Below are 104,403 nucleotides of genomic sequence, written 5' to 3' on the forward strand. Positions count from 1 at the left end.
GCGTGATCGGCGCGCGCAGCGTCGCGCAACTACAGCAGAACATCGCATGGCTCGAGCGCCCGATACCCGATCGGTATTGGCAAGCCTTGAGCGATGAAGGGCTCATCGCCGCCAACGCGCCTGTTCCAAGAGGACAAGCGTGACACGGCGCTTCGATGCGCACCGGCTCGATCGGCGAGTGGGGCGCGATCGACCTATTCAACGGCAACGCATGCAGGTTTTATCGCGGGGCGACCTTATTCGCCACGCATGATTTGATCAAGAGGACATTCATATGCTTAGCGTGATTTGCGAATCACCCGGTGTGTTGCGCGCGCAGCAATCCCAGATGCCGACTCGCGCCGCCGGCGAGGTGTTGCTGCGCGTGTCGCGCGTGGGAATTTGCGGCACCGACCTGCACATCTTCACGGGAAATCAGCCTTACCTTCAGTATCCGCGCGTCATGGGGCACGAGTTTTCAGGCGTGGTGGTCGACGCGGATTACGACTCGGGATTCGAGCGCGGCGACGGCGTCTACGTCATGCCGTATCTGTCCTGCGGGCGCTGCGTGGCGTGCCGGCAAGGCAAGACTAATTGTTGTGTCGATATCAAGGTGCTCGGTGTGCATCGCGACGGCGCGCTGACCGAATACCTCAGCGTACCCGCGCAGTTCGTTCACAAGGCCGAGGGCGTCACGCTCGATCAGGCCGCGATGCTCGAATTCTTGGCGATCGGGGCGCATGCGGTGCGGCGGGCGGACGTATCGGGCGATCAACGCGTATTGGTCGTCGGGGCCGGTCCCATCGGCATGGCCGCCATGATTTTCGCCAAGCTGCGAGGCGCCAACGTGACATGCCTCGACACGCGCGCCGACCGGCTCGCGTTTTGCCAGTCTCAATTGAACGTCGACGCCGCCGTTGCCGTGGGCCCCGATGACACGGCGCAGCTCGCCTCGCTGACGAACAACGAGTTTTTCGACGTGGTGTTCGATGCGACGGGCAACATCGACGCCATGAACCGCGGGTTCGGATTCGTCGCGCACGGCGGAAAGTACACGCTGATTTCGATCGTGCCCGGACAGGTGACCTTTTCCGACCCGGAGTTTCATAAGCGCGAGATGACGTTGCTCGCGAGCCGGAACGCCACCACCGCCGACTTCGAGACCGTGCTGGACGCCATGCGTTCGGGACGCATTCCCGATCAAGCGTTGAACACGCACCGCATGCGGCTCGCCGACGTTCCCGACGCGTTTCCGCGTCTGCTGGAGACGGGGCAGACGGTGGTCAAAGCCTTGGTGGAGTGCTGAGCCAATACCATGGGACGGTCAGGACAGCTAGCATGAGTGAACCCATCCTTCAGTTCGGTACGAGCCGGTTCCTGCTGGCGCATGTTGCGTTGTTCGTCTCGCAGGCGCTCGAGCGCGGCGACGCGATCGGCGGCATCGGCGTCGTGCAGACGACCGGCAATCCGGCCAGTCACGCGCGCGTCGCGGCGCTGTCGAAGCAAGGCAGCTACCCGGTGCGCATTCGTGGGCGAGAACGGGATGCGGCCGTGGATTCCGTCGTGGTCTGCAACGCGATTCGTTCGGCATGGATTGCCGACCGCGACTGGGCAAGCGTTCGCCGCGCCGCGATCGAGGACGTGCGCGTCATCGTGTCGAATACCGGCGATACGGGCTACCGTCTCGACGAGCGAGATACGCCCGGCGTGCTCGAGAAAGGCGCGGCGGCGCCACGCAGCTATCCCGCGAAGCTGCTCGCCTTGCTTCATTCGCGTTGGCAAGAACGCCCCGACGAAGGGGTGTCGATCTTTCCGTGCGAATTGGTGGAGAACAACGGCGATACCCTGCGGGAGATCGTGCTGGGATTGGCAACCCAATGGTCGTTGCCGGAGCCGTTCGTCGAGTACCTGCGGCAGCGGTGCGTTTGGGTCAATTCCCTCGTCGACCGGATCGTATCCGAACCGATCGATCCCGTGGGCGCGGTGGCGGAGCCGTACGCGCTTTGGGCGATCGAACGACGCGCGGGGATGGCGCTGCCCTGCACGCACGAGAGCATCGTGCTGACGGACGACTTGCGAAGCTACGAGCGGTTGAAGCTTTTTTTCCTCAATCTCGGCCACAGTTGGCTGGCCGAGCAGTGGCTGACGGAGCAGCGCTCGTCCGCGGAAACGGTGCTCGATGCGATGGAAGACACGCGCGTGCGCGCCGAACTCGAAGCCGTGTGGCAAGAGGAAGTGCTGCCGGTCTTCGAAGCGATGAATATGCGCGCTCGAGCCGAGGACTACGTGGCCAGCGTCCGCGAGCGGTTCGGCAATCCCTATCTCCATCACCGAATAGCGGATATCGCCCAAAACCACGTGGCGAAGGTCAAACGGCGGGTATCGCCGCTGATCGAACTCGCGGATGCCTTGCCGACGCCGGTCGCGCAGCCTCGTTTGCGAAGCCTGCTCGCCAAACGCGGCCTCATCTGAAACGGGCAGCGCGCTTGGCGTCGATCATGTGTCGAGCATCGTACAGCGGCCGTCGTCACGCAGGCCGCAATCATGGAGTGGGAGGGGATCGTGGGTCGTTATACGCAGTCGTTGAAGGCGACAAGACCGGGGCAAGCATCGACGAACAGCGTGGCGGTCGTACTGCCGCAGGGCACGTCGATCGCGGAGGTTCCGCTGACGCAACTGGAGCGGGGGCTTCTGAGCGAGGCGCTTCGCTTGCTGGCCGATACGCGCGCCAGGGCGCTGGAACTGACGACGGAGCTGAGTCGGCGGCGAGGCATTGCGGCCCCCGATGTCCACGACTTTCAGTTGCCCACGATCGTCGATCTTCAACGTCGGTTCTGCGGCCAGCAATCTCCAGCAGTCGAATAGCCGGCCATTTACGCTAACGAGAAGCCATGCGCTACTGTCTTGCACTCGATTTGAAAGACGATCCCGACCTCATCGCTCGCTACGAGCAGTTCCATCGCGAGGTTTGGCCGGACGTCATTCGCCATATACGCGAGCACGGGGTCTCGAACATGGAGATCTACCGCCTAGGTACGCGGTTGTTCATGATCATGGAGACCGACGACGCGGTGTACGACGCGGACCGCATGGCCCAAGGCGCGTTGAACAATCCGGCGGTTCAGGAGTGGGAAACGTTGATGTGGGAATTTCAAGCGCCGACGCCCTGGACGCCCGCAGGTCAAAAGTGGGTGCCGATGGATCGAATATTCGATTTGCGGCAGTGTTAGGGCGATCGTGCGTCGTCAAGTAGGATCGCGAGCCCTTCCGATCATGACGGGGCTCGCGTTCGCGCTAGCGACTCGATCTGAGTTGGACTCCGGGCGTCAAGGCTTGGCTAATACGGTGATGGTCCATTGCGCCCATGGGGATTGCGGCATATCGACGGCCGAGGTATGGAAGTCGGCGCTATCGGGGTGAGCCGCGCCGTACACGCAGCCGTTACACCGCGCCAGATAGTATCCGCTGCTCGCCTGGAAAGCGTACTTGCCATTGGCCAATGCGACCAGCGTGAATTGCGCATCCTTGGTTTCTTTGATGGCGCTATGGCTGACGTAAATGAACGCCATGTCGGGGGAGATGCCGTTTGGACTGCAATTTTGGCATTCGGCTAAATATTTTCCGGTGTCGGATGCACGCAGTGTGTATTTTCCATTGCTCAATCGCTCAAGATAAAAATGTGCCCTGGATGAGGTCTTGACTTCCTCTGGGGTCACTTGGACGAATGCGCTGTCGTGATATTTCGCGTTGCCCACGCAGTCGGTGCAGCGCGCCAGGTAGTTTCCGCTGTCCGCCTGCAGCGTCACGGGAATGCCGGTCTCGCACAACGGGGGCGAGCCTGCGTTTGCTCCAGACGAGGATATCAATACGATCAAAGAGGCAAGACATGCAAAAATCTTGAAGATTTTCATTGTCGGCTCCATGCGTTGTTTCGATGGTCATCCTGCGAATGTGATTCGCATAGGATATTCAAAAGAAAGGATTATTCTCTTTTGAATGGTCGGCAGGGATATTGCGAAATCAGAGTAGCATATGCGTTCGAATTTATTGCCTACAAGTTTTGGTGGGCTATTTGGCGGAATATGAACCGCATGCAGTGCTCGGTTGAGATGTGATCGCGCTCGCTCCCCATGTCGGCCGGGGCGCCGTTTGCGGTTCGTTGCCGAGTGCCCTAAACTAGCCGCCGAACGAGACCAGGAGCGGCGCGAGCCCTCTGCAAGAAAACAACATCATCCGGGGAACGACATGACGTTAGCGGCGACGGTCGACACTTTTTTCCATTCCAATGTGACAACGTTCAAACGGGTTGCGATCGCTGGCGCGCAAATCTCCGCGGACGGCAGAGATTACCTGCTGGAGGACGGCTGCATCTTCGAAAACGACTTCAATCTTGTCGGCACACGGGACGAGTTCGTCGATCACGCGGCCCGGATCGATCACCTCAATCAAGGCGTGGGCACGCATCGCACTGTCATGACCGACCCGGAATGGCGCACGTTTTACGACGTCGGGCAACGCAATTTCTTTCACGTGACCACGGCGCATCCCGGCGGGACGCAGGTTCCGATGGCCTCCGCGCCCTGCTCCGGGTGTGGTTTATGCCTGCCGCTCGAGCAGTTGGAGATCGATCACCTGCATCCGCAAGACGGCAGCGCCGTACCGCCGATTCTCAAGGTCTTTCGTAGCCTTGGGCTGACCGTCGGCGGACCGAAAGGGCCCCTCGGCACGGCCGTGCGCGCGAATCATCTCGCGGGAGGCAACAACGCGACGGGAGGCGCCGGCAATCCCAAACTGGCTAAAGGCAGATTAGCGGTGCTCATGCGGGGCCCTAGGTATGTTGGCCCGCATGCGCCGTTTGCAAAACAAAGTCGACTAGACCGACACACCACTTCAGAGGCGGGCAACGCGCTGTTGAGCGTGTTTTGGCGTGTCAACGCAATGCCGGCCTTGGAAAACGCCTGCCGTAATTCGCTCGTCAACCTGCGGCCGTTGTGCGGCGTCTGCAACCGGCACAAGTCGAACACGCCGCGTGTTTTCGGCTGACCTCGTGGCGCCGACGGAGGGCCTTACGCGCCGGCGATCCTTCACACCGCCGAGCTCGTATCGGCGATTCCCTTACCCCTCGTCGTCGACCGCGCGGTGGAGTAGGATGGTTCGCGGGCGGGGAAATATCGGTGAAGGGAGCGCGCAATGAACTCGATTTCCGGACAGCACGTCGCATCGACCGTGGAGGCCATGGCAACGTTGGCGGAGTACTTGGAATTCGCGCTGGACAAAGGCGGCGACCTGGTGATGGTGAAGAACCGACCGAGCGGCACCAGCACGTTATACATAGGCGATGTCGCCGCTTCGGAGGAGAAGCTTCCGAGTTGCGGCAAGATTCGGAACGACATCGCTGACGCCATACTCGAAAGCACCGTGTCGGGGTTCAATGAACTGAATATCAACGGAGAAGCGTATCGGTTCATGCGCTTCTTTACCGAGATCGGCAACGAAGGGGCGGTGGTGTTCGCGGCCGTTTGAGTTTGCCTTATCCTAGCCGGCCGGCGCCCCGCCGAATACTTTGATTATCGCGGCTTCGTGCGGTAATCAGCGCGATCAAACATAAAGCCCCATGCTCGACATGCTGGCCGTGAGCTGGCGCGCGGAAATGTCGATCGCTTGCTGGCCGCCGCCGCGAATCGGCAGCAATACCGTCGGAACGCCGCCCAGCTTCGTGGGCTGAAAGCCGATGTCGATCAGCGACTGTTTGAGCGCCGTGTAGAACTCGGCTTTCTTGTAGTCCTGAATGACGGCGTGCGTATCGATGCCCTGATTCTCGAAGACCCACGCGTACAAGTGCGGCAGCGTGCGCTTGAATACGCGGCGGTGGTGTTCGTTGATGAAAAAGTCGGAGAACTTGACGTATTGATCGACCCGATTATTAAGAAAATCCCGAGTTTTTCGAGCCCCGAGAACGGCTTGTGCAAACCCGGGGCTCGTCTTTTTATAGCCAGGCATCTTCGCTTTCATTTTCGCGTACAGATTGCATTGCTCCAGCTCGTTGTAATTCGGCGAGGGAGGAGCGGTAAAGCGCGTGCCGAAGTGATCGAGAAATTTCCACGCGAGAAACCACGCCATTTGCGCGGCCTCACCCAGTTCCTTCTTTACGCTCTTGTCTAGATTAACCTGTCCGCTATGGTTGCCGGGAAATGGCACATAAATTGCGTTCGTCGCGGAATTCGTGAACGTGACGCGCTTGGCATCCTGGGGCTTGAAGAAACCTCGTGTCTCGTGCATCGACAGTACGGCTAAATAATTTTTGACGTTGCCGCGAATGGTGCTTGCATCGTCGTCGCTCTTGTTCCCAATCCCCGCCACGGGGTCGACCGCAAAAATGTTGATCTCGATGTCCGGAAAAATCTCTCGAAGCTTGTACGCGAGCTTCGTGCAGGTGACCGCCCCGCGGCTCCAGCCGAGCATGTTGACCGTGCGCGGAGCGGGGTTGAGCTCGGCGATGGTCGCGACGGCGTGCATCACGTTATCGTCCCAGCCGGCGCCGGTCATCACGCCGGTGGCCTTCCAGTTGTGATGGGTGTGTCCCATCTCCTTGTTCCCGAAGAACGACTTGGCTTGCTTGTCGCGCGTGAACGGGTTGAATTGCCCCGGAATCGGGGCCGTCGTGGGGCTGCTGCCCGGACCATCGCAGATCAGGAAATCGCGGTACTCGACTCCGGCCGCAAGGCGACCGAATTCGGCGACGATCTCCCCTTGGCCGTCACGGCTGGCGCAAGTCCCGTGGTTGAAAACGGTGAATACGGGCGAGGTAAATGCGGGCATGAAGTATCCACCTTCAATTAGAAAAGCGCGGCTTGTTCAGGGTTTTCCTGAATACAAAAAGCAGGGACGGTCAGCGTGGGATCACAGCATAACAGCGTCATTGGAAAGGTTGCAATGGCGCGAAGAATGCTTAGCCGAGGTTGGAACCGATGCCACTCGCCGAGCATTCCGTCTTAAGAGCGGGCAATCATTCATAATACGAATGAAAAGACTGAAAACGATTGCGCCGGTGGGTCGGGTTATAGAGCCAAATTTACAATGACAATTAGGGTTTCTGCTTAAAGATGGGCGGCCTAGGCGCGCTTTCATTACGTTTGCATATTCGTGTGCTTGCGCGGTTGAGCCCCAGATTGAAATTCGAAAATATGTGCGGCCGCTAACACTTTTTAACCTTTGTATGCTAGAGTCCCGCCTCAAAGAGGCCTGAAAGAATTCAGTCAAGCGTTGCGGACCACAACCTTTTCAACCCACACACAGGACAACCCACGGATAGTCGAACATCGACCGTTTGAGTGAGTCATCACGGGGTACGTGCGGCGTCGAGCGATGCTTGCGCTTGCCTCGACAGTGAAGCGGTGTGCGGTCGGGGGGGCGTGCCGGTTCATTGTCATTGCTGGGCAGCGGCACCGCGCAACGGCTTTTTGGCTTGTCACGCGTCGCGCGCTCGCTCGGCGTCTCAAGGGGTAATGTGATCTCCCCGCTTCGAAGTACCCGCCCCCCTACGAATCCGAGTCATTTCATCGCGAAGTGCCGCGCATGCGGCTATGTCGATTGCGCGTTTGTGTTTTTAGTCCGGAGGGGACCATGTCCAATAGTTTGCAGAAATGGGTCGGGCGCAATCGTCCGCCGCGCGTTCAGATCACCTATGACGTCGAGATCGGCGACGCGGTGGAAAAGCGCGAGTTGCCGATGGTCGTCGGCTTGCTCGCCGATCTTTCGGGGCAGCCGGCTACGCCGCTTCCCAAGCTGAAGGAGCGTCGCTTCGTCGAGATCGATCGCGATAATTTCGACGAGATCATGGGCAAGGTCGCCCCGCGTCTGGATCTGTCGGTGCCCGACACGATGAAGGGCGAAGGCAACCTCAAGGTCGAACTCAAGTTCAATCAGTTCTCCGATTTCCATCCGGAAAGCATCGTGCGCCAAGTGCCGCGCCTCGCGAAGCTGCTCGAAGCGCGTCAGCAATTGCGCGACCTGCTGGGCAAGCTCGACGGCAACGACGAACTCGATTCCATCCTCGAGCGCATCGTTCAGAACTCGGAAGAGCTCAAGAAGGTGCAGAGCGAAGCGAACGCCGGCGGTGCAGCCGCCGCGGCCGAGCCGGCAGCCGAAGGCGCCCCGGCCGAGTGAGCGGCGCGACGCGCTCGCGCGTCCGCAGCCGCTGATGCAACGAACTGACAAAGGACTACCAGATGGAAACGAATTCCGCCGCCGAATCGTCGGCCGCCGGCGCCACGACGAACGCCGATCTCACGCTGCTCGACCGTATCGTGCTCGAAGGCAACATGGCCGTCGAGCCCTCGCAAGGCGTCTACGCCAAGAAACTGATCGGTCAGCTCGCGTCGCAGATTCTCGACGAAGGCATGCGCACGAGCCCGGACAAGGGCGTGGTCGCGATGATCAACGAGCGTGTCGCCGAGATCGACAAGCTGCTCACGGATCAGCTCAACGCCATCATGCACGATGAGGATTTCCAGGCGCTCGAAGCGTCGTGGACGGGTCTGCACGACATGGTCTACGGCACCGAGACGAGCACGCGCCTGAAGCTGCGTCTGCTCAACGTGACGAAGAAGGAGCTGCTCAAGGACTTGGAGACCGCTGTCGATCACGACATGAGCGTGCTCTTCAAGAAGGTCTATGAAGAGGAATACGGCACGTTCGGCGGCTACCCGTACTCGCTGCTGATCGGCGATTACACGTTCGGCCGCCACCCGCAAGACATCGCGCTGCTCGAGCGCATCTCGAAGGTGGCCGCCGCCGCGCACGCGCCGTTCATCGCTGCCGCCGCGCCGAGCCTGTTCGATCTGAAGTCGTTTACCGAGCTGGGCGTCACGCGCGATTTGTCGAAGATCTTCGAAAGCGCCGAACTCACGACGTGGCGCAGCTTCCGCGCCTCCGAGGATTCCCGCTACGTGTCGCTCGTGCTGCCGAGCTATGCGGCGCGCTTGCCCTACGGCGCGAAGACGAAGCCCGTCGAGACGTTCAACTTCGAAGAAGACGTCGACGGCACGGACCACAGCAAGTATCTGTGGGCGAATTCGGCCTATCAAATGGGCCTGCGCATCACCGATGCGTTCGCCAAGTACAGCTGGTCCACGGCCATTCGCGGCGTGGAAGGAGGCGGCAAGGTGGAAGGCATCGCCGCGCACGCGTACAAGACGTCGGAAGGCGATGTCGCGCTCAAGTGCCCGACCGAGGTGACGATCACGGATCGTCGCGAAAAGGAGCTCAGCGATCTGGGCTTCATCGCGCTCGTCAACTCGAAGGGCTCGGACTTCGCGGCGTTCTTCGGCGGTCAAACGACGAACAAGCCGGTGCTGTACAACAAGGACGAAGCGAACGCGAACGCGCAGTTGTCGGCTCGCTTGCCCTACGTGCTGGCCGCATCGCGCTTCGCGCACTATCTCAAGGTCATCATGCGCGACAAGGTCGGCAGCTTCCAGACGCGCGGCGGCATCGAGTCGTATTTGAACAACTGGATCTCCGATTACGTCCTGATCAACCCGTCGGCGTCGCAGGAACAGAAGGCCCGCTTCCCGCTGGGCGAGGCACGCGTGGACGTGACGGAAGTGCCCGGCAAGCCCGGCTCGTATCGCGCGACGTGCTTCATCAAGCCGCACTTCCAAATGGAAGACCTGACGGCTTCGATCCGGCTCGTGGCCGACCTGCCGGCGGCGGCCGCCTAACGGAACGGCGCTCTAGCGACGCATGACCCAAGCGGCGGGCGCGCGAGCCCCGCCGCCTCTTTCGCCACATATCGAATCGGAACACTCATGGATACAGTCATCCTGCAGTTCAAGGACATCAAGGGCAACTCGCTGATCGACGGCTACGCCGACGGCATCGTGCTCTATTCGTTCAGCCATAGCGTCGCTATGCCGATGAACTCGGACACGGCGAACACCGAGCGGACGATGGGCCGCCCGACCTTCAGCGAATTTTCGATTACGAAGGCCACCGATCAGGCCACGCCGGCGCTGTACGCGGCCTGCGCCGCGGGCACGAAGCTCGGCGATGCGACGATTTCGGTCGGTCGTAACGAAGGCGGCAAGTTCATGCTCCTGATGAAGTACGTGCTGAGCAACTCGATGATTTCGCACATCAGCACGGGCGGCGGCAGCTCGGAGATGTCGGATTCGGTCACGATCCACTTCACGCAAATGACGTCGCAGTACACGCAGCAAAACACCGACTCGACGAAGAAGGGCAATGCGTCCTTCGGCTGGGATCTCGCCGCGAACAAGGCAGTCACGGTCTCGTAATGTCGTTCACGCGGTGCGCCGCTTGACGGGGGCGCACCCGGAAGTTTCAGGTTCTACGCTTACGTTATGTCGACCATGCGCCAGGGTTATCCGATGCCGCTGTTCGAGCGTCTCGTCGAGGACACCGACGCCTGGCTCGAAGGCGAGAGTGCGCTTCGGGACTCGGTGGCGCGCGAACTCTCGCGCCTCTTGAACGCGCGCTCGCGCTTGACGATGGCCGAGTTCGCGCGCAGCGACTGCGGCGTGCTCGACTATGGCGTACCCGATTTCTCGGAGCGTTCGTTGCGCTCGGGCGCCGATCGCGAAGCGATCCTCGCGGCCGTGCGCCGCGCGATCGCCCTGTTCGAGCCGCGGCTCGCCAACGTCGCCGTTAAGTTCGACTCGAACGGCGAGACGAGCCGCGATGCGATGCTCGTCGTCGAAGGCGACATTCGCGTCGAGCGGTCGGTCGAACATGTATTTTTCAAATTGGCGCCCGGTGCCGGCGCAACTCCGGATGATCCGGACGGATGCTGACCGACATGGCGCCAGACGATATTCTCCAGTACTACAAGCGCGAGCTGTCCTACCTGCGCGTGCAGGGCGCGGATTTCGCCCAGCGCTATCCGAAGGTCGCCGCGCGTCTCGCGCTGCACGGCACGGAATCGCTCGACCCCCACACCGAGCGGCTGATCGAAGCAACCGCGTTTCTCGCGGCGCGCGTGCACCGCGATCTCGATCAAGCTTTTCCGCACATTGCCTCGGCGCTGCTCGAGAACGTTTGCCCGTCGCTTGCGCAGAGCGTGCCGGCGATGACGGTCGCTCAGTTCGATCTGGATCCCACGCAAGGCAAGGTCACGGCCGGTTTTCTCGTGCCGCGCCATACCGGGCTGTCGGCGTTGACGGAAAGCGGCGATGCGTGCCGATTCCGTACCGCGTGGGATACCGTCTTGTGGCCGCTCGTCATCGGCGATGCGCGCTTTTGCGACGATTCGACGCTGCGCTTGCGGCTCGATTGCGAGCCGGGCGTCGATTTCTCCGAACTCGAAATCCGCAAGCTTCGGCTGCATTTGCACGGCGACTGGATGATCACGATGCCGCTGTACGAGCTGCTCGTATCGGGTGTCGTCGGCGTTTCGCTGGCGCCGCCGGGCGCGCCGCTCGTGCGCCTCGGGCAATCGGCCTGGCGGGAAGTGGGCTACGGCGAAGAGGATCGCGTGCTGCCCGCACCGGCTCACGCGCACCCGGCCTACGGTCTGCTGCAGGAATACTTCGCGTTCGCGCGCAAGTTTCACTTCTTCGACTTGGAAGTGCCGGCCGGCGCGTTCGGCGGCGGCCGCAGCTGCGAAATCGTCCTGCATCTGGACCGTATGCCGCGCGCGCTCGCGCATATCGGCGCGCAGCATTTTCGCCTTGGCTGTACGCCCATCATCAACCTGTTCGCGCAGACGACCGAACCGATCGTGGTGGACGGGCGGCGCTACGAGCACCGTCTCGTCGCCGAACAGAAGCGCGAAGCGATTACGGAAATCCACTCGATCGTATCGGTCATCGCCTCCGATCCGGTTGCCGACCGTGCGATCGAGCTGCCCGGCTACACGGCGGTCGACCGTATGGATGCGGCGGGCGGGGCCAATCCATCCACGTTTTGGTTCGCGCGTCGCGAGCACAGCGTGCGCGGCAATGTGCCGGGTGTCGACACGTACCTGAGCTTCGTCGATGCCGGCCGCAACTTCATCGATCCGGCCACGCCGGTCGTCTATGCGAATGTGCTGTGCACGAACCGGCGTCTTGCCGAGCATGTGCCCATCGGCGCGAGGATGATCGTCGAGCGCGTGTCGCGCAATACGCGCGTGCGTTGCCTCTACGAGCCGACGGCGCCGCGCGACCCGACGCTCGGCAGCGAAACGCTGTGGCGGCTCGTATCGCTGCTCACGCGCAACTATCACTCCTTGGTCAGCGGCCCGAACGGCAAGCGCGAACTGCAGGAGATGCTGATGCTGTTCGCCTCCGACGGCCTGCGCGAACAAGACCAGATACGCGGCATCAGCCGCATCGGGGCGCGCCACGTCACCGCGCACGTGGGCACGGATGCGTGGCGTGGGTACTGCCGCGGCACCGAGATTAATATCGAATTCGATGCGGACGCGTTCGTGGGCAGCTCGCCCTTGTTGATGGCCGCCGTGCTCGCGCGCTTTTTCGCGATGTGCACGTCGGTCAACTCCTTCGTCCGGCTCGTGGTTTGTCGTGGAGATGAGATATGGAAGCAATGGGAACCGATGACCGGTTGCCAGCAGCTGCTCTGATCGCGCGGCTGCTCGCTCATCCTCACGGCTTCGACTTGTTCCAGGCGATTCACTTGCTGGAACAGGCGCAGCCTTGGGCTCGGCCGCTGGGAACCGGCGACGGCACGGACGAGGCGGTGCGTTTCACGGGCCACGTGTCGCTCGCGTTCGAACCGAGCGATATTCGCAACGTGCGCACGGTGGACGCGGGCGAGTCGCGCGCCACTTATACCGTCAGCACCGCGGCAATGACGCTCGCGGGTGCGAGCGGGCCGCTGCCGCTCGCATTCACGGAATGGCTGCTCAGCCGCCGCGCGGCGCGCGAAACGGCGATGTCGGATTTCCTCGACATCTTCAACCATCGGTTCCTGTCGTTTCTGTACCGCGGCCGCCAGAAGCATGCGCCGGGGCTCAATGGGCGTGCGCCGGACGATGCGGCGTTGACGGCATGCCTCGATGCATTGGGGAACCTCGGCTTGCGCGCCGGAGAGCGAGGCCCCGGCGGCGCCCGGCGCTGGCTGCGGCACGCCGGTTTACTCGGCGGCGCGCCGCGGTCGATGACGGGTTTGCTTGCGATGCTTTCGGACCGGCTAGGAGTAGCGGTGCGAGGGGCGCAGTTCGTCGGCGGCTGGCGCGAACTCGACGCGCGCGATTCGGCGCGCTTGCGCGGACGCGGGCTGGGGGCGTCGCGTTTGAACGGCAGGGCGGTCGTTGGCCGGCGCTGCTGGGATCAGGCGGCGGGCGTGCGCATCGAGTTCGTCGATCTGCGGCAGGATCGATTCGAGGCTTTGCTGCCGGGAGGCGAGCTGCACGAGCTGACCGCTTGGCTCGTGCAGTCGTATTTGGAACAGGATCTCGAGGTCCACGTCGTGTTGAGGCCCGCACCGCGGAAGGCCGCTTGCGCGGTGGGCGGCGCGCTCGCCGTGAGGCTCGGCTGGACGTCGTGGCTCGGAGCGGCCCCGGCGGCGCCCGGAGCACAAACGGCGAAGACGGACGTCAAAGCGGCCAAGCCGTTGGCGCCCGCCCGATTCACCCTGCGCATGCCGCCGGCCGCGGCGGCATGGCGCCCATCGAACGCATAAACCGGCCGATCATGGAAATTGACATTCGCACTTTGGTGAGCCGGCTCGATCCGGCGTGCAAGCATGCAATGGAGCTTGCCGCGCAGCTGTGCGTGCGGTTGACCCACTACAACGTGGACGTCGAGCACTTTCTGCTGCAACTCATCGAATCCGATGCCCCCGATTTGCGCGTCATCCTCGAACACTTCGAGATCGCCTCGGCCGACGTCAGTGCGCAACTTCAAAAGGCCGTCGACCAATTCAAGCGCGGCAACGGTCGCACGCCGGCGCTGTCGCCGAATTTTTCGCGCCTGTTTCAAGAAGCGTGGCTCTTGAGTTCGATGCTGCTGGGGCAGCAGCAGATTCGCTCGGGTACGGTTTTGCTCGCGTTGCTCGAAGTCGATAGCCTGCGCGGTTTGGTGCTGGATTCGGCGCCCTCGCTGCTGAAGATTCCGCGCGCCACGCTGCGCGATTCGCTGGCCGCCGTGCTCGCTTCGTCCAGCGAGGACGGCGGGCAGGCGGCGGCTCCCGCCGGCTCCGCCGCGACGGGCGGCGGCGCGCCCGCCGGCAAAGCGCCGTTGCCGGCGATGCCGTCCGCCGTCGGCAGCGGGCCGGGCGGCTCCGCGCTCGGGCAGTACACGGTCGATCTGACCGAGCTGGCTCGCGAGGGCGCGATCGATCCGATATGCGGACGCGATCTGGAGATTCGCCAACTGATCGACGTGCTGCTGCGGCGCCGGCAAAACAATCCGATCCTCACGGGCGAAGCCGGCGTGGGCAAGACCGCCGTGGTCGAGGGCTTCGCGCAACGTATCGTGCTTGGCCAAGTGCCGCCCGCGCTGCTGAACGTCACGGTCCGCTCGCTCGATCTCGCGCTGCTGCAAGCAGGCGCGGGCGTGAAGGGCGAGTTCGAGAATCGGCTGAAATCGGTCATCGCCGAAGTGAAGGCGTCGCCCGTGCCGGTGATTTTGTTCATCGACGAAGCGCATCAGCTGATCGGAGCCGGCGGCAGCGAGGGCCAGGGCGATGCGGCCAACTTGCTCAAGCCCGCGCTCGCCCGCGGCGAATTGCGCACGATCGCGGCCACCACGTGGGCCGAGTACAAGAAGTATGTGGAGCGCGATCCGGCGCTCGCGCGCCGCTTCCAAGTCGTCAAAGTGGATGAGCCTAGCGAGGCGGTCGCCATCGAGATGCTGCGCGGCATGGTGCCTAAGCTCGCGCATCATCACGGCGTCGAGATCATCGACGAAGCCGTACGCGACGCCGTGAAGCTGTCGCATCGCTACATTTCCGGACGGCAATTGCCGGACAAGGCGATCAGCGTGCTCGACACCGCATGCGCGCGCGTGGCCATCGGGCAAAGCGGTGTGCCTCAGGACATCGAGGCGCTGGGCCGCGCGCTCGAATCGGGCGAAAACCAATTGCGCATCCTGCGCCACGAGGCCGCGACGGGCAGCGACCACGCCGATGCCATCGCCGCGTTGACCAAGCAGCTCGAAGACCAGCGCGCCAAGCATGCGCGCCTGACCGATAAGCTCGCGACCGAGCAACGCGCCGTGGACGAGATCCTTGCTTGGCGGCGCAAGATCGCGCAACAGGTGGAGGCACAGGCGCCCGCGGAAGAGGGCGAGGACGCCGAGTCGCTGCTCGCCAACCTGGGCCGCCTCGAAAAGGGCTTGGAAGCCGTGCAGAACGACGAGCCGATGGTGCCGGTGTACGTCGATTCGACGATGGTTGCCGAGGTCATTTCTGGCTGGACCGGCATTCCGGTCGGGCGGATGTTGGCCGACGAACTGCACACGGTGCTCTATCTGCACGACAAGCTGGCCGAGCGCGTGGTGGGCCAAGACGAGGCGCTCGACGCTATCGCGCGGCGCGTGCGCACGTTCCGGGCCGACTTGGACGATCCGGGCAAACCCGTCGGCGTGTTCTTGCTGGTCGGTCCGAGCGGCGTCGGCAAGACCGAAACCGCGGCCGCGCTGGCGGATACGCTCTACGGCGGCGAGCGCAACATGATCACCGTGAACATGTCGGAGTTCCAGGAAGCGCATAGCGTGTCGGGGCTCAAGGGCGCGCCTCCGGGGTATGTCGGCTATGGGCGCGGCGGGGTGCTGACCGAAGCGGTGCGCCGCCGCCCGTATAGCGTCGTGCTGCTCGACGAAATGGAAAAGGCGCACCCGGACGTGCTCGAGCTGTTCTTCCAGGTATTCGACAAAGGGATCATGGAAGACGGCGAAGGCGTGCCGATCGACTTCAAGAACACGTTGATCCTGCTCACCTCGAACGCCGCACAGGAAGTGATCACCGAAGCGAGCCAGGGCGGGCGCCGCCCGCCGCCCGAGGAGTTGATCGAGCGCCTGCGTCCGGCGCTGCTGCGCCAATTCAGCCCGGCGTTCCTCGGCCGGCTCGTGCTCGTGCCGTACTACCACTTGGGCGACGCCCAGATCGCCGCGATCGTGAACCTCAAGCTGAACCGGCTCGCGGAGCGTTTTTCGCGCAACCATCACGCCACCCTGACGTGGGACGACGATTTCGCGCGCACGATCACCGAACGCTGCAAGGAAGTGGATAGCGGGGCGCGCAACGTGGACCACATTCTCACGCAGATCGTGCTGCCTGAACTCGCGCGCGAGGTGCTCGAGCGCATTTCGGTGGCCGAGCCGTTCTCCGCCGTGCACGTGAAGTTCACGCCGACGGGCGGCCTGGCGTTCAGCTTCGCCGCGGGCGACGGAGTCTGATATGCCGGCATCGACAACGGTCCAAACAGGCAGCTTTCTTTCGGTCAGTACGCCGTTCGGCGAGAACGTGCTGCTGCTGGAAGGCTTTTCGGGCCGCGAAGCGATTTCCGAGCTTTTCCATTTCGAGCTGCGCATGCGCTCGACCAACGAAGCGCTGTCGCCGGCGTCGATCGTCGGGAAAACCGCGACCGTGACGTTGCAGACGCTAGGCGGATCGCCGCGTTATTTCAGCGGGATCGTCACCCGGTTCGCGCAGGTCGGCGCCGATGCCGCGTACGGATATTATTCGGCGGCCCTAGCGCCGAGTTTGTGGCTCGCCACGCTCGGCAGCGATCGCGTGATCTATCAGAGCTTGAGCACGCTCGACATCATTCAGAAGGTGCTGTCGCCGTTCAACGTCACGATCAAGCAGAGTACGACGGGCACGTACCAACCGCGCGAGTATTGCGTGCAGTACGACGAGAGTCCGTTCCAGTTCATCTCGCGGCTCATGGAAGAGGACGGCATCTTCTACTTCTTCACATTCGCCAACGGCAGCCATACGATGGTACTCGCCGACAGCCCATCGGCGCACGAGGCGATGACCGCGCCGTCGACGCTGTGGTTCTCGAGCGATTCGGTGGCGCACAGCCCGGCCGAGCGCGTGAGCGATTTCGAACTCGTCACGGGACTGACCGAACGCACGCATATCGTGGCCGATTACGACTACACGTCCGCGGCGGTTTCATCGGCGACGTCGGCCGCGACGAGCGGTGTGACCAACGGAACGCGGTATATCTTCCCGGGCCGCTACCCGACGACGACGGACGGCACGCAGACCGCGGACTTGCGACTCGCCGCGCAGCAAGTCGGCCAGCAGACCGGTCTTGGCGCAAGCGCTTGCTATGCGCTCACGGCCGGCTCGACCTTCACGCTCGGCGGACATGCGAACAGCACCGTCAACGCGAACTACGTCGTGCGCTCGGTCGAGCACAGCGCGGCGAACGAGGTCTACACGAACAAGTTCTCCGTATTTCCTTCGTCGGTACCGTTCCGTCCGCCGCTCGTCACGCCGCGGCCCGTCGTAGCGGGCAATCACACGGCGATCGTCTCGGGTTCGACCGGCGAGGAAATCTGGACCGATTCGTTCGGGCGCATCAAGGTCAAGTTTCATTGGGACCGCTCCACTACGCGGAACGAAAACACCTCGTGCTGGGTGCGCGTGGCGCAGACGGTCGCGGGCAACGGGTGGGGGCACTTTTTCCTTCCGCGCGTGGGCCAAGAGGTCATTGTGAGCTACGTGGACGGCGACCCGGACCGACCGCTCGTGACCGGCAGCGTCTACAACGAATCGAGCACGCTGCCGTATGCGCAGCCTTCGATGCAGACGCGCAGCACGATCATGTCGCGTTCGTCCAAAGGCGGCAGCGCGGGCAATGAAATACGCATGGAGGACAAGACCGGCAGCGAGGAGCTTTACCTGCATGCGCAGAAGGATATGAACGTCTCGATCGAGAACGCGCTTGCGACCACCGTGATCGCCGGCAACGAGACGCATACGATCCAAAAGGGCGACCGGACCGTCGATGTGCAGACGGGGAAGGAAACGCACACGGTGAAGGGCACGCGCTCGCTCGACGTCACCGGCGACGAGACGCATACGAACCATGCGAAGTTCACGCACAACGTGACGGGAGACTACACGCTGAAGGTAAGCGGGAATCTGACGATCGACGTCAGCGGCTCGATCACGTTCAAGTCGGGTACGTCGCTCACTTCGCAGGCCGGAACATCGCTTACGAATCAGGCCGGCACCACGCTCGAGACCAAGGCCGGCACGACGCTGACGCTCGAAGGCCTCGAGGTGCAGGGCAAGGCGTCGGCCGCCGCGACGGTCGATGGCGGCGGGATGTTGACCCTCAAGGGCGGCCTCGTGAAGATCAACTGACGCCGCCCACCCGATAAAACATCGCCATGACCGATTCCAAGCCCACGAGTTCTGCGCTTTCCCCGGCCGCGCCGGCGGGGGCGGTCGCTCGCGCCGTGGTCGAGGAGCGCGATCCGAGCGGGGCGGTGATCGGGCGTACGACGATGGCGGGCGGCGTGCCGGACGGAGCCATGACGCGCTTTACGCCGGACGGCAGGCCCACGTTGGAAGCGCACTATGCGCACGGCGCGCTGTCGGGGCCGATGCGAGCATTCGATCCGCCGGGCGTGCCCGTGAAAGAGGCGCACTACGTCGAGGGCAAGGAACACGGCGTGACGACGCTGTATCAGGATGGCCGCGTCGCGGCTCGGCAGCGATTCGTGGCCGGCGTGCTGCAGGGTGAAAGCGTGTCGTACGCGCCCTCGGGGCAGGTCGGTTCGCGGCTGCCATACGTGGCCGGCAAGCTGGACGGCGAAGCCGTCTATCTGCACGAAGGCGTCGTCGTGCGGCGTGTGCGATACCGCGCGGGCGTGCTCGAAGGCGAGACGCGCGAGTACGCCGCCGACGGTTCACTGGTGCAGACCCTGCCGTATCAGGGCGGCTTGCTGCATGGGACGGCGCGGCGCTTCGACGCCGACGGCCAGGTGATGGCCGAGCGCCGCTACGCGAAGGGCAAGCCGCAGGAGGCATGGCGCAGCGTCGACGCGCCCGTCGCCGGTGCGGCGGGCGGCCTGCCGAAGGTCGTCGCCAACATCGAGAAATGGGTGAAGGGCTGATCGATGGGCATTCTGGTCACCACGGGCACCATGTTGCAATGCAGCTTCGGCGTGGCGCCTTCTTCGCTGAACGTGCTGCCCACGGCATGCGTCATGTCGGGTGCGCCGGCCGCGACGATCATGGACAACGCGCCGATGGTCAACGTCATGCCGTTCGGCATGTGCAACTGCCCGGCCAACCCGCAAGTGGCGGCGGCCACGGCGGCGGCGATGGGCGTGCTGACACCGATGCCCTGCGTGCCGGTTACGGCGGCGCCGTGGGCGCCCGGATCGCCGACGGTGCTCGTCGGCAGCATGCCCGCGCTGCAAAACGATTCGAAGTTGATGTGCAACTGGGGCGGCGTGATCCAGATCGTCGCGCCGGCGCAATTCACCACCATGGTTCCTTGAGGACGATTGCCGATGCCCTATGTTTTTTCCATGACTGCGCGGATGGCGACGATCGCGGCGTGCTGCATCTTGCTGCTCTGCGTGCTGCTGTTTCTGCTCGGCGTCGAGATCGGTGCGCGCTACGCCGCTCCGGCGCAGGCGACAGGCCTGAGCGCCGCGCCGGCCTTGAGCGAGCGCGCCCCCATGCCCGCGAGCGGGGACGCCGCGGCGTCCGCCGCGCCGGCTTCAAATGCTTCTTGAAATTTGCCAACGGTAATCGCTTATGTTCAAGCTTCACACTGCATGTCCTGGGACGCCCTGCGGCCGTTACAACACGACGCGCTTTTTGCGCGGCGTCGCCGGTCGCATGGCGGCCGCCTTGGCGATGAGCGTTTCGCTCTTCGCGGCAGCGGGCGCCGCATGCGCGGCAGGCGCCACGGCGCCTGCCCCGGCTCCCGCGGCGGCTTCGCCGGCCAGCGCGCCGCTCGTGCTGACGCCGACGGGCCTCGTGCGCATGCCCGACGGACGCCTGCTCGCGCCCGAGTTCGCGCGCATCGTGAATCGCGGCGAATTGGTCGTGGCGATGCTGGGCGTCGACCAGCCGCCGTTCTTCGAGACCCGCAACGGCCGGCTGCAGGGCATCGACGTGGACATCGCCAACGAAATGGCCGCGAAGCTCGGTGTCCAGGTGCGATTCAATCGCGATGCGAAGACGTTCGACGGCGTCGTCAGTCTGCTCGCGAACGGCGACGCCGACTTGGCGATCAGCAAGCTCTCGCGCACGCTGGCGCGCGCCGAGATCATCAGCTTCAGCACGCCCTATGTCCGCTTGCATCGCGCGCTGCTTCTGAATCGCATCAACTTCGCGCAGGTTGCGCACGGGCGCACGGCACCGGACGTGATCCGCTCGTACGACAGCACGATCGGCGTCGTGATGAATTCGTCGTACTCGCAGTACGTCCGCACGAACTTTCCCGATGCGAAGGTCAAGCCGTACCCGAGCTGGGACGCGTTGCTCGGCGCGCTGGATAAGGGTGAAGTCACAGCGGCCTATCGCGATGAGTTCGAAGTCAAGCATGTGCTGAAAAGCGATCCGACGGCATCGCTGAAACTGCGCGTGGTCACGCTCGACGATCTGGACGACCCGATCGCGATCGGCGTCAACGTGTCGACGCCCGCCATGCTCGCGTTCGTCAATCAGTTCCTGGCGGAACGCAGCAAGAAGCTCGACGTCAAGACGTTGCTGCAAGCGACCGATAACTAAAAAAGACAGCGCATTTCGGAGACCGGACAATGAATACGAAAAAGCTTTACGCCTTTGCCGTGAACCCGTGGGTGGTGATCGGCGCGCTCGCGCTCGGCAGCGCCTTCGGCCTATTGCTGCCCGCGATGGCGGCCAAGCTCGACGTGATCGGGGATCTTTACGTCAACCTGCTGAAGATGACGACGCTGCCGTTCATGGTGTCGGCCGTGATTTTCAGCCTGCAGCGCCTGTTTCGCGACGGCGGCACGTCGCGCTTGCTGCTGCGCGTCGTCATCGTCATCCTGGGCGCGTCGGCGACCGTTGCGGTGGTGGGCGCGATCGTGCTGCTGACGATGCGCCCCGGCGCGAATATTTCGACAGCGACGATGCATACGTTCGGGGCGATGGTCGGCAGCGACGATTCGGGCTCGAACGAAACGGTGATGAGCTTGTATGGGACAGACACCGTGCCCAAGACCGTCGGGTTGACCGACATGCTCAAGAGCCTGGTGCCGAGCAATATTTTCGCGGCGCTCGCAAGCGGCGATGCGCTCAAAGCGCTGGTGTTCGCGCTGCTGTTCGGTCTCGCGGTCGGCCGCGTGCCGGAGCGTATCTCGGTGGGCTTGAGCCAAGCGCTCGAAACCGTGTATCACGCGTGCCAGAAGCTCATGCATTGGCTCAGCTACCCGCTGCCGCTGATTTTATTCTGCATGAGCGCGGCGCAGCTCGGCAAATCCGGCGTGGGACCGCTGCATGCCATGCTGCAGTTCGTCATTGCGTTCTTCGTCGTCGCCTTGCTGCTGCTCGTGATCGCCGCCACGATCATCTGGAAGCGCTCGGCCAATTCGCTCGGCAGCACGCTCGACGCGCTGCGCGCGCCGTTCGCGCTCGCCCTGGCCACGCGCAACAGCGCCGCCTGCATGCCGAGCATGATCGAGAGCCTCGTCGACCGGCTCGGCTTCGCCCGCTCGCGCGTCGAGTTGATGGTGCCGCTCACGGTGTCGCTGCTGCGCGTCGGGCCGATCGTGTACTACGTCTGCGCGACGCTGTTCATCGCGCAGCTCTACGGCAAGCACCTCGGCGTGACCGAAGTCGCCACCGTCCTGCTCGCGTCGGTCCTAGCGGGCTTCGCCTCGGCCGGGATGACCGGTCTCGTCACGGTGTCGCTGATCGGCATGACCTGCGTCTACCTGAGCTTGCCGTTCGAAGCGGCCTTCATTCTGTTTCTCGCGGTCGATCCGCTGTGCGACATGCTGCGCACGTTGATCCTCGTCATCGGCAATACGGCTGCCGTGTCGATCATTTGTCCCCGGCCGCTCAAGCTATAGAGCCCGCCATGGCGATGATAGGCATTCTGGGCGGCATGGGGCCGCTTGCCACGGTCGATTTCATGGAGCGCGTGATCGACTTGACGAGCTCGGCCGGGGCATTGCGCGACCAGCAGCATCTGCCGCTGCTGGTGGTGCATCTTCCGCATATTCCCGACCGTTCCGACGCACTGCTCGGGACGGGGGAGAGCCCGTTGCCGGCGCTGCTGCGCGGCATCGATATGCTGAACCGCAACGACGTGGAGCTCATCGTCATTCCGTGCAATTCGGCGCACCACTGGTACGACGCGATGTGCGCCGAGAGCCGCGCGCCGATCATCCATATCGCAGAGGCGAGCGTGGCCGCGCTGCCCGCCGAGGTCACGCGCGTGGCCGTCATGGCGACGGGCGGCACGTTTCATTGCGGGCTCTATCAGCGGATGCTCGCCGCGCGCGGCTTCGAATCGGTCGAACCGGACGAAACGACGCAGCAGCACATCGACGCTTGTATTCGCGACGTCAAGGCGGGGAAGATCGGCGCATCGACGGAACACATGGCGCGCGCGCTCGACTGGTTCGCGCGGCAAGGGGCCGAGGCGGGCATTCTCGGCTGCACCGAGCTGCCGCTCGCCACGCAGCAGATGGATGCGCCGCCGATCCCGATGATCGACAGCACCCTCGAACTCGCGCGCGCGACGGTGTCCTATGCGCTGTCGCACGGCTGGAACCGGGCCCAATGAGCGCGTTGAGACAACTGCCCAACTCGGCGCTCGTGCTGCTGCTGTGCGTGCTGCTCGGCAGTGTCGCCGGCGCGTTCGCCGAGCCGGTGGGCGAGGCCGCCTACGCCATCGGCCAGATCTACATCTCGATCGTCAACATGGCGGCCGTGCCGCTGCTCGTGGTGGCCATGTTCTTCGGCCTGCGCCAGCTCATGGGGCTGCCGCGTCCGGGCATGCGTATCGGCACGATGCTGATGTTGGCCGTCGGGCTCGTCGCGCTGTGCGCGTTCGTCGGCACGGTAGCCGGCGTGGCGGCGGCGCCCGGATTGCACTTGTCGGAAGCCGCGCATGCGCAGCTCGGGCGGCTCATCTTGTCGAGCGGCGGCGACGCCGGCGAGGTGCGCATGGCGCTCTTTTCGCAGGCGGCGCAAGGCACGGCCGATCACCGGCTCGCACTGACCGAACTCGTACCCGACAACTTCTACAGCGCGCTCGCGAGCGGCCGGGCCCTCGGGATCCTGACTTGCACGATCTTCTTCGGCATGGCGTTCGCCGCGTTGTCCGCCGAGCAGACCAAGGTGCTCAACGGGATTTTCGAAAGCATCTATCGCACGCTCGAAGCGCTGATCGATTATGCGAATCTGCTGCTGCCGGTGCTCGTGTTCGGTACGGCGGCGCATTGGGTGGCGCATACGCCGCGCGAGATTCTTTCGGCGATGGGCGGCTTCATCGGCGTATTCCTCGTCTCGGCGGGCGTGCTGTGCTGCGTCGCTCTGGCCGCGATCGCGATACGAACGCGCGTCTCGCTGCTGCACGCCGCGGCTTGCCTCCGGGCGCCGATGCTGGTCGGCTTCACGTCCGGCACGGCCACGGGCGCCATACCGCATACGATCGAGGCGATGAGCACGAAGCTCGGCTTCAGCCGCGGCGTGGCGGAACTCGTGGTGCCGTTCGGGGCGGTATTCTTGCGCGCCGGTTCGGCGCTGTATTTCGCGCTCGTCGCTTCTTTCGTCGCGCACCTTTATGGAAACTCGCTCAATTTGAGCGACTGTGTAATGATCTGCGCCGCCGCCACGGTAGCCGCGTTTGCATCGGCCGGGCGCAATGGGGTTGCCGGCATCGCGGCGGCGGGGATCGTGTTATCGCTGCTTCGGCTGCCCGTCGAGGCGGCCCTCGTGGTCTTCGTCGCGATCGATCTGATCTGCGACGGGCCGCGCAATCTGCTGAGCCTGCTGTCCACGTGCACGGTCGTGGCGCTGGCGTCGGCGGGCTTGCAGCTCGATCGCGCGGCAAACCCGCAACAGCCGGCAGCGCCTTATGGCGATTCCGTGATCGTGCGCCTAGCATTTACACGAGCGCAGCTTGCGATGGTGGCGCTGTGCACGGTCGTAGCGGCTTCTTTGATCGTAGTCATGGGTATAGGGGTAGGAGCAAGATGACGGATTGGCGACGCTCTGCGGGACGGCCTTCCTTCGTGCACGGCGGCGCGCCGGGCATCCGGCTTTGGGCCGCGGCGCTCTTCACCGTGATGTGCTTCACGGGACTGGCCGGATGTTCGATCCTGTTTCCGTCCGGCGACAAGGTGAAATGGGACGAGCTGACGCTCGCGGCAAGCGACGAAGCGAACAACGACAGTCCCGTCGCGGTCGACGTCGTGTTCGTCACCGACAAGGCCATGCTCGATCGCGTGGCGGAGCTGCCCGCGTCGAAATGGTTTTCCGTGCGCGGCGATCTCGTCGCCACGTTTCCCGATGCGATTCGCTACCAAAGCTGGGAGCTCGTGCCGGGCCAGCGGCTCGTGGTGCCGGGCGAGAAGCTGCGCGGGCCTCGCGTGGCAGGCGTCTTCGTCTTCGCGGATTATCCGGGGCCGGGCGCCAATCGCGTGCGGGTAGAGCGGTTCAACGGCCGGCTCGTCGTGCAGCTCGGCGACAACGCATTTTCAGTTTCGAGTGTGAAATGACCGAACTTCGCTGTTCCTTCGAATTTAGACGTGCCGCGCCGCCGTGCGGCGGCCTGGCCGTTGTTCTCAGCGCGAGGCGCGCTCATGGCTGATCGACTCGTTCCCATCGCCGACCGCGTCGAGTGGTTCGAGGGCATGCTGTTGGCGCCGCAGCACTTCCAGCTGCTCGGCGCGCGCGTCGATTCGCTCGTCGCATGGCAGACCCTGGCCGCGGCCCCGTTCAGCTGGGGCGTGCGGCGCCTCGTGTTCGACGAAGGGTTGCTGGCGGCCGGCATCGTGCGCGTGCTCGCGCTCGAGGCCATCATGCCCGACGGAACGGCCGTGTCGTATTCGGCCGATATCGCTCAGCACGGCCGGCTCGAACTCTCGCTCGCCCCGTTCGCGGAGAGGCTCGCCTCGTCCTCGCTCGAGCTCTACCTGACGCTGCCGGTCGCTCAATCGGTGCGCGGCGAGGCCGAGATGCGCCGGTTCCGCTCGGTGGCGGGCGAGCCCGTCGAAGACGATACCTCGGGCGCGCCGGCGGCCGACATCCCCCGCCTCGTGCCGAATCTCGCGCTCGAAGCGGGCGCGGTCCCGTCCGGGCGCTTCGTCTCGTTGTGTCTGGGCGCCGTCTATAAAGACAACGAGGTCGTCAAGCTCGGCGAGCGGCAGCCTCCGCTGCTCGAAGTGGCGCGCGACAATCCGCTCTGGAAGGCGGTGGCCGGCTTGCTGGGCCAAGTGCGCGGCAAGGCTGCCTTCGTGGCGCGGCAGACGGCGATTCCCTCGTCGAAGGCCGACGACCGCCTCACCCAGCTCGAGTTGAAGGACCGCTTGCGCAGCCTGCTTTCCGCGCTGCCGCTGGCGGAGGCCGTCCTGCGCACGCCGCATTTGCATCCGCTCGCGCTCTATCACGCGCTCGCCGCCCTGCACGGCTCGCTCTCGATGCTCGCGCCCGGCGGCTTGCCGCCCGTGCCGCCCGATTACGATCATGCCGATCCGCTGGCCGTCTTCACGCCGCTGCTCGGCTCGCTGCGCGAAGCGATCGCCGAGGTCAGCGAAGGCTACCGCGAACGCAAATTCCGCTATGGCAACGACGCGTTCGATATCGCCCTGCAAGCGCAGTGGGTGCAAGGGCGCCTCGTGATCGGATTGCGCGGCCAATCGGATCGCGATCTGCTCGCTTGGATGGACGGCGCCGTGATCGGCTCGGAATCGGTCTATCCCTCGCTGCGCAGCCGCCGCGTGCTCGGCGCCTCGCGCCGCGCGGTGGAATACGCCGAGGAGCTCGGGATACGGTCCGGATCGGGCTATCTGCTGTTCGAGGTGGAAGCCGACCCCGCGCTCGTGCGCGCGGGCGAGCCCCTCGTCATCAGCAATCCGAACGAAGGGGCGAGCGCGCAGCGGCCCCAGGAAATGCTGCTGTTCACGAAAGACTGACGGTGTACACCACGATGGCACGCACCCGTATCGAAACCGGAGAGAACGACCTCGCGATGGAGCAGTTTCGCGCGTTCCTCGACGAACTCGTCAAGTCGCAGCGACGCTTCTCCGAAGCGGCCGAGACCGACGCCGAACAGGCCGCCCAGGGGATGTCCCGGCATCTTCTGAACGTGCTCGAGATCCAGACGCTGCAGTCGCGCCGCGACAGCTCGCGCTTCGAGATCGAGAACGTGGCCGACGCCCGCTACCTCAAGGCCGTCCTCGCCGATGAATTGCTGCTCAATTCGCCGTGGGCGGGGCGCGAGCGTTGGACCGCATACCTGCTCGAATCGTCGCTGTTCCGCACGAACATCGCGGGCGATCTCGTGTTCAAGAAGATCGAGGAATTGCTGTCGGACCGCGAGCCGTCGCGCCGCGAGATCGCGCGGCTGTATCTTTTCGCGCTCGCGATGGGCTTTCAGGGGCGTTTTCGCGGGGCGGGGGAGCAAGCCGATGCGCGTCTGCGCAGCTACCGGGAAGAACTCTACGAGTTCATCTACCAGCGGCGCGCCGATCTGGGCGGGCGCGACCGCGTGGTGGCGGAATCCGCCTACACGAATACCCTGTCGCACATCGCGCCGCGCAAGCTGCCTACCGTGAGCCGCTGGAGCGTGATGGCCCTGCTCGCGGTCGTGGCGTTGCTCGCCATATCGGAGATCCTTTGGTTGTGGCAATCGTGGCCGGTACGTCAGGCCCTGCACGGCGACACCGTCGTGGGAGCGAGTTCATGAACCCCATGCATCGTTCGTACATTGCGGGGGCGGCGCCATGCTGACAAGCAATCTATTCCTGTTGTCGGTCGCGGTTCTGATCGTCGTCGTGCTGGTCGTGCTCGGCGCGATCTTCTGGATCGCGGCGCACAGCGCGCAAAACAAGCCGGCGGCCGAGCGCAAGATCGTGCGGCTGCGCACCGATTCGCTGCGTAACGCGTTCCGCCATGCCGTCGAACTGATCGAAGGCAACATCGCCTCGCGCGGCGAGCGCTACAACGTGCCCTGGGTCATCGTTCTGAACGAGGGCGACGACCCGCGCCCGCTGCCGATCGCGCAGGCCGGCGTGGCCAGCGTGTTGAGCTCGGAAGCGGCGAACCCCGCGGCAATCCAAGGCATCTCTTGGAATTTCTTCGATCGCGGCGTCGTCATCGACATCAAGGCGGCGTACCTCGGCTCGCCCGACGAAAGCAGCGACGAAAAGCCCTGGGACGAATTCCTGAGCCTATGCCGCAACTACCGCCCGCAACGGCCGTTCGATTCGGTCGTGGTGACGGTGCCGGCGTCGATGCTGCTTGCCGACCATCCTGACGCACGCCTCGAATTGGAGCGTCATGCGAAGCTCGCGCACCGCCGGCTATGGCTCGCGCAGAATCGCTTCGCGATGCGTTTCGCCGTCTATGTCGTGGTGACCGGCTGTGAGGATCTGGATGGGTTCGCCGGGTTCGCGCGCGCGCTGCCCGAGCCGCTGCGCGCCAGCATGCTCGGGTGGTCGTCGCCGTTCGATTTGTCGACCACGTACCAGTCGAGCTGGGTCGACGCCGCGATGGGCAGCATCGAGCGCGCCGTGTCGGACGCAAGCGCCGAACTGTTCACGCTCGATACGGGCATGCTCGACGTGCAAGGATGCTTGCTGTTGCCGGCTCGCGTCGATGCGATCCGCTCGCAGTTGCAGTTGTACGTCGACGAACTGATGCGCCCGAGCGCCTATCACGAACCGTTCTTCTTCCGAGGCATCTACCTGACGGGCGACAGCGGCGAGCTCGCGCAACGCAGCGAAGAACGACGCGGCGCCGAGGACGCGGCGGTGCTCGACGCACCGGAGGCCGCCGACCCTTACGCGCCGCGCGAGCCCAGCTTCGCGCCGAACCCGCTTGACGCCGATGCGTCGGAGCACGACGGCCACGACGGCAGACGGGCGCTGAACGACCTCATGCTGCAGCCGGCTTTCCTGCGCGATTTGTTCGAGAAAAAAATCTTCGTCGAACACGGCCTGACACGGCCGTCGCGCTCGCAGCACCTCACGCGGCCCGTGCTGCATCGCGCCGTGCGCTGGAGCGCGATCGCCTTGCTGGGCGGCTGGACGATCGGACTGACCGGGGCCACGCTGGCGCTGAGCCATCGCAACCCGCGGCTCGTCGCCGCGCTGAACGAACTGCACGCCGATTCTCAGGAGCGCGACGCGGCCATGCGCGGGGGCGAGGCATTGCCCTCCGACTGGTACCGCAGAAAGACGCTGTCGCTGATCAGCATGAACGACCAGCATATCGGCACGCTCTGGACTGTCTTCATGCCTGGCTCGTGGAGCGTGTTCGACGATCTCGACCAACGCGTGCGCGAGCGCTTCGAACACGAGTTCGGCGAAATCGCGCTGACGGCGCTCGAACGAGAGATGCTGCAGCGCGTGAGCCGAATGACCGGCGTGGCCAGCGATCCGAGCACGGGGCAACTGATCGTCGGCGACGATTGCACGGCGCCCACGCTCGGGAGCGATTCGTCCGTCGTGAGCAGCCTGGCCGTCGAGGATCTCCCCGCGATGCATGCGATGCAGCGCTACGTCACGTCGATCGATCAGCTCGATGCGGCGCTCGCGGCGATGCAGCGCTTGCAGCGGCCGTCGCTCGGCAACGAAGAGGCGCTTCGGCTCGTCGTGCGCTACGCATTCGGCGTGGAGTTGCAGGGCAACGTCGCCGGTAGCTTGCGTTATTTCTATCGCGACACGTCGCGTGCGGGCGGCGCCTATTCGGCCGACGGCACCGGCGGCTTGAACGTGCCGGTGATTCGCGAGGCGGTGCGCTGCACGTTCGACAAGGGCGCGCAGGAGCTCGACGCGCAAATGTTCACGGCCAATCCTTTGCTCACGGCCGAGCGCGCCGTGACCTCCGAGATCGATGCGTTGTCGGTCGGCAGCGTCGGCCTGGGCGATTTCGAACAGACGAACGGCAGCTATCGGGCGATCGTCGCCGGTATCGACACGCAGCAAAGGCTGCTGGCCTCGGGCAAGGCGAGCTGGATGCACCAGACTCAGTTCAACCCCGGCCCGGCTTGGGAGCGCACGTTCGCGCGAGCCGCGCAGAATAGGCTGCTCGGCGCCGACCTGATCGCGCAAACGCGCGAGCGTTCGGCCACGGCGTTCCAAGTGTTCAGCAGCGAAATGGCGCAGCGCTTCGGCGGCCCGGACGGCTCGGTCGTATGGGTCGACAAGGACGCGCGCTATGTCGTTTCGCCCGCGCGCCTTGCTTTGCGCGACGGCGTGGCGAAGCTGCTCGCGCAACCGTTCATGGTGGCGCCGCGCAATGTGCCGTTGCCGTCCGTGCCGCAAGGTTCGCTTGTGACGTGGGATCGGACGCACCTGGATCAGGCGATCGCGCTCGGCGACGAACGCAAGAAATATCTTGCCGAGGGCCTCACGACCTTGCCCGACACGGTTCGGCCCGCGGTGCAGCAGGCGCTCGACGCGCAATTCGCACGCCTTATCCTCGATCAGGTCGCGACCGCGGCCTCGGTCTCGCCTGCCGATAGCGATCCGGGCGGCGCCGCGTTCGACGCGGCACGTCTACGGCTCGTGAAGATTCGCGCCGCCCTCACGGACATGGGGGCGAACGTGCAAGCCGCCGATTTGGACACGCTCGTCTCGAGCGACGCCATGCAGCATCTTCGCCTGGTGGACATCTCGCTCGCGCAATCGGACTTGTATGCCACGCGCCCGGCCTATGGCGGATCGACGACCGTCAAGCCCGTACTCGCGGCGTTCGGCGTCAACGACGCGGCGGCGCTCAACGCGTATCTGCAGCAGCAGTCGCTGCGCGCGCTCGCACTGGGCAAGGATGCGAAGACGTATTTGGCCGCGCTCGACGCTGCCGATGCAAATTCGCCGTTAGCGCAGCGTTGGCAAGCCATCGTCACCGACTTGGATCGCTACCAGCTCAAGAACCCGAACAGCAGCCTCTTGATGCTCGAGCAATTCTTGCAGACGGTCGCGGCCGACCCGAATGCAGGCGATTGCGTCGACCGCTTCCCGCCGCGCCCTGCCGGCGTGGGCGGCGATTATTTCACGACGCTGCACATGCGCCTGTACGACGGCCTGCTCACGCGCTGCGGCTCGAGCTTTGCCAATACGCTGAGCCGCGAATGGGACGGCTTCGCCTCCGCGTTCAATCAGAGCGTGGCATGGCGCCGGCCGTTCAGCGTCCCGTCGAAGTCGGCCAAGCTGAACGATACCGATGCGACGCAGGCGGACTTCGGCGAACTCGGCGCGGCGCTCAAACGCTACGAACAGGTGGCGCCTTCGCTGCGTTCGGCCGCGGGCCCGGGGACGCGGGCGATTCACGCGGAAGCGGTGCGCCGTTTCGTCGAACAGTTCGATCCGGTCGATGCTTTGCTCGCGCCGCTCTATCCAGCGGCCGACGGCACGACGGCCGGCTACGATGTGAGCATCGATTTCCGCGCCGACCGCACGGCGGAGGTGGCCGGCAATCAATTGATCGACTGGACCATCCGGATGGGCGACCATAGCCTGTCGATGCAAGATGCTCCGCACTCGCTGCACTGGGAGTACGGCATGCCGGTCACGCTCGTGCTGCGATTCGCGAAGAATTCGCCGCTGGTGGCGAAGAACGATCCGGCGCAGCGCAACTTCGCAACGGACGGGCAGACGCTGACCTGGCAATTCTCCGATCCGTGGGCATTGATTTCATTCGTGTCCACGCAGCGTGTCGCCGATACGACGGTTCGGGCGAGCGCCGGCGCATCGCTGCTGAAATTCGAATTTCCGCTTGAAACGACCAACACCGCCGACGCCGCGCTGGTATCGAAGTATCCGCGCGGCCGTGTCTTCGTGCGTGTACGGATGATGCCGGGCGGCAAGAAAGTCCCGCTCGCCTGGCCGAATAGTTTTCCGACACACGCCCCGAACTGGAGCGCCGCATGAACCCCTCCGATCTGATCGAAGCAGAATTGAGTTTCGCGGTCGATCTGAAGCCGCTTTTGAGTCCCTTGCCCGAAGGCGACGGCGTGGGTGTGCCGCTGCGTTCGGATCCCGTCTGGCAGCAGATTCGGGACGCGCAGCGCGAGGACGATCCTTCGCTGCCGATGGGGGAGTGGGAGCGCCCCCTCATCAAGGCCGACTGGCATGCGGTTGCATCGCTGTGCACGGACGCGCTGCGCCTGCGCAGCAAGGACTTCCACCTGGCCGTGTGGCTATGCGAAGCGTGGACGCGACTGTACCGCCTCGAGGGCCTCATGGCGGGGGTGCAGTTGCTGAACGACTTCGTCGATACGTTCTGGGACCACGCGTACCCGCAAATCGACGGCGAAGACCTTGAGGTGCGGGCCGCGCCGCTGCATTGGATCAGCCGCCGCCTCGAAGTCGTGCTGAAGCTTCACGTGCCGTTGATCGTGCTGCCCGTCGAACCGGGTTTCGTCAATCTCGACGATTGGCGCCGGGTCGTGGCAGCTTCGGTGCAGGACGACGATGCGCCGGCCACGCACCTGCCCCGGGAGATGCTCGACCGCGAGGCCGCGCATGGATCGAACCTCGCCTTGCTCCGTCAACTGGAACGCACGGCGGGGACCGTGCTGGCTTCGATCGATGCGCTCTCGCGTCGGCTCGACCAGCGCTTGGGCGACGAAGCGCCGAGCTTCACGCGCGTCACGGCGACGCTCGCCGAACTGCAGCGCGCCGCCTGCGCGTTGCGCGGCAACCATGCCTTGGACGAAAAGCCGACGGCGATCGTGCCGTCCCAGCCCGATGAATTACACGCGAGCGCAAACGACGATACGCGATTGGAGGTCGATATGCAGCCACGAGTGATACCCATGACGCGCGACCATATCGTCGATCGGGCGCATGCCTACCAGCTGCTCGAAGAGATCGCCCGCTATCTCGCAGAGCATGAACCGCATAGCCCGACGCCTTATCTGCTGGCGCGCGCCGTCAACTGGGGGCATATGCCGTTGCCGGATCTGATGCGCGATATCGTCAGTCAGGAAGGCGATCTGAGCCGCTACATGGCGATGCTCGACGTACAAATTTAGACGCGCGCGAGCGCGAAGACGCCGGGGACGACGATGACGTACGGGCGTCGTGCGCGCAAACGCCTGTGCGCGGTTTGAAACCGCGAACCGCGCCGCGTCAATAACGATAAAAGGCGGCCTGTAGCGCCCCGCGATCGTCCTGCGCGCTCAACATGGCGAGCATCAGCAGAATGCGGGCTTTTTGAGGCGGCTGATCGTCGACGACGAGCCAGCCATAGTCGTCGTCCGGCTGAGCGCCATTGCGGACCACCACGCCATTGCCCGTGCGCGATGCGCGCACCACGTGCACGCCGTTGCGCGCGGCTTCGACGAGTCGCGCCACAATGCCTTGCGAAACGTTGCCGTTGCCGGTCCCCGCATAAATCAGCGCCTGCGTATTCGAGGAAGACGCCGCCATCGCTGCGCCATCGAGCGCGCCGTAACCGAAGACGATGTCGACCTTGGCCAGTTCTGTCATGTCGTCGATCGTCCATTGCGTTGCGACCGTGTGGTCCCGCAACGGCAATCGGTAGAAGCGAGGCTGTCCCTCCACGACATACCCGAGCGGCCCGTACGGCGAGCAAAACGCTTCGAGCTTGAAGCTGTGGCGCTTCATGACGTCGCGCGCCGTGTGGATCTCGTCGTTGGCGACGACGAGGGTGCCCCTGGCCCAAGAAGACCGGTGAGCCGCGACGGCGATGGCGCCGTAGAGATTCAACGCCGCGTCGGAACTCATCGCGGAGGGCGGACGCATCGCGCCCACGACCACGACGGGCTTGAGGGACTTGAGCGTGAGATGAAGAAAGTAGGCGGTTTCCTCGAGCGTATCGGTGCCGTGGGTCAAGACGACGCCATCGACTTCGTCGTCTTTGAGTACGTGCGACACCCGCCTGCCGATCTTCAACAGATGTTCGTTGTCGAAATTTTCGGAGCCTGTCTGCAACAGCTGCTCGGTGCGCAAATTCGCTAGAGACGAGACGTCGGGCATCGCGGCCAGTATCTCGTCGATCGTCAGCACCGAACAGGCGTAAGCCGAAGTATTGGCCGAAGTTTCGCCACGGCCGGCTATGGTGCCGCCCGTGCCGATCACCACGATATTGGCCTTGTCTCTCATGCGCTATCGATTCGCAGATCGTTGGAAGTTGAATGGACGACTTCAATGTACGGGGCGCAAGCGCTCGCACAATTGCATCGATCGGCAAAAAAATAGAAGAATTGCGACGTTCGGTCGTTGGCCTGCTTAGCGAAGCTGTCGTCAGGCGGCGGGGATGCCTGTGCGCCCCGTCCGCAGTTTGCCCGGGGTCACGCCATGCACTTCTCTGAACGCGCGAATGAAGTGCGCCGAATCCGCGAAACCGCAGTCGTATGCGATGTCCGTGACCTTGCGGGAGGTATTCACCAGCATCCAGCGTGCGTAGCGCAGGCGCATGCGGCGATAGAACTCGTTGGGCGATGCGTTCATTTCCACCATGAAAGCGCGCTCCAGCTGACGCGTACTGGTGCCGATCATCTTCGCGATGACGGCGATGTTCAGCGGCGCTTCCAGATTTTCTTCCATGAGCAGCACCGCATGCCGAACCGCCGCGTCTTCGACGGACAAATAGCCGAGCGCCTGCCGGCGCTCGATGAACGACGAGCCGCGCTGCCGGTTGACCGTCATCTGATGGATCACCTTCGACGATCGATCGGGCCCGCAGTGCAGGCTGATGAGCCGAGCGGCGAGTTCGATCACGGAGATGCCGCCGGCACAGGTGATGCGATCGCCGGCGATCACGTAGTCGGTATTGGAAACGACGTGTAACGCTGGGAAGGCTTGGCGATAATCCTCCAGGTGAAACCGATGAACGCATGCGACACGGTCGTTCATCAGCCCCGCGCGAGCCAGCACGAAGCTGCCCGTGCATATGCCGACGAGCGGAACGTTTCGGTCGGCGGCCGCTTTCAAGTACGCCCAGTAGCGCGCATCGACATCGTCGAGGTGGGGCAGCAGACCGCCGATCGCCACCAGGTAATCGAACTGCGTCGGGTCTGGAAAGCTTTCCTGCACGTTTGCCGTAAAGCCGCAACTGGCTTCCACGACCTCGCCCTCGATCCCGACGATCTTCCAGTTGCAGCGTATCGGACGACTTTGATCGCCCTGATCGGCCGCATGCCGCAGTGCGTCGCACAGCCCTGCCAAGGAAAGCAGCGGAAACTTCGGCCACAGGAGCACTGCGATGCTCAACTCCGCACCGGGTTCGTCGGCGCGCAACGATGAGGCCGCGCGGTCCAGCCGTCCCACGAGTTCGCGCGCGCTTGGCTCTGGGGGCGACCCATCGGCATGGTCCGGATCGGGCGTGACGGTATGGGCGTTTTCCATGACGAATCCGAAAGAGCATCGCGCTCCGAGTATACGCATCGCGAATGTGCCACGAAAAGCGCCTGTCGCAAATCTTCTATTTCTGGGCAAATGGGTTCAATGCTCGGGTTTTGTGACTGCATACAGTCAGGCCACCCACACATCGAACCGCATATCAACGGGCGTTCAACGGGCGGCGAGGCGCATCGCGCTTCGGTTTACGACATCACAATTCTTGACGGTGAAGCATGGACAAACTCATGACGTTTCGTCGGCTGGCGACGATCGGTGCGCTCGGCGGTATCGTCGCGCTCAGTATTGGTGCAGCGCACGCGCAAAAGGCAACGATCGTCAAGATCGGTCATGTCGCGCCGTTGAGCGGTCCCAATGCGGAATACGGCAAGGACACGGAAAACGGTGCGCGAATGGCCGTCGAGGAAATCAACAAGCGCGGCTTGGTGGTCGGCGGCGAAAAGGTCACGCTGGAACTCGATTCGCAGGACGACGCAGGCGACCCCAAAACCGCGACGCAAGTCGCGCAAAAACTGGTGGACGACAATGTGGTCGCCGTCGTGGGACACATGAATTCGGGCACGTCGATTCCCGCGTCGAAAATTTATGCCGATGCGGGCATCGTCCAGGTATCGCCCTCGGCGACCAACCCGGCCTACACGCTCAACGGCTACAAAACCGCTTATCGCGTCGTGGCGACGGATGCGCAGCAAGGCCCCGTGCTTGCCGAGTATGCGGCGAAGAACCTGCACGCGAAGACAGTCGCGATCGTCGATGATGCGACGGCGTATGGCCAGGGCCTGGCCGATCAATTCGAAAGCCGCGTGAAGTCGCTGGGCCTGACCGTGTTGTCGCACGAGAAGACCACCGACAAGGCGGTCGATTTCCGTGCGATCCTGACCAAGATCAAGAGCGAACGGCCGGACGTCATCATGTACGGCGGCATGGACGCCACGGGCGGGCCGTTCACCAAACAGGCGCGAGAGTTGGCCATCAATGCGCGCGTGCTGGGCGGCGACGGGCTGTGCGCCGATTCGCTCGAGAAGCTGGCCGGCGAAGCGGCGGGCAACGTGGTGTGCTCCATCGCGGGCGGCGCGCTCGAGCGGCAACCGAACGGCCCTGATTTCGCGGCTCGCTTCAAGCAACGCTTCGGGCAGAACGTGCAGGTCAACGCGCCGTTCGCTTACGACGCGGTGTATGTCATTGCGGATGCGATGCAGCGCGCCAAGTCCACTAAAGCGGCGGACATCCTTGCCGCCATGCCTCGGACCGACTATACGGGCGTGCTCGGCCGTATTCGTTTCGACAGCCGGGGCGATCTAAAGGACGGGGCGATCTCGTTGTATCGATACGCCAATGGCAAACGCACCCTGATCGATCAATGCACGGCCGGTCACCCGTGCGGGGGCGATGCGGGGAAGGCGATGTAAAAGCGGCATCCCGTTCACGCCACGAGGACTACCCCATTCCCTCAAGCGCTTTCCCGAACCACGAGTTCGAACCCGAGATCGATCATCGGCGAAGCGACCCGCTCTTGCCGCATGAGCGAGAGCAGGAGGTGGGCCGCCGTGCGGCCCATTTCCGCTCGTGGGGTGCGCACGGTCGTCAGTCTCGGGACGCAGTCTGCTGCGCCCGCCAAATCGTTGAAGCCGACGATCGCGACATCTTCCGGCACGCGAATATTCATGCGCCGCGCTTCGAAGAGCGCACCCTGCGCCAAATCGTCGTTGCCAAGGAAGATCGCGTCCACGTCCGGGCGTCGCGTCATCATCTGCCGAAAAAGCTCACAGCCAAGCCCGATGGAAGAGGGCGCGGGCGTCAAAATCTCGAGGTCGGGCTCGTGCAGCCCAGCCCGTTGCAGCGCGCGGCGAAAGCCTTCGCCCCGTTGCAGCATCCGCTGATCGAGCTGCGCGGCAATGAAGGCGTTATGTCTGCAACCGCGCGCGATGAGGTGCTTGGCGACGGCGTCGCCCGCGTCGTGCTGCGAAAAGCCGACGCAATAGACGTTTTCGGCCTTCGCGAGCTCCATCATGTACACGCAGGGCACGCCGCTCCCGTCGATGAGGCGGCGCGCCGCTTCGGTCCGGTCGAAACCCGTCACGATCATCCCCATCGGCGGCGATGCGAGGTATCGGCGAACGAGGTCTTCCTCTTCGTCCCGCAGGTAGTGCGAGTTGCCGATCAGAATCTCGATCCCATGCGGGCGCAGCACGGTGTGAATCGCCTCGACGACATCGGTGAAGACGTTGTTCGTGAGCGAGGGTACGAGCACGGCCACCGTTTCGCTCTGCGCGCGCGCAAGAGCGCGGGCCGCCGCGTTCGTCACGTAGTTCAGTTCCCGCGCGGCCTCCCGAACCCGGTCGACATACTCCGCGCCCACTGAACTGAGCCCGCGTAGCGCCCGTGAGGCCGTGATCGTACTCACGCCGGCGCGTTCGGCCACTTGTTCGAGAGTGGGGCGGCCGGTGCCGCGGGTTTTCCTGGGTGTCGGGGTCGTCATGGTTCCACTAGGATAGCGCTGTCTCAACCGTCGCTCAAACGTTCGCTATTGTATGCGAATGGGGGGCGGATGAGGGGCAAGGCGGTCACGGGCCGCCTTTCTCTAGGACAGACGAGATAGCGCTATCTCAATGAAAGGAACCGAATCGATGGACCAGATGGCCCCCGCTATCGTTGTCATGGGCGTTGCCGGCTGCGGAAAAACGAGCGTCGCGCAGGCTGTCGCGTCGCGGTTGGGCGGACGCTTCATCGAGGGCGACGCATTTCATAGCGCCGGCAACGTCGAGAAGATGCGGCGCGGCATCGGGCTCGTCGACGCCGACCGCTGGCCCTGGCTGGACCGTCTGGCGGCCGAATTGAAGTCCGCGTGCGAGCAGGGCGAGCCCGTGGTGCTCGCCTGCTCCGCGCTCAAGCGGCGCTATCGCGACCGCCTACGGCTGGGCAGCCCATCGGCGAGTTTCGTCTTTTTGGATTTGCCTACGAGCGAAGCGGCGAAGCGGGTGGGCAGCCGCAGCGGCCACTTCATGCCGGACTCGCTGGTCGCGAGCCAATTCGCCGATTTGGAGCCGCCCGTGGCCGAGCACTTGACGCTCAGGGTGGATGCGACGCGTTCGCTCGACGCGATCGTCGATCAAGCACTCGATTGGCACGCGAGCCGCGATACGTCGATCGAAAGAGATAGCGCTGTCCTAAGCCGAGGCGCGAGCCTAGGCGCTTCATGCATTCACGAAACCAATTCAAGTTTTTGAGGAGACGACGATGTCGACGACAGAAGGCAGCCGTATCGGGAAGCGGCGCTGGGTAATGGGCGTGTTGCTGGGCGTGGGTGTGCTCATCAATTATTTCGACCGGATCAATTTGTCGGTAGCGGCGCCGCAGCTCAAAGCGGCGTTCAATCTTTCTCCGGCTGAAATGGGCCTGCTGTTCAGCGCGTTTTTCTGGCCTTATGCGCTGCTGCAGATTCCCGCGGGCATTGTCCTCGACCGGTTCGGTGTGACTCGGCTCGGGCGCTGGGGCGCTTTTCTTTGGGCGGTCGCCTCGGCGGTCACGGCTTTCGCGAGCGGCTTCGGCGGCATCTTCGCGGCGCGGGCCATGCTCGGCGTGGCCGAAGCGCCGGGCTTTCCCGTCAGTTCGAAAGCAACCGGCTACTGGTTTCCGCGCAAGGAGCGCGCACTCGCGACGGCGATCTTCGACGCGGCCGCGAAGTTCTCGAACGTGATCGGCGTGCCGCTCGTCGCGGTGGTCGTGGTGGGCATGGGCTGGCGCTGGGGCTTCGGCGTGACGGCGCTGCTGAGCCTGGCGTACTTCATCGCGTTCTTTTTCATCTATCGCGATCCCAGCCAGGATGCGAAGCTGTCCGAGGCCGAGCGCCGCTACATCGTGGAAGGCGGTGCGACGCCGGAAGGCACGGCGAGCGCCAGTGCGTTCTCGATGCTCGGCTATTTGCTGAAGAAGGCGAAGGTGTGGGGCCTCACGATCGGCTTCGCCGCGTACGGCTACTCGTTCTATCTGTTCCTGACCTGGCTGCCGGGCTATCTCGTGCAGACGATGCACATGAGCATCTTGAAGTCGGCCGGCTTCGCCGCGATTCCATGGGCGGTGGCGACGGTGGCCGATCTCGTCGTGGGCGGATGGCTGATCGACCACCTGATCGCGCGCGGCCGGGACGAGACGCGCGTGCGCAAGGCGGTGCTCGTCTGCGGCATGGTGCTCGGCCTCGCGGTGTTCGGCGCGACGATGACGACGAACCCCGTGTGGGCGATCGTCTGGATCTCGATCGCGCTGGGCGGGCTGGCTTCCGCTGCGCCCGTGGGCTGGTCGCTGCCCTCGCTCATCGCGCCCAAGGGCGGCGTGGGCACGATCGGCGGCATCATGAACTTCGTCAATAACTTGATGGGCGTGGCCGCGCCGGTCGTCACCGGCTTCATCGTCGGCGCGACCAATTCGTTTGCCAACGCATTCCTGATCGCGGGCGTCATTCTTCTGATCGGGATCGTCTCGTTCGTGTTCGTCATGGGCCGCATCGAACCGATCGCCGAACCAGGCGAGCGTGTGGAGCAAGGCAGCACGTCGATGGCGTAAAGCGGTGCTCCGAGGGTGCGCGCGGCCGCGCTATTCGCGGCGCGCGCGCTTTGGAGTGTGGCGCATCCGCAGGGCGCGCCGATAGGTCGGTCGAGGCCTATACTTCGCTGCGTCGCCTGCTGCGGAGTGACTGCGATGCGCGCCCCATCGACTGGAACGAAAGGCCCCCGCGTACGACGCTCGAACGGTTTCGGTCCGGTCTCGATCATCTCGATTGCTCAGTTGTTTGGGACGTCGTTATGGTTCAGCGCGAACAGTGCCGCCGCGGACCTCATGCGGTCATGGCACGCGAGCGCCGCGGACATCGGCTGGTTGACGAGCGCAGTGCAAGCGGGCTTCATCCTCGGCACGCTGGGGATGTCCGTGAGCGGCGCGGCCGACCGATTCCGGGCCAGCGCCATCTTCGTTTTCAGCGCCATCGCCGGCGCGTTCTTCAATGCCTGTTTCGCGTGGGGCGCGGGAGGTCTTGCGAGCGGCGCGCTCTTCCGGTTCCTCGTGGGCGTGTGTCTCGCGGGCATCTATCCCATCGGAATGAAACTGATCGTGAGTTGGGCGCCCGAGAAGGCGGGGGCCGCGCTCGCGCAACTGGTCGCCATGCTGACGATCGGCACGGGCTTGCCCCATGCCTTGAGAGCCGTCGGGGCGAATTGGCCGTGGCAGACGGTGATCTCGGCCTCGTCCGGCCTCGCGCTCCTCGGCGCGTGCATGATCGGCCTGCTGGGCGACGGTCCGCATTTGCGCCTTGCCGTTCGGCCTGCGAGCGATCCGCGCGGTACACGCGATCGATCGCCGAGCGGGCTCGCCGCGTTTCGTCTGCGCGCCTTCCGCGTGGCGGCGTTCGGCTACTTCGGCCATATGTGGGAGCTCTACGCCTTCTGGACGTTGGCCCCGCTGTTCGTTTCCCGCGCCGCGCTCGCAAACGAACTCCGCTTTGGCGGCGTCGCGGGATTGGCGTTCTGCATCATCGGGATCGGCGCGCTCGGATGTCTGCTGGGCGGCGCGCTGTCGCGTCGTATCGGCAGTGAGCGAGTCGCCGCGGGCGCGCTGGCGCTATCCGGTGCGTGCAGCGTCGTCTTTGCGTTGGGATGGCGCAGCATGCCGGCGTTCGCACTCTTTGGCGTGCTGCTGATATGGGGAGCGGCCGTCATCGCCGATTCGCCTCAATTCTCTGCTTTGTCGGCGCAGGCGTGCCCGCGAGAGCGGGTGGGCAGCGCATTGGCGATCCAGATATCAGTCGGCTTCGCGATCACTGTCGTGTCGATCTCGGCGACGGCATCGATGTTCGAGCGAGTGGGACTCGACGTCGCCTGGCTGCTGTTGCCGGGGCCGGTCTTGGGCTTGATCGGATTCGCCCCGGCGCTGCGCGGTGCCGGCGCGAAAGCGAGGAGCGCGTAAGCCACCGCGCGCTAATGCATGCCGTCGCTTCCGATTTTTCGTTCTCAAGTCTTATATAAGACATAAGACATTTGACGTTACACAGCGTAGGAACTAGAATTCCGGGCGAAAGCAGTGTCAGGAACAGCCTCGGCGTGCCTGGCCTTCCCCTGAACCGCAATACCCGCAGGTGGTCCCCATGCTTGAAAACTATCGTGCTCACGTAGCCGCACGCGCCGCGCTCGGCATTCCTCCCTTGCCGCTGACGGCGCAACAGACCGCCGAGCTGGTGGAACTGCTGACGAACCCGCCCGCGGGCGAAGAGCAAACGCTCGTCGAACTCATTACCCATCGCGTGCCCGCCGGCGTGGACGAAGCGGCCCGTGTGAAGGCCGGCTTCCTGGCCGCCGTGGCCAAGGGCGAGACCGCCTGCGCGCTGATTTCGCGCGCGCGCGCCACGGAATTGCTCGGCACGATGCTGGGCGGCTACAACATCGAGCCGTTGATCGAACTGCTGGCCGATGCCGAAGTGGGCGCGACGGCGGCCGATGCGCTGAAGAAAACGCTGCTGATGTTCGACCAGTTCCACGACGTCAAGGAATTGGCCGACAAGGGCAATGCCAACGCACGCGCCGTGATGCAGAGCTGGGCCGACGCCGAATGGTTCACGAGCCGTCCGGAAGTGCCGCAAAGCCTGACGATCACCGTCTTCAAGGTGACGGGCGAAACCAACACCGACGACCTTTCGCCGGCCCCTGACGCCACCACGCGCCCGGACATTCCGCTGCACGCATTGGCGATGCTGAAGAACGCGCGCCCGGGCATCACCCCGGAAGAGGACGGCAAGCGCGGCCCGGTCAAGTTCATCGAGTCGCTGAAAGAAAAAGGTCACTTGGTCGCCTACGTGGGCGACGTGGTCGGCACGGGCTCCTCGCGCAAGTCGGCCACCAACTCGGTGCTGTGGTTCACGGGCGAAGACATCCCCTTCATTCCGAACAAGCGTTTCGGCGGCGTGTGCCTGGGCGGCAAGATCGCTCCGATCTTCTACAACACCATGGAAGATGCCGGCGCGCTGCCGATCGAACTCGACGTGTCGAAGATGGAAATGGGCGACGTGGTCGAATTGCGTCCCTATGAAGGCAAGGCCTTGAAGAACGGCGAAGTGATCGCCGAATTCCAGGTGAAGTCCGACGTGCTGTTCGACGAAGTGCGCGCGGGCGGCCGTATTCCCCTCATCATCGGCCGCGGGCTGACCGCCAAGGCGCGCGAAGCGCTGGGCTTGGCTCCGTCCACGTTGTTCCGCCTGCCGCAGCAGCCCGCCGACAGCGGCAAGGGCTTCTCGCTCGCGCAGAAGATGGTCGGCCGCGCCTGCGGCTTGCCGGAAGGTCAGGGCGTGCGCCCGGGCACCTACTGCGAACCGAAGATGACGTCGGTGGGCTCGCAAGACACCACGGGCCCGATGACGCGTGACGAATTGAAGGACTTGGCGTGCCTGGGCTTCTCGGCCGATCTCGTGATGCAGTCGTTCTGCCATACGGCTGCCTATCCGAAGCCCGTCGACGTGAAAACGCACCGGACGCTGCCCGACTTCATCAGCACGCGCGGCGGCATCGCGCTGCGCCCGGGCGACGGCGTGATTCACTCGTGGCTGAACCGCATGCTGCTGCCCGACACGGTGGGCACCGGTGGCGATTCGCACACGCGTTTCCCGATCGGCATCAGCTTCCCGGCCGGTTCGGGCCTGGTCGCGTTTGCCGCCGCTACCGGCACGATGCCGCTCGACATGCCGGAATCGGTGCTCGTCCGCTTCAAGGGAAAGATGCAGCCGGGCGTGACCCTGCGCGATCTGGTCAACGCGATCCCGCTGTATGCCATCAAGCAAGGCATGCTGACGGTGGCCAAGCAAGGCAAGAAGAACATCTTCTCCGGCCGCATTCTCGAAATCGAAGGCCTGCCCGATCTGAAGGTCGAGCAGGCGTTCGAATTGTCGGATGCATCGGCCGAGCGTTCGGCCGCCGGTTGCACGGTTCACCTGAACAAGGAACCGATCATCGAATACCTGAACAGCAACGTCACGCTGCTCAAGTGGATGATCGCCGAAGGCTACCAAGACCCGCGCAGCCTGCAGCGCCGTATCAAGGCGATGGAGCAGTGGCTGGCCGATCCGCAGTTGTTGTCGCCGGATGCGGATGCCGACTACGCCGCCGTCATCGAGATCGATCTCGCTGACATTCACGAGCCGATCGTGGCCTGCCCGAACGATCCGGACGACGTGAAGACGCTGTCCGATGTGGCCGGCAACACGATCGACGAAGTGTTCATCGGCTCGTGCATGACGAACATCGGGCACTTCCGGGCGGCATCGAAGCTGCTGGAAGGCAAGCGCGACATTCCGGTCAAGCTGTGGGTGGCGCCGCCGACCAAGATGGACCAGAAGCAGCTGACCGAGGAAGGCCATTACGGCGTCTTCGGTACGGCCGGCGCGCGTACCGAAATGCCGGGCTGCTCGCTGTGCATGGGTAACCAAGCGCAGGTGCGTGAAGGCGCGACGGTCATGTCGACTTCGACGCGTAACTTCCCGAACCGTCTGGGCAAGAACACGAACGTGTACCTGGGTTCCGCGGAACTGGCGGCGATCTGCTCGCGTTTGGGCAAGATCCCGACGAAGGAAGAGTACATGGCCGACATGGGTGTGCTGACCGCCAACGGCGACAAGATCTACCAGTACATGAACTTCGATCAGATCGAAGACTTCAAGGAAGTGGCCGATACCGTGAAGATGTAAACGCGATGGCGGACTACGGCGTGTTGCTTGCGTCGTAGGGTCTCGTGATAGCGCCGCAGGGTGGAAGCCCGCGGCGCTATTTTTTTGTGACGATGAACGTCGATCAACCGCCCCAATACCCCTCGCTCGCCAACCGCTGCAGTTCGGCCATGGACATTCGCTCGATCCCGAGTTCGGGCAACAAGTCGTTCTCCTTCGAGAATTCCCGTCCGTACGCGGCCGACAGCATCGCAATGCCGGCCTCGTGCAAGGTCGCATCGCATCCGGTGAGCCGAGCGAGGATCACTGTGGGCAGCAATCCGAACGGTACGTCTTCGAGCACATACCGGCTATCGATCGTCTTGGGGCCGAAGCCACCCAGCCCAAGGCGATGTCTTTCCTGATTCATCTCCGCCACGCTGCGAATGGGAACGCGATACGAGAGCGCGAAGTGCTCTTGAACTGTCTTGACGGCAACGCCGAGCGCTCTCGCAATGTGCAACCGCTCCGTGTCCAGCGCCTCGATCAGCCGGCCGACGGTGGGTGTGATGTTTCCCCCTTGGCTCCACGATTCGCCGTGCTCCATGCGCGTAAGGTTCAACAGCGCGATACCAAGGTGATTTTGCGGGTTCAGATTGCTTAGCGCGATGGCAAGCAGACCATCGCGTTTCGCGAACCGGTCGCCGAAGAGTTCGGTGCACAAGGCGTGTCCCTCATCGATGGCGTCGGCCGGCATTGTCGCGATATCGACGCTGCCACGCACGGTGCCGACATGGACGGCCGTAGCGCTCGTCTGTCTCCCCGTCGTGACCGTCGTACCCCATGCAATGATCGGCGCTTGAACGTTACGCTCGCAAAGGCGCTTGGACAGATACAGCGCGCCGAACGAAAGATGCCCGCTCATGATGACGGGTTGCCCGTTTCGAATATGGTGCGCCGCGGCATCGATCACGCTCTTGTGTCCATAGGCGGGCAGCGCGAGCATGACGCCGTCTGCATCGGCGATCGCCTCGGCGCACGACGATGCGATGCGAGGCCGAAAGGATGCCTCGAGCGCCCCGCTGGCGATCAGTGGCTCGCCGCAGGCAAGCTGTTTCGTCCCGGCGCCTGAAGGCGACCAGAGCACCGGCTCATGCCCCGACAGGCTCAGTTGTGCGGCGGCGCCGAACGCGATAGCGCCCGCCCCGAGAATGCCGATTCGCATGATTCACCCCGTAATCGCAGTGGCTTCCGATGAAAGCCGTTGAATGAGGGGTGCGAGTCTAGAGACGCGGATTTAGCCGGTCAAAGACCGATTTGGCGGTCGTCTATTCCGGCGAGTTATGGCTGTCCCGGTGGGCAATCGCCACGGAGTCGTCATGGATTCACCCGCAGTGAAACACGGGCTCGACACGGTCGTCTCGGCCCACGTTGCACGGCTCGAAAGGCCGGAGAGGGATAACCCGGGTTATAACCTCTGGGAATACGCGACGCGAATATCGGCCTTTGACACATAAAATTGACGGTCCTACCGTAGGGACGCTTTCCCACGTTGCATGCGACCTAGCCTCTTCCCTATACGGACCCATGAACAGTCGACTCCTCCCCTTGCTCTTCACGACGCTCGCCGCTGCAGCCGTCAGCGCCGCGCTTGCGTCGACGGCGTTCGCGCAGACCGATCCACGCCCGGTGATTCGCGTCAGTTCGGGCGCCGAAGACATCGCGACGCTCGATCCCGATCGCGCTACCTCGACCAATGACGTCAGCGTAGTCGCCGAACTGTTCAATGGGCTCGTGCGTTTCGCGCCGGGCAGCGCGGATCCAAAGTCGCTCGAACCCGATCTGGCCGAGAGCTGGCAATCGTCGAGCGACAGTAAGGTGTGGACGTTTCATTTGCGTCACGGTGTGAAGTTTCAGGGCGACTGGGGCGAGCTGACTTCGGCCGATGTCGTCTATTCGCTCAAACGCGCGGCAGATCCGAAGCGATCGAGCTTTGCCGCCGACTTCGTCGAGATCGACAAAATCGATGCGCTGGATCCCTACACTGTTCGCGTCACGCTGAAGTATCCGGATGCGACGTTTCTCGGGCGCGTGTCGAACTATCACGGCGGTTACATCGTCAGCATGAAAGCGGCCGAGAAATACGGCAGCCAATTCGGCAATCACCCCGTGGGCACGGGGCCGTTCGCGTTCAGTCAGCACGTCACGCAGCAGTTCGTGAAGCTCGTCGCCAACGATCAGTATTTTCGCGGCAAGCCCAAACTCGCCGGCATTACCTATCGCATGATCCCGTCGGACAGCGATCGCGAATTGGCCTTCGCATCGGGCGAACTCGATGTCATCTACGGCAAGCGCGAGAAGCGCTGGGTGGAGCGCGAGCGAAAGCGCAAGGGCGCGCACGTCGACATTTTCCAGCCTGCGGAATTTCGCACGTTGTTCCTCAATCGCACGATCAAACCGCTCGACAACATCAAGGTGCGCGAGGCGATTGCAGCATCGATCAACGTCGACGAGATCATGCATTACGTGGGCGCCGACGTGGCGATCAAGGGCTGTTCGTCCGTTCCGCCGGGTTACCTAGGCGAAGATTGCGCGAGCGGCGGCTATGCCTACAACGTGGCCAATGCACGCAAGCTGCTGACGCAGGCCGGCTATCCGAACGGCGTCACCATCAAGTCGATCGTGTCGAACATCTCGGCGCAGCAGCCGATCATGGAGATCGTTCAAGCGCAGTTGGCGCAGGCCGGTATCAAGCTCGACATGCAGATCGTCGATCATTCGACCTATCAGGCTCAAAGCCGGAAAGACTTGAGCGGGCTCGTATTCTATGGCGCCGCGCGCTATCCGAGCGCCGATATTTGGCTGAACGAGTTCTACGATTCGGCGGCGTCGGTGAATACGCCGACGGCGATGTCGAATTTCTCCCACTGCTCGGTGGCGGATGCCGATATCCGCGCGGCGCACGTGGAACCGGACCCGAACAAGAAGCTGGCGTTGTGGAAGAGCGCGCAGCAAAAGATTCACGACGATGTTTGCTCGGTGCCGCTGTTCGGTTTGCTTCAAGTATGGGTGCACAGCGATAAGGTGCAGTATGGGTATGACTTGAAAGGCTCGCTCAATCTCGCCCCGCTCATTACCGAGCAAACCACGCTGGCCGCGCATTGATGCCTTGACTGTTCGATCTTGTCCGGCGCGATCCCTATCCGGGATCGCTCTGTAAGGCATAGAGTTCACAGGCCGGACACGGCGGATTTTCCGACACTTCCATGACATTAGATAGTAGTCCTAAGCATAAATTGGACACCCGATCTTACGACGTGATCGTCGCCGGGGCGGGTGTCGTGGGAAGCGCGGTGGCGTACGGTCTCGTTCGGCACGGCCTGCGGGTGCTCGTGCTCGACGGCGCCGACGGCGATCTGCGCGCCGCAAAGGCCAATTTCGGCCTCGTTTGGGTGCAGGGCAAGGGGTTCGGTCAGCCGGCCTATCAGCAGCTCACGCGGCGCAGCGCGGCGTTGTGGCCCGCGTTTGCGCGCGACTTGACGGCCGATAGCGGCATCGAACTCGACTACCGGGCGGAGGGCGGCATCCACTTCTGCGTCGGCCAAGCGCAATGGGAGCAACGGGCCGCGAAGCTCGCTCGCATGACCGAGGAGTTGCCGGGCGAGGAAAGCTGCTCGGAAATGCTCGATCGCGGGCAATTGCAACGCCTTTTCCCGAAGGTGCGATTCGGGCCGGAAGTGAGCGGGGCGAGCTATGGGCGCATGGACGGCGACGTCAATCCGCTGCGCTTGCTGGCCGCGTTGCAGCGTTCGCTTCAGGTCCGCGGCGCGCGCTTGCGCACCAGCAGTCCTGCTTCGCGCATCGAACCGCTCGCCGGCGGCGGCTTCAGCGTGCACGTCGGCAAGCAGCGCTTCGAGGCGGCTCGAGTGGTCGTCGCCGCCGGCCTCGGCTCGTCGGCGCTGGGCCCCATGGTTGGCTTGGACGTTCCGTTGCGACCCCAGCGGGGGCAGCTTCTGGTCACCGAACGGCTCGCGCCGATGCTGCCGCTGCCGGCAAGCGGGCTGCGCCAGACGGCCGAAGGCACCGTCATGATCGGCGTCACGCAGGAAGACGTCGGCTTCGACCTGACCACCACGACTGCCGCGGCGGCGCACATGAGCCGGCAAGCCGCCCGCATATGGCCGGCGCTGGGGCAAGCGCAGCTCGTGCGGCATTGGTCATGCCTGCGCGTCATGACGCCGGACGGGTATCCGGTTTATGCCGAGTCCGCCGCTTGCCCCGGCGCCTGGATCGCGCTCTGCCACTCGGGCATCACGCTCGCCGCCTTCCACGCTGGACCGCTGGCCGCCGCATTCGCGCAAGCCCGGATTCCAGACGAACTGCAGATCTTTCACCATGGACGCTTCAATGTTCCGCAAACTGCATGACCCCGGGGAGAAAGCCCTCGACGTGACCGTGACGATAGATGGACAGGCGGTCAGCGCCGAGCTGGGCGAAAGCGTGGCTGCCGTGCTGCTGCGGCTCGATTCGCCGATCTCGCGCACGACGCCTGTCAACGGCAGCCCGCGTACGCCCTACTGCATGATGGGCGTATGCTTCGAGTGCCTGGCCAATGTGGATGGCATGGCTTCGGTTCAGACGTGCCTCGTGCCCGTGCGCGATGGCATGCGCGTTACGCGGCAGCACGGCCGCCGCGTGCTTGCGGTGACGCCGCGCGACGCAACCGCGGGGGACGTGGCCGTCTCTGGCGGTGGCTCGCGGCAAGGAGTATCGCGATGAGCCGCGCAGTCGATTTACTCGTCGTGGGGGCGGGCCCCGCGGGCATGAGCGCCGCGCTGCGGGCGCGGCGTCTGGGCTTGAGCGTGCTGGTCGTGGACGATCAGCAGGCGCCGGGCGGTCAGATCTGGCGCGCGGTCGAGACGCGGGCAGGCACGCGAACCGGGCAGTTGCTGGGCGAGGAATACACCGCGGGGCTGTCGTTGGCGCGCGCGTTTCACGAAAGCGGTGCGCTTTACGAGCCCCGTACGCAGGTCTGGCAAATCGAACCGGGCTGGCAAGTGTTCATGAGCCGCGATCAGCAAGCGCAATGCGTGCAGGCAGCGAACGTGGTGTTGGCCACGGGCGCTCAGGAACGACCGGCGCCGTTTCCGGGTTGGACGTTGCCGGGCGTGCTGACCGTAGGAGCGGCTCAGATTCTCTTGAAGACGGCGCGCGAGATTCCCAAGGGACCGGTGTGGGTGGCGGGCAGCGGGCCGCTCGTGCTGCTCTACATGGTCCAGCTGCTGCGCGCCGGCGGCACGATCGCCGGTTGGCTCGATACGGCGCCCTCCGGGGGCTGGTCCCGCGCATTGCCTCATCTCGGCGCGGCAACGCACGCCTGGAAAGACATGGTCAAGGGCTTGGGCTGGATGCGTGAATTGCGCCGCGCGGGCTTTCCCATCGTTCGAGGCGTGACGCAGTTGAGGGGGGAGGGCAGCGACCGCTTGGAGCATGTCGTCTATCGCACCGCCGATGGCCGGTCGCAACGCGTGGCGGTCGATCTGCTGCTCGTTCACGAAGGTGTCGTGCCTTCGATTCATATGACTCAGGCGCTCGGTTGCGCGCATGAGTGGCGCGCCGATCAACGCTGTTTCGCCCCCACCATCGACGAATGGGGGCAGACGAGCAAGCCCGGGATTTTTTCGGCTGGCGACGGTGCGGGCATCGGCGGTGCGCGCGCGGCATGCACACGCGGCGAACTCGCCGCGTTGGGGGCCGCGATGCGCGCCGGCACGTTGAGCGAAGACGAAGCCCGGCGCATTGCGTTGCCTTTGCGACGCACGCTTGCCGCTCAATTGTCGATTCGCCCGCTGCTCGATGCGCTGTACCCGCCGCGTGCGGAGCTGTTCGAGCCGGCCGATGAAACGGTCGTATGCCGTTGCGAGGAACTGACTGCTGGTCAGATTCGCGCGGCCGCGCGTATCGGCCACCCGGGACCGAATCAGATCAAGGCGTTCACGCGCGCCGGCATGGGGCCCTGCCAAGGCCGTCAGTGCGGATACACGGTCGCCCATATTTTGGCCGGGGCTCATGGAAAGGGCGTCGAGCAAATCGGGTTTTATCGCATTCGCCCACCGTTGAAGCCATTGACGCTCGGCGAGCTGGCCTCGCTCGATACGGGGGGCGACACGTAATGGGCCAGGCGGTATTCGACGTCGCCGTGATCGGCGGCGGCTTGCATGGTTTATCGGCTGCATTGCATTTGGCCCGCGCGGGTCGGCGCGTGGTCGTGCTCGAACGGGCTTGGGTGGGCCGGCACGCGTCGGGGGCGTCCGCGGCTGGGGTGCGCACGCTCAACCGCGACTTGCGCGAATTGGACCTCGCGCTCGAATCGATGGACATGTGGCGCAGTATCGCCTCGCTCGTCGGCGACGATTGCGGCTTTCATGCTCACGGACAGATCTGCGTGGCCGAAGATGCGTCGAACCTGTCGAAGCTCGAGGCGCGCGTGGCCGGGTTGAACGCCAAGGGATACACGCACGAGGCCATCATCGACGGTACGGAATTGCGCCGGCGTGTGCCCGCGATTAGCGCGCATTGCGTGGGCGCCTCCATGGCGGCCGACAACGGCGCCGCGGATCCGCATCGCACTTTGGCGGCATTCCGGCGCAGCGCGCAAGCGGCGGGCGTCGTGATCCGCGAGGGCCACGGCGTGAGCGGCATGGAACGCCGCGGTCAGGACTGGGCGATCGAGATCGACCGCGCCGGCCATGCCGCGAGCGAGCACGACGGCCCGCTCGTCGTGCCGGCCGTCGTGAATGCGGCCGGCGCGTGGGCAGGCCGTATCGCGGCGATGGTCGGCGACATCATTCCGCTAGGCACGAAGGCCTCGATGATGATCGTATCCGAGCGCATCGCGCCCATGATCGAGCCTGTCGTATCGATCATGGGGCGCTCGCTTTCGTTCAAGCAATCGGACCAGGGCACGCTCGTGATCGGCGGCGGCTTGCAAGGCGTGCCCAACCTCGACGATGAAACCTCCGAGGTGAAAATGGGCGTCTTGAGCAAAGGGGCGCGCGCGGCGACCGATTTATTCCCTTGCGTGCGCGACGTTCGCATCGTGCGGGTCTGGTCCGGTCTCGAAGCGAAAACAGCCGACTTGCTGCCGGTCGTCGGACCGGCCGTCAACGCGCCCGGCGTGTTCCATGCGTTCGGGTACTCCGGACACGGGTTCCAGCTCGCCCCGGTGGTCGGCGCCGCGCTGGCCGATTTGATCGTCGACGGTTCAACTCGCCGCGCCATCGCGGCACTCGGAGCGCAACGCTTGCTCATCGCACCGCATTCGGAGGTTTCCGCATGATTCGCTACACCGTCAAGCGTCTACTGCTTGCGATCCCAACGTTGCTTGCCATGCTGACCGCCGTGTTCGTGCTCGTGCGTCTCGTGCCCGGCGATCCGGCGGCCGCGATGCTGGGCGATCAGGCGAGCGCGCAGGCGCTGGCCGCATTACGAAGTCAGTTGGGCCTGGACCTGCCGCTGCGCACGCAGTACGTGCATTTCTTGACCGACGTGCTGAGCGGCAACTTAGGCCACTCGCTCGCGAATGGGCAGAGCGTGCTGCGGGAAGTCGCGGCCGTGCTGCCGTGGACGCTGCAACTCACGATCGCCGCGATCCTGATCGGCGTCGGCTTGGGTCTGCCGCTAGGTATTTGGGCCGCTTTACGACGCAATGCCTGGCCCGACTACGTGACGCGCATTCTGTCGTTGGCCGGCCTGTCGTTCCCGGCATTCGTCTCGGGCATCTTGATGCTGCTTGCGTTTGCCATCGAGCTCGATTGGTTTCCGGTGATCGGCAGCACGACCTCCGGCAATCCTTGGGGGCAGTGGCGCGGTCTGGCGCTACCCGCCTTCAACCTCGGCTTGATCATGACGGGCTATGTAACGCGCGTCACGCGTTCGTCGATGCTCGGCGTGCTCGGCGAGGACTACATCCGCACCGCGCGCGCCAAGGGCTTGCGGCCGCATCAATTGATCTTGCGGCACGCACTGCGCAATGCGTTGATCCCGATCCTGACGGTCGTCGGCCTGTATTTCGGCACGCTGATCGGCAATTCGGTGCTGACCGAGATCGTGTTCAATCGGCCGGGCATCGGCAAGCTGATCCTGGGCGCGTTGAATTCGCGCGATTACACCTTGCTGCAAGGCTTGATGATCGTGTTCGCGGTTTGCGTGATCGTCGTCAATCTGTTGACCGACCTCGCCTATGCGTGGGTCGACCCTCGAGTGAAATACAAATGAGCACCGTGGCAACTTCATCTCCTACCCCCGCGCCTGCCGCCAGAATCGATACGCTGTGGCGCACCCTGCTCGGCAATCGCATTGCGTGGATCGGCTTGATTCTGCTCGCGATCGTCGTGCTCGCCGCCGCCTTCGCCCCGTGGATCTCGCCGCACGATCCGATCGAACAGCACATCGCCTATCGGCTGGACCCGCCCTCCGCCCAATACTGGCTCGGCACCGACAGCTATGGGCGCGATGTGCTCTCTCGCTTGATCTACGGCGCGCGTATTTCGTTGCTGGTCGGCTTTCTGGCCGTGTTGATCGCCATGGTGGTGGGCTCGTCGCTCGGCATCGTGGCCGGTTATCTCGGCGGCTGGGTCGATCAGCTCGTGATGGGCCTCGTCGACGTCCTGCTCTCGTTTCCCGCGTTGTTGCTCGGGCTGATGGTGGCCGCCATGCTCGGCGCCAGCCTGCAGAACCTGGTGGTGGCGATCGCCATTACGGAGATCGCCCCGTTCGTGCGCGTGGCGCGCGCCCCGACCATCGCCCTCAAGCAGCGAGATTTCATCGAGGCGGGGCGTGCGCTCGGTTTTGGGCCGATTCGTCTGATGGCGGTGCATATCTTGCCCAACATGATTTCCGAAGTGATCGTGCTCGGATCGATGTGGATGGCCACGGCCATCCGAACCGAAGCCTCGCTCAGTTTCATCGGGCTTGGCGTGCCGCCGCCGATCGCGACTTGGGGCGGCATGATTCGCGACGGTTTCGACAACATCCTCGATTCCTGGTGGCTGATCGTTTTTCCGTGTCTCGCCATTCTTGTTACGGTGTTGGCCCTGAACCTGCTTGGCGACGCATTGCGCGATGCGCTCGACCCTAAACTTCGTGGAGAGAAGCGATGAGCGAGCCGTCCTCCCTACTCGAGCTTCGCGAACTGCGCACCGAGTTTCGTATTCGACGGCAGTGGCACGCCGCCGTGCGCGGGCTCTCCCTCGATATCGCGCGCAACGAGACGGTGGCGCTCGTAGGCGAATCGGGCAGCGGTAAAAGCGTGACCGCGCTATCGATCCTGCGCTTGCTGCCGACGACGGCAGCGCGCCATGCGGGCGGCCAGATCCTTTTCGATGGCCGCGATTTGTCGACGTTGTCGGAGGCGCAGCTTGCACGCGTGCGCGGCAACCGGATTGCGATGGTGTTTCAAGACCCGATGACGTCGCTGAATCCGACGATGCGCGTGGGCGATCAAATCGTCGAAGCGATCCGTCAGCATCACGACGTGTCGCCGGCCGATGCGCGTCGGCGAGCGCTCGACGCCTTGCGGGAAGTCGGCATTCCGGGCGCGGAATGCCGCTACGCCGACTACCCGCATCAGTTCTCGGGCGGCATGCGCCAACGCGCGATGATCGCGATGGCGATCGCGTGCAAACCGGCATTGCTTGTGGCCGATGAGCCCACCACGGCGCTCGACGTCACGATTCAAGCGCAGATCTTGGCGCTGCTCGCGCAATTGAAGGCCGCGCACGGCACCGCGGTTTTGTTCATCACGCACAACCTGGGCGTGGTAGCGCAGATCGCCGATCGCGTGGCCGTGATGTATGCCGGCGAAATCGTCGAACTGGCCGACGTGGACGCGCTCTTCGCTCGACCGACGCACCCCTACACGCAAGCGTTGCTGCGCGCGATGCCTCGGGTCGATAAGGACATGGACGAGCTACAGGGTATTCCGGGGCAGGCGCCATCGCTCGCGGCGATGCCGTCCGGCTGTGCATTTGCGGCGCGCTGCCCGCACCGGCAGGCACGGTGCGAACGCGAGCACCCAGAATTGCTGCCCGTGCCGGGCAGTGCCCCCTCGCACACGGTGCGTTGCCCCGTTATGCACGAACAGCTACGAATGAACAGGGAGATGTCGCGATGAGCGAGCTCTTGCGGGTCGACAATCTAGTCAAGCATTTCACGAGCGGCGGCGGGCGGCTCGGGGCGCCCAAGAAAGTCGTGCGCGCCGTCAACGAGGTGTCGTTCTCCGTCCCGCGCGGCAGTTCGTTAGGGCTCGTGGGCGAATCCGGCTGCGGCAAATCGACGGTCGCGCGGACCTTGCTGCGGCTCATCGAGCCGGATTCGGGGTCGATCGTGTTCGACGGGATCGATCTGCGGCGCGCCGGCGGCGCGCAGATGCGTGCATTGCGCCAACGCATTCAGATCGTGTTTCAGGATCCCTATGCATCGCTCAATCCGCGCCGCACGGTGCGGGAGACGCTCGAAGAGCCGCTGCGCGTGCATCGTCGAGGGAACGCCCGAGCGATCGCCGAGAAGGTGGCGAAGACGCTGCTCGACGTGGGCCTGCCGCTGGATGCGCTCGATCGATATCCGCACGAATTTTCGGGCGGCCAGCGCCAGCGTATCGGGATCGCGCGGGCGCTCGTGCTCGATCCGGAGTTGATCATCGCCGACGAACCGGTGTCGGCCCTCGATGTCTCGGTCCAAGCGCAAATTCTGCAATTGCTCGCGAAGCTGCGCAAGGAGAGGGGGCTGTCGTTCGTGTTCGTCTCGCACGACCTTGGCGTCGTGCGTCAGTTCTGCGATACAGTGAGCGTCATGTATCTCGGGCGTATCGTCGAAAGCGGGCCTACGCGGACGTTGCTAGACGCACCGGCGCATCCGTATAGCCGGGTGTTGCGGGATTCGTCGCCGGTGCCGGACCCGGGCGAGCGGCTCGTCCTGTCGAAGATCGAGGGAGAGATACCTTCGCCCACGCGGCTGCCTGCCGGTTGCGCTTTCCATCCGCGTTGTCCGCGCGCCGCGGGGCCTTGCCGCGAGCAAACGCCGAATTTGGGGGCGCTTGCGTCGCAGCGGCAAGTGGCGTGCTACTTTCCGTTGAAGGCGCGCGAGGGTGCGTAGCGATGGGTGAGCGCCGCCCTTGACGAATCGAACAATCGGGTGACGGCATGAAGCGTCAGGTGAATCTGCGGCAAATCGAGGCGTTCAAAGCCGTTATCGAACAAGGCACCGTGAGCCGCGCCGCCGAAATCCTCTATATCTCGCAGCCGGCGGTCAGCAAGATGCTGACGCATTTGGAGGAAGACTCCGGCTTGACCTTGTTCGATCGCGTGCGAGGCAAGCTGGCGCCCACTCGCCAAGGCATGCGGCTGTACGGCGAGATCGATCGAATCTTCGCCGGCTTGCGGCAACTCGAACAGGCCATCGAATCGATTCGGCGGGACGAGCAGAGCCACTTGACGGTCGGCACGCTGCCGGCGCTGGGCGGCGCGTTCATCCGGCGGGTGACGCTCAAATTTTTGAAGACGCACCCCGAGGTCACGGTAGCGATTCACTCGCGCAGTTCGCAAATCGTGACCGAGTGGCTTGTGACGCGTCAGCTCGACCTCGGGCTTGTAAACGGCTTGGTCGACAACACGTACATCTCGCGCGAACCGCTGATGGAGCATGCGCTCGTCTGCGCGCTGCCGCCCTCGCATCCTCTGTGCAAGAAGAAGGTCATCCGCCCGCGCGATTTGGACAATGCGCCCTTCGTCACGTTCTTTTTCATGAGCCAAACGCGCCAGTTGGTGGAAACCGTATTCGAAGATCACAACGTGCGGCTGAACGTCGTGCTCGAAACCGACAACGCCCCGAGCGTTTGCGAATTCGTCGCGGAAGGTCTGGGGGTGTCGTTGATTCATCCGCTTTTTGCCGGCGGTATGCAGGACCGCATCGTCCTGCGCCGCTTCGAGCCGGAAGTGCATTTTCGCTTTCAGCTTTGCCGGATGCCGGCTTCGCAAAATTCCGCGCTCGTCGATGCGTTCTTTCAAGAGGTTCGGAACGTGGCGGACGAGGTCGTGCGGGAGATGTCGGGGGCTTCGTAAAGCGCCTTAGCTGCGCGGCCCATTTCCGCATGCGGCATCACGCTTTCGCGGCGGAGGCCTTTTTGCCTTGACTGATCTGCTCGGCAATGCGAGGAAGGTACTCTCGCTTAAGCAGCTCTTGTATGACCTGCATGAAGTCGGTGACGATCCGCGAACGCGGCTGGTGGGCGGGAATGACCATGGCCACCTCATATGAAATGGCCGGTTCCAGCCGGCGGCATACCGTCCCGGGATACCGAATGTAGGTAGCGGAGAAGGGATCGCATACCGTGACGCCGAGGCCGCCGGCGACCATTCGGCAAGCCGAATGCGACAGGGTGGTTTCCACGGGGCGTTGGCATGTCACCCCCGCCGCCTCCATGGCCATCTCCAGGCGCATGCGGATGGGACTGTTCGGGCTGAGGGAAATCAAAGACTGTCCTTGCAGGTCGGCAAGCCTGATGAACTTTTTGCGTGCGAGCGGGTGAGCGCTCGGCACGACGCAGACCGCTTGCACCGGCGGAAACGGAATGATTTCGACGCCTGGGTAGTCGGTGCCTGCGATCTGAACGAAGCCGATGTCGACCTGATTGGCCGCGGTCATTTCGAGAATGCTGAGCGAAGGTTGCATCGAGAGCGTCGTGGCGACGCCGGGCCGGTCCGCGCAAAAGCGGCGCACGCCTTCGGTTACCACGCTAAGGCCGAGCGCATACATGGCCGCGATGCGCAACGTACCCGTGCGCAGCGTTTTCAAATCGAGCGCCACGCGTTCGATCCGCTCGATCCCTTGATAAAAGCGATCGACCTCGCTGAACAGCCGCCGCGCTTCCTCGCCCGGCATCAAACGGTTGCCCTCCCGACGAAACAGCCGTAAGCCTAACGATTGCTCCAAGTCCTTGATGAGCCGGCTCACGGCCGGCTGGCTGATCCTCAGCATTTCCGCGGCAATGGTCATGCTGCCCGTGACCATGACCTTGCGAAACGCTTCGAGTTGGCGCGGATTCATTTGCATGGCAGGCACCACAAGAGAAGGGGTAGCGGATGGGCGCAAGCATAACATTTTGTTATGTGCGTCAAACTCGATGTGGGTTTGCGTTCTGAATATCGGAGCGCAACCATTCATCGTGTTGACATCATGGGTCTCGCGGGCAGTCGGCGCGAGGCCTCCTCGGTAAACGGGAGTCGCTTTGCTGAACTACGCTATACGACGCATCTTGCTGTTGCCGTTTCTGTTGTTCGGGGTCTCGGTTTCGGTATTTCTGATTCTTCATTTCATTCCGGGCGACCCGGCGCGGCTCGCGGCCGGCCCGGATGCGACCGAGGCCGACGTGCGGCAGATCCGCGAAAACTACGGGCTCGATCGTCCGCTGACGACGCAGTACTCCATATACCTGCGCAAACTTGTGCATGGCGATCTGGGCGATTCATTTCAGACCTATACGCCGGTCAGCGAAGAAATTGCGCGCACGCTGCCCGCCACGCTGGAGTTGACCGCGACGAGCATGTTGCTGGCGGTCGCGCTGGGCGTGCCGCTAGGCGTCGCGGCCGCGATGAGGCCGCGGGGCGCCATGGACACGTCGATGACGGCGTTAGCCGTCCTGGGCGTCTCGATGCCGGGCTTCTTCCTCGGCTTGCTGCTGATGCTGCTTTTCGCGGCGACGCTGGGCTGGCTGCCGCCGGACGGGCGGGGGGGCGTCGCCCATCTGATCATGCCGGCCTTTACCTTGGGCCTGCCCTACGTCGCCACGTTCTCGCGCCTTGCTCGCTCGACCATGCTGGATGTCCTGAGCGAGGACTATATCCGCACCGCGTATGCCAAAGGCGTGCCTCGCTACAAGGTCGTCTTCAAACACGCGCTGGCGAACGCGTCGATTCCGTTGGTGACGGTTTTCGGCATGGACTTCGGTCGTCTGCTCGGCGGCGCGGTCATCGTGGAAACCGTTTTTGCCTGGCCCGGCATGGGGCGATACATGATCGACGCCATCATGGCGCGCGACATCTATGTGGTGCAAGGGACGCTGCTCGTATTTGCCGCCCTCGTCGTACTCGTCAATCTGATTGTGGATCTTGCATATGGAATCATCGACCCTCGCATCGCCTACGCTTGAGGCGAGCGCGCCGACGGGGCGCGGCCCGCGCTTCGGGTTCATCCGCTTCTTGCTGTCCGGAAAGAGATGGTGCGCGTTCGCGGCATTCTTCGTCGTTTGCGCGATCGCACTGGCGGCGCTAGCCGCGCCCTGGTTGTTCGATTGGAATGCCGTGACGCGCGTCGACTTGGCCAAAGCGCTCGTTGCGCCGAATGCCGCGCATTGGCTGGGCACGGATCAGCTCGGTCGCGATTTGCTGGGCCGTGTGCTCTGGGGTGCGCGCATCACGCTTACCGTGGCCTTTGCAAGCGTTGCCATCGCGGTTGTCGTGGGTGTGCTGCTCGGCGCAGCGTGCGGGTACTACGCCGGCGTCGTGCCGGGGATCGTGATGCGATTGACGGACTTCATGATTGCGTTTCCCCGTACCTTAGTGGCGATCGTCGTGATCACCTTGGCCGGGAACAGTGTTTTGAGTCTGACGTTGGCGATCGCTATCTCCACGATTCCGATCTACGTACGGTTTTTCGCCGGCCCGGTGAAAGCGTTGAAACAGCGCGAGTTCGTGCTCGCGTCGCGCTCGATCGGCGTAAGCGACATGGGATTGCTGGTTTCACACATCTTGCCGAACGTGGGGTCGCTGATCATCGTGCAGGCTACCGTCTCGCTCGCCGAAGCGATCTTGATCGGCTCGGGGCTCAGCTTTCTGGGCTTGGGGCCGCCCCCGCCCGTCCCGGAGTGGGGCGCGATGATCGCGCAAGCGCGCCCACTGCTGGTCATTCACCCATTCGTTCTCATCGCGCCGGGCGGGGCCTTGTTCGTTCTCATCCTCAGCTTGAACCTGCTCGGCGATGCATTGCGCGACTACGTCGATCCCAAAGCGCGAAAGCACTGCTAGATCCCGCACATTGTCGCGCGGGCGGCGCCGCGCTAACGAGAGGGCCGAAGAGCCCAATTTCAGTCATCAGGAAGGAAGACATCGCATGAACCCGCAGTGCATTGGACGGCCGCGCGACTTCGTCCGTCGAGCCCTGATTGTCGCGGCATTGAGCCTAGCGGCGATTCGTTCGGCACAAGCGTCGGGCACGCTCACCTATGTGCAAGGCACCGGTCTGGACACACTCGACCCGGCCGTTACGCGCAGTACGACGGCGCAAATCGTCATTGCCCACCTTTTCGATCGCCTCGTCGCCTGGAACGGGCCGGACATGAAGAAGATCGTGCCCGATCTCGCACAGTCCTGGTCGACGTCGCCCGACGGCAGGACATGGACATTCAAGCTGCGCAGCAATGTCACTTTTCAGGACGGCACGGCATTGGATGCGCAGGCAGTGAAATTCAATCTCGATCGCGTTCGTGATCCGAAACTGGGTTCGCCCAATCGGTCCTACTATGCCGCGATTGAATCGGTCACGACACCGTCGAATCTCGTCGTGCAAATCACGACGAAGCATCCGTCGCCGACGCTGCTGGAAATTCTAGCGGAGCAGTGGTCCGCGATCAGCAGCCCCGCCGCGATACGCAAATACGGACGCGCATACGGACATCATCCGGTCGGGACGGGGCCCTACGAGTTCGTGAGCTGGGTGCCCAGCGACCGCGCCGTTATCAGGCGCAACCCAGGGTACTACGGCGTTCCTTCCGAGCCGGAGACGCTCGTATTCCGGCCTGTTCCCGAGGACTGGGCGCGCGTGATCGAAGTGAAGACCGGAAACGCCGATGTCGCGGGCGATCTGTCTCCTGAATCCGCATCGCAGCTGCAGCGCGATAGCGAGGTCGTCCTGGTCGAGGCGCCGAGTTCTTTCCAAGTCTTTTTCGAATTGAACGTCGCCAAGCCTCCGTTCGACGATGTGCGCATGCGACGCGCCGTGGACCTGGCCATCGATAGGCAAGCCATTGTCGACAAAGTGTTGATGGGCTACGGCAAGGTGCCGAGCGGTCCATTCCCGGCCGGTGTGCAGGGCAGGCGGGTATTTCAACCGATTCGGTTCGATCCGGAGGCGGCCCGCAAGCTCATCAAGGAAGCGTATCCGCACGGCTATCCGGGGACGATCGTCATCTGGACGTCGTCGGGCCGCTATACGAAGGACCGTGAGGTTGCCGAGGTCGTCCAAGGCTATCTGAACGCGGTAGGGCTGAAGACGGAGTTCAAGGTGTGGGAATGGGCCTCGTATCAGAAGACCTTGTACCGTCCCAACCCCGGAAACGGCACGGGAAAGGGTTCGGACGACGCAAACATGTGGTTGCTCGGGACAGGGATCACGAATGCCGACATCCGGCTCAGACGCAAGCTTTCTTCCGGAGATCCGTCGAACCTCACGGGCTATAGCAATCCCGAGGTCGACCGCTTGCTCAAGCAGGCTTCGACTGAAATGGACTACGACCGGCGTATGAGCGACTACGCGGCGATCGAGCGCATCGTTTGGGAGGAAGCGCCCAACGCGATCCCGCTGTTCGACGAAGTGCAGTTGTTCGGAATGCGAAAGAACGTGCGAGGCGTGGCCGTCTACGACGATGGGACCGTCGACTTCAACCGCGCGAAACTGAACCATTGAAAAACCGATGAATACACAAGCCATGGAAAACGAAATGCTGTTGACCGAAGCGCGGTTGAGCGCGCCGGCGGCCGAGCGCCTGGTCCGATACCACGATATCCCGGCGCTCGAACGCGAGAAGTGTCAGTTCAACGAGTTCGTCGCCGTCGACCTTGCGCATACGTCGATGCTCGTCGAAGAAGGAATCATCGGAAGGGCGGCCGGCCGTGCGATCCTTCGCCAACTGCTGCAGTTGAAGACCATGCGGCCGGACGACTTTCCGACGGACGTCCGAAAGGGCAGCTTCCTTCTGCAGGTCGAGTCGTATCTACTCGGCGCGATCGGCGAGGATTTCGCGGGCCGGATGCACACGGGGCGCAGCCGCATCGACCAGGGCGCCACGGTGCGGCGTCTGTACGAGCGCAACCGAATGCTGGATGTGATGGACCGCCTCAACACTTTTCGTTCGGCGATTGTCGATCAGGCCGTACGACATGCCCGAACGATCATGCCCGGCTACACGCATATGCAGCATGCGCAGCCGTGGGTATTCGGCCACTATCTCCTTAGCTTCAGCACGCGGCTGCACGACAGCTTCGACCGGCTCGCGCAAGCGTATGCCCGCGTGAACCGCAACCCGCTCGGCGCCGTCGGGCTGGCCGGTACGTCATGGCCGCTCAATCGCGCCCGCACGACTGCCTTGTTGGGCTTCGACGCCATCCTCGAGAACTCGAAGCTCGGCCGCGAGGCATGGTATGCGGCCGATGCGATAGGCGCACTCTCGTTCGTCATGGCCGATCTCAACGATCTCGCAACGGACCTTCACTTGTGGTCCAGCACCGAGTTCGGGCTCGTCGAGAGCGACGACAGCTACTGCGGCACGAGCAGCATCTTTCCTCAGAAGAAGAATCCGGCCGCGCTCGAAACCATCAAGAAGGCAGCCGGCGAAGCCGTGACTTGGTTGGCGACGGCCCTGGCGACGTTCCGTTGCGAAGGCACCGGCGATCAAGCCATGCGCGATCTGCCGCTTATCCACAGCGCGTTGGAGACCACCGAAGGCATGCTGGATCTGTTCGCCGGAGTGATGGAAACATTGATCGTGCATGACGACCGCATGTCGGCGTCGCTGGCGGGAAGCTGGTGTACGGCCAGCAATCTTGCGGACGTCATCGTGCGAGAGCGGGGCTTGCCGTTCCGACAAGTTCACCACATCGTGGCGCGAGTGGTCAGAAATAGTTTGAGCGCTGGCATCGGGCCCAAGGAGGTGACGGGCGAGGCGCTCGATCAAGCGGCGCTCGAGACCGTGGGGACGGTGTTGGGGTTGAGCGACAGGCTTGTTCGAGAGGCGCTCGACCCGCGTCGGTTCGTCGAAACGCGCGTGACGTCCGGAAGCGTTTGTCCCGCCGAGGTGGATCGGTTGTCGAGGCTCGCGCAAGCCGAGCGGGCGGCGGACTGCCAGTGGGTCGAATCGGCGCGGCGCAGAATCGCGCTCGCACAGGCGGAGCTCGACCGCGCGACTGCGCGAATTGCGGCATGACGGAGCCCGGCATGAACGAGAATTCGGTTGTCCGCGTGCGGAACCTGAGCGTGGCCTTTGACGGCGATCGCAACGCGCCGCCGCTCGTGCGCGACGTATCTTTTGAATTGGAGCGCGGGCGGACCCTCGCAATCGTGGGCGAATCGGGCTCCGGAAAATCGGTCACGTCGCTGGCGTTGATGCGGCTGATCGAACTCGGCGGCGGGCGCATCGTGTCGGGCGACGTTGAACTGCGTACGAGAACACATGGCGTGGTCGATATGGTTCGCGCGCCGCAGGCGCTACTGCGCCGGTTGCGCGGATCGGCGGTGGCGATGATCTTTCAGGAGCCGATGACATCGCTGAACCCGGTGTTCAAAGTGGGCGCGCAGATCGTGGAATCGATCCGATTGCATCGATGCGTCGATCGCCGGACCGCCCAAGCGCAGGCGCTACGGATGCTCGACCTCGTGCGCATCCCCGATGCGCGCCAAGTGATGGGCCGCTATCCGCATCAGCTGTCCGGGGGGATGCGGCAGCGGGTGATGATTGCCATGGCGCTCGTCTGCGAGCCCACGCTCTTGATCGCGGACGAACCGACGACGGCACTCGATGTAACGGTGCAAGCGCAAATTCTGCAGATCGTCCGCTCGTTGCAAGACGATCTGGACATGGGCGTCATCTTCATCACGCATGACATGGGGGTGGTGGCGCAAGTGGCCGACGACGTTTTGGTGATGCGCAAGGGCGATACGGTGGAGCGCGGGCCTACCGCCGAAGTGTTTTACGCGCCTCGGCATGCTTATACGCGCGCGCTGTTGGCTGCGGTGCCGCGGCTAGGTGCGATGAGCGGAACCGATCTCCCCGCTCGATTTCCGCTCGCCGAATGCGAGGATGGACAGTCGGAGGCCAGACCGGGGCCGCAATCGGTCGCGCCCAACTATGCGAGTTCCCCTCTGTTGCGGGTTCGGGGGCTCGTCAGCCGCTACGATTTGCGCGGGGGCGTACTGGGGAAGGTGCAACACCGCGTGCATGCGGTGGAGAAGGTCGACTTCGACGTCTTCGCGGGCGAGACGCTCGCGCTGGTGGGCGAGTCGGGCTGCGGAAAGTCCACGACCGCGCGGGCCGTGGCCGGGCTGCTCGAGGTTCAAGGCGGGACGATCGAGTTCGAAGGCCGGGACATCCGGGAGCTGCGTGGCGCGGCGCGCAAGGCGTTGAAGCGCGATATCCAGATGGTCTTCCAAGACCCGTACGCGTCGCTCGATCCTCGGCGAAACATCGAGGACACCTTGCTGGAGCCGCTGGTCGTGCACGGGATCGCCAACGGGGGAGCCGCGCGCAACCGAGTAGGGGCGCTGCTTGAGCGCGTCGGGCTATCGGCGGGCCATGCTCGACGATACCCGCACGAGTTTTCAGGGGGACAACGTCAGCGCATTTGCATCGCGCGGGCGCTTGCCTTGTCGCCGAAGCTCGTCGTGGCCGACGAATCGGTGTCGGCGCTCGACGTATCGATCCAAGCTCAAATCGTCAATCTGATGCAGGAGCTGCAACGGGACCTAGGGATCGCCTTTCTGTTCATTTCGCACGATCTGGCCGTCGTCGAGCGCTTGAGTCATCGCGTGGCGGTCATGTATCAAGGACGCATCGTCGAACTCGGGAGCCGGCGTCAAGTATTCGAAACGCCCAGCCATCCGTATACGAAAAGGCTGTTGGCGGCGGTGCCGCTCGCCGATCCGGGGAAACGTAAGCCAATTGAAGCACCCATGATCGACGAGATGCCGAGCCGAGTGCGCGGCGTGGACTACCAGCCGGTGGAGGTCGTCATGCGCTCGGTGGCTCCGGGGCATTTTGTGGCCGACGCCGAAGCCACGTTCGCGTGATACGGCACGCCGCGCCCCACCGTATAACTCCTCGGAATGACCCACGCGAATAACGGACTTTGACAGCGAAATTTGCGCGCCCTATCTTGGGCCGCGAATCGAACGGGTGTCGCATTACCCGTTCGCTTAGTACTACTAATAAAAAGACAGGCGTGTGGCGCCGGTCGATCTGCAACTCCAATTCACAAAACCCTTTCGGTTAGGAGACATCTTGATGAGAAGTCGGTTGGCTTTGATCGCGGCGTTGAGCGCCGCTTCGTGCGGGGCGTACGCTCAAAGTAACGTGACCTTGTACGGCATTTTGGACGAGGGCCTCGGGTTCGTCTCGAACTCGGGCGGCAAACATTTGTACAGCATGTCGAGCGGAAACATGCAGGGCAATCGTTGGGGCCTGCGCGGCACGGAAGATCTCGGCGGAAATCTTAAAGCGATCTTCGTTATCGAGAACGGCTTCGATCCGAGTACGGGCAAGCTGGGCCAAGGCGGCCTTGAGTTCGGGCGGCAGGCCTATGTCGGCCTGTCGGGCGACTTTGGCGCCGTCACCCTCGGTCGCCAGTACGACTCTGTGGTCGATTACGTCGGCCGCCTCGAATTCGGCGATCAGTTCGGCGGAAGCATCACCGCTCATACCGGCGATATCGACAACTTCAACAACAGTTATCGCGTCAATAACGCGATCAAATTCAAAAGCGCAAGCTATCGCGGTCTAACGTTTGGCGGGCTGTACAGTTTGGGCGGAATCGCCGGTCAACCGGGGCGCAACCAGATCTACTCGCTGGGCGCGGGCTACACGAACGGCCCGCTCACGCTGGGCGTCGGCTATTTGAACGTGCGCAATCCGAACGTTAGCTTTTTTGGAAACAGTACGGCGGGGACCGTGTCGGCGACGACCTCGAACGTGACCTCTCCGGTCTACGCGGGCTACGGCTCGGCGAACACGTATCAGGTCATCGGCGCCGGCGGTTCGTACCAACTGGGCGCGGCAACGATCGGCGCAACGTATTCGAACATTAAATTTGCATCGCTCGGCTCGTCGTATGCATCGCCCTTCGCTGGGCAAACGGCAACGTTCAACAACGGCGAGGTAAGCCTGCTGTATCGAGCCACGCCGGCGCTGTTGCTCGGAACCGCATACGACTATACGCGCGGCGGCCAGCTCCAAGGCCGCTCGGCCGCGCAGTATCACCAGGCGTCCGTGGGGATCGACTACTTCCTTTCCAAACGTACGGATCTCTATGCCGTTGGGGTATATCAGCGCGCCCTGGGCGATACGTTGTCGACATCCGGTACGACAATCGTGCCCGCGGTCGCATCGATCAGCGGTTTGACCGCATCGGCGAATCGAAATCAGCTGGCGGTGCGCGTCGGCATTCGTTCGAAGTTCTAAGCGAAAGACGGCCAACGTTGCCCTGTCAGGACTTCCCATGCTTGCATCGATACGAACCAGAATACTCGCTACTTGCGTGGCGATCGTCATGGCGGCGTTGGCCATTACCGGTGTCATTAACTACTTCGTGGCTCGCGCGTACAACGAAAGGAGCATCGACCAAAATTTGGCGGCGGTGTCGGCGGGGCAGGCACGCGCCATCAGCGATTGGTTAGCGGCGAAATCGGCCATCATGTCGTCGGTGAGCTCGGCTCAACTCGACGGCGACCCTGCGGTGTTTCTTCCACAAATGAAGCAGAGCGGAAATTTCGCGGCGTTCTACGTGGGGTTTCCCGATAAGCGACTGCTTTCGAGTTCCAGGTTAGGAAAAACAGTCCCGTTGCCGACGACCGATCCGACCACGCGCCCGTTCTATCAACGGGCACTCGAAGCGGGTAAGCTCTCGCTGACTCGGCCGTACTTGACCGAACTCTCGCGTAGGCTCGTCATTACGTTTTCGAGGCCGATCTTCGAGAATGGCGCGTTGAAATGCGTGATCGCGGCTGACGTGCCGTTGGATGTGATCAGCGCGACCGTCAATGAGATTCATCCCACGCCGGCCAGTTTCGCTTTCGTCGTCGACGACCGAGGCGTGATCATCGCTCACCCCGACGCAGGACTGAATTTGAAGAGCGTCGCCGCATTGTCGCCGTCCCTGACAACCGAGGCGATCGATCGTCTTTCCGATGGGGCGAAGCCGATGGCGATCGAGATCGGGGGAGCTCGAAAACTGGTCCAGGTGCGAGCAATCGACGGGACGGGATGGCGACTCGTCATTGCGCTCGACGAATCCGAAGCAATGGCGGGTCTGCATGCGCTGGCGGCGACGGAGTGGTCGAGCCTGGTGATCGTGGCCTCTATCGCGGCCCTGTTGATCGCGGCGCTGACTGCGCGGCCGTTCAAGCGGCTCTCCCAAGTGCGCGACGCCATGCAGCAGATCGGGTCCGGCAACGGTGCGCCGTCGGTGCGCCTGCCGGCGACCGGCAATGACGAAGTGGCGGCAATCGCGCGGTCGTTCAATTTGTTCGTGGACAAGATGAACGTGGTGCTCGTGCAAATCCGCGACAGCAGTGGGGCAGTGAAGGACGTTGCCGGCGAAATTGCGGGCGGGACGCAGAATCTCTCGGCGCGGACGGAGTATGCGGCGTCGTCGCTGCAGCAAACGGCCGCCTCCATGCAGGAAATCTATGGCACGGTGATGCAATCGGCCGAGTTGGCGACCCAGGCCAGCGCGCTTGCCGAGGCCGCGTCTCACGTGGCGATGCGTGGCGGCGCCGCTGTCGACGAGGTGGTCTTGACCATGGAAGCGATCTCCGAATCGTCGAAGCGCATCGTCGATATCGTCGGCATGATCGAGGGCATCGCTTCGCAAACCAACATCTTGGCGCTCAATGCGGCCGTCGAAGCCGCCCGGGCTGGCGCGCAAGGGAGAGGGTTCGCGGTCGTGGCGGCGGAGGTTCGCTCTCTGGCGCAGCGCTGCACGCAAGCGGCCAAGGAAATCAAGCAATTAATCCATGACGCGGCGAGCAAGGTGACGTCCGGCGCGCGGCTCGCGTCGGGCGCGGGCGCGACGATGCACGAGATGGTCGACAGCGTTCAGCGCGTCACGGCGATCATCGATCAAATCACCGCAGCCACCGGCGAACAAAGCACGGGCATTGGACAGGTGAACCAAGCGGTCGCGCAACTCGACGAAGTGACGCAGCAAAACGCGACCCTCGTCGAAGCGCATTCGGCGGCCGCGCAGCATCTCGAGGCGCAGTCGGTTCGTTTGACCGTCGCCGTAGCGAGCTTGCAGTTGGCGGAACAGTAGCGTGGGACGCGACAGCCAGTCGTGGCGATGAAAGCCCCGCGGCATCGGCTGCATCGCTAATCCCCATCCGCCTCACCACACCCCCCGAACATATCCGTATCCTTCGCAAAATCCCGCGCGAGTTCCTGCACGAACATCCTCACGCGCGGCGACAAATACCGATCGTCGCGATAGGCCGCATAAGCGACGCGCGTCTCCGAACTCCAGCTCGGCAGCAACTGCTGCAACTGTCCCGCCGCCGTGGCTTCGCGCGCGACGTAGCGCGGCAGATACGCGATACCGATGCCTTCGATCGCCGCATTGAGCAGCGCGACGCTGTTGTTCGAGCGCAGCACGCAGCGCACGCGCGTTTCCAGCTGCCGCTTGCCGTGACAAAACTGAAGCGCGGTCGTATGCGCGGGCCCGCCGAACAGCAGGAACCCATGCCGGCTCAGATCCTCGGGACGCTGCACCGGCGGATTCGACGCGATATACGCCGGCGACGCATAGATACCCCAATGAATCGCCGCGAGCCGCTGCACCGTGGCCTGCTCGGGCTTGTCGCGGCTGATGACGATGGCCACATCGACGTTCTGCTCGTTCAGATCGACGACGCGATCGGTCAGCTCGAGATCGACCTGCACATGGATGTTGTTGGCGATGAAACGACACAGCGCCGGCAGCACGGCGCGATTGCCGAACGTCATCGGCGCCACCACGCGCAGGTTGCCGATAGGCTCTTCGTGATACTGCCGCACGAAGGCATCGGCGCCGCGCACCTCGGCCAAGAGCCGCGCACAGTACTCGTAGTAGGTGCGGCCGATTTCAGTCACCTCGATCTTGCGCGTGGTGCGCTTGAGCAGCGTCACGCCCAGCCCCGTCTCGAGCCGGTTGATTTCCTTGCTGACCGCCGATTTCGACAACCCGAGCAGCTTCGCCGCCTCGGTGTAGCTCATGGTGTCGACGATTTTCGCGAAGATCGCCATCGACGAGAGTTGATCGAGTTGTTTCACTTCGTTTCCCCATAGAAACAAACGAGCAGAATATAAACGATTTGTTCTGATTTGTGGGGTGTCGTGTTAATTTGGCTCAATGCGGTCCACACGCGGTCGAAGTGGGCCCCCGTTTCGAAGACAACGCCCACAGACAAGGAAGGAGCAAACGAATGGGACAGACCTTGAGCCAGAAGGTATTGGCGAAAGCCAGCGGACGCAGCCGCGTGACGCCGGGCGAGGTGATCTGGGCGAAGGTGGACGTGCTGATGTCTCACGATCCTTGTTCGCCGGGCGTGATCAGCATCTTCAAGAAGGAGTTCGGCGCCGACGCGCGCGTGTGGGATCCCACGCGTTTCGTGATGATTCCCGATCACTTCATCTATACGGCCGACGTGCTCGCCAATCAGAACGTGCGCGTAATGCGCGAGTTCGCGCGCGAGCAGCAGATCAAGTACTTCTACGACGTGGGCACGCCGCGCTACAAGGGCGTCTGCCATATCGGCCTGGCCGAAGGCGGGCACAACCGTCCGGGCGAGGTGTTGCTCGGCACCGATTCGCATACCGTCACCTCGGGTGCGTTCGGTACGTTCTCGGTCGGCCTCGGCATTACGGATGCGGCGTTCGCGCTCGGCACGGGCGAGATTCCGCTCAAGGTGCCTTCGACCATTCGCGTGAACTTTCACGGCGAATTGCCGCCGCACGTGCTCGCGAAGGATCTCATTCTCGCCGTGCTCGGCGAATTGACGATCGACGGCGCGACCTATCAAGCGATCGAATTCGGCGGCGCGGTGGTCGATGCGCTTTCGGTCGAGGAACGCATGACCCTGTGCAACATGGTGGTCGAGTGCGGCGCGAAGAACGGCATCATGGTGCCCAACCAGGCGACGATCGACTACCTCGCCACGCGCACCGACATCCCCTACGAGGTGATGACGCCCGACGCCGACGCGGAATATGTGCGCGTGCTCGACATCGACGTGTCGAAGATGCAGCCGCTCGTCGCAAAGCCGCATTCGCCGGACAACGTCGACGGGGTCGATAGCGTGGCCGACACGCGCATCGAGCAGGCCTACATCGGTTCGTGCACGGGCGGCAAGCTCGAAGACTTTATCGCCGCGGCGAAGATTCTCAAAGGCCGCAAGGTGACGGTGCCGACGTTCGCCGTGCCGGCCACGAAGGACGTTTTTCACGGGATCGTAACGACCGAGGTCGACGGCGCATCGGTGTACTCGATCTTCACCGACGCCGGCGTCGCGCTGTCGTCGGAGCCGAGCTGCGCCGCATGCTGCGGCGGTCCCGCCGATACGTTCGGCCGCGTGAACGAGCCGATCTCGGTCGCGTCGACGACCAACCGCAACTTCGTCGGCCGCATGGGCAACAAGCGCGCCAACATCTATCTGGGCTCGCCCTACACCGTGGCCGCCGCCGCGGTCGCCGGCCGTCTCGTCAATCCCAACGTCTACTTGTGAGCTGATTTCATGAGCGCAAAGACCATTCGCGGCGTCGCCTACGTGCTCGGCGACAACATCGATACCGATCAGATTCTCACGGCCGAATACCTGAAGATCAACCCGTCCAGCCCGGAAGGCTATGCCCAGCTCGCGACGCTCGCGATGTGCGGCCTGCCCGAAGGTTCGCTGCCGTTCATCGATCCGGCGCTCGGCAAGTCGCCCTATACGATCGTCATCGCCGGACAGAATTTCGGCTGCGGCTCGTCGCGCGAGCATGCCGTCGTGACGCTCGGCGCGGCCGGCGTGCGCGCGGTCGTCGCGCAGTCGTATGCGCGGATCTTCTTCCGCAACTGTGTGTCGACAGGGCAATTGCTGCCGGTCGTCTCCAACGTGCGCCTGTGCGATCAGGTCAAGACCGGCGATATCGTAGAGATCGCGGTAGACGAACAGGTCGTGCGATGCGAAAACGGCGTGCCCGATGCGGCGATCGAGCCGGTGGGCGAGTTGGCGAACATCGTCGAAGCCGGCGGGTTGTTCGCTTACGCGCGTGCGGTAGGGAAGATTCCGGCGCGCGAGACGGCCGAGGCTTGAGCGGTCGTCGATCGTAGGCTTTGAACGCGGGCCGCTCAAGCGGCCCGTGCGCTTTTGCATTGCGGCGCGACAGGGTGACAGCTTTACATCGCTACAGCTTTACATCGTTACAGCGTGCCCTTTGCCTTCTTCGTCTCGCTCGCTTTCTCGTCCCGCTTCTCGCTCCCCTGCGGTTCGCGCAGCAGCGCGTTCACTTGCGCAAGCTCGTCTTCGTTCAACTGCCCGGCGATTCGCGCCAGCTCCAGGCGCTGAATCAGGTAGTCGTAGCGGGCGCGGCTCAACGCCGATTGCGACGCGTACTGCCGATCCTCGGCAATCACCACGTCGGTGCTGGTGCGATCGCCGATGTCATAGGCGGTGCGCGCCGATCCGGTGGACGTGCGGCTCGACGTCACCGCCGATTGCAGCGCATGAATGCGGTCCATCCCGTTGAGCAGCGCGAGATACTTCTGGCGCACGTCGAGCACGGCGTTTTCTCGGGCGTTCTGCAATGCGCTCGCCGCCTTGTCCTCGAGCGCGAGCGTTTCGCGCTTGCGGCTTTGCACCGCACCGCCCGTCGAGATCGGGATCGTGATCTGCACGCCCACCACCCACGAGTTGCCCGCGCCGCCCGTCACCCCGAGGCCGCTGCCGCTGTCGATCGAAGGGGCGTACATGTAGCGCGAGCTGGCCTGACTGCTGTGATTGAAATTCGCCACGAGGTCGACGGTCGGCAAACTGGCGGCGCGAGCCTGGCGCGTTTCCTTGCGCGCGATTTCGCTGTCGATTCGGCCGCTCGCTACGTCGAGGTTTTGCTGCTCGGCCAGCGAGATCCATTGATCGATGTCGGTCACGGGGGGCAGTTGCGCGCCGTCGGGCAGCGCGGCCAGCGCGTCGGCCGGATGACCCACGAGTTTGTTCAGCCGCGCGAGGCGGATCTGATAGTCCGATCTAGCGGACGCCTGATCGGCGCGGGCGAGGTCATGCGCCGCGCGGGCCTGGTCGACGTCGACCACCGTCTGTGTTCCCGCATCGAACGCAGCTTGAGCGTTTTTCAGCTGTTCATCGAGGGACGCCTCGTGAGCGTTCGTGAAGCGCAGCGTGTCCTGTGCTTCGAGTACGTCGAAATAGGCGCGCGCCACGTCGAGCATCAGGTCTTGCCGCGCTCTTTCGAAGGCGACGTCGCCGCGCGCGACCTTGAGTTTGCCGATGTCGAGATTCTCCCAGTCGCCCCAATGGAAAACCGGCAGCACGAGCGAGGCGGCGTAGCCGTTGCTCGTGTACTGCTGCGGACCAAGATCCGAGAAGCCGCGACCCCAGTTCGATGCGGTGCCGACCGCCGCTTGCACATGCGGCAGCAGCGCCGCGCGCGCCTGCGGCAGCGCCTCATCGCTCGCGCGCTGCTGTGCGCGAGCGGCGGCGAAGCCCGGATCGGAGCCTTGGGCGTCCTGCCATGCGCCGAGCAAATCGGTTGCCCCGGCCGTGCCGGCGAACAGGCTGGCGGCGATCAGTGCGATTTGCGTGAGCGTTGCCTTGGAGCTTCTTCTTGTCATGGATCCGGCATCCTCTGTAGCGCACGTGCGGCCTGCACGCGATGCCGAATGTAGCGCAGAAGGGCCGCCCCAAAAGCGCTTCGGCGCGTTGACTCCATCGGCGTACAGTTGTTCTCCGGTGGAAACAATAATGAGATATCGAAAGCATTGTCCATGAATCAAGGGTCGCCATGCTATCGTCCTTTCCCATGTAGCAACACAGCGGGCCGCGTCAAATAGCGTGCTTTGGGCTATGGCCGCGGCTGGGTCACGAACACGATCGAACGAACGGGAAATGCGCATGGCCACCTTCACGCTGACGTCGCCGGAATTCACCGACCAGGGCGAACTCTCCAAAGCACACGAGTACAACGATTTCGGCGGCAACGGGGCGAACCGCTCGCCAGAGCTGGCGTGGAGCGGTGCGCCGGAAGGCACGCGCAGCTTCGCAGTCACGCTCTACGATCCGGATGCGCCCACGGGCAGCGGCTTTTGGCATTGGGTCGTCTTCGATATCTCGCCCGACACGCACGCGCTGCAACGCAACGCCGGCGTGGTCGGCGGCGCCGAACTGCCGGCCGGTGCGATCCAAAGCGCGAACGATTACGGCTTTCAAGGCTTCGGCGGCGCATGCCCTCCGCCTGGAGCGGGCGCGCATCGCTATGTGTTCACGGTGCACGCGCTGTCGGTCGACAAGCTCGGCGTCGATGCGGCGACGCCCAATGCCATCTCGCGGTTTCTGATTCACGCGCACAGCATCGGCAGCGCAACGCTCACGGCGCGCTACGAGCGCTGATCGCATTCGACGCCACGGGGGCCAACGAGCGTGAACGGGGAGACCAGAGCGATGCTGCGCGAGAAGTTGGCGACGGTGCGCGCGGACACGATGCGCACCGATTGGAAGCGGGCGGCGCCCGTCATCGTCGGCATTGTCGTGGTGGTGCTCGGCGCGTGGTTGTGGCTCAAGCGCCCCACGAGCAAGCAGGCGTTCGTCAATGCGAGCGTGATCGTACTGCGCGCGCCGATCGCGGGGACGCTGTCGTTCGCATCGGGCGTGAATGTGGGCGATGCCGTCAAGAACGGACAGGTGCTCGGCCAGGTATCGGGCGATTTGTCGAACCCGCGAGTGTCCGAACTGCGCATCCTCGAGCAGCAGCTGAAAGTGCAAAGCGCGGATCTCGCTCAGCGCGGGCAGAGCCTGGATTTGCGCATCGCCGATCGCGAGCGGCAACAAGCGCTTTATCGCGGCGAAAGCCGCGACCAGCAATCGCTTCAGTCGCGCTATGCCGGCGCGCAAATTCAACAGGCGCACGCGGAGCAGGCTCGGCTCGATGCGCTTTCGGCGCTGGCCGAATCCGATATGCGCCGTGCTTCGACGCTGTTCGAAAAGGGCTATTTGAGCCGCGCCGGCTACGAGCGCAGTCTCGCCACGGCGCGCGCGAATCTCGCGCAAGCCGATGCGCAACGCGCGCTCGTCGATCAGACCAAGGTGAGCTACGCGGCAGCCCGTGCGGGCCTGCAACTCGATGGGCCGCGGGCCTTGAGCGAACCCGAGCAGCGCAATCGTCAGTTGGAGCTCGAACTCGTCGATCTGAAGCAGCAGCGCGCGGAAACGACGACGCTCGGCGCGGCAACGCAGCAGGAACTCGCACGCGTCGAAGCCGAACTCGAGCACCAACGGTTGGCGAGCGTCGCGTCCGATAGACAAAGCGTCGTGTGGTCGCTCGACGCCCAGAGCGGCGAAGCGCTCACCGCCGGCTCGCCGATCATGCAGTTGATCGACTGCAACGACGTTTGGGTGGACGCGTTCTTCGACGAATCGGACGTGCGCGATCTCAAGGTCGGCGCGCACGCCCAAGTTCGGCTCTCGCAGGATTCGCGCCGCTGGACCGGCGTGATCGAAACCATCCGCTCGGGCACGGGACGCGTGACCGTAGGCCAATACGTGGCCGCCCCGCCGCCCGAGATCGCGCGCCGGCAGTTGCCGGTGAAAGTGGTCACCGTGCGCGTGCGCGTGGACTGGAAAGGTGCGCTTCAGCCGGGGCAGTACTGCTTCGCTGGGCGCAGTGTGGAAGTGACCATCTGACGACCGCCGTCAAAACACAGGAAGGAGACATGCCCATGCAGCCGATCGAACACGCCGCGGCCATTCTCGAAGACGGAGGCGTGCTGATGGTGCCGACCGACACGAACTATGCGTTCGCCGCCGACCCGTGGAATGTAGAGGCCTGCGCGCGCCTCTACGAAATCAAGAAGCGCGACGTGAAGAAGCCGCTCACGTTGTTCGTTTCCCGCCCCGAGGATGTCTGGCTGTACGCCCAAGTGCCGCTCGATCAAGCCGAAGCGGTGAATTTGCTGATGGCGCGCCACTGGCCGGGGCCGCTCAATTTCGTCTTGCGCAAATCCGCCGATGCGCCGAACCATCCATACCTCAAGGAAGATTCGATCTCGGTGGTGTGCAACCGCAATCCGGTGTTGAATGCGCTGATCGACCGGTTCGGGCGGCCGCTCGCGATGACGTCCGCGAACATGTCGGGCGTCGAGCACGATTGCTTGATCGACTACGAACTCGCGAGCCGCACGTTTCCCGATGCCGTGGACTACATCGTGCCGCCTGGCGGCGTGAAGCCGCAGACGACGCGCTCCAGCACGATCGTCTCGCTGCTCGACGGGACGATGAAGGTGTTGCGCCAAGGCGATGTCGTGCTGGCTTAGCGCCGGCGATACGCCGGCCTAGCGCGAGCAGCACGCGATGAGCCTCTCCGCCGCCGCCACGGACGCAGCGCAGGACACGGACCGCAACGTCCGCTTGTTCGTGCTGTATCGCGTGGTGTCGCGGCTGTACTTTCATTTGCCCGTGTTGTTCTTGCACCTGTATCTGGTCGAGCTCGGTTTGTATCGCGTGATCGCTTTGTTGGCGATTTACGGCCTCGTGACGACCGTGACGGCGAGCTTGGGCGGCAAGCTGCTGACGAAGCTCTCGGAAAAGCAGGTGGTGGCCGTGGGCGAGACGATGAAGGCCTGCGGGATCGTGCTCCTGCTTGCCGGCACGCGGCTTGCCGATGTCGACATGCATTTGCTCGTGTTGTCGCAAATCATCGGCGGCACGGGTTTCAGCATCGCGCTGTCGACCGATTCGAGCTTGCTGCGCTCGCTCGCGAGCGCGGGAGGCGACAGTACGTTGTTCATGCGGGCGCAGACGCGCTCGCAAAGCCAGATGTTCATCGCCACGCTCGTGGCCGGCACGAGCGGCAGCATCTTGTTCGACTATCAGCCGTTCTGGCCGTTCTACGCTTCGCTGCTGGCGAGCGTCAGCTCGACCGTCCTCGTCATGATGATTCGCGAACCGGCCGCCGCGCGCAGTGCGCCCGGCGCCACGGCGAAGGCGTTGTCGATCGATTCGGGGCAGCGGTTTTGGATGGGCTTTTATTCGCTGTCGCGCGCGTTTACGCTCGCGCCGTTCGTGGGTTTTCTGCCGTTCTACTTCATCATGGTCAACGTCGATCCGCTTTTGTTCGGCGCGGTGCTCGGGTTGTTCACCCTTTCGGCGTTCGCGACGTCGCTGGCGGTCAACGGCTTCATCAAGCGCTTCGGCGTGCGCGTGCTGATGGTCGCCACGCTGTGCTGCATGTTCGGCGCGATGCTCGTGCTCGGGTGCAGCGAATGGCTCGCGGGGCAGGGCGTCGATTACTTCGTTTCCGGGCTCATCGGCATTACGCTGCTTGGGCTCGGATCGGGCGGCGTGCGGCCGGCGACGATGGCTAATCTCGACCTGTCGGCGCTTGGGCCGCTCGAGCGTGTCGCGCTGTTCTCGCGCATGGAGCGCAACTTCGGCATCGCCAACGGCGCATTGCTCGCGCTGGGCGCCTACCTGCTGGCTAACGAAGGATTCCAAGTGCTGATGATGTCGTTGGGCGTGCTCTACCTGCTGGCGTTGGGCGCGCTCTTCTTCGTCAACCGTCCGGCCAACGCGTCTTCCGAGCCGGCGCAGTAAGCCGTGGCGAGTACACCATCCATTCCGAAAGGGGAAGCCATGAAACCGCGCTTGCGCATACGTTGGGTCGGCATGCTGATCACTGCCTGCGCGCTGCTGACCGGCGTGTATGCGCAAGCGGCGGATGCCACGGCCGAGCAGACAGGCGGTGCGAGCCGCGATGGCCTCGACGTCGCGTCGATGGGCAGCTTCTACATCGGCGGTCATCAAGTCGAACTGTCTGGCTTACCTACGCGAACCATCGTGTTTTCGCCGGGGGAGAAACCAACCAAGGTGAACCCCAACGGCACGTTCGAAGCTGGGCAGATGTACGTTCAGTACGTCAAGTTGGAACATCCGCGCGAGCGCTGGCCGGTGTTGCTCTGGCATGGCGGCGGCCTCACGGGTGCGACTTGGGAGAGCACGCCCGACGGTCGTCCCGGCTGGCAGATGTTTTTCCTCAAGGCGGGCTATGACGTCTATGTCAGCGATGCGGTGGAGCGGGGCCGGGCGTCGTGGGCGCGCTACCCGGAGATCTATCGAACGGAGCCGTTCTTTCGCTCCAAGCGCGAGGCGTGGCAGCTCTTTCGCATCGGCCCGAGCTACGGCGACGAAGGCTCCGAGCGCAAGGCATTTCCCGGGTCGAAGTTTCCGCTCGACGCGTTCGACGATTTCAGCAAACAGTTCGTGCCGCGCTGGGCGACGAACGATGCTTGGACGCAGGCCGCCTACGATGCGCTCGTGCAGCGCGTGTGCCCTTGTGTCGTGATCGCGCACAGCCAAGGAGCGAACTTCGCGTTTACGGCCGCGCTTCATGCGCCCGACAAGATCAAGGCGATCGTCGCGCTCGAGCCGACCGGCGCCCCTGAAAACGCGCCGGATCTATCGACGATCAAGCACATCCCCCAGCTATTCGTCTGGGGCGACAACCTCGACAGTTCGCCGTTCTGGCGTGGCCTGATCGAGGCGCCGCTGCAGTATCGGCAAGCGGCGATCAAGGCGGGCGGCACGGTGGACATGCTCTCGCTGCCCGAGCACGGGATACACGGCAATTCGCACATGCTGATGCTGGACCGTAATTCGGACGAGGTCGCCGCGCTGGTTTCCGCGTGGCTGACCAAAAAGCTCGATGCGCAACCGGTTGCCAAAGCGCCTTAGCGCCCGGTGCACTGTCATATATCGATGAAGCTGCTTGAAAGGAGATGTCGTGGAAGATTCGTTTCGTTTGACCGGCCGCGTGTTGTATTTGTCCGATGCCCCCGCGCTGATCGATGCTCAGCTTGCCGGGCAAAACCTCACGCGCGCGAATGCGGGGGCGCTGCGCGACAACGTTTCCACCGACGAGATCACGCCTGTCACCGTGATGCTCACCTATGACGAGCGCTTGGGCGAATTCCCGTATGTCGGCTTCAAGGCCGGCGACCGTCGTCCGATCGGCAATCACGCCGTGCGTAACGGAGGCTTCCAAGTGACGGTGGCCGGCAAGCGCTACGGCAAGGGTTCCTCTCGCGAATCGGCGCCGCTGGCGGAGTTGTCGGCGGGCATTGGGCTCATCGTGGCGGAGAGTTTCGAGCGCATCTATCAGCAAAATTGCGACAACATCGGGATCCTCACCACCACGGATTTTTCGATTCTCGATCGGCTGCTCGCCGGCGAATCCGTCCCCATCGAGGCATTCCTCGCGGGACGCGATGCGCTGACGCAAAAGATCATTCGCAGCGGCGGGCTGCTGGCCTACAGCAAATCCGCTCAGTGGCCGGACAAGGACGCACGCAACGCGGCGCGCGCGTCGCGCAAGGGCGATGATGCACCGCGCACGCTCGTCGAGAAAATTCTCGAGCGGCACGTGCATCCGGCGATGGCGGACGCTTCGCGCGGCGAGGGTGTGTTCGTCGCCGCGGATTGGCGCTTCAGCCACGACTATTTCACCGGCATGTGCGCGCACCTGATGCACCGGGCATTCGGCAAGCCGGCGCCGCTCGTCGAGCCCGATCATATCGTCGCGTTTCAAGACCATCTGGTGCTGGCCGAGCAGAGCATCCCGCACGTGCGCGACGGCTTGCTGCCCGGCGTCGCCAACCTCACGCGCGGCCACACCGACTTTTCGCGCGATTATCCGGTGCGCTCGCACGGCGCGCTGCCTGGCGAGCCGGGTTCGGAGGGCATCTGCCATTCGCTGATGACGGAGCGCTATGCGTTGCCGGGGCAGGTCGTGGCGGGTACCGATTCGCACACGCCGCATTCGGGCGCGCTCGGCTGCCTCGCATTCGGCGCGGGGGCGACCGAGATGGCGAACAGCTGGGTGACGGGCTACGTGCGCTGCACCGTGCCGCAAACGCTGCGTATCGAAGTGAGCGGCAGCCTTCGCCCCGGCGTGACCGCGAAGGACATCGTGCTTCACCTGTTGAAGATGGATGAAATCCGTTCGGGCAGCGCGATTGGCCTCGTTTTCGAATACGGCGGCTCCGCCGTGCGTGCGCTCTCGATCGACGAGCGCGCGACGCTGACGAACATGATCGCGGAACTGGGCGGCTTCACGGGCATCGTGGAGCCTGACGAGAAGACGGTCGCATTCTTAAGGGAGCGGCGCGGCGTGGATTTCGTGATCGAGCCGTGGATGAAGAGCGACGCGGGCGCAGCGTACCGCGACGTCATTCGCATCGACGCCGACCGGCTCGAACCTATGCTTGCGCGGCCGGGCGATCCGGGCAACGGCGTGGCGGCCAGCGAATTGGGTGGCGACGTGGCGGTCAATCTGGCCTACGGCGGTTCCTGCACGGCCGGCAAGCGCGCGGATTTCGACTTTTATCACGAGGTCCTGCAGTGGGGGCTCGAACGCGGCTTGAAGGTCGCGGCGGGCACGCGCTTGTTCCTCCAGTTCGGCACGCAGGATGTGCGGCGCTATTGCGACGAACGGGGCTATCTGCCGACGTTCGAGCAGGCCGGCGTCACGCTCGTGATGCCGGGGTGCGGCTCTTGCGCGAATTGCGGCCCAGGACAGTCCGCATCGGAGCGCGACGTGACGATCAGCGCGATCAACCGCAATTTCCCGGGGCGCTCGGGCCCGGGCAACGTCTGGCTCGCGAGCCCTTACACCGGGGCCGCCAGCGCGCTGGCCGGGCGGATCACCACGTTCGATGCGCTGCAGGCAGTGCACGCTTGATCGTTTGATCGCTCGTTTGCTGCATCTCGGAAGGCCGCCTGTCGTATGAAAGGCGGCCTTCGATTTCAACGTTGCTCAGCGCGTTTCCGCCAAATCCGTCGCCACCGGGGGGACGCCGGCAACCGGCCCCGACGTTTCAGCGCGGAATCCCCGCACCACGATCAGCGCGCCCACCGCCAGCGCGCTCGATAGGAGATAGAGCGCGGGCGTTGTGCTGTGCGTCGTGTCCTTGAGAAACCCGACGATGGACGGACCGACGAAGCCTGCCACCTGTCCCACCGAATTGATCAATGCGATCCCCGCAGCGCCGGGGCTGCGCTTGGGCACGCTGCCGACATACGGCCAGAACATCGCGAGCCCCGTCAGCGTCCCCGCGGTCGCGAGCGTGAGGCCCGCGATCGCGCCGGCCACGTTGCCGTTCGCGTTCGCGGCGATCAACAGCCCCGCGAATCCCGTCAGCAACGGCAGGCCGAGATGGAGACGCCGTTCTCGCTGCGCGTCCGACGACTTGCCGACGACCACCATCGCAATGGCCGAGAACAAGTACGGCACCGCGCTGATCCAGCCGATCACGCCCAGATCGGTAAAACCGAGCGAGCGCACGATGGAGGGCAGCCAAAAGTTCAGCGCGTAGACGCCCATCTGAATGAAAAAGTATGCGACGCCTAGCGTCAGCACCGTCGAGTTGAGCAGCGCGAGTTTCAACTGCGAGACACCGCGCGTGGAGGTCGGCGCGGCGCTCGCGCTGTTTTCCTCGGCGAGTTCGGCCGCGAGCAGGCGCTTCTCGGTCTCGTTCAGCCAGCGCGCCGTCCTCGGCTCGTCCTTCAGCAAGGCTAGCAGGACAAAACCTAGAAGAATGGTTGGCGCACCCTGTAGAAGGTAGAGCCACTGCCATCCGGCCATGCCGCCGGGCGCGGACGCGAATTGTTTGAGCATCCAGCCCGAAAGCGGTCCGCCGAGCAGCCCGGAGATGGGGATCGAAACCATGAAGAGCGACATCACTTCTCCGCGCCGCTTCGCCGGATACCACTGCGCGAAATACATGACGATGCTCGGAAAGAAGCCGGCCTCGGCGACGCCCGTCAAGAAGCGCAGCACGTAGAACGATTCAGGTGTCCTAACGAACAGCAACGAGGCCGACAGCGCGCCCCAGATCATCATCAGGATGGCCATCCATTGGCGTGGTCGAAGTTTGCGCAACGCGAGGCTGCTCGGCACGCCGGCGATCACGTAGCCGACGAAGAAAATGCCCGCGCCGAGGCCGAACGCCGTTTCGCTCATTTTCAGATCGTCGAGCATTTGAAGCTTGGCGAAGCCTACGTTGATGCGGTCGAGGTAATTGCACAGGTAACAGATGAACAGCAAGGGAAGGGTGCGCGCCATGGTCGAGCGATAGGCGCGGGCGAGTGTCTGCGCCTCGCCCGATGAGTGGCGATTCGATACGGTACTCATGTCGATCTCCTTGAAGGAGTGGGTGGGGAGTCGTACGAAGGCCCCTCGCGCGAGGGGCCTCGGATGGAAAGTCAGAGGCCGAACGGCCCGTGCGCGTGTGCGACGGGAGCGTCGTGGGACGCGCTTGGCGTGTGGCGCCGAGCGTCGTTGCCGGCGTAGCGGAACATCAGCGCCAGCGCACTTTTGACAGCGGCCGGGCAAACGTCGGGCGGCACGTCCGGCGCGAGGCAGGCGTGATGCGCGGCGGCGATTTCGTAGATCGCGAAACGTCCGTTGCCCACGAGCGCCCGGGCCCACGTGCCGGGCGAGCCGGTGAGCGCGCCGATCTGCGCGGCCAAAATGCCGCCGAGGTTGCCGCCTGCGACGATGGTGTCGAAGCGCTGCGGCGAGGCGACGAGGTCGATCACGGCCTGCTCGATGAGTCGATGCTCGACGGCGATGTCCGGAGAGCGGCCCGCGGCTTCGGCCACGACGTCGCGCCACAGCTCCATCGTTTCGAGCCGGTCGGCCTGGTCGACGGAGATCAGCCGACGCGCGCGCTGCTCGGCTGCGTCGAGCGCCACTTTCGCGAGCCGGCGGATGCTCGTCTCCGTGTAGCGCAGCGTGTTGGCGCCCACGAGTTCGTAGCGCTGCGCGATCACGCCGCGCTCGCCTTCGCTTTGGCCTTGGCCTTGGAACGGATCCCCGACGACGACGATGTCGAAGGCACGCCCGCTCGGTGACGACCCGCGCAGGGCCTGTACTGCCGCGAAAAGGCCGGTGCGCATGGCGAGCCGCTCGATCTGACGAGCAGTCGCCGCGCCCGGCACGACGAGCATCGCGTCGATCTCCTCGCTTTCGGCCATGACGCGTGCATCGTCGGCATTGGAGGCGACGCGCACCTCGTGAGGGCCGTGTTCCTGTTGCTGGAGGGTCTTGAGAGCCGCCAAGGTTTGACGGGCGATCGGGGCGTCGTAGTGCGCTCCCGCGAGGATCGATATCCGCATCGAAGTGGGCCTGAAGAATCGGCCTGCGTTGTTGGCGCGACGCGCGCTTAACGCATAACCCGGGTTGAGGGGCTTCGAACTGCCGCGAGTCCCGACGCGCACTCACCGGATAGGTGGCGGCGTAGCGCAACATGCGCGCGATTCGCGCAAAGGGGACCCGATCGCGCTGCCGGCGGGTTCGGCGCGCGTGCTCGGCACGACTTAAGGGGGAGACGTACGCCGGCTCAGTTCCGAGCGGCGGATTCCTTCACCAAGCCTGGCTGCTCGCGCGTGAAGTAGTCGTTGAAGCGTTGCAGGCTGTGTTGATCGCGGAAGCTGTAGGTCTTGAGCAGCCAGCGCTTGAGCGCCAGCTCAGGGTCCTTGACCTCGATCAGCTCGCGGTTGTGCAGCGCGTCCTGGTTGGCGAACGAAAAGAGATCGCCCGTGAGGATCTGGACGCGTTCCTTGTTGGCCTTGACGATTGCGTTCTTCAGCGCCAGCAGGGCGTCGATCGCTTCGTTGGGGGCCCCCGGCGCATAGGTCGTACGCGTGTCGTAGTAGCGGAAACTGTGCTCGTTCTCTAGGATCGCGTGCGAATCGGATATCACCTGCTGCCTATTGGAATCGCGAGAGTACTCATCGTAGGGCGTCACGAAGAGCCGCTTGCGCAGCGTGGCTTGCTGCTCTTCGGTGAGATGATCGAGCAATGTGCGCCCATCGAGGTAGCCCGTGTAGATGCGGTTGGATTCGCAGCAGCGCATACCGAGCAGGCTCAGGTAATCGGCGCGTACGGGGTGGGCGGTGCGGTCGTTATGGAAGAACAGCTCGCCGTCGGTTTTCTGCGTCTGTGTCTGGCTGTACTTCTTGTGCGCGTAGACGTCGTGGAAAAAGTCGCCGTTGTTGCGAGTCTGGTATGCGAGAAGCGGGCTGTCGGTCAATTGGGCAAAGAGTTCTAAGAAGGCTTCGCCGACGAATGATTTCTTTTTCTCGTACTTATCGTGCACGGGATCGTCCTGGTCGAACATCGGAATATGTTCGTCAAGCGGCACGTTACGCAGCAAGTGCGAATAGCTTTTCTTGCTTCGTCTCTCTGAGCGCACCTTTTCGCACACGTTGATGAAGAATTCAGGAATTTTTTGATCGGCTATCAGCGCTTTGATCCGATTGTGAAAACCGGCGTAATCCAGATATGGGCTTTCCTTGATGCTGCGTAGTACGTCGAATAGCTCGCCTTTTTCATCATTCGAGAACTCGAATGTGGGTTTCATATAGACCTCTAGACGTAAATGACATAGCGACAACTTCCTTTCCCCTCGAGAAAGGAATACCCACCGCATCCGGCGTGGTAAATACCAAGCCGGACATGGTTCTGTACGGGCGACGGCGCGATCGCCATGGGTCGGCGTTGCGCATAGGCGTGCGTCGCCCTCCGCTCTCCGTGCTGATTCGGCCGCCGTTTAGGCGGATAAAACAAGGGACGTCCGTGCGCCTGCCGCGCGCGAACGCCGGCACATCAAGGTGAAGTTCGGTCTGTCATCGGAATGCGAATGAAAGTACCTGCTTAAATAGCGAGTACTGCTCTCTCAGAAATATTCTTATTGCCCTGTAGCTGTATTCGTTGGTGCATGATTCGCTATGCCCAATGCGCATTCAGATTAGCACGGTGACTTGCGGCTCAAGATTTAAAAGAATCGGCGGCCGCCATTGTTTCCGTTCGGGAAGCTGTGGGGAGGGAAGTGGAAACAAAATGGCCGACTACGCTAGATTGTTTCGTCGGAAAGCGGTGCGGTGGGGGGGGCGCGATGCGTCAGGTGGTCGACGCGCACGTGTCCCGGTGGCTGTGCGCAAGGCCGCGCCGGATGGCGGTGGGCGAGAAGCCGAAACGTTGATGAAAGCGCGCGGCGAAGTGAGAGAGTGTTTTGTAACCGACGTCGCCTGCGATCTGCGTCACGCTGTGGTGGGTGGATTGCAGCAGATTGAGCGCGAAGGACATGCGCGCGTCGGAGAGGATTTCCGTGAGCGTCGCGTTTTCTTCCGCTAGTTTGCGGCGCATGGTCGATTCGCTCATGGCGAGGGCCGCGGCCACCGTCGGCGCGCTCCACTCGTTCGCGAGATCGCTCGCGATCAGCCGCCTGATTCTCGCGGACAGCGTTTCGACAGCGGCCTCGCCGAAGCGTCCGCCCTTGATGCCGATCCAAAGGAGTATTTCCCGCACGCGGTGCTGGGCGATGGCGGCGGGAAGGTTTGCGTCGTCTATCGCATCGATGGCGCGATCGAAGGCCTCACCGAATGCGGCGCATGGCTCGACGATGGCCTGTGCATGACGGATGACCGGCTGCTGCGGATACCGCGCGGCGTGCGCGGCGACGAGCGGTTCATCGCAGGCGAGCCAGCGCGCGCGGTAGCCGCCGTGCTCGGGCAAGCGGTTGATCACGTCGAATGTTTGCCCGCCGGCGATCGCGACGGCGTCGCCCGCGCGGATCACGTATTCGCCGCCGGCCCAGCGTACGATTTTGGAGCCGCGCTCGACCACGACGAGCATCGGCTTGTCGACGAACAAACGCTTGAATTCCAGCGCTTGTTGCTGCTGGACGAGGCCGCCGGCTCCGATGCCGGCGCGTTGTGCGATGCGCGGTTCCATAGAGGCCCTGGCCGGACGGTTACCGGTTGGCCAAAGCCGTGGTCGTGGCTTTGCCGAGGCTATTGACGTGAGTCAGGTAGCCGACCATCGCGGGCGTGGCGCCTTCGGGCAGCTCGAGCTTGTCCACCTTCAACGCATTGACGGTGATGAGGTAGCGATGGGTTTCGCCCGCGGGCGGGCACACGCCTAGGTAGCCCGTTTGACCGGCATCGTTGTGAACGGCTTTCGCGCCGGCGGGCAATGTACCGTCGGCGCTGCCGGCGCCCGCGGCCAGTTCGTCGACGTTCGCGGGGATATCGGCAACGATCCAGTGCCACCACCCCGAGCCGGTGGGAGCGTCTTGATCGTAGACGGTGACGACGAAGCTTTTCGTACCGGCGGGCGCGTTGCGCCACGCGATGTGGGGCGACACATTGGCGCCGTGGCAGCCGAAGCTCCCGCTGTATTGCGTTGCGGCGAAATGGCCATCGGGCTGGCTGTCGGTGGTCACTCGGAAGTCGGCGGCGCGAGCCGGCGCGACGGTGAAGAGGGTCAAGCCGGTCAGGAGGCTGAGCAAACAGGCGGCGGTCTTCATGGAGCTTGGCGGGTCGCGTGAAATTGCAATGGGGAAATTATGCGCAGTGCGCGAGGCGCACGTTGTTGTATTCCGGCCATCCATTGTCGCGATTCGCTCAATTTGAGCGGAAGCCGCGCATCCGCATCCTTACCGCCCTTGCGTTTCCAAGCAGGCGCGGCTCGCCAAGCGCGCGGCTTTTCGATCGGCGCCGCGTTGCGCGAAGCCCGCCATCGCCCATACGCCTAGGCCGCCCACTGCGAGCAACGCGCCTACCCACCCTGGCGAAGTCCAGCCGAAGCCGCCTGCGATCGCGAGCCCACCGAGAAACGGCCCGAGTGCGTTGGCCGTATTGAACGCCGAATGATTGAGCGCGGCAGCAAGGCCCTGCGCATCCTCCGCAACGTCCATCAAGCGCGTTTGCAAGACGGTGCCGAGCGCGCCGCCGACGCCGATCAGGAAGACGTCCACCGCCAGCGTCCAGACATTCGCCGCAGCCAACGGGAAGGCGAGCAGCATCACCGCGCTCCAGACGAGCAGAAGGCCGGCCGTGCGCATGATCGCGCGGTCGGCGAACATCGGCACGACGAGGTTGCCGGCCGTGAGCCCGATCCCGAAAACGCTCAGCACGAGCGACGCCGTGCCGACCGAAGCGTGCGTGACCGAGGCGAGCACATTGGCGAGATACGTATAGACCGCGAATAGGCCGCCGAAACCGATCGCGCCGATGCCGAGGGTGTACCAGACCTGGGCGCGCTTGAGCGCGCTCAGCTCGCGTAGCGGGCTTGCGCCGGCCGCGGCGGGCGTCGACGGCGCCCATAGGCGCACGCACGTCATCGTGACCGCGCCCATCAAGGCGGCGAAGGCGAAGCTCCAGCGCCAGCCGATCGCATGGCCGAGCCAGTTGGCGAACGGCACGCCCACGATGGTGGCGACCGTGAGCCCGAGGAACATGCGGCCGACGGCGACGGTGCGGCGATTCTCGGGGACGAGCGAGGTGGCGACGAGCGCCGCGACGCCGAAATAGGCGCCGTGCGGCAGGCCGCTGATGAAGCGGAAGAACAGCATCCAGTGGTAGCTGGGCGCGAGCGCGCTCAAGGTATTGCCGACGGCGAACAGCGCCATTAGGGCGATGAGCAGATCGCGGCGGTCGAGCCGGGCGCCGAGCACGGCGAGCGCGGGCGCGCCCACCACGACGCCCAGCGCGTAGGCGCTGATGACGTGGCCGGCCACGGGCGCCGTGATCCCGAGCCCTTGCGCGAAGAGCGGCAAGACGCTCATCGTCGCGAATTCGGTCGTGCCGATCGCGAAGCCGCCTACCGCCAAAGCCAGGAGAACCCAGGCCGTTTTGTTCTTTGCTGCTTCAATCTGGTGCATTGCCGCGTGCCGTCATCAAGCGGGGTTAACCCGCAAAGCTGCCATTCTAGTGGCACGGGGGAAAGTTCGCTTGGCGGCTATCGCTCGGATCGATAGGGGGACCGGTAAGCTAGTTGAGCGGCAGTGAAGGAAGCGGACGACCGGCAGCTTCGGCCCACTCGCCGAAAAAGCGCTCCATATCCGCATGGTTTTCCCAATCCAAGACATCGTCCGCGTCGGCGCGAATCGCCGTAAGCACCCTGTCGGCTGCGGTGGAATGCGCTCCCGCCACTATCACGTAGCTTCGAAGTCGCGCCGATTCCAATTGGGTCTTAGCGTAGTGGATCGCGTACGCCTTGCTGTAGGCCGCGTGCTTATGTTGGGTACTGACCAGTTCGGCGGCATCGGTGCGCAGGTCAATCGTTTGAGCCACACGCAGGATGCCGTTTTGCAATGCGAACTCGACCTTGACATCTGCTTCGGCGTCAGGGGTGTAGTGCTCTACGACTTTGTGGTCAGGTAGCGCCGCCTTGTCCTCGGCCAATATGCCAAGCAATTGGAAGCGGTCCCGTACGTCGTAGAAAAGTCTCGAGCGAGGCTCGCGCGCGCGGCCCCGCGCGACAGGGGTTTCGCATTGAGTCGCTAACGCAAGTTTGGCGTGCTTGGCGTAGTCGGCTTCGGTTTCGAATCGAAAGCTACCGAGCCGAGCAACGGCTTGTGGTCGAAGCACTTGAAGTACTTCGAGAAGGCGAAGCGCCTCGTCGCATCTCGCATCGCCGACGATTTTGGGGATCTCCTCTTCCTGCGCGCGAAGTCTCTCAACGCTGGCGGTTGGCGCAAGTGCTTTGATCTTACGTAGGCCGTTGGCGATATGGACCCGGACACCTCCGTTCGGCATAAACACGACGATTCCGTAGTTGACGTGCTCCGTCCTGTTGTGATGCGGCTGAAACTGAAGCGTGCAGTACCGAGCGATGTGCGATGTCATGGTGCAATCCCGTCCACGCGGATCGAGCTCTCATTATCCCACCACCGGCAAAACTCATCGCGAGTCGTCATGACGAACCACTCATCAGGCGCGTCGTTGAGGATTGCGTAGAACTCGCCGGGCTTGATGGAGGCCAATCGCGCCTTCGCGCGGCCGAATGCAGCGGAGTCGAACTTCCTTAAGCGATCGCGAATCAGCCTTTCGATCACGACGAGCGTGCTGCACACCGGATCAAGCGGAAGGGCTCCCATCGGAATCTCGTCTGACGGTCCGGCGCGAGAGAAATCCATTGCAAGGCACATCGGTGTTTCCGCGCGGCGCACGAACAGATAGTTCCCCAAGTGCCGGTCTGGATTGGGGAAAAATTGGTCAACCGCAAATATGGCGGAGATGTCTGCGGCATGTGCCGCAAGAAGTTCCAGCGCCTGTACTGTTCCTGTGCCGCCATCGATCTGTTCCGCCCCATCTTCCCATCGGGATCCGAATGCCAGTTGCCCGTCGACGCAAGCGACGATATGGTATTCAGGTACAGAAACGCCACATAGCTCACAAAGCCTGTGGCCAATCCACTCGGAAATGGGCAGAAGTTCGCCGTCTTGCACACGCTTGATCGCGTATCTGATTCGGTCTTTCGTGTAGCCGACTAATTTCAAGTCCTTTGAATCCGAGTACGGCTCTTCGTGCTCGATCGGTATTGGAAAGAATGTTCGTTGGCTCATGGTGAAAGATGGGCGAGGTCACCCGCTGGTCGGTAGTTAGTATCCCTACCGGTGCTCCGCACATGTCTCGCGGGGAAATCTACGACATCCGAGGACGATGGAGCGAAGAGCTTAGCGCGCTTCAGTCGTCCCAATCAATGTTGATCCAAAAGATAGGACACTTTGACCGGGGCGCATCCCGCGCACGGCGTTCATTCGTGCTGGAACAGGAAGGCCCCGCGCATGGACATAGACTGCATTGGCGACGTTGCCTCGGCGGACTCATTGTGCAACACCCCGATGGTCGCCTCCCGCATCCGGCACATCGGGCGTCGGTGTCGGCGAGGATCCCGCGCCCGCGGGCGGGAAACCGCTCGTTCCGCGCGGTGCGCCGCTCGGCGGCTCGCCCGAGCCCGGCGGCAAGATCGTCGGCGCGAGCTGCGCCGGCGCGCCGCTCGCGGCGCCGGGCGTAGGTGCGCTCGGCATATTCCCCGTCGCCCCGCTTGCCGGCACACCGATCAGCGGCGGCTCCGACGCCGGCCCAGGGGCCGATGCCTGAGAGCCGGACCCCGGAGGCAAGACCGCGGAACTCGGCATTGCCGCCGACGCCGACGCCGGCGCGGACGCCGACGGTTCCTCAGCAGGCTTCGCCGGCGGTGCGCGATGCACCGGCGCGGGCGCCGTCGGCGCTTGGGGCTTCGATCCGGACAGCCACGCCATCCACGCGCGCAGCTTGTCGCGGAACACGTCGAAGGCGCGTGGCTGCACCTCGGTGTCGAAGCGTACGCGCGAATCGATCAGCCGCGCGCGCAGCGCCCGCTGATAAAAGTCCCCGACGATCGGCAGCGCGCTGTGCGCCCCCTCGCCCCAATAATTTCCGCCCAGCGTCACGCGGCCGTCGTCGAACCCGACCCACGCGCCCGCGACGAGCTGCGGGTGCATCAGGATGAACCACCCGTCGGTGTTGTCCTGTGTCGTACCGGTCTTGCCTGCCACGTCCGCGCGAATCCCGAAGCGCGAGCGGATGCCCGCACCGGTACCGCGATTGACGACATCGCGCATGACGTCGATCAGCGTGCGGTCCGCCGCGACCGGCAACGCCTGCTCGGGCTCGGCGGGTTCGAACTGCGCGAGTACGTGACCTTCGTGGTCCTCGATGCTCGTTACCATGCGCGGCTCGAGATACGCGCCGTCGTTCGCGATCGTGGCGTAGGCCGATACCATTTCCTTGACCGTCACCGGGCTCGTACCGAGCGCGAGCGACGGCACGGGGTCGAGCTTGCTGTCGCGCACGCCCATCGCTCGAGCCAGACTGGCGACGCGCTCTGGGCCAACTTGCTGGATCAACTGCGCGGTAATGCGGTTGCGCGAGTAGGCAAGGGCGTCGCGCAGCGTCATCGGCTTTCCGCTCGGGGGTACGTCGTCGTCCGGGCGCCAGATCTCGCCGCCTTTCAGCGGGATCTCGACGGGTTGGTCGATGAACGTATCGGTCGGCTTCATGCCGCTCGCGAACGCGGCGCCGTAGACGAAAGGCTTGAACGTCGAGCCCGGTTGGCGGCGCGATTGCTGCACATGATCGAAAGGCTCATCGGCGAAATCGCGGCTGCCCACCCAGGCCCTGATCTGACCGTTGCGCGGATCGATAGCTAAAAAGCCCGCCTGAATCTCGGTTTTGTCATGACAGAGCTTGCGGACGAAGTCGCGCTCGGCGCCAAGCTGCTTGAGCGCATCGCTGTCGCTCTGACCCGCGGCCCGCGCGCTGCGGTATTCGGCCGATTCGCGCATGAACGTCTTGAACAGATCGTTCGCCGGCGAGCAGCCTGCCCGGCCGCTCCATTGCCCGTTCGCGATCGACTGCAACTGCCGGCCCTGCAGCGCGACCGCCGCGGTCGCCATCGCCTGCAGACGCGAATCGATCGTCGTATGGACGACCAAGCCGTCCGAGTACACGTTGTAGTCGTTCGCGTCGGCCCAGCCGATCAGCCACTTGCGCAACTGCTGCGCGAAATGCGGCGCGGGCCCGGGCGGCTCGACCTGACGCTCGAAGTCGACCGATAGCGGCTTCGTCTTGAGTTTGTCGTAGGCGGCCTGCGAAAGGCGACCGTATTTGACCATCTGCCCGAGCACGGTGTTGCGCCGAGCAAGGGCTCTTTCCGGGTTGATCACCGGGTTGTAGTAGCTGTTGCCCTTGAGCATGCCCGTGAGGGTCGCGGCTTGCAGGATGTCGAGCTCGTCGGCCGATTTGCCGAAGTAGGTGCGCGCCGCCATCTCGACGCCGTAGGCGTTGTAGAGAAACGGCACCGTGTTGAGGTAAGTCTCGAGGATCTGGTCCTTGCTGTAGGCCATCTCGATCTTTTCCGCGGTGATCGCCTCCTTGATCTTGCGCGTGAGCGTGGGCGCGCGGCCCACTTCATCGGGGTACAGGTTGCGTGCGAGCTGCTGCGTGATCGTGGAGCCGCCCTGACGATCGCCGCCGAACGTGTGCAGCGCCGCCGACGCGGTGCGCTTCCAGTCGATGCCGTGATGCTGGTAGAAGCGGTGGTCTTCCGTGGAGATCAACGCATCGATCATATGCGGCGAGATCTCTTTCAGCGTCACCCATTCGCGGTTCGAAGGCTTGAATTCGGCGAGCAGCTTGCCGTCCGCCGACAGGATCTGCGCGGGCCGATCGACGCGGGCCTTGCGGATGTCGCTGATGCTCGGCGTGAACGGAATCAGCACGAGTACGTAAAGCAAGACGAGCGCGGGCGGCGTGGCGAGCGTGAGCAGTATGCCGCGGCGGGTGGGATGTCGCGCGTGCTGCCAGGCGTTCGCGAGCACGTGTTTCGCTGCGTCGGCCGCCAAGCTCGTCAGCGCCGCTGCCACGTGGAAACACGCGGCCGCCAGCCATGCGATGCGGCGAGCCCATTTGATGCAGAAATCCCGTACGGTGGTCATGAATCGATGCGTCACGCTGCTGTCGGCCTGTCCAGAAAACGCTGCATGGTATCAAACGGCTCGCCGTGCTCCGGGGACGATCCGCTGCAGCGGCGGGAACGCTAGGGCGATTTGCGCCGCGCGCCCTTCTTCGCCGTGCCCGCGCGCGGCGGTTCGACGGTGATGGAGCCCGACGGTACGGCCGCGGACCCCGCCAACTGCTCCATCCAAGAGAGGGCTTCGACGTACGACAGAAACTGCTGCAGGTAACCGGGCGAGCACTCCCGCATCAGCGAGAGCGAGCGATGCACGAGACTGTTCGTGTTGAGCGGGCCCGCATTGTCCGGCACTTGTTCGCGCGAGTGCCGCAACTGCTTCTCCGCGCTGAATTTCGACCACGTCTCGCGGAAGTAGTCGAGCATGGGCAGATCCGGCGATCGTTCGCGCCGGTGCGAAGGCAGTGCGTCGCGCGCGGTCGGCGCTTCGTGTTGCGCCGCGGCGGCCGCACGGCTGGCGAAGAGCTCGACCAATTCGGCCAGCGGGCCGCGGCTCGGCGTGGGTTGCGTCGGCGGGCAATCCGCGGTGGCGGGTGCGTTGTCCTGCCCCTTACCGCGGATTTCCGCCGTATCGGCTCCATTGCCGGCCTCTATGCGTCGAACCTCATCCGAATACGCCGCGATCAGCGTAGCGAGCCGCTCATCGAGCACGCCTCGCACCTCGCCGCTGTGGTCGGCCGCGCGCCGCGCCAGTGCGTCGATCAAATGAAAGCGCGCACGGTTCACCCGATCGGCGCCGCTTGCGCGCCATGCGTCGAGCGTCGCCCGTGCGTCGGTCGTCGTGCCGGCGGCGCCCACGGCATCCGCTCCTTGCGTCATCGGGCTCGCACTACTCATGCTGCGCGCCCGAGCCCGAGCGCTTCGGCACCGGCGCGATTTCGACGCGACGATTCTTTGCTCGGCCGGCCTCGTCCGTGTTCGAACTCACGGGCTGTTGCGCCCCGAATGCCGCGGCGAACATCGATTGCGCGGGCACACCCGCGTCGATCAGCGCCCGCATGACCGTCAGCGCGCGCTGCGCGGACAGCTCCCAGTTGTCGGCGAAATGGCGGCTGCCTGCGCGTACCTGTTGATCGTCGGTGAAGCCGCTCACCATGAGGATCTCGTCGTGCGAGCGCAGATAAACCGTAAGCGGACCCGCCAGCGACTTCAGCAGATCGCGGCCCTGGGGTTGCAATTGATCGGAATTCAGCGCGAACAGGAGGCTGCCGCTGATGCCGATGCGGCCGTTCACGAGCGTGACGCGCCCCGCCGCGAGCGGGCCGGCGAGCGCCTCTTCGAGCGTCTTGCGCCGCTGTGCCTCGAGCTGCCGCTGCTTCACTTGATCTTCGAGGCGCGCCGACAGTTCGAGCTGCAGCCCGATGACGCCCACCAAAATCAGCACGAACGCGCCCACCAGTACCGACATCAGATCGGCAAACGCGGCCCAGACCGGCGCGGTCGGCTCCGCGCCGCCGTCGATCTCCTCGCTCATGCCGCTTCGATCCCGTTCGATGCGCGTTGCGCCGCAAGCTGCTGCAGGTCCTCGACGATCTGCTTCTGCGACAGCATGCTCAGATCGATCACCTCGCGCGCCTGCGCCACGTAGTACGCCAACTGCTCGTCGCTGCGCGTGAGCGAACGATCGAGCGCGGATTCGATCCGCTCAAGATGCGCGACGAGGCGCTCGTTGGACACGCCGAATTCCTGCACGGCCGAGCCGAATGCGTCGCCCAGGCTCGCGACTTCGACCGCGCTGCCGGTGATCTGCGCGGCGACCGACCCGAGCTTGCCGGTTTGCGCATCGACCGTATCCGAGAACTGCGCGCCGACCCGCGCGAGCAGATCGGCCGACGTGGCGACGAGCGCATCGACGGCGACGCGTTGTTCGGTGGACGCATGATTCACGGCGTCGAGCAGCGTGCCCAGCGTCTCGAGCAACCGGGCGCGTTCCTCGAGCATCGCCGTATCGCGGACCATGCTGTCGGAAAGCTTCTGGCGCAGTTCCGCGACGACTTCGGCCGCGGCCCGCGGCGCTTCCGATGCCGCTTGCACGAGCTGCGCGATCTCGGCGATCGTTCGGGCGGCGGTCGCTTGCGTTTGCGCGGAGATGTCCTTGGCCGTTTGCTCGAGCGTCTCGCAGATCGCCTGCTGACGGGAAGCGGTGTGCTCGCCCGTTTGCCGCCAGGCGTCGCCGAGCGACTGCGCCATCGTGTCGAGCGCACCGGTCCAGGCGCGCAATCGCGTTTCGTCACCAGTGACCAACTGCCGATGCAGATCGGCATGCGATTCGTCGAGCGTGCGCAGCAAGGCAGCGGCATGCCGCTCGAAGGTGGCGACCGATGCCGCCAGCGCTTGCTCGCAGCGAGCCGCCAGCGTGTCGCTCGCGCGTTCTTGGCGCGTGAGCGCGGCGTCCCATGCCGCCGATACGCTGCCGACGCCGGCATCGATGCGATTCGACACGCCTTCGAGCCACGCCGACGAACGTTGTTCGAACGAGGCGGTAAAGCGCTCCAACGCGACGCGTAATTGCTCGACCAAAGCATCGCCGGAACGCTGCTGCTCCTCGATCGCTTGCGTCCAAAGCTTCGCCACGGTGGCCGTGCTCGCTTCGAATCCGCCCGACAGGCCGTCGAGCTGCCGTTGCACGGCGCTCGTGACCGTTGCGCCGAGCGCGGTCATCTCGCGCGAAAGGCCAGCCATCGTCGCTTGCACGACGGGCTCGATCGCCGCGCTGGCGCCGCGCGCGCTCTCGGCCGCGCTGTCCCGCAGCGAGCGGCCGACGGAGGACGCGAGCGCCGTATACGCGCGCTCGACATTCGCGTGCAGCGCCTGTTGATTCGCAAGCTGTTGCTCGTTCGCTGCGATGCTGTGACGCTCGATCGCGCTCATCATCGTTTGCAGTCGATCGACGAGCGCCGGCATGGCGTCGGCTTGGCGCTGCATCAGCCGGAAGCTTTCCTCGCGCCGCCACGCCTGCGAATACGTTCGCAGCGACGTGGCGATGCGTTCGTCGAGCCCGCGCGCCGCCTCGAGCCTCGCATGCCGGCACAGCGCCGACAGAAGCCCGAGCATCGCGGAGGTCGCGACGCCCGCGATGGACGTGCCGAACGCAAAGCTCAAGCCCTTGATCGGCGCGGCGAGCGACGCGCGGATCGCGGCGAGGTCGGTTGCGCTGTCGAGCGCGGCGCCGGTGCCGCGCAACGTCGTCACCATGCCGAGCAGCGTGCCGAGCATGCCGAGCAGCACCAGCAGGCCGACGAGGTAAGGCGTCATCGACGGGCCCGGCAGAGCGGCGCGGCCGCCTTCCACGCGTTGCCGCACGGCCCCGCGCAGCACCGGGTGCAGACGCTCGAGCCATGCGTCGAGGCGGGGAGGCGGCGTCGAAAGGTCTGTTACGGCCTGCACGAGATTGGACGTGCGCTGCTGATAGCGATGCAGCTCGAGTGCGCCGGCGACATAACAGACGCCGATCAGCAAGGTGACGGCCAGCGCCAGCGGGTTCGAGACGGCGTAGCCGGCGCCGATCCAGCAGACGACGGCGAGCCCGGCGAGAAAAACGACAAGATCGAGGCGATATCGGGACATAGGGTCCTGGTTAGCAGGCGCGAAGGGCGGCGCGCAGCCCTTCGACCGGTTGAAAACGAATCTCGAGTTCGGCGAGCAGCACGCTCTGCATATCCTTGCGGAATGCGTCGAGCCAGGGGCCGTCCTTCACTGTCGGCGTGTCGGCCGCGCTGGGGGGCGAACCGGATGCATCGCGCGTCGCATCCTGCGCGATGCCTTGCGCGTCTCCCGCGCTCGGCGCCCCTCGCGCATTGCCGTTCTCCGCCAGCGCTTGGCTGCGCAGGCGCTCGAAATGCACGGCGAGCAGTCCGGGGACGGCGGCCAACGCGTTGTGTTCGCGTACCGCCAGTACCCGCTCCATCACGGCGTCGACCGCGGCGAGGCGCGACATGGCCGGCTCCCCGGCCGCGAGCATCCCGCGCAGCACCGTGCGCAGATTGCCGATCGCGCTTTCCATCTTTTCTTGCAGCGACAAATAGCACTGACGAAACGCGGCATAGTCCGGCGCCGCGTCGGCCGCGGCAGAGTTCTCGCGATGGCGCGCGCAGCTGCGGTGACGGTGCGGCGTGAGCATGGCGTCGCGGGCGATGGCGTTCGTGAGCGTCGTGCGCACCCGTAGGCACAGTGCTTCTTCCGCTTCATCCGGTGCGGCGCCCCGGTGTCCGCCCGTGTGTGGACCTCCGCTCAGCGCCGAGGACAGTGCAATTGCGTCCGTCCAGACGAGCCATTGCCCCAGCCGGTCGGCGAGCGGCGGCCCGGACTCTGGAAAACGGGCGTCCGTCAGGCGGGCCAGTAAGCGGATGAGCGCCGGCCCGCTGATGGCCTTGCGCTCGGGAACATGCACCATTGCCTCGAGCAAAAAAGGCAGCAGTTTACACGCCCCGAGGGAGGCGAACACGGCCCCTTTAAAACTCGACGATCGGAACCGCGACGCTTGCAAGCGAGACCGCCGCGCGGCGGCGGCCACAGCGGGGAAGAACGGCTCGAGCCAATGACTGGAACAGCGCCGCACGTCCGCGATGCATGCACCTACAAAAAATCCAACGCAATCGGTGATGCTATCAATTGCGGCTGCCATTTCGTCCCCTAACACTCAATCCTAGTCCGATACAGCAGATACAAGTCTGGTATATCGGACAATCCGATGCGAGACCCTCGGCGAGCGTGCTCGAACCCGGTGGTCGGAGCTCCGGCCGATTTGCCTGTTCCTGACTCCTTTTCTGTAAGGACTGCAACATGAAACTCGCCAAACGGGGCGCCAAGGCCGCCTATCTATTCGCCCTTGCCGGATTGCTGGCGATGACGGCATGCACGAAGGTCTCGACGCCCGACCAAGCGGCGGCGTCCTCCTCCTCGACGCTACAAGCAGTCCTGCAGCGCGGCACGTTGCGCGTGGGCGATTGCTTGACGTTCGCGCCGTTCGGCTTCTACGACGCGAACGGCCAGCCGGACGGCTATGACGTCGATCTCGCGAAGGAGTTGGCGAAGGAAATGGGGGTGAAGCTCGAAATCGTGAATACGACGAGCGCGAACCGCATCCCGAATCTGCAGACGAGCAAGGTCGACGTGGTGTTCTGCAATTTCACGCGCAATTTGGAGCGGGCGAAGGTCATCGACTTCACGACGCCTTATGTCGTGGCCAGCGAAGCGCTGCTCGTCAAGAAGAGCAGCGGGATTGCCTCGGTCAAGGACATGGCCAACCGCACGATCGCGACGGTGAAAGGCTCGACCAACGGCGACGAAGTCCGCTCGCTCGGGTTTCCGATCAAGATCCAGGAATACGACAGCTCGCAGGCCGCGATTTTGGCTGTCAAGCAAGGGCAGGCCGACGCCATGATCGAGGACAACAACTTCCTCGCCTATCAGGCCAAGCTCGACCCCGACCTCGTCGTCACGAACGAGGCGCTCGTCCCGCTCGAATACAACGCGTTCGGCGTCAAGGCCGGCGATCAAGCGTGGCTGAACTACCTCAATTTGTTCCTGTTCAACATCAACGCGTCGAAGCTGAACGCGCAGCTTTATAAGAAGTGGTTCGGCGCCGATCCTCGCTTTCCGCTCAATCCTCAGTTCTAGCGAACGGGGCGGGCGGCGACGAGCGCGGACGATGTGGAGGCTGAGATGAGTTACCAGTGGCTGACGTTGTGGGGCTATGCCCCGGACTTTATGAAGGCAGCGTGGCTGACGCTGCAGGTGACGATGCTGTCGTTCGCGCTGGCGATCGCGCTGGGGCTGGCGACGGCGGTCGCCGGCGTCTCGCCCCTGCGGCCGCTGCGGTTCGTCGCCCGCGCTTATGTCGAAGTCATCCGCAACACGCCCGTGCTGCTGCAGATCTTCATCGTGTTTTTCGGCTTTCCGTCCGCGGGGATTTCGCTCGATGCCTACTGGGCGGGCGTCATTGCGCTGGGATTGAACGTCGGCGCCTACTTGTCGGAAGTGTTCCGCGCGGGGATGGCGTCGGTTCCCCGCGGCCAGATCGAAGCGGCAGGCATTCTCGGTCTCAACCCCGCGCAGATTTTCGTGAACGTGGTGTTGCCCCAGGCGGCCCGGGCCGTCTACCCGGCGATCGTCAACTATCTGATCCAGTTGTTGCTGGGCACGTCGCTGCTTTCCGCCATCGCCTTGCCCGAATTGACCGGAACGGCGACTGTCATCAATGCGCGCACGCTGCTGTACATCCAAACGTTCGCGGTCACGATGGCGGTGTATCTCGTGCTCAGCAACCTGCTGTCCTGGCTTGCCGACCAACTGGGCGCGCGGATGTTCCATCCGCCCGTGGCGGCCCGGCAGCGCACCGGTTTCGGGAAACTCACGATGCGCCGGGTCAACCGAGCGTGATGTTCGCAAGGGAGTCGGGTCATGTCTGTCCAATGGTTGAGCAGTAGCCTCGCAATCCTGCTTCAGGGGCTCGTCACGACCGTCTTGCTGTCGGTGGCCGCGATCGTGGGCGGCACGCTCGTCGGTCTCTTTGCCGCCGTGCTGCGCTCGTTCGGGCCGTGGGGCACGTCGCGCGTCGCCAGGGTCTACATCGAATTGTTTCGCGGTACGCCGGTCCTGATCACGCTGATGTTCATCTACTTCGGCGTGTCCTACTTCGGCTACGCGATCGATGTCTTCGCGGCCGGCGCGATCGGCTTGAGCATCTATCAAGGCGCGTACATCGCCGAAATCTTCCGATCGGGCATCGAGGCCGTGCCCAAGGGCCAGTGGGAGGTGTCGCAGATCCTAGGCCTTACGCGGCCGCAGACGTTCGCCTTCGTCGTATTGCCGCAAACGGGAAAGATCGTGCTGCCGCCGCTCGTCGGTCAGTATTTGTCGCTGATCAAAGACACGTCGATCGTCAGCATGATCGGCATGTCCGAATTGATGCACGGGGGCCAAGCCATCGTGGACCGGATCGGCCGGCCTGTCGAGGTCTACGGGCTCGTCGCGTTGATTTACTTCGTCGTGTGCTTCCCAGTCTCGCAATGGGTGCGCCACCATGATCGCAGGAGACTGTCATGACCGACCCAACCCAAGTCAAGCCCATCATCTCGCTCTCGGGCGTCAGTAAATCGTTCGGCGCAACCCACGTCTTGAAGGAGATCAATCTCGACGTGAATCCGGGCGAGGTCGTCGTGCTCATCGGCGCGTCCGGATCGGGCAAGAGCACGGTTTTGCGGATCATGGCCGGTCTCGAAACGACGGATTCGGGGCAGGTGTGGGTCAATGAGGTGCCGCTGCATGAAGCGCGGCGGGCGAAGGAAATTCGCGGCCATGTCGGGATGGTGTTTCAGCAATTCAACCTGTTTCCGCACAAAACGGCGCTCGGCAATGTCACGCTCGCGCTGATCAAGGCGCGGCGCATGAGCCCGGCCGACGCGCGCGACCGTGCGATGCAAGCGCTGGAACGCGTCGGTCTGGCGGACCGCGCGCAGCACTATCCGAGCCAATTGTCGGGCGGGCAACAGCAGCGCGTGGCGATCGCAAGAGCGCTCGCGGTGGAGCCGGGCATCATGTTCTTCGACGAAGCGACGTCCGCGCTCGATCCGGAACTGGTCGGGGAGGTCACGCAGGTGATGCGTTCGCTGGCGCGCGACGGAATGACGATGGTGGTCGTCACGCACGAAATGGGCTTCGCGCGTCAAACGGCCGACCGCGTCGTATTCATGGACAAGGGCGTGATCGCCGAGCAGGGCGAGCCCGAACAACTTTTCGTCAACCCCGCCAACGAGCGCACGCGGCAGTTTCTGCATCGCGTGCTCGATCATTGAGCGCACCGCCCCTCGCATAGCGAGCGGTGGCCTCGCACAGTACACTTCGACCGCTTGGCAAAAACTCGATGAACGACGGTAAGACACGGAGCGGATGAATGGCTGGAGCAGAATCGTCGCGGGCGAGAGGCGTGGATCGCGTCATTGCGATGTTTCGTCAATTGCACATTGCGCAGCGCCCGATGAGCATGCGCGAATTGATCGAGGCGACGGGCGCGCCGCGCTCGAGCATCTACGAATTGGTCACGATTCTTTCGGAGGCCGGTTTGCTCGAGACGAGCGCGGACGGAAGCGTTTTTTTCGGCCGTGAAATGCACTACTACGGTTCGGACTACTCGACGCACAACGATCTCATCAGCCGGGCGCATCAAGCGATCCTGGCGCTGGTGAGAAAGTACGACGAGACCACGCAGTTGTGCATGCTCGAGGGCAACAAGTACACGGTCGTGCTGTCGGAGAACAGCGCTCGGCCGTTCAACATCACGTCCGACATCGGCGTGAGAGTGCCGATTCCATGGACGGCCACGGGGCGCTTGCTGCTTGGCCATCTGAGCGCCGACGACATTCGCGCGCTCATTCCCGACGAGGATTTCGTGCTCGACAACGGCGTGCGTATCGAGTTCGACGAATTCATGCGCGACGTGCACGACGCCAAAGAGCACGGCTATTGCTGCACGGAAGGGCTGTCCAACGCGTTCCGGCTTTGCATGGCCGCGCCGATTCGCGATCGCGCCGGTTTCCCCACGGCGGCGCTGTGTTTCATGACCGCGCGCGACACGAACCCGGAGCGGCGCGCCGCCATGCTCGATGATCTCTTGCAATCGGCGAAGGCGTTGTCGGACAGGTAATGGGCTCGAGGGCCGAGCGATCGAACGCTCGGCGCTTTCGGGCGGAAGACGAAACCGTACTCAAAGGAGCGAATCGATGAAGCGTTACGGCGTGGAAGGCGGAAAAGGCACGGGCGGTCAGCACATGCCGTTTGCACGCGCGGTCGAGGCCGATGGATGGCTTTATGTATCAGGTCAGACGCCGATGGAAAACGGCGAAGTCGTGAGCGGCGGCATCGTGGAGCAGTCGCGAAAAACGCTGCAGAATGTGTTCGCGATTCTGAACGAAGCGGGGTATTCGGCGGAACATGTCGTGCGCTGCGGCGTCTGGTTGGACGACCCGCGCGATTTCGCTTCGTTCAACAAGGTGTTTCGCGAGTATTTCGGCGAACACCCGCCCGCGCGCGCTTGCGTGGTGTCGAGCATGGTCATCGACTGCAAGGTGGAAGTGGATTGCGTCGCTTATAAAAAGCCCGATACCCCGCTATGATGGCGGCGAACGCGCGTCGGCCCGGCCGATTCGCGTTCCCCCCGACATGGCCGAGGTGATTGAATGAGCACTCCCGAGCTTGCCCGTCCCGCCAATCTGGCCGCGACGGAAGACGAAGCCCCCTTCTCGTCGCTCGAACACCGGCGACACCAATTGTTTCCGACGCTATCGGCAAGCGAAATCGCCAGCCTGCGGCGCTTCGCCCGGCCGATGTCGTTCAAGGCCGGCGAACATGTCTTCGAAACCGGCCGTGTCGCGCTCGGCCTTTTTGTCTTGCTGCATGGCCGGGTGCGCATTTGCACGCGCGATAGGGCCGGCCGCTCGACGCTGATCGCCGAACACACCGACGGCAGCTTCATGGCGGAGATCGCTCAGCTTTCGGGGCGGCCCGCGCTCGTCGACGGGATCGCGCAGACCGATTGCGACACGCTGCTCGTCGAACCGGACAAACTGCGCGCGTTGATCGTCGCGGACGCGCAATTGGGCGAGCACATCATGCGCGCGTTGATATTGCGGCGCTTGGGGCTCATCGAGCAGGGTCTCGGGCCCGTGATCGTCGGGGACGGCGCCGACGGGCGGGTGCTCGCCCTGCAGGGGTTCCTGCGGCGCAATGGACATCCGTCGCAGGTGCTCGATGCGCGGCAGGACCAGGAGGCGGCGGCGCTGCTCTCGGGCATGACCGTCGGCGCCGGCGACTTTCCGCTGGTTTTTTGTCCAGACGGCTCGGTCTTGCGCGCGCCCGACGAGGTGCAACTGGCTACCTGCCTGGGGCTCGTGCCCACGTTCCAATCGGCCGGCGTCTACGATGTTGCGATCGTCGGCGCGGGGCCGGCGGGGCTCGCGGCGGCGGTGTACGCGGCCACCGAGGGGCTTTCGGTCGCGGTGTTCGATCAGCGCGCGCCCGGCGGGCAAGCGGGCGCCAGCTCGCGGATCGAGAACTACCTCGGCTTTCCGACGGGCATCTCGGGCCAGGCTTTGGCGGCGAGAGCGTATCAGCAAGCCCTGAAATTCGGCGCTCATCTCGCCATCCCGGTGAAAGTGGCCAAGGCGCGGCGAGAAGGCGATTGCTTCGTGCTGGAGCTGGCGGACGGCCAGAGCGTGCGCGCGCGAACCATCGTCATTGCAAGCGGCGCGGCCTACCGTAAGCCGGCGGTCCCAGGCTTCGATCGATTCGACGGGTGCGGCGTCTACTATTGGGCGTCTCCCATCGAAGCCAAATTGGCGAAAGGGCAAGACATCGTCTTGATCGGCGGCGGCAACTCGGCGGGCCAGGCGATCGTCTTTCTTGCGAACTTCGCGCGCAGCATCCGTGTGTTGATTCGCGGCGCATCGCTCGAGTCGAGCATGTCGAAGTACTTGATCGACCGCATCGGCGCTTTGCCGAACGTCTCGGTCTGCACAGGGTGTACGCTGCAGGCGCTCGAAGCGGACGAAGCCGGCCTGGCGCGCGTGGTGATTCGGCATGACGGCGAGCAAGAAATCATCGCGTCGCGGCATTTGTTTCTCTTCATCGGCGCCGATCCGAAAACCGATTGGCTGGCCGAAAGCGGCGTCGAACTCGATCGCCACGGCTTCGTCTTGACCGGGTTCACGCGTAAGGATCTTTCGCCGGCCGGGCAGGGCCCCGCCTATCCGTTGGAGACCAGCGTGGCAGGCATGTTCGCGATCGGCGACGTGCGCGCCGAATCTGCCAAGCGCGTGGCGGCCGCCGTTGGCGACGGCGCAGCCGTCATCGCGCAAATTCATGCGTACCTGCGCCCCTTGAAGGAAGCGGCGGCATCCGCCTGAAAGCAGCGCGGCCGCCCAGACGCCGCCGTGCTGCTTTCGGGCGGCGCGGGGCACGCGCGGGAGCGCGCAATTGGGGCGGCCCGGCCGCACGGGCTACAATATCGGTTTGCGCGTAGCAATCGCCCCGCCCGGGCGGCTTCGGCGCGGGCTCCAGACGGCCGGTTTGCTCGGTTCAACCTCTATCCCTCGATTGAACGGTTTTCCTCATGAGTACAATTCTTGAAAGCCTCCCGACTGGCCAGAAGGTCGGCATCGCCTTCTCCGGCGGCCTCGATACGAGCGCCGCGCTGCACTGGATGAAGCTCAAGGGCGCGGTTCCCTACGCCTACACGGCCAATCTGGGCCAGCCCGACGAAGACGACTACGATTCGATCCCGCGCCGCGCGCTCGAATACGGCGCAGCGGGCGCTCGATTGATCGACTGTCGCGCCCAGCTCGTGGCGGAAGGCATCGCGGCGCTTCAATGCGGCGCATTCCACGTGTCCACGGCCGGCATCACCTACTTCAACACGACGCCGATCGGCCGCGCCGTGACGGGCACGATGCTCGTCGCCGCCATGAAGGAAGACGGCGTCAACATTTGGGGCGACGGCAGCACGTACAAGGGCAACGACATCGAGCGTTTCTATCGCTACGGCTTGCTCGTCAATCCGGACCTGAAGATCTACAAGCCCTGGCTCGATCAGCAGTTCATCGACGAACTCGGCGGCCGCGCCGAAATGTCGGAGTTCATGCGCCAAGCGGGCTTTGCCTACAAGATGTCGGCTGAAAAGGCCTACTCGACCGATTCGAACCTGCTCGGCGCGACGCACGAGGCCAAGGATTTGGAGAGCCTGGAATCCGGCATCAAGATCGTCAACCCGATCATGGGCGTCGCCTTCTGGCGCGACGACGTGCAGATCGCCAAGGAAGACGTGACGATTCGCTTCGAGGAAGGGCGGCCGGTCGCGCTGAACGGCGTCGAATACGCCGATGCCGTCGAACTGATGCTCGAAGCCAATCGTATCGGCGGCCGTCACGGCCTGGGCATGAGCGATCAGATCGAGAACCGCATCATCGAGGCGAAGAGCCGCGGCATCTACGAAGCCCCGGGGCTCGCGCTGTTGTTCATCGCCTACGAGCGCCTCGTCACGGGCATTCACAACGAAGACACGATCGAGCAATACCGCGACAACGGTCGCCGCTTGGGACGCTTGCTGTATCAAGGCCGCTGGTTCGACCCGCAGGCGATCATGCTGCGCGAGACGGCGCAACGCTGGGTCGCCCGCGCGATCACGGGCGAAGTGACGATCGAGCTGCGCCGCGGCAACGACTATTCGATCCTCAGCACGAAGTCGCCGAACCTCACGTATCAGCCGGAGCGTCTGTCGATGGAGAAGGTGCAGTCGACGTTCTCGCCGCGCGATCGTATCGGTCAGCTGACGATGCGCAACCTCGACATTACCGACACGCGCGAGAAGCTGCGTATCTACTCGCAAGTCGGTCTGCTGACACCGGGCGAGAGCTCGGCGCTGCCGCAGATCAAGAACGACGGCGAGTAAGCCGCTCGGCATTCCGGCCGCGCAATCGTGCGGCCGAGCGAGGGTGCGTGCGGTCGGCGGCCGCATGCGCCGGTCCAACGCATTCGGCCCATAGGCCGCTCGCCGCCGCACTGCCGGTGCCATAATCGTGGCTTCGCACAAGCCCGGAGAAACGGTGATGAGAAGTATCGACAATCCTACCCACGATCGAGAAGTCGGCGTTGCCGATGCAACGCAGGACACGACGCGTATCGACGACGTCCGCATCGGGGCGGTGCGTCCGCTCATCTCTCCCGCGCTGTTGCAAGACGAGCTGCCCGTGCCGCCGGCGGTCCAGACGCTGGTCGAAAATACGCGCGCGGACATCGGCGAAATCCTGCATGGTCGCGACGATCGGCTCGTGGCCGTGGTTGGCCCTTGCTCCATCCACGATCACGACCAGGCGCTCGAATATGCGCGTCGGCTAAAGGCCGTGGCCGACGAACTGCGCGACGATCTGTTGATCGTCATGCGCGTCTACTTCGAGAAGCCGCGCACCACGGTAGGGTGGAAGGGCTACATCAACGATCCGCGGCTCGACGGCAGTTTCCGTATCAACGAGGGACTGCGCGCCGCACGGCGCTTGCTGCTCGACATCAACGGTCTGGGGCTGCCCGCGGGCACCGAGTTTCTCGATCTCCTCGGCCCGCAATACATCGCCGATCTGATCGCCTGGGGCGCGATCGGCGCGCGCACCACCGAGAGCCAGAGCCATCGGCAGCTCGCCTCGGGCTTAAGCTGCCCGATCGGGTTCAAGAACGGCACGGACGGCGGCGTGCAGATCGCGGCCGATGCGATCGTCGCCGCGCGCGCGAGCCACGCGTTCATGGGCATGACGAAAATGGGCATGGCCGCGATCTTCGAAACGCGCGGCAATCACGACGCGCACGTGATTCTGCGCGGGGGCAAGAAGGGGCCCAACTACGATCGCGCCAGCGTCGACGAATGCTGTGCCGTATTGCGCGCAGCCGGCTTGCGCGAGCAGGTCATGATCGATTGTTCGCATGCGAATTCGGGCAAGGCGCACGAGAAGCAAATCGACGTCGGCAACGATGTCGGCGAGCAGTTGAGCAATGGCGAGGCGCGTATCGTCGGCGTGATGATCGAAAGCCACCTCGAAGCGGGGCGTCAGGATCTGAAGCCCGGCGTCCCGTTGCGCTACGGCGTGTCCATTACCGATGCCTGCTTGAGCTGGGCGCAAACCGAGCCCGTGCTCGATACGCTGGCGCAGGCCGTGCGCCGTCGGCGCTCGCGCTAACGGGCGCCGAGGGGCTCGGCATCGGGGGACGACGAAACCGCGTTGTTTCGCACCGCCGCATCGCGCGCGCGCATGCAGGGACTACGAAAAATGAGTGCGATTGCGCCACGAAGCACGTGATAGCCTCCTGCACGTTTATCGTGACAGGCGCGTGAAACCGCGCAAAAAGGTGCCAACATGTCCCTTGCCCCGGTGGGTGGTTCGTCGTCCAACCATCATGAACTGACCGAAGCCGAGATACTCGCGCAATTTCGAAAGCTGCACGACGCCCAAGCCGTTTATGCGAGAGCGCGGCAATTGGCGGAGCAGGCTCAGCATTCGCCAAAAGAAGAGAAGGCGATCGAGGACGCGTTCAACGCACGCATCGTCAAGCCGGCGGTCGACAACATCGCTCATGCCTATCAAACCGGCGGTTCGGTGGCTGCCGCCGCGAGTTTGCATGACGCGCTCAAGGGCGCGCCGCCCGAAATCGCCGAGCGTATTTTCAAGGCGGCGAAGCCGACCGTCGACGCGGTGTCGAAGGATCTAGGGCAAGTGACCGCGCGCAATTCGACGGATACGCTCCCCGCCGCGGCCGACTCGTATCTGACGGACCTTCGCCAACGAAAGCGCGACGGGATTGCTCAGAGTTACCCGCCGAATCTTTGGGCGATTTCGTCGCAGCAAGAATACAAATCCGTGTACGGGGATTTGTCCGCGGCGGTCGAATTGGCGAGTCGCGGGCCGAACCCGGAGGCTGCGGCCAAACAGGTGGCCGACGGCATCGTCGGCGCCATGCCGACCAAGCCGCAATTGCATTCGCTGCTGCCCTCGCCGATGTATCCCCATCCCAACTAAATGATGCCTACCGCGGTCACGGACGCTGTGTCTCCGGGCTACGGCGCGGCGCTGTCGCTCGCCCTCGCCAAGCGCGCG

General features: G+C 64.0%; 88 protein-coding genes and 1 pseudogene (1 of these 89 running past the window's edge). 67 read left to right on the forward strand and 22 right to left on the reverse strand.

Annotated elements, in window-relative coordinates; translation table 11 throughout:
* The 5 genes from ACTHNR_RS04565 to ACTHNR_RS04585 all read left to right on the forward strand — a co-directional run.
* Positions 1-143, forward strand: the 3' portion of a protein-coding gene (locus ACTHNR_RS04565; RefSeq protein ID WP_440546425.1) for an aldo/keto reductase. 874 nt of this gene lie to the left of the window's left edge; the window shows 143 of its 1,017 coding nt (coding positions 875-1,017); its start codon lies off the left edge, out of view; it ends in the stop codon at positions 141-143.
* A 131-nt stretch (positions 144-274) separates the two neighbouring features.
* Positions 275-1,285, forward strand: coding sequence for a zinc-binding alcohol dehydrogenase family protein (locus ACTHNR_RS04570; protein WP_440546325.1), 1,011 nt, complete (start codon positions 275-277; stop codon positions 1,283-1,285).
* 32 nt (positions 1,286-1,317) lie between these two features.
* Positions 1,318-2,451, forward strand: a complete 1,134-nt coding sequence (locus ACTHNR_RS04575) for a mannitol dehydrogenase family protein (protein WP_440546326.1) — start codon at positions 1,318-1,320, stop codon at positions 2,449-2,451.
* A 90-nt stretch (positions 2,452-2,541) separates the two neighbouring features.
* The gene (locus ACTHNR_RS04580; RefSeq protein ID WP_440546327.1) at positions 2,542-2,844 is read left to right on the forward strand and encodes a hypothetical protein; all 303 of its coding nucleotides are present in this window, start codon (positions 2,542-2,544) and stop codon (positions 2,842-2,844) included.
* 26 nt (positions 2,845-2,870) lie between these two features.
* A complete protein-coding gene (locus ACTHNR_RS04585) occupies positions 2,871-3,209 on the forward strand; it encodes an L-rhamnose mutarotase (protein WP_440546328.1) in 339 nt (112 codons plus the stop codon).
* A gap of 96 nt (positions 3,210-3,305) precedes the next feature.
* On the opposite strand, the gene ACTHNR_RS04590 is transcribed toward ACTHNR_RS04585, so the two are convergent.
* The gene (locus tag ACTHNR_RS04590; RefSeq protein WP_440546329.1) at positions 3,306-3,890 is read right to left on the reverse strand and encodes a fascin domain-containing protein; all 585 of its coding nucleotides are present in this window, start codon (positions 3,888-3,890) and stop codon (positions 3,306-3,308) included.
* A gap of 334 nt (positions 3,891-4,224) precedes the next feature.
* Between ACTHNR_RS04590 and ACTHNR_RS04595 the strand changes: the two genes are divergently transcribed.
* Positions 4,225-5,022: a hypothetical protein gene (locus tag ACTHNR_RS04595; RefSeq protein ID WP_440546330.1), complete on the forward strand. Its 798-nt coding sequence runs from the start codon at positions 4,225-4,227 to the stop codon at positions 5,020-5,022.
* Between the two features lie 147 nt (positions 5,023-5,169).
* The gene (locus ACTHNR_RS04600; protein ID WP_440546331.1) at positions 5,170-5,502 is read left to right on the forward strand and encodes a hypothetical protein; all 333 of its coding nucleotides are present in this window, start codon (positions 5,170-5,172) and stop codon (positions 5,500-5,502) included.
* Between the two features lie 75 nt (positions 5,503-5,577).
* Here ACTHNR_RS04600 and ACTHNR_RS04605 read toward each other — a convergent pair whose 3' ends face one another.
* A complete protein-coding gene (locus tag ACTHNR_RS04605; protein WP_440546332.1) occupies positions 5,578-6,798 on the reverse strand; it encodes a DUF5621 domain-containing protein in 1,221 nt (406 codons plus the stop codon).
* Positions 6,799-7,602: 804 nt separating this feature from the next.
* Here ACTHNR_RS04605 and tssB point away from each other — a divergent pair.
* The 20 genes from tssB to tssA all read left to right on the forward strand — a co-directional run bounded on the left by tssB (position 7,603) and on the right by tssA (position 32,104).
* The gene (gene tssB, locus ACTHNR_RS04610) at positions 7,603-8,145 is read left to right on the forward strand and encodes a type VI secretion system contractile sheath small subunit (RefSeq protein WP_440546333.1); all 543 of its coding nucleotides are present in this window, start codon (positions 7,603-7,605) and stop codon (positions 8,143-8,145) included.
* 62 nt (positions 8,146-8,207) lie between these two features.
* On the forward strand, positions 8,208-9,701 hold the full coding sequence (gene tssC, locus ACTHNR_RS04615; RefSeq protein ID WP_440546334.1) for a type VI secretion system contractile sheath large subunit: 1,494 nt from the start codon (positions 8,208-8,210) through the stop codon (positions 9,699-9,701).
* Between the two features lie 87 nt (positions 9,702-9,788).
* Positions 9,789-10,277, forward strand: coding sequence for an Hcp family type VI secretion system effector (locus ACTHNR_RS04620; RefSeq protein ID WP_440546335.1), 489 nt, complete (start codon positions 9,789-9,791; stop codon positions 10,275-10,277).
* Positions 10,278-10,343: 66 nt separating this feature from the next.
* The gene (tssE, locus tag ACTHNR_RS04625; RefSeq protein WP_440546337.1) at positions 10,344-10,793 is read left to right on the forward strand and encodes a type VI secretion system baseplate subunit TssE; all 450 of its coding nucleotides are present in this window, start codon (positions 10,344-10,346) and stop codon (positions 10,791-10,793) included.
* Between the two features lie 5 nt (positions 10,794-10,798).
* Positions 10,799-12,562, forward strand: a complete 1,764-nt coding sequence (gene tssF / locus ACTHNR_RS04630; protein WP_440546338.1) for a type VI secretion system baseplate subunit TssF — start codon at positions 10,799-10,801, stop codon at positions 12,560-12,562.
* Positions 12,517-13,623: a type VI secretion system baseplate subunit TssG gene (gene tssG, locus ACTHNR_RS04635; RefSeq protein WP_440546339.1), complete on the forward strand. Its 1,107-nt coding sequence runs from the start codon at positions 12,517-12,519 to the stop codon at positions 13,621-13,623. The genes tssF and tssG overlap by 46 nt, the downstream gene beginning before the upstream one ends.
* 11 nt (positions 13,624-13,634) lie before the next feature.
* Positions 13,635-16,340: a type VI secretion system ATPase TssH gene (gene tssH / locus ACTHNR_RS04640; protein ID WP_440546340.1), complete on the forward strand. Its 2,706-nt coding sequence runs from the start codon at positions 13,635-13,637 to the stop codon at positions 16,338-16,340.
* Position 16,341: 1 nt separating this feature from the next.
* Positions 16,342-18,267 carry a type VI secretion system Vgr family protein gene (locus ACTHNR_RS04645; RefSeq protein ID WP_440546341.1) on the forward strand — a complete coding sequence of 642 codons (1,926 nt, stop codon included), beginning with the start codon at positions 16,342-16,344 and terminating at the stop codon, positions 18,265-18,267.
* A gap of 26 nt (positions 18,268-18,293) precedes the next feature.
* Entirely contained in the window at positions 18,294-19,022 is a 729-nt protein-coding gene (locus tag ACTHNR_RS04650; RefSeq protein WP_440546342.1) for a toxin-antitoxin system YwqK family antitoxin, read from the forward strand.
* Positions 19,023-19,025: 3 nt separating this feature from the next.
* On the forward strand, positions 19,026-19,412 hold the full coding sequence (locus tag ACTHNR_RS04655; protein WP_440546343.1) for a DUF4280 domain-containing protein: 387 nt from the start codon (positions 19,026-19,028) through the stop codon (positions 19,410-19,412).
* Between the two features lie 12 nt (positions 19,413-19,424).
* A complete protein-coding gene (locus ACTHNR_RS04660; RefSeq protein WP_440546344.1) occupies positions 19,425-19,652 on the forward strand; it encodes a hypothetical protein in 228 nt (75 codons plus the stop codon).
* Between the two features lie 106 nt (positions 19,653-19,758).
* Entirely contained in the window at positions 19,759-20,655 is an 897-nt protein-coding gene (locus ACTHNR_RS04665) for a substrate-binding periplasmic protein (RefSeq protein WP_440546426.1), read from the forward strand.
* 29 nt (positions 20,656-20,684) lie between these two features.
* Positions 20,685-21,962 (forward strand): dicarboxylate/amino acid:cation symporter, encoded by a 1,278-nt coding sequence (locus ACTHNR_RS04670; RefSeq protein WP_440546345.1) that lies wholly within the window; start codon positions 20,685-20,687, stop codon positions 21,960-21,962.
* An 8-nt stretch (positions 21,963-21,970) separates the two neighbouring features.
* Complete coding sequence (locus ACTHNR_RS04675) at positions 21,971-22,681, forward strand: aspartate/glutamate racemase family protein (protein ID WP_440546346.1); 711 nt, start codon at positions 21,971-21,973, stop codon at positions 22,679-22,681.
* Positions 22,678-24,099, forward strand: a complete 1,422-nt coding sequence (locus ACTHNR_RS04680) for a dicarboxylate/amino acid:cation symporter (protein WP_440546347.1) — start codon at positions 22,678-22,680, stop codon at positions 24,097-24,099. The genes ACTHNR_RS04675 and ACTHNR_RS04680 overlap by 4 nt, the downstream gene beginning before the upstream one ends.
* Positions 24,096-24,620, forward strand: coding sequence for a hypothetical protein (locus ACTHNR_RS04685; RefSeq protein WP_440546348.1), 525 nt, complete (start codon positions 24,096-24,098; stop codon positions 24,618-24,620). The genes ACTHNR_RS04680 and ACTHNR_RS04685 overlap by 4 nt, the downstream gene beginning before the upstream one ends.
* A gap of 84 nt (positions 24,621-24,704) precedes the next feature.
* Positions 24,705-26,036, forward strand: a complete 1,332-nt coding sequence (gene tssK, locus ACTHNR_RS04690) for a type VI secretion system baseplate subunit TssK (RefSeq protein ID WP_440546349.1) — start codon at positions 24,705-24,707, stop codon at positions 26,034-26,036.
* A 14-nt stretch (positions 26,037-26,050) separates the two neighbouring features.
* Complete coding sequence (locus ACTHNR_RS04695; protein WP_440546350.1) at positions 26,051-26,809, forward strand: DotU family type IV/VI secretion system protein; 759 nt, start codon at positions 26,051-26,053, stop codon at positions 26,807-26,809.
* 37 nt (positions 26,810-26,846) lie between these two features.
* The gene (locus tag ACTHNR_RS04700; protein ID WP_440546351.1) at positions 26,847-30,998 is read left to right on the forward strand and encodes a type VI secretion system protein; all 4,152 of its coding nucleotides are present in this window, start codon (positions 26,847-26,849) and stop codon (positions 30,996-30,998) included.
* Entirely contained in the window at positions 30,995-32,104 is a 1,110-nt protein-coding gene (gene tssA, locus ACTHNR_RS04705) for a type VI secretion system protein TssA (RefSeq protein ID WP_440546352.1), read from the forward strand. Before ACTHNR_RS04700 ends, tssA begins: the two co-directional genes overlap by 4 nt.
* Positions 32,105-32,201: 97 nt before the next feature.
* On the opposite strand, the gene ACTHNR_RS04710 is transcribed toward tssA, so the two are convergent.
* Positions 32,202-33,197, reverse strand: a complete 996-nt coding sequence (locus ACTHNR_RS04710) for an asparaginase (RefSeq protein ID WP_440546353.1) — start codon at positions 33,195-33,197, stop codon at positions 32,202-32,204.
* Positions 33,198-33,338: 141 nt separating this feature from the next.
* Positions 33,339-34,442, reverse strand: coding sequence for a GlxA family transcriptional regulator (locus ACTHNR_RS04715; protein ID WP_440546354.1), 1,104 nt, complete (start codon positions 34,440-34,442; stop codon positions 33,339-33,341).
* Positions 34,443-34,681: 239 nt separating this feature from the next.
* Between ACTHNR_RS04715 and ACTHNR_RS04720 the strand changes: the two genes are divergently transcribed.
* Complete coding sequence (locus ACTHNR_RS04720) at positions 34,682-35,863, forward strand: branched-chain amino acid ABC transporter substrate-binding protein (protein ID WP_440546355.1); 1,182 nt, start codon at positions 34,682-34,684, stop codon at positions 35,861-35,863.
* A gap of 41 nt (positions 35,864-35,904) precedes the next feature.
* Here ACTHNR_RS04720 and ACTHNR_RS04725 read toward each other — a convergent pair whose 3' ends face one another.
* Entirely contained in the window at positions 35,905-36,933 is a 1,029-nt protein-coding gene (locus ACTHNR_RS04725) for a LacI family DNA-binding transcriptional regulator (protein ID WP_440546357.1), read from the reverse strand.
* Between the two features lie 148 nt (positions 36,934-37,081).
* Between ACTHNR_RS04725 and ACTHNR_RS04730 the strand changes: the two genes are divergently transcribed.
* The 4 genes from ACTHNR_RS04730 to acnB all read left to right on the forward strand — a co-directional run bounded on the left by ACTHNR_RS04730 (position 37,082) and on the right by acnB (position 43,173).
* Positions 37,082-37,681: a gluconokinase gene (locus ACTHNR_RS04730; RefSeq protein WP_440546358.1), complete on the forward strand. Its 600-nt coding sequence runs from the start codon at positions 37,082-37,084 to the stop codon at positions 37,679-37,681.
* A 10-nt stretch (positions 37,682-37,691) separates the two neighbouring features.
* A complete protein-coding gene (locus ACTHNR_RS04735) occupies positions 37,692-39,014 on the forward strand; it encodes an MFS transporter (RefSeq protein ID WP_440546359.1) in 1,323 nt (440 codons plus the stop codon).
* Positions 39,015-39,149: 135 nt separating this feature from the next.
* The gene (locus ACTHNR_RS04740; protein ID WP_440546360.1) at positions 39,150-40,409 is read left to right on the forward strand and encodes an MFS transporter; all 1,260 of its coding nucleotides are present in this window, start codon (positions 39,150-39,152) and stop codon (positions 40,407-40,409) included.
* Between the two features lie 178 nt (positions 40,410-40,587).
* Positions 40,588-43,173 carry a bifunctional aconitate hydratase 2/2-methylisocitrate dehydratase gene (acnB, locus tag ACTHNR_RS04745; RefSeq protein WP_440546361.1) on the forward strand — a complete coding sequence of 862 codons (2,586 nt, stop codon included), beginning with the start codon at positions 40,588-40,590 and terminating at the stop codon, positions 43,171-43,173.
* A 103-nt stretch (positions 43,174-43,276) separates the two neighbouring features.
* Here acnB and ACTHNR_RS04750 read toward each other — a convergent pair whose 3' ends face one another.
* Positions 43,277-44,356 (reverse strand): NAD/NADP octopine/nopaline dehydrogenase family protein, encoded by a 1,080-nt coding sequence (locus tag ACTHNR_RS04750; protein ID WP_440546363.1) that lies wholly within the window; start codon positions 44,354-44,356, stop codon positions 43,277-43,279.
* A 362-nt stretch (positions 44,357-44,718) separates the two neighbouring features.
* On the opposite strand from ACTHNR_RS04750, the gene ACTHNR_RS04755 reads away from it, so the two are divergent.
* The 10 genes and pseudogenes from ACTHNR_RS04755 (at position 44,719) to ACTHNR_RS04800 (ending at position 55,250) form a co-directional block, all read left to right on the forward strand.
* On the forward strand, positions 44,719-46,296 hold the full coding sequence (locus ACTHNR_RS04755) for an ABC transporter substrate-binding protein (RefSeq protein WP_440546364.1): 1,578 nt from the start codon (positions 44,719-44,721) through the stop codon (positions 46,294-46,296).
* A gap of 131 nt (positions 46,297-46,427) precedes the next feature.
* Positions 46,428-47,558 (forward strand): NAD(P)/FAD-dependent oxidoreductase, encoded by a 1,131-nt coding sequence (locus ACTHNR_RS04760; protein WP_440546365.1) that lies wholly within the window; start codon positions 46,428-46,430, stop codon positions 47,556-47,558.
* A pseudogene (locus tag ACTHNR_RS04765) lies at positions 47,539-47,826 on the forward strand ((2Fe-2S)-binding protein); the annotation flags it as partial. The gene ACTHNR_RS04760 and the pseudogene ACTHNR_RS04765, both read left to right, overlap by 20 nt.
* 80 nt (positions 47,827-47,906) lie before the next feature.
* On the forward strand, positions 47,907-49,304 hold the full coding sequence (locus ACTHNR_RS04770; RefSeq protein ID WP_440546367.1) for an FAD-dependent oxidoreductase: 1,398 nt from the start codon (positions 47,907-47,909) through the stop codon (positions 49,302-49,304).
* Entirely contained in the window at positions 49,304-50,470 is a 1,167-nt protein-coding gene (locus tag ACTHNR_RS04775; protein WP_440546368.1) for an NAD(P)/FAD-dependent oxidoreductase, read from the forward strand. Before ACTHNR_RS04770 ends, ACTHNR_RS04775 begins: the two co-directional genes overlap by 1 nt.
* A complete protein-coding gene (locus ACTHNR_RS04780) occupies positions 50,467-51,408 on the forward strand; it encodes an ABC transporter permease (RefSeq protein ID WP_440546369.1) in 942 nt (313 codons plus the stop codon). Before ACTHNR_RS04775 ends, ACTHNR_RS04780 begins: the two co-directional genes overlap by 4 nt.
* On the forward strand, positions 51,405-52,292 hold the full coding sequence (locus ACTHNR_RS04785; RefSeq protein WP_440546370.1) for an ABC transporter permease: 888 nt from the start codon (positions 51,405-51,407) through the stop codon (positions 52,290-52,292). The genes ACTHNR_RS04780 and ACTHNR_RS04785 overlap by 4 nt, the downstream gene beginning before the upstream one ends.
* Positions 52,289-53,305 (forward strand): ABC transporter ATP-binding protein, encoded by a 1,017-nt coding sequence (locus ACTHNR_RS04790; RefSeq protein ID WP_440546371.1) that lies wholly within the window; start codon positions 52,289-52,291, stop codon positions 53,303-53,305. The genes ACTHNR_RS04785 and ACTHNR_RS04790 overlap by 4 nt, the downstream gene beginning before the upstream one ends.
* Positions 53,302-54,285: an ABC transporter ATP-binding protein gene (locus tag ACTHNR_RS04795; RefSeq protein ID WP_440546372.1), complete on the forward strand. Its 984-nt coding sequence runs from the start codon at positions 53,302-53,304 to the stop codon at positions 54,283-54,285. The genes ACTHNR_RS04790 and ACTHNR_RS04795 overlap by 4 nt, the downstream gene beginning before the upstream one ends.
* 47 nt (positions 54,286-54,332) lie before the next feature.
* Positions 54,333-55,250 (forward strand): LysR substrate-binding domain-containing protein, encoded by a 918-nt coding sequence (locus ACTHNR_RS04800; RefSeq protein WP_440546373.1) that lies wholly within the window; start codon positions 54,333-54,335, stop codon positions 55,248-55,250.
* Positions 55,251-55,287: 37 nt separating this feature from the next.
* Here the strand turns inward: ACTHNR_RS04800 and ACTHNR_RS04805 are convergent, their stop codons facing one another.
* Positions 55,288-56,241, reverse strand: a complete 954-nt coding sequence (locus ACTHNR_RS04805; protein ID WP_440546374.1) for a LysR substrate-binding domain-containing protein — start codon at positions 56,239-56,241, stop codon at positions 55,288-55,290.
* A gap of 175 nt (positions 56,242-56,416) precedes the next feature.
* Between ACTHNR_RS04805 and ACTHNR_RS04810 the strand changes: the two genes are divergently transcribed.
* From ACTHNR_RS04810 to ACTHNR_RS04840, 7 genes are all read left to right on the forward strand, one after another.
* Positions 56,417-57,337, forward strand: coding sequence for an ABC transporter permease (locus ACTHNR_RS04810; protein WP_440546375.1), 921 nt, complete (start codon positions 56,417-56,419; stop codon positions 57,335-57,337).
* Positions 57,303-58,211: an ABC transporter permease gene (locus tag ACTHNR_RS04815; protein ID WP_440546376.1), complete on the forward strand. Its 909-nt coding sequence runs from the start codon at positions 57,303-57,305 to the stop codon at positions 58,209-58,211. The genes ACTHNR_RS04810 and ACTHNR_RS04815 overlap by 35 nt, the downstream gene beginning before the upstream one ends.
* Positions 58,212-58,296: 85 nt before the next feature.
* Positions 58,297-59,868 carry an ABC transporter substrate-binding protein gene (locus tag ACTHNR_RS04820; RefSeq protein WP_440546377.1) on the forward strand — a complete coding sequence of 524 codons (1,572 nt, stop codon included), beginning with the start codon at positions 58,297-58,299 and terminating at the stop codon, positions 59,866-59,868.
* A 7-nt stretch (positions 59,869-59,875) separates the two neighbouring features.
* A complete protein-coding gene (gene argH / locus ACTHNR_RS04825) occupies positions 59,876-61,384 on the forward strand; it encodes an argininosuccinate lyase (RefSeq protein WP_440546378.1) in 1,509 nt (502 codons plus the stop codon).
* Positions 61,385-61,395: 11 nt separating this feature from the next.
* Positions 61,396-63,243 carry a dipeptide ABC transporter ATP-binding protein gene (locus ACTHNR_RS04830; protein ID WP_440546380.1) on the forward strand — a complete coding sequence of 616 codons (1,848 nt, stop codon included), beginning with the start codon at positions 61,396-61,398 and terminating at the stop codon, positions 63,241-63,243.
* Between the two features lie 214 nt (positions 63,244-63,457).
* Complete coding sequence (locus ACTHNR_RS04835; protein ID WP_440546381.1) at positions 63,458-64,630, forward strand: porin; 1,173 nt, start codon at positions 63,458-63,460, stop codon at positions 64,628-64,630.
* Between the two features lie 37 nt (positions 64,631-64,667).
* Complete coding sequence (locus ACTHNR_RS04840) at positions 64,668-66,482, forward strand: methyl-accepting chemotaxis protein (RefSeq protein ID WP_440546382.1); 1,815 nt, start codon at positions 64,668-64,670, stop codon at positions 66,480-66,482.
* A gap of 56 nt (positions 66,483-66,538) precedes the next feature.
* On the opposite strand, the gene ACTHNR_RS04845 is transcribed toward ACTHNR_RS04840, so the two are convergent.
* Positions 66,539-67,474 (reverse strand): LysR family transcriptional regulator, encoded by a 936-nt coding sequence (locus ACTHNR_RS04845; RefSeq protein ID WP_440546383.1) that lies wholly within the window; start codon positions 67,472-67,474, stop codon positions 66,539-66,541.
* A 152-nt stretch (positions 67,475-67,626) separates the two neighbouring features.
* On the opposite strand from ACTHNR_RS04845, the gene ACTHNR_RS04850 reads away from it, so the two are divergent.
* Positions 67,627-68,925, forward strand: a complete 1,299-nt coding sequence (locus tag ACTHNR_RS04850) for a 3-isopropylmalate dehydratase large subunit (protein ID WP_440546384.1) — start codon at positions 67,627-67,629, stop codon at positions 68,923-68,925.
* Positions 68,926-68,934: 9 nt separating this feature from the next.
* Positions 68,935-69,498 carry a LeuD/DmdB family oxidoreductase small subunit gene (locus ACTHNR_RS04855; protein ID WP_440546385.1) on the forward strand — a complete coding sequence of 188 codons (564 nt, stop codon included), beginning with the start codon at positions 68,935-68,937 and terminating at the stop codon, positions 69,496-69,498.
* A gap of 107 nt (positions 69,499-69,605) precedes the next feature.
* Here ACTHNR_RS04855 and ACTHNR_RS04860 read toward each other — a convergent pair whose 3' ends face one another.
* Complete coding sequence (locus ACTHNR_RS04860) at positions 69,606-71,030, reverse strand: TolC family outer membrane protein (protein WP_440546386.1); 1,425 nt, start codon at positions 71,028-71,030, stop codon at positions 69,606-69,608.
* Positions 71,031-71,310: 280 nt separating this feature from the next.
* Between ACTHNR_RS04860 and ACTHNR_RS04865 the strand changes: the two genes are divergently transcribed.
* The 6 genes from ACTHNR_RS04865 to ACTHNR_RS04890 are packed head-to-tail and all read left to right on the forward strand — an operon-like array spanning position 71,311 to position 78,145.
* A complete protein-coding gene (locus ACTHNR_RS04865) occupies positions 71,311-71,805 on the forward strand; it encodes a YbhB/YbcL family Raf kinase inhibitor-like protein (protein WP_440546427.1) in 495 nt (164 codons plus the stop codon).
* Positions 71,806-71,835: 30 nt separating this feature from the next.
* Positions 71,836-73,095 (forward strand): HlyD family secretion protein, encoded by a 1,260-nt coding sequence (locus ACTHNR_RS04870; RefSeq protein ID WP_440546387.1) that lies wholly within the window; start codon positions 71,836-71,838, stop codon positions 73,093-73,095.
* A 35-nt stretch (positions 73,096-73,130) separates the two neighbouring features.
* Positions 73,131-73,724, forward strand: a complete 594-nt coding sequence (locus ACTHNR_RS04875; RefSeq protein WP_440546388.1) for an L-threonylcarbamoyladenylate synthase — start codon at positions 73,131-73,133, stop codon at positions 73,722-73,724.
* Between the two features lie 37 nt (positions 73,725-73,761).
* The gene (locus ACTHNR_RS04880) at positions 73,762-75,003 is read left to right on the forward strand and encodes an MFS transporter (RefSeq protein ID WP_440546389.1); all 1,242 of its coding nucleotides are present in this window, start codon (positions 73,762-73,764) and stop codon (positions 75,001-75,003) included.
* 39 nt (positions 75,004-75,042) lie between these two features.
* Positions 75,043-76,140 carry an esterase gene (locus ACTHNR_RS04885; RefSeq protein ID WP_440546390.1) on the forward strand — a complete coding sequence of 366 codons (1,098 nt, stop codon included), beginning with the start codon at positions 75,043-75,045 and terminating at the stop codon, positions 76,138-76,140.
* A gap of 49 nt (positions 76,141-76,189) precedes the next feature.
* Positions 76,190-78,145: an aconitase family protein gene (locus tag ACTHNR_RS04890; protein WP_440546391.1), complete on the forward strand. Its 1,956-nt coding sequence runs from the start codon at positions 76,190-76,192 to the stop codon at positions 78,143-78,145.
* Positions 78,146-78,220: 75 nt separating this feature from the next.
* Here the strand turns inward: ACTHNR_RS04890 and ACTHNR_RS04895 are convergent, their stop codons facing one another.
* From ACTHNR_RS04895 to ACTHNR_RS04955, 13 genes are all read right to left on the reverse strand, one after another.
* Positions 78,221-79,597 (reverse strand): MFS transporter, encoded by a 1,377-nt coding sequence (locus ACTHNR_RS04895; RefSeq protein ID WP_440546393.1) that lies wholly within the window; start codon positions 79,595-79,597, stop codon positions 78,221-78,223.
* Positions 79,598-79,668: 71 nt separating this feature from the next.
* Complete coding sequence (locus ACTHNR_RS04900) at positions 79,669-80,583, reverse strand: isocitrate/isopropylmalate family dehydrogenase (protein WP_440546394.1); 915 nt, start codon at positions 80,581-80,583, stop codon at positions 79,669-79,671.
* Positions 80,584-80,807: 224 nt separating this feature from the next.
* The gene (locus ACTHNR_RS04905; protein WP_440546395.1) at positions 80,808-81,830 is read right to left on the reverse strand and encodes a TauD/TfdA family dioxygenase; all 1,023 of its coding nucleotides are present in this window, start codon (positions 81,828-81,830) and stop codon (positions 80,808-80,810) included.
* A gap of 539 nt (positions 81,831-82,369) precedes the next feature.
* The gene (locus ACTHNR_RS04910; protein ID WP_440546396.1) at positions 82,370-83,203 is read right to left on the reverse strand and encodes a helix-turn-helix transcriptional regulator; all 834 of its coding nucleotides are present in this window, start codon (positions 83,201-83,203) and stop codon (positions 82,370-82,372) included.
* 19 nt (positions 83,204-83,222) lie between these two features.
* On the reverse strand, positions 83,223-83,777 hold the full coding sequence (locus ACTHNR_RS04915; protein ID WP_440546397.1) for a YbhB/YbcL family Raf kinase inhibitor-like protein: 555 nt from the start codon (positions 83,775-83,777) through the stop codon (positions 83,223-83,225).
* Positions 83,778-83,906: 129 nt separating this feature from the next.
* Positions 83,907-85,133 carry an MFS transporter gene (locus ACTHNR_RS04920; RefSeq protein ID WP_440546398.1) on the reverse strand — a complete coding sequence of 409 codons (1,227 nt, stop codon included), beginning with the start codon at positions 85,131-85,133 and terminating at the stop codon, positions 83,907-83,909.
* Positions 85,134-85,242: 109 nt separating this feature from the next.
* The gene (locus tag ACTHNR_RS04925) at positions 85,243-86,100 is read right to left on the reverse strand and encodes a DUF3037 domain-containing protein (protein WP_440546399.1); all 858 of its coding nucleotides are present in this window, start codon (positions 86,098-86,100) and stop codon (positions 85,243-85,245) included.
* On the reverse strand, positions 86,097-86,819 hold the full coding sequence (locus ACTHNR_RS04930) for a hypothetical protein (RefSeq protein WP_440546400.1): 723 nt from the start codon (positions 86,817-86,819) through the stop codon (positions 86,097-86,099). Before ACTHNR_RS04930 ends, ACTHNR_RS04925 begins: the two co-directional genes overlap by 4 nt.
* Before the next feature lie 261 nt (positions 86,820-87,080).
* Positions 87,081-89,735, reverse strand: coding sequence for a transglycosylase domain-containing protein (locus ACTHNR_RS04935; RefSeq protein WP_440546401.1), 2,655 nt, complete (start codon positions 89,733-89,735; stop codon positions 87,081-87,083).
* 101 nt (positions 89,736-89,836) lie between these two features.
* Entirely contained in the window at positions 89,837-90,589 is a 753-nt protein-coding gene (locus ACTHNR_RS04940) for a DUF2894 domain-containing protein (RefSeq protein WP_440546402.1), read from the reverse strand.
* Positions 90,590-90,599: 10 nt separating this feature from the next.
* Positions 90,600-91,244 (reverse strand): OmpA family protein, encoded by a 645-nt coding sequence (locus tag ACTHNR_RS04945; protein WP_440546404.1) that lies wholly within the window; start codon positions 91,242-91,244, stop codon positions 90,600-90,602.
* The gene (locus ACTHNR_RS04950; protein WP_440546405.1) at positions 91,241-93,337 is read right to left on the reverse strand and encodes a DUF802 domain-containing protein; all 2,097 of its coding nucleotides are present in this window, start codon (positions 93,335-93,337) and stop codon (positions 91,241-91,243) included. The genes ACTHNR_RS04945 and ACTHNR_RS04950 overlap by 4 nt, the downstream gene beginning before the upstream one ends.
* 10 nt (positions 93,338-93,347) lie before the next feature.
* Positions 93,348-94,163: a DUF3348 domain-containing protein gene (locus ACTHNR_RS04955; RefSeq protein ID WP_440546406.1), complete on the reverse strand. Its 816-nt coding sequence runs from the start codon at positions 94,161-94,163 to the stop codon at positions 93,348-93,350.
* Positions 94,164-94,552: 389 nt separating this feature from the next.
* Between ACTHNR_RS04955 and ACTHNR_RS04960 the strand changes: the two genes are divergently transcribed.
* From ACTHNR_RS04960 to ACTHNR_RS05005, 10 genes are all read left to right on the forward strand, one after another.
* On the forward strand, positions 94,553-95,389 hold the full coding sequence (locus ACTHNR_RS04960) for an ABC transporter substrate-binding protein (protein ID WP_440546407.1): 837 nt from the start codon (positions 94,553-94,555) through the stop codon (positions 95,387-95,389).
* A 45-nt stretch (positions 95,390-95,434) separates the two neighbouring features.
* Positions 95,435-96,151, forward strand: coding sequence for an amino acid ABC transporter permease (locus tag ACTHNR_RS04965; RefSeq protein WP_440546408.1), 717 nt, complete (start codon positions 95,435-95,437; stop codon positions 96,149-96,151).
* Between the two features lie 21 nt (positions 96,152-96,172).
* Complete coding sequence (locus ACTHNR_RS04970) at positions 96,173-96,817, forward strand: amino acid ABC transporter permease (protein ID WP_440546409.1); 645 nt, start codon at positions 96,173-96,175, stop codon at positions 96,815-96,817.
* Positions 96,814-97,566 carry an amino acid ABC transporter ATP-binding protein gene (locus ACTHNR_RS04975; RefSeq protein WP_440546410.1) on the forward strand — a complete coding sequence of 251 codons (753 nt, stop codon included), beginning with the start codon at positions 96,814-96,816 and terminating at the stop codon, positions 97,564-97,566. The genes ACTHNR_RS04970 and ACTHNR_RS04975 overlap by 4 nt, the downstream gene beginning before the upstream one ends.
* A 98-nt stretch (positions 97,567-97,664) precedes the next feature.
* Positions 97,665-98,414: an IclR family transcriptional regulator gene (locus ACTHNR_RS04980; protein WP_440546411.1), complete on the forward strand. Its 750-nt coding sequence runs from the start codon at positions 97,665-97,667 to the stop codon at positions 98,412-98,414.
* A 76-nt stretch (positions 98,415-98,490) separates the two neighbouring features.
* Positions 98,491-98,883, forward strand: a complete 393-nt coding sequence (locus tag ACTHNR_RS04985; RefSeq protein ID WP_440546412.1) for a RidA family protein — start codon at positions 98,491-98,493, stop codon at positions 98,881-98,883.
* Between the two features lie 63 nt (positions 98,884-98,946).
* Positions 98,947-100,671 (forward strand): FAD-dependent oxidoreductase, encoded by a 1,725-nt coding sequence (locus ACTHNR_RS04990; RefSeq protein WP_440546414.1) that lies wholly within the window; start codon positions 98,947-98,949, stop codon positions 100,669-100,671.
* 206 nt (positions 100,672-100,877) lie between these two features.
* Positions 100,878-102,212: an argininosuccinate synthase gene (gene argG, locus ACTHNR_RS04995; RefSeq protein WP_440546415.1), complete on the forward strand. Its 1,335-nt coding sequence runs from the start codon at positions 100,878-100,880 to the stop codon at positions 102,210-102,212.
* A 157-nt stretch (positions 102,213-102,369) separates the two neighbouring features.
* Positions 102,370-103,488, forward strand: a complete 1,119-nt coding sequence (locus ACTHNR_RS05000; RefSeq protein WP_440546417.1) for a 3-deoxy-7-phosphoheptulonate synthase — start codon at positions 102,370-102,372, stop codon at positions 103,486-103,488.
* Between the two features lie 177 nt (positions 103,489-103,665).
* The gene (locus ACTHNR_RS05005; protein WP_440546418.1) at positions 103,666-104,325 is read left to right on the forward strand and encodes a hypothetical protein; all 660 of its coding nucleotides are present in this window, start codon (positions 103,666-103,668) and stop codon (positions 104,323-104,325) included.
* Positions 104,326-104,403 lie beyond the last annotated feature (78 nt).

Origin of the sequence: Trinickia sp. (assembly GCF_051954495.1) — a bacterium.
Classification (GTDB): Bacteria; Pseudomonadota; Gammaproteobacteria; order Burkholderiales; family Burkholderiaceae; genus Trinickia.

Bases quoted from the DNA above. Each gene is read 5' to 3' on its own strand.
- ACTHNR_RS04570 (WP_440546325.1), top strand. From the start codon at position 275: ATGCTTAGCGTGATTTGCGAATCACCCGGTGTGTTGCGCGCGCAGCAA.
- ACTHNR_RS04575 (WP_440546326.1), top strand. From the start codon at position 1,318: ATGAGTGAACCCATCCTTCAGTTCGGTACGAGCCGGTTCCTGCTGGCG.
- ACTHNR_RS04585 (WP_440546328.1), top strand. From the start codon at position 2,871: ATGCGCTACTGTCTTGCACTCGATTTGAAAGACGATCCCGACCTCATC.
- ACTHNR_RS04590 (WP_440546329.1), bottom strand. From the start codon at position 3,890: ATGAAAATCTTCAAGATTTTTGCATGTCTTGCCTCTTTGATCGTATTG.
- ACTHNR_RS04595 (WP_440546330.1), top strand. From the start codon at position 4,225: ATGACGTTAGCGGCGACGGTCGACACTTTTTTCCATTCCAATGTGACA.
- ACTHNR_RS04600 (WP_440546331.1), top strand. From the start codon at position 5,170: ATGAACTCGATTTCCGGACAGCACGTCGCATCGACCGTGGAGGCCATG.
- ACTHNR_RS04605 (WP_440546332.1), bottom strand. From the start codon at position 6,798: ATGCCCGCATTTACCTCGCCCGTATTCACCGTTTTCAACCACGGGACT.
- tssB (WP_440546333.1), top strand. From the start codon at position 7,603: ATGTCCAATAGTTTGCAGAAATGGGTCGGGCGCAATCGTCCGCCGCGC.
- tssC (WP_440546334.1), top strand. From the start codon at position 8,208: ATGGAAACGAATTCCGCCGCCGAATCGTCGGCCGCCGGCGCCACGACG.
- ACTHNR_RS04620 (WP_440546335.1), top strand. From the start codon at position 9,789: ATGGATACAGTCATCCTGCAGTTCAAGGACATCAAGGGCAACTCGCTG.
- tssE (WP_440546337.1), top strand. From the start codon at position 10,344: ATGTCGACCATGCGCCAGGGTTATCCGATGCCGCTGTTCGAGCGTCTC.
- tssF (WP_440546338.1), top strand. From the start codon at position 10,799: ATGGCGCCAGACGATATTCTCCAGTACTACAAGCGCGAGCTGTCCTAC.
- tssG (WP_440546339.1), top strand. From the start codon at position 12,517: ATGGAAGCAATGGGAACCGATGACCGGTTGCCAGCAGCTGCTCTGATC.
- tssH (WP_440546340.1), top strand. From the start codon at position 13,635: ATGGAAATTGACATTCGCACTTTGGTGAGCCGGCTCGATCCGGCGTGC.
- ACTHNR_RS04645 (WP_440546341.1), top strand. From the start codon at position 16,342: ATGCCGGCATCGACAACGGTCCAAACAGGCAGCTTTCTTTCGGTCAGT.
- ACTHNR_RS04650 (WP_440546342.1), top strand. From the start codon at position 18,294: ATGACCGATTCCAAGCCCACGAGTTCTGCGCTTTCCCCGGCCGCGCCG.
- ACTHNR_RS04655 (WP_440546343.1), top strand. From the start codon at position 19,026: ATGGGCATTCTGGTCACCACGGGCACCATGTTGCAATGCAGCTTCGGC.
- ACTHNR_RS04660 (WP_440546344.1), top strand. From the start codon at position 19,425: ATGCCCTATGTTTTTTCCATGACTGCGCGGATGGCGACGATCGCGGCG.
- ACTHNR_RS04665 (WP_440546426.1), top strand. From the start codon at position 19,759: ATGGCGGCCGCCTTGGCGATGAGCGTTTCGCTCTTCGCGGCAGCGGGC.
- ACTHNR_RS04670 (WP_440546345.1), top strand. From the start codon at position 20,685: ATGAATACGAAAAAGCTTTACGCCTTTGCCGTGAACCCGTGGGTGGTG.
- ACTHNR_RS04675 (WP_440546346.1), top strand. From the start codon at position 21,971: ATGGCGATGATAGGCATTCTGGGCGGCATGGGGCCGCTTGCCACGGTC.
- ACTHNR_RS04680 (WP_440546347.1), top strand. From the start codon at position 22,678: ATGAGCGCGTTGAGACAACTGCCCAACTCGGCGCTCGTGCTGCTGCTG.
- ACTHNR_RS04685 (WP_440546348.1), top strand. From the start codon at position 24,096: ATGACGGATTGGCGACGCTCTGCGGGACGGCCTTCCTTCGTGCACGGC.
- tssK (WP_440546349.1), top strand. From the start codon at position 24,705: ATGGCTGATCGACTCGTTCCCATCGCCGACCGCGTCGAGTGGTTCGAG.
- ACTHNR_RS04695 (WP_440546350.1), top strand. From the start codon at position 26,051: ATGGCACGCACCCGTATCGAAACCGGAGAGAACGACCTCGCGATGGAG.
- ACTHNR_RS04700 (WP_440546351.1), top strand. From the start codon at position 26,847: ATGCTGACAAGCAATCTATTCCTGTTGTCGGTCGCGGTTCTGATCGTC.
- tssA (WP_440546352.1), top strand. From the start codon at position 30,995: ATGAACCCCTCCGATCTGATCGAAGCAGAATTGAGTTTCGCGGTCGAT.
- ACTHNR_RS04710 (WP_440546353.1), bottom strand. From the start codon at position 33,197: ATGAGAGACAAGGCCAATATCGTGGTGATCGGCACGGGCGGCACCATA.
- ACTHNR_RS04715 (WP_440546354.1), bottom strand. From the start codon at position 34,442: ATGGAAAACGCCCATACCGTCACGCCCGATCCGGACCATGCCGATGGG.
- ACTHNR_RS04720 (WP_440546355.1), top strand. From the start codon at position 34,682: ATGACGTTTCGTCGGCTGGCGACGATCGGTGCGCTCGGCGGTATCGTC.
- ACTHNR_RS04725 (WP_440546357.1), bottom strand. From the start codon at position 36,933: ATGACGACCCCGACACCCAGGAAAACCCGCGGCACCGGCCGCCCCACT.
- ACTHNR_RS04730 (WP_440546358.1), top strand. From the start codon at position 37,082: ATGGACCAGATGGCCCCCGCTATCGTTGTCATGGGCGTTGCCGGCTGC.
- ACTHNR_RS04735 (WP_440546359.1), top strand. From the start codon at position 37,692: ATGTCGACGACAGAAGGCAGCCGTATCGGGAAGCGGCGCTGGGTAATG.
- ACTHNR_RS04740 (WP_440546360.1), top strand. From the start codon at position 39,150: ATGCGCGCCCCATCGACTGGAACGAAAGGCCCCCGCGTACGACGCTCG.
- acnB (WP_440546361.1), top strand. From the start codon at position 40,588: ATGCTTGAAAACTATCGTGCTCACGTAGCCGCACGCGCCGCGCTCGGC.
- ACTHNR_RS04750 (WP_440546363.1), bottom strand. From the start codon at position 44,356: ATGCGAATCGGCATTCTCGGGGCGGGCGCTATCGCGTTCGGCGCCGCC.
- ACTHNR_RS04755 (WP_440546364.1), top strand. From the start codon at position 44,719: ATGAACAGTCGACTCCTCCCCTTGCTCTTCACGACGCTCGCCGCTGCA.
- ACTHNR_RS04770 (WP_440546367.1), top strand. From the start codon at position 47,907: ATGAGCCGCGCAGTCGATTTACTCGTCGTGGGGGCGGGCCCCGCGGGC.
- ACTHNR_RS04775 (WP_440546368.1), top strand. From the start codon at position 49,304: ATGGGCCAGGCGGTATTCGACGTCGCCGTGATCGGCGGCGGCTTGCAT.
- ACTHNR_RS04780 (WP_440546369.1), top strand. From the start codon at position 50,467: ATGATTCGCTACACCGTCAAGCGTCTACTGCTTGCGATCCCAACGTTG.
- ACTHNR_RS04785 (WP_440546370.1), top strand. From the start codon at position 51,405: ATGAGCACCGTGGCAACTTCATCTCCTACCCCCGCGCCTGCCGCCAGA.
- ACTHNR_RS04790 (WP_440546371.1), top strand. From the start codon at position 52,289: ATGAGCGAGCCGTCCTCCCTACTCGAGCTTCGCGAACTGCGCACCGAG.
- ACTHNR_RS04795 (WP_440546372.1), top strand. From the start codon at position 53,302: ATGAGCGAGCTCTTGCGGGTCGACAATCTAGTCAAGCATTTCACGAGC.
- ACTHNR_RS04800 (WP_440546373.1), top strand. From the start codon at position 54,333: ATGAAGCGTCAGGTGAATCTGCGGCAAATCGAGGCGTTCAAAGCCGTT.
- ACTHNR_RS04805 (WP_440546374.1), bottom strand. From the start codon at position 56,241: ATGCAAATGAATCCGCGCCAACTCGAAGCGTTTCGCAAGGTCATGGTC.
- ACTHNR_RS04815 (WP_440546376.1), top strand. From the start codon at position 57,303: ATGGAATCATCGACCCTCGCATCGCCTACGCTTGAGGCGAGCGCGCCG.
- ACTHNR_RS04820 (WP_440546377.1), top strand. From the start codon at position 58,297: ATGAACCCGCAGTGCATTGGACGGCCGCGCGACTTCGTCCGTCGAGCC.
- argH (WP_440546378.1), top strand. From the start codon at position 59,876: ATGAATACACAAGCCATGGAAAACGAAATGCTGTTGACCGAAGCGCGG.
- ACTHNR_RS04830 (WP_440546380.1), top strand. From the start codon at position 61,396: ATGAACGAGAATTCGGTTGTCCGCGTGCGGAACCTGAGCGTGGCCTTT.
- ACTHNR_RS04835 (WP_440546381.1), top strand. From the start codon at position 63,458: ATGAGAAGTCGGTTGGCTTTGATCGCGGCGTTGAGCGCCGCTTCGTGC.
- ACTHNR_RS04840 (WP_440546382.1), top strand. From the start codon at position 64,668: ATGCTTGCATCGATACGAACCAGAATACTCGCTACTTGCGTGGCGATC.
- ACTHNR_RS04850 (WP_440546384.1), top strand. From the start codon at position 67,627: ATGGGACAGACCTTGAGCCAGAAGGTATTGGCGAAAGCCAGCGGACGC.
- ACTHNR_RS04855 (WP_440546385.1), top strand. From the start codon at position 68,935: ATGAGCGCAAAGACCATTCGCGGCGTCGCCTACGTGCTCGGCGACAAC.
- ACTHNR_RS04860 (WP_440546386.1), bottom strand. From the start codon at position 71,030: ATGACAAGAAGAAGCTCCAAGGCAACGCTCACGCAAATCGCACTGATC.
- ACTHNR_RS04865 (WP_440546427.1), top strand. From the start codon at position 71,311: ATGGCCACCTTCACGCTGACGTCGCCGGAATTCACCGACCAGGGCGAA.
- ACTHNR_RS04875 (WP_440546388.1), top strand. From the start codon at position 73,131: ATGCAGCCGATCGAACACGCCGCGGCCATTCTCGAAGACGGAGGCGTG.
- ACTHNR_RS04880 (WP_440546389.1), top strand. From the start codon at position 73,762: ATGAGCCTCTCCGCCGCCGCCACGGACGCAGCGCAGGACACGGACCGC.
- ACTHNR_RS04885 (WP_440546390.1), top strand. From the start codon at position 75,043: ATGAAACCGCGCTTGCGCATACGTTGGGTCGGCATGCTGATCACTGCC.
- ACTHNR_RS04895 (WP_440546393.1), bottom strand. From the start codon at position 79,597: ATGAGTACCGTATCGAATCGCCACTCATCGGGCGAGGCGCAGACACTC.
- ACTHNR_RS04900 (WP_440546394.1), bottom strand. From the start codon at position 80,583: ATGCGGATATCGATCCTCGCGGGAGCGCACTACGACGCCCCGATCGCC.
- ACTHNR_RS04905 (WP_440546395.1), bottom strand. From the start codon at position 81,830: ATGAAACCCACATTCGAGTTCTCGAATGATGAAAAAGGCGAGCTATTC.
- ACTHNR_RS04910 (WP_440546396.1), bottom strand. From the start codon at position 83,203: ATGGAACCGCGCATCGCACAACGCGCCGGCATCGGAGCCGGCGGCCTC.
- ACTHNR_RS04915 (WP_440546397.1), bottom strand. From the start codon at position 83,777: ATGAAGACCGCCGCCTGTTTGCTCAGCCTCCTGACCGGCTTGACCCTC.
- ACTHNR_RS04920 (WP_440546398.1), bottom strand. From the start codon at position 85,133: ATGCACCAGATTGAAGCAGCAAAGAACAAAACGGCCTGGGTTCTCCTG.
- ACTHNR_RS04925 (WP_440546399.1), bottom strand. From the start codon at position 86,100: ATGACATCGCACATCGCTCGGTACTGCACGCTTCAGTTTCAGCCGCAT.
- ACTHNR_RS04930 (WP_440546400.1), bottom strand. From the start codon at position 86,819: ATGAGCCAACGAACATTCTTTCCAATACCGATCGAGCACGAAGAGCCG.
- ACTHNR_RS04935 (WP_440546401.1), bottom strand. From the start codon at position 89,735: ATGACCACCGTACGGGATTTCTGCATCAAATGGGCTCGCCGCATCGCA.
- ACTHNR_RS04940 (WP_440546402.1), bottom strand. From the start codon at position 90,589: ATGACGCAAGGAGCGGATGCCGTGGGCGCCGCCGGCACGACGACCGAC.
- ACTHNR_RS04945 (WP_440546404.1), bottom strand. From the start codon at position 91,244: ATGAGCGAGGAGATCGACGGCGGCGCGGAGCCGACCGCGCCGGTCTGG.
- ACTHNR_RS04950 (WP_440546405.1), bottom strand. From the start codon at position 93,337: ATGTCCCGATATCGCCTCGATCTTGTCGTTTTTCTCGCCGGGCTCGCC.
- ACTHNR_RS04955 (WP_440546406.1), bottom strand. From the start codon at position 94,163: ATGGTGCATGTTCCCGAGCGCAAGGCCATCAGCGGGCCGGCGCTCATC.
- ACTHNR_RS04960 (WP_440546407.1), top strand. From the start codon at position 94,553: ATGAAACTCGCCAAACGGGGCGCCAAGGCCGCCTATCTATTCGCCCTT.
- ACTHNR_RS04965 (WP_440546408.1), top strand. From the start codon at position 95,435: ATGAGTTACCAGTGGCTGACGTTGTGGGGCTATGCCCCGGACTTTATG.
- ACTHNR_RS04970 (WP_440546409.1), top strand. From the start codon at position 96,173: ATGTCTGTCCAATGGTTGAGCAGTAGCCTCGCAATCCTGCTTCAGGGG.
- ACTHNR_RS04975 (WP_440546410.1), top strand. From the start codon at position 96,814: ATGACCGACCCAACCCAAGTCAAGCCCATCATCTCGCTCTCGGGCGTC.
- ACTHNR_RS04980 (WP_440546411.1), top strand. From the start codon at position 97,665: ATGGCTGGAGCAGAATCGTCGCGGGCGAGAGGCGTGGATCGCGTCATT.
- ACTHNR_RS04985 (WP_440546412.1), top strand. From the start codon at position 98,491: ATGAAGCGTTACGGCGTGGAAGGCGGAAAAGGCACGGGCGGTCAGCAC.
- ACTHNR_RS04990 (WP_440546414.1), top strand. From the start codon at position 98,947: ATGAGCACTCCCGAGCTTGCCCGTCCCGCCAATCTGGCCGCGACGGAA.
- argG (WP_440546415.1), top strand. From the start codon at position 100,878: ATGAGTACAATTCTTGAAAGCCTCCCGACTGGCCAGAAGGTCGGCATC.
- ACTHNR_RS05000 (WP_440546417.1), top strand. From the start codon at position 102,370: ATGAGAAGTATCGACAATCCTACCCACGATCGAGAAGTCGGCGTTGCC.
- ACTHNR_RS05005 (WP_440546418.1), top strand. From the start codon at position 103,666: ATGTCCCTTGCCCCGGTGGGTGGTTCGTCGTCCAACCATCATGAACTG.